Source organism: Paenibacillus sp. Marseille-Q4541 (assembly GCF_018310695.1).
GTDB lineage: Bacteria > Bacillota > Bacilli > Paenibacillales > Paenibacillaceae > Paenibacillus.
Genome location: NZ_JAGXCY010000012.1, coordinates 1 through 115,343 on the forward strand (window position 1 = coordinate 1; position 115,343 = coordinate 115,343).

The following is a 115,343-nucleotide window of genomic DNA, read 5'->3' on the forward strand; positions in this document are numbered from 1 at the left end:
ATTTATATAGGTCAGTTTAGCCCAATCATCGGAAATGAGAATAATTTCGTCAAGTGTAGGCAATAACAAACCAATACCCGTGAGATTCTGCCCTTCTGTTTACGAATTGATAAATCACAGAGTAAGGAGTTATTTTACATGAAACGGATTATATTTTGTACTTTGGTTGTATTTGTAGTATTCACAAGCTTCTTCTTACTCCTTCTTCCGGTACAAGCGATGGATTATGAGAATCGTACATATAGCTTCTCAACTGAAAGTAAACAGTTATCTAGTCTGTTATTTATGCCTGAGTCTGTTTCCAAAGAACGAGATCTTAATGAAGTACAACCAAATAAACAAGAGAATGCGAAATCTAAACTTACGCTCGGCCAGCTTCGAAAAAAATATAGAAGCACATTCGTCACCAATGGACCTCATGTGAAAAGAGTCGCTTTAACGTTTGATGACGTACCAGATCCAAGATTCACCCCTCAAGTACTAGATATTCTAAAGAAATACGGGGTAAAAGCTACTTTTTTTGTGAATGGTCAAAGAGTACTGAATCATCCCGAACTTGCCAAGCGAATTCATGACGAGGGACATGTCATCGGAAATCACAGTTTTACTCACCCAGATTTTAATAAAATAACGATGCCTGCTTTTGTTAAAGAAATTGAAAAAACAGAAAAAGCGATATTCCCTATCACCGGATATATTCCCAAACTGATTCGTCCACCTTATGGTGAAATTACGGAAGAACAACTGGTATGGGCTGCTGCGCACAATTATCAAATCGTAAATTGGAATGTGGATTCTTTGGACTGGAAAGGTTTGAACAAAGAACAAGTGCTGTCTAACATTCTTTCCGGGATTAAACCTGGTGCCATTGTGCTTCAACATGCGGGAGGCGGGCACGGGTCAAAACTTCAGGGAACCATTGAAGCTTTGCCAGAAGTCATTAAATCTTTAAAAAAACAAGGATACGAAATTGTCACAGTACCTGAACTACTTGGAATTGACAAAGCAAAATAAAAAAACACCTGTGCAAAACGGCATGTTTTACACAGGTGCTTTTCATAAAAAGCTACTATTTGAGTACATATAATTTGATATCCTGGATACCAAATTTTGATACAAAGCTTTTACTTCCTGGAATGAAAATATCGATTTTATTTCCTTTAATCGCTCCACCAATATCCGTTGCAGTAGCTACGAATGCTTTATCAGGAAGACCGTCATGAGAATGACCAGTAACAAGTACTTTTGTTCCAAGTGGAATTACTTTTGGATCAACAGCAATCGTTCCAAGCTTCAGCGGATTACCATAATAGTCTACTGCTCCGTATCCACCATTCTCAGCAGAGTCAGAAGAGTAAGCCGTAGCTTTGACATTCATTGTTTTACTGTAATCAAATGTTTTGCCCCAAGCTTCAACTACTTTGTTGCTGCTGTCAACATTCAGACTTGCTGCCATAACCTTATTTCCGGCTGCACTTACCGTATTCTTCGAACTTTCAGTTGGAAGTGTAAGTTTTAATCCCTCGTAAATATTGTATGGTGAAATTTCTTTGTTAGCGTTCATCAATTTTTCTAAGTTAATATCGTATTTTTGGGAAAGTTTATAAAAAGTATCTCCTTCTTTAGCTACATACACTTGCTCTGCATGAACAGGAATACTTTGTACCATTAGGGTAACACCTAGAAGTGCTGCTGCCACCGTAGTGGATTTCTTAATCAGTTTAAACATAATTGCCTCCTATTGCGTAGCCTCTTAACAGAAGCTTCTGAGTTGTTGTCGTGTGAGCTGAAGATAATATATCACAACTTTGTAACCTGTGCGCATGTAATTGTTACCAATCTGTTATTGTGTTACGTGAAGTGCATAAAAATAGCTCTCCTAAACATGAATAAAAATCATGTTAGGAGAGCTATTTTTGTAACCTTTTATTCATCTATTATCGAGCTATAACACCTTACTCAAAAAGTCTTTTGTACGTGGATGCTGAGGGTTATTAAATACTTCTTCTGGTGTTCCCTCTTCTACGATTTTACCGCCATCCATGAATACAATTCGATCTCCGACTTCCCGAGCAAATCCCATCTCATGAGTAACAATAACCATTGTCATTCCGCCATCAGCAAGTTTTTTCATTACATCAAGCACTTCCCCAACCATCTCAGGATCAAGTGCTGACGTCGGTTCATCAAACAGCATTACGTGCGGCTGCATCGCAAGCGCTCTTGCAATGGCAATACGTTGCTTTTGCCCACCAGATAGCTGATTGGGATACATGTCCTTTTTGTCCGATAACCCAACTGTTTTAAGCAGTTGATCGGTAATCGTATGTGCTTCCTGCGCAGGTAAGTTTTTCACGGTCGTAGGAGCAAGTGTAATATTTTGACCTACCGTCTTATGCGGGAATAAATTAAAGTGCTGGAACACCATCCCCATTTTTTCACGGGTAGAATTAATATTGTGTTTAGGATCCGTAATGGATGCTCCTTCAAATAAAATCTCGCCGTCAGTCGGTACTTCTAGCAGGTTTAGGCAACGTAAAAAAGTACTTTTCCCTGAACCGGAAGGACCGATGACAACAACGACCTCTCCCTTGGCAATTTCAATATCAATTCCTTTAAGGATTTCCAGTTTCCCGAAGGATTTATGCAAATTTTTAACGCTTATCACTAGCACTCAACTTCCTTTCGAATAGACCCAACAGCTTGGATAGCATAAAGGTTAGAATGAAATAAATCGCAGCAGCAATAATGTAAGGGCTCAAACCTTCATAAGTAATGTTTCTGATGGCATTCGCTTGATACATAATGTCAGCCATACCGATAACCGAGATAATAGAAGATTCTTTAATAATCGTAATAAACTCGTTACCGATCGCAGGCAGTACCGTCTTCAAAGCTTGAGGAAGAATGATGTGCCGAAGCGCAGCACTGCGTGTCATCCCTAGTGAACGTGCAGCTTCCATCTGACCCTTATCCACACCTTGAATCCCTGCTCTAAATATTTCAGCTAAATAAGCTGAGCTGTTAATGGAAAGCGTGATGACACCGGATTGCAGTGGTGACAAGTTAACACCGAATACGAGCGCAAGACCATAATGAATAATCATCAGCTGTACAAGCATTGGTGTACCACGTAACACCTCAACATAAGCCGTACCGATCCATCTGAGTACTCTCATTCCCGACATGCGAATTAATGTAATGATTAAGCCAATGAGAAAACCAAAGATAACCCCAAGGGCGGATAACATAAGCGTATACCCAATTCCCTTAGCATAATAATGGCGATATTCATAAGCAATATCGAATATATTTCTGTCCTTATCAGGAGCATTACCAGAAGCAAGGAAGCTGGCTTCCTCAACCATTTTGGTAATTCCATCGTCTTGTTTTAATTCAGCCAAAGTGGCATTGATTACATTTAATAATTCCGTATTTCCCTTAGCCACACCGATGGCAGCTTCCGATTCGGAATCCATAGGGACTGCGTCCGATAGAACAATCTTATCGTTTAAATAACCTTTGGCAACCGTATCTTCAACAATTAGAGCATCAACACGTTTCGTTTCCAGCTGAAGTACGATATCTCCGATTTTGTCCAGCGATACCAGACTTGCATTCTTAACTCCTAGGGCAATTTCCTCTTGGATTGAACCCTTCTGAACGCCAATTGTCGTTCCTTCAAGGTCAGTCATCGTCTGATACTTATCTGAATCTTCACTTCGAACCAAGACAACTTGCCTTGCTTTATAATAAGGATCAGAGAAATCGATACTTTGACGGCGTTCTTCTGTAGGAGTCATTCCCGATATAACGAGGTCAACACGTCCGCTCTGAAGTGCAGGCAGCATACTGTCAAATCCCATATCTTCAATGACAAGTTCTGCGTCCATTTTCTTAGCAATTGCTTTCGCTATTTCAATGTCAAAACCGACAATTTGATCTTTACCATCAATTGTTTTGTGAAACTCATAAGGTGGGAAATCCGCGCTAGTCCCAAGAACCAGCGTCTTCTTACTGTTGTCTACAGCATCCGTAGCATAAACCGAAGACATTCCTACTGGAAGCAGCAAGAATATACACATTAAAAACATAAGTAACCGAACTGTTTTTTTCAACTTCTGTCTCTCCTTAGCTGACGATAGATCATGAATTTTTTTATAAGATTGGACTATTATAAGTGAAAATGTATGAATATGCAATGAAATTTCTTTATATTTTCATAGTTTTCTGTTGATGAGCTTGAATAACAAGACGATTTTAGATGCTGGTGCTATAATGTATATATTCTTTCGATACAACAGTGCATCTGTAAACTACAAATCAAGGGAGAGTCTAATTTTGAACAAACAAACCATAAACGCCACCATCGATCAGTATAGTTCCCGTTTTAAAGAGATTTCATTATATATTGGAGCAAATCCCGAGCTTGGAAACGAAGAATATCTTGCTTCAAAAAGATTAAAAGAAGAACTAATCTATCACGGATTTGAAGTAGAGGCACCTGTACTCGGTCTTGACACTGCATTTATTGGTACTTATAGCTCTTCCAAACCAGGTCTGAAAGTTGCCTTGTTATGTGAATATGACGCTTTACCGGAAATTGGACATGCATGTGGACACCACCTGATCTGTATGATGGGTCTGGGTGCAGCAGTTGGCCTGAAATCGGTTATTGATACGATTGGCGGAACAATTAAAGTATTCGGGACGCCTGCTGAAGAAACACGGGGTGCGAAAGTCCCGATGGCTACAGCTGGACTATTTGATGACTGTGATGTCGCGATGATGACTCACCCGTTTTATGCGTATGAAAAATCAGGTCAATCGCTTGCCATCGATGCTATCCAATTTGAGTTTTTTGGTAAATCTTCTCATGCTGCTGCAAGCCCTCATGAAGGCATTAATGCACTTGACGCCGTAATTCAAACGTTTAATGGCATCAATGCTTTCCGTCAGCAAGTGAAAAGCTCAGTTCGCATCCATGGTGTCATTAACCATGGCGGAGAGGCAGCTAACATCATTCCTGACTATGCCTCCGCACAATTTTATGTGCGAGCTGCTACACGTAAGGAACTCAATGTATTGACAGAGCGTGTGATTCAGATTGCGGAAGGATCAGCCCTCCAAACTGGTTGTAAACTCACAACCTCTAATTATGAAACTTCATATGATGAGATGTATACGAATGAAACTTTATCTGACGTTTTTTCATCTAACCTCGTTGAACTTGGCATTGCAGAAGAAGAAATTGTGACAGGTAACGATCATGGATCCATGGACATGGGTAATGTCTCTTTACGTGTTCCCGCAATCCATCCATACATCAAAATTATTAATGAAAAACATGCGCTCCACTCCATCGAGTTCAGAGATCTTGCGATGAAAGAACAAGCACTTGATGGAATGATCCTAGGCGCCAAAGCGCTGGCTGGCACTGCTTATGACGTCATTACTCAACCTGAACTTCTCGCTTCCATTCAGGCAGAATTTCAACGTAATGCTTAATCAATAATTACAATTCCCTTTCTTCTAGAAAAGAAAAACATACAAAAAACAGGGTTTTGCCAAGTGGCAAAACCCTGTTTTTATTTATCCCATTCACTTTAATTCTGCTCTGTTATTGTTTCATAGATATCGAGATAAGCTCTCGCTGACACTTCCCAGCTATAGTCGCCGCTCATTGCATTATTCCTAATTTTGTTCCAATGTTCTTCTTGTGTAAAAAATGATTCTGCACGTCGAATCGTATGGAGCATGTCATGAGCATTATAGTTTGTGAAAGTAAATCCAGTCCCTTCACCAGACACTTCATTATAAGCTTGAACGGTATCATTAAGCCCACCCGTCTCTCTTACAATCGGAATACTTCCATATTGCAAAGCGAGTAATTGACTAATGCCACATGGTTCAAATTGGGAAGGCATGAGGAACATATCGCTTCCAGCATAGAACCTTCTCGACAACCCTTCATTGAAGCGAATCTGTGCCGACATTTTTAATGGATAACGTTTTTCAGCTTCCCGGAACCAATGCTCGTAAGATTCTTCTCCTGTTCCAAGAAGAATAAACTGAATATCATCGTAATACAATAATTCATCGAGCACTCTGGATACAAGGTCAAGACCTTTTGATTCCACGAGACGGGTAACCATTGCAATGACAGGCACATCAGGACGAACAGGTAATCCCAGTTCCTTTTGAAGAGCGATCTTATTTAGAGCTTTCTGTTCAAGCTGTTGCTTACTATACGTTGCAGTTATCTCCTCATCCGTTTCTGGATTGTAACTGTCCGTGTCAATACCATTAACAATCCCTGTCAGGCGACCGTCGATGGAGCGTAAAAGACCATCTAGACCATATCCGTAATGAGATGTTTTGATCTCTTCTGCATAGGTTGGGCTAACGGTGGTGACATGATCAGAGTAGACCAGACCCGCTTTCATGAAGTTCAGATTACCGTAGTATTCTACGCCATCGGAGGTGAAGTAACGACTATCCAGTGCAAGCAGATCGCTATGTACCTCATAGGGGAATATCCCTTGGTAGAGTAAATTATGGATCGTAAATACAGTTTTGATGGACTGATAGGCAGCGATGTGGTCAAAATGAGCCTTTTTCAGCAGTGGGATCATCGCTGTATGCCAATCATGGCAATGAATAACTTCTGGATTAAAATCCAGAAGAGGGATAACCTCGAGTACCGCGCGATTAAAGAAAGCAAATCGTTCACCATCATCTGAGTAACCGTAAATACCATCTCTTCCAAAATAGTACTCATTATCAATGAAATAAAAAGTTACACCTTGATGAACGAGTTGCTCCACTCCGCAATATTGCTTGCGCCAGCCCACATAGACATCTGTAACTTCTATGGGTTCCATTTTTTCTTTATACCGTTCAGGTATACCTTTGTATTTGGGTAAAATGACACGAACATCTACATCTTTAGTTAAAGCCTGGGGCAGAGCACCGATTACATCGGCAAGTCCTCCCGTTTTTATAAATGGATGACCTTCTGCTGCGACGAATAGTACATTCATTACTGCTTCCTCCTTCATTATGTCTAACCTGATTGTATGTGATTTCCATTCTATAAGGACGGTACGTCCTCTTTCACTTTCTTTTTTGTTTGTTTTTTAGGTTTTACCTTCATGTCCATCGCAGCCTCTGTTTTCTTCCTTGGTTCTTTTGCGGAAGTTTTCAAGGCTGGCTTATCCTTTGTTGTAGTTCCAGTTTTACCTCTGGGCGTCTTCTTTAAAATGACGACACTTAAAGGAGGTAAAGTGACGGCTAAACTATTAGGCTGCCCATGTAAATCGATCTTCTCGGTGCGAAGTTCTCCATTTAGGAGACCTTGTCCGCCAAAATCCATATGATCACTGTTAAGAACCTCTATATATGAGCCAGGACGATAGACACCTACTCTATAATCGGTACGAGTTACTGGCTGTAAATTGATGAGTACGATCAGTGAATCACTGGGTTTATTCCCTTTTCTTACATAAGAAAGTACGCTTTGAGAACGGTCATCGGCAGTGATCCATTCAAATCCATCCCTACTATGATCAAGTTCCCATAATCCTTTTTCCTGTAAATAAAACTCATTCAGTGTCTTGGAAAAATGGAGGAGCTTACGATGGCTTTCATAGTCTAGTAAGAACCAATCTAATGGTTCTTCATCCTTCCATTCGATGAATTGACCGAATTCACCGCCCATAAACAGTAATTTTTTACCGGGTGAAGTCATGAAATATCCCAATAGCGCTCGCAGCCCAGCAAATTTTTGATCATAACTGCCTGGCATTTTATCAAGTAGCGATTTTTTCCCATGTACTACTTCATCATGTGATAAAGGAAGTAGATGATTTTCGTTATAAGCGTAGACCATCGGGAAGGTTAATAAATTATGTTTGTCAGGACGTTCAGTAAAATCTGTCTCAAAATATTCAAGCGTGTCATTCATCCAACCCATGTTCCATTTGTAATTAAAACCGAGGCCTCCAGCATACACAGGACTTGTTACCTGAGACCAGGAACTTGATTCCTCTGCCATCATAAGGGCTGCAGGATAATAATGAAAAATTGTTTCGTTTAATTGTTTAATGAATTCAATGGCTTCCACATTCTCGTTCGTACCACGCTCGTTAAGTCTGAATTGACCTTCTTTTTTCTCGAAGTCCAGTTTCAGCATGCTTGTAACTGCATCAATACGAAGACCATCAATATGGTACATATCCATCCAATAAATTGCATTCGAAATGAGGAATGATCTGACCTCAGGCTTGGAATAATCAAAACTAAGTGTACCCCAACCTGGTTTTTCTGCTTTAAGCGGATCGCCATATTCGAATAACGGGGTTCCATCAAACATCCGAAGTCCATGAGCATCTTTGGCAAAATGCGCCGGTACCCAGTCCAAAATAACTCCAATGCCTGCTTGATGTAGCTGATCAATCAAATACATAAACTCATGCGGCGTCCCGTACCTACTTGTTGGAGCGTAATAACCGGTATTTTGGTATCCCCATGACAAGTCGTATGGATGTTCAGTAATTGGCATAAACTCTACATGAGTGTATGACATTTCTTTCAGATAAGGGATTAATAACTCGGGCATTTCAGCATATGTATAAAATTCCCCAGTCTCTTTTTGCTTCCATGTTCCAAAATGCATTTCATATATATGAAGCGGTTTTTGATACAGTTCCTTTTGTTTACGACGCCAAGTAGCATCCTTCCACTTATATCCTTCAATCTTAGATGTAATGGAAGCCGTATTCGGTCTCACTTCTGCGTGAAACCCGTACGGATCAGCGCGCAGTAACGATTCATTATAGGGTGTAACAATATGATATTTGTAAAAAGTTCCCTCTTCCATACCGGGAAAAAAGCGAGTCCAAAGCCCAGAATCGGGTATCTTATATAATATATCCGATTCCCCCAGACCGTGATAACCGTTGCGATCGAGAGCAAGGCCTACTTTTGACGCATGCGGTGCCCAGACTGTGAAGCGGTAACCTGATACTCCGTCTTCCTGAACCGGATGAGCTCCGAGAAAATGATAACTAAAATGTGACGTTCCTTCATGAAATAAGTAAACATCTTCTGGAGATATAAAAGATTCGGATAATTTGTTATCAATCAAGAGATCACCTGCTTTTTTAAAATAGAATGGATTCAAATTGATTATTACCCCATTTTCTCCAAAATGAAAATGAAAAATAGCTACACGAAAATAATACTTTTATTTTTTGTTATTTTCTGAAAATGGTGATTCATCCGTGCTGGGCTTCGTTTAAGTATATATCACGGAAAACATACAAATGGGAGGGAAACAAAAAAATGGCTAAAAAGGATTGCATCGCCATGTTATTGGCAGGAGGAGAAGGAAAAAGATTAGCTCCACTGACATCTAAAATCGCGAAACCAGCCGTTCATTTCGGTGGTAATTATCGTATAATTGATTTTCCTCTCAGTAACTGTGTAAATTCAGGAATTGACACCGTAGGTGTTTTGACACAGTACGAGGCAGATTCTTTACATCAACATATCGGTAAAGGTGAACCTTGGAACTTAAATACAACTAAGGATAATGGAGTATCACTCCTTCCTTCTTGGAATACAGGTTCAGATGAGTACTGCGGAACCGCAGATGCCATCTATAAAAATATGGAGTACATTGAAGCACAAGATCCAGAAAATGTTCTTATATTGTCTGGAGATCATATTTATCAAATGGATTATCGTGAAATTCTGAAATATCATGAGGAAAAACAAGCACTTGCTACGATCGCAGTAATGGAAGTACCTTGGAAAGAAGCACATCGCTTTGGAGTCATGAGTGCAAATCAAGAGATGCGAGTGACTGAATTTGCAGAGAAACCGGAACAGCCGGAAAGTAATCTGGCTTCCATGGGTATTTATGTGTTTAACTGGAAGTATTTGAAAAAACACTTAATTGAGGATGCGGCTTCTATGGAGTCTAGTCATGACTTTGGCAAGGACATCATTCCTTCCATGCTTAATAGTGAAGATCCGCTGTATGTGTATAACTTTGATGGCTACTGGAAAGATGTAGGTACCGTTCAATCCTTGTGGGATGCCCACATGGATGTATTAAACGGAGTGAATATGACAAAAGAGGAACTGCAAACTTGGCCTATGTACTCACGTAAAGGCCGCACCAAGCTGAATGCACATAAACCAAGAACTCAACTATTTAAAAATTCCATGGTTCACGAAACTTGCGCAATGGAAGGTAACTCTGATCGATCTGTCGTCTTCTACGGCGTAGAAGTTGGAAAAGGCTCTTCCATTAAAGAAAGTGTAGTCATGCCTAACGCTCGCATTGGACGCAATGTAACCATCGAACGTGCCATTATCGGTGAAGGAGCAATAGTCAGAGATGGTGCCATCATTAAAGGCAGTGTTGATGAAATTGTCGTCATTGGTCCTGGAGAAACGGTGGTTGCTAAACCTGCAGTAAGACCTAATCGACTGTTGAAAGATGTGTATGAAAAAACGGGTCACCTTCGTGCAAAAGGATTATCCTCATAATACCATCTTTAACCAAAAAGAGCATCCCTATGACAGGGATGCTCTTTTTCCTCTATTTTAACGTTTTGTAATTACCTTTGATACAAATTAACTACGCGTACCCCCATATCCGTCACACCCTGATGAATAAACCCTTGTCCTTGATAAAATTCATTCAGTTTAGGACTATGGGTGATACAATCTAGCCGAAGACCCTTTTTCCCCGCAGCAAGTACGATCTCTTCCGCAGCATTAAGCATCCATAAACTGAGACCTCTTTTTCGATAAGATCTGCTCACTGTCAAGCGGTGAAGATAACCGAATGCTTCATCATTTAATGGGCCCCAATACGAAGGATCGCTTCCTTGAAGTGTAAATAATCCAACAGGTGTTTCATTAAAGTAAGCCACATAGACATCTCGGTCGTTAAAATATGCACGTACGGAATCTTCTGTAAACAAATCAGGTGTCCAATGTTTAAGCTCATTTTCGACCATCCACTCCGCCGCCTCTACAAGCAGCGCTACAATATCTGCTGTTTGAGCAGGAGTCGCTTGTACAAGCCTAATAAGACCATCCTTTTCTTCTCTTGTTTGTACTACCTTCAAGTCTTGAAACATCGGTCTCTCCCCTGTTCTCCCGTTTACGTTTCCTGAGTATCTAAATCTGTTTCGTAGTGGTCTTCCTCAATCAAAGCTGGAAGCTTCACCGTCACTACCGTTCCATTCCCAAGTTCACTTTCCATCAAAAGTACACCTCCATGGAGCTCGATAAGCTGCTGACTAATCGCTAGTCCAAGGCCAGTCCCTCCATGCTGATGATCAACCTGATAGAAACGATCTCTTACACGAGCGAGATGTTCTTCACTAATTCCAATACCGGTGTCTTGAACAGATACAACCACCTGATCTTGCTCGCGTTTGAGTGTAATATCAATCCATGTATTCATATGCGAAAATTTAATTGCATTATCAATGACATTCAGAAAAACTTGCTTTAATCGGTTGCCATCTCCAATGATTAAATAATCTTCCTCTTCCGCATTAAGTCTCAATTTAATTTGCTTTTGCTCCGCCTTAGCCCAAACATTAAGCATAATCTCCTGAAGAACTTCTCGAACACTCACTGTACCTTTAACCATCTTCATTTCGTTTTGCTGCAATTTAGAGAAATCTAGCAACTCTTCCACGAGTCCAATCAGCCTGTTGGTTTCCTTCGAAATGATTTTGAGTCCCATCCGTGTTTCCTCTGGATCGTACCCACCTGACTCGAGCGTTTCATTCCAGCCTTTAATACTTGTTAGCGGTGTCCTTAGTTCATGAGAAATCGACGATATGAAGTCATCCTTTACCTGATTACTGCGCACAATTTCTTGAGCCATATAATTCAAGGTAGAAGAAAGCTCCCCTATCTCATACTTGTAGTCCCCTTCAATCCGAACGTCAAAACGACCTTTTGCCATCTCTGCCGAGGCAGCCGTAATAATATTAATAGGCCTTACAATCGAGTTAGCGAGTCCAATACTGATGGTAAAGACTAGAACGAGAACCCCTACAACAATAAGTCCAGACCAAATGAGTATATCGACCAATGCGTCATTCACTCGCTCCATACTTGTCACGTAACGAGCAATATAAACGTTGTCATTTCCATAATCAATTTTGGTAGATACAGCCATAACAGATTCGCCAGTTATCGCGTCTTTCCCGATCCAGCGTCCTGTACTGCCTTTAAGAGCTTGGGGAACATCACTTGTCTGAACTACACGGTCCGATTCGAACCCAGATGAAAGGGCCAGAACCCGCCCTTCTGTATCCAAAATTTCAAGTGATGTATTTTCGAGTTTAAGATAATACATCAGGTTTGAAATGAACGAGCTCTCATTACTACTGTCAATAAAGGAAGAGTTGTAGTACCTGATTACATTCTTCGAGTTAGACTCTATATAGTTATAGATACTGTCATAGTAGTACTTCTGCATTGCAACCAGAAAAATGGATTCAATCAAAAGCAGCGCAAGCAGAACAAGAATAAAATACTGCAGAACGATTTGCCTGCGAATGCCTTTCATCATTAAGCTCTACCTTTCCATTTGTAGCCATGTCCCCAAACCGTTTGGAGATATTCCGGTTCAGAAGGATTGTCTTCAATTTTTTGTCGAAGACGTCTGATATTCACGTCTACAATTTTGGGATCACCCATATATTCTTTCCCCCAGACATGGTCTAGCAGTACGTCCCGGCTGAGTGGAGTATTTTCTTTTTCTAGAAAGAACTGCACGAGAGAGAACTCTGTTGGTGTCAATTCAATCGCCTGGCCATTTCTCTTGAACTGTTTGGAAATTAGATCAAGCGCAAACGGTCCTGATTCAAAAGTAACTTTTGCAGCTGTTTCGCGGTGTACATTGACCCTACGAAGCAAAGACTGAATACGGGCAATCAGCTCTGTAGGGCTGAAAGGCTTGCTTACATGATCGTCAGCCCCCACAGAAAGTGCATATACCTTATCTTGCTCCTGTACTTTCGCTGTCAAAAAGATAATGCCAATCCGTTCATTCGTTTCCCGGATACGACGGCACACTTCAAAACCATCAATCCCCGGTACCATAACGTCAAGCAACGCAATATCTATATCATTTACGGCGTTAATAATTTTCATAGCTTCAAAACCGTCAGCTGCTTCGAGCACATCAAATCCATTTCTTTTCAAATTAAGCACAATAAAACTACGGATTGATTCTTCGTCTTCCATGATTAATACTTTACTCATTCCATAATCATTCCTTCCTGTTCCGGATCATTCTTTACCTTACCCCCTGGTGCAATTTGCCCAACTTGCTTCGGCAATCGGTATCCGATTACCTGATTACTGGAGCGAACAATCTGTTTCCATTCATCTTTTACCCGTTCCCAGCTGTCGAGTGAGAAGAACTGAATTTCAGCTACTGTTTCATCCGTATCCGTAAGTTTAAAGCGCAGGTACTTGTCCTTAACAGATTTCGTATCTAGTGTAACATTCCCATGCTGTTCAGGTTTTAAGTTGAAATAGAAACGATCCTGATCATCGCGATATTGCTGCATCACAAATTTAAGATCATCCTTGCCATCCCACTGATAGAAAGAATAGAAATAAAGTTTCTCGTTATCTACAAAATGCTCCCAGCCTGGCGGTTCTTCGAGTAAACCAAATTCGATGATCCCGTCATTATTAATATCTTCACTTAGAATCCGTCTAGGCTTAAACGTAATATCCGTCCCTTTGAAAGCTTCAACAAGCTGATTATTCTCCATATAGATCAAGTTGGAATATGAGTTTGAGGCATCTAGTGCAATATCCAGCACAATCCCAGTCTTATCTTGAGAAATTTTTCCAGCGGACACGTTGTAAAAATCTCGCATCCTTGTATCAATCGTCAATTTATCAATCGGTTCAAAACTACCATCATTATATTGGTATACCGTAATAGTCCCTTGTCCTGTCGTCGGCAAAATATTCATTATTGTGAGGTCATTAATACCATCACCATTCATATCCATGGGGTTACGGAATTCATCCGTAATTACGTATTTTGTGTATGGCATCTCGAGTATTTTCTGCAAGGTACCACCCTTATAAGAATAAGAGACCAGCCAGTTTTGAGCGTTCTGCTCAACGCCGCTAGAGAAACCTGCAACAATTTCGAGTCCCGCATCTCCCGTAATTTCTTGAACCCGGAAAGAATTCAGGACAGAACCAATACCGTCGAAAGTCAGTTTTTTGACCCAAGTGTCTCCCTGCTTCTCAAGCAACATTCCTCGAATCTTGATCTCAGGATCGTCGGGCAAGTCATAGAAAACAACGGCTTCCATCACGCCATCATTATTTAAATCTTTTTGTATAATTTTATTCGACATCTCTCTGGGCTGAGTAATGGTAGATCCTTCAGGAAGTTCCCCCTGAATGACACTAAGTAAATTCTCTCGTTCGGTCGTCATTTGCGGAGTCTTCATGAGTGATTTCGGATCATTAAAAGAATCCATTCCATTCCCACAACCGCCAAGCAGCAACACAAGAAGCAGCAAGGCACCTAGAAAGAAAAGTTTCTGTATGTTTTTTGTGATTAACACCGGATCACTCTCTTCATTCATTAAATCTTATTTTTTTCATGTAATGTAAGTCGTCTACCTCGAATATCAAAAGCAAGTCTGCCTTCGGCAAGTCCCCAAATTCGAGTTGCATGACGCTCAGCCAGTTCAATAGGCAGCACGGTAATTACCGTTACATTCTCTTCCTGACAAAGCTTCTTGAAGTTCTCGAGCACACTGTCTGCCGATTTCGGATCAAGACCGATAACAGGTTCATCTGCTAGGATCACTTTGGCACCATGTGCTAATGCTCGTGCTATCGCTACACGTTGTCTTTCTCCCCCACTAAGCTGCCCAGCTTTCATATGAGCTTTGTCTAGGAGCCCTACACTTTCAATAATGTCCATCGCACCCATATAATCATCGGAACGAACCATTCCTGTGAGCATTCGCCACCACGGTGTTTGACCTGCTCGGCCGATAAGTACATTCTTCAGTACCGTTCGGTTTGTAGACAGTTCTGGGTTTTGTTCCAGATATGCCCATTCGCGTTTGATTTGTTTTTTACCAGCATAACCAGCTTGGAAAATATCAGTACCATGTACTAGAAATTTACCTTTGTCCCAACTTTCTTTTAGAGCCAAAAGTCGAAGCAATGTGCTTTTACCGCTTCCACTACTGCCGACAACGCTGATAAACTCCCCTTGCTGCATATCAAAGCTAATCTCTTTTAACACAGAAACCTTGTCCGCACCAACCGTCTTCGCCAACTGCTCTACTCTGATCATTTGCGTATATATCTCCTCTTATCCGTAGATTGTATATCTTTAGTTTATTGGAAATAGAGTAGATTTTCCATGCGAACGGAAGTTCTCATGTCATTGTTTTGTCTCGCTTAAACAAGACTCCCGCGATTCCGAACAAAAGATAGCAAGACCCAAGCAGCCAGAACATGGCCCCTGGTACTCCAAGCCCAAGCATTATTCCTCCCAGATTAGGTCCTAAGATACTCCCTATATTAAATTGAAAGGAGCCAACTACGTTCGCTGCTGGCAGTAAACTTTTTGGCAAAATATCAGCTGCATATGCCAAGCCCAGAGAGAAGAAAGAACCTACGAGCCCACCTGCTACGGTCAGTAACAGTAAAGTGGGCCAAAACTCAGTTCCCACTGAAGGGATCAGCATGAACAAAAGACCACCTAAAATTCCAGAAATCATAAGGATCTGTTTTCTACCATACCGATCACTTAAAGCGCCCAGAGGTAATTGCAGAAGTAAGCCCCCAATTCCTACAAATGGAAGCAGGGTGGAAATATCACTCTCAGAAAATCCGATACGAAGTCCATATATTGGGAAGTTACTGTTCATGCCAGATTCCATATATCCGTATAAGAACGCAGGGATAAGTGCATACCAGGCAAACATAAAGCTTTTTCTATATCTTCCCGTATTGCTTGCTTCATGCTCCAATTTTTCAGGCCGCGTATCTGGCAACTTCAGAGCAAACAGCAAAACGATGAGCATAATGAAAAACAGAATAGCAAAAGGAACAACTTGTCCATATCCTAGCAGTTTAATCCCTAAAGGACCGATACTGAACCCAATACCGTAAGACATACCGTAAATAGAAATGTTTCTTCCTCTAGATCCTGCAGGTGTAACAAGCAGCACCCATAGCTGAGTTGCATAATGAAGTGCGCTGTCTCCAATTCCGACCAAAAGTCGTAACACAAACCACAATCTGAGATCCGGAATCAACGGAAATAACATCAACGGGATCATGACCACAATGAGGCCTGAAACGATAAGCTTTTTAAAACCTACTGCCCCTAGTATCCGTTCTGCCACAAGCGTCATGGCAAAAGAACCGACATACATGACAGCGGCATTTAATCCGTTCATACTTGAAGATACGCCCATCTGCTCAATAAAGATCGAGAGGACAGGAAGTAGCAATCCTTGACTCAGACCAGCTACAATAATAATTGCAATAAGAATACTAAAATGTGCTTTTGAACCTTCCTGCTGTATTGCCCCGGTTGCCTTACTCAAAACAATCGTTACCCCCCACGCTTAACAAAAAGAAAAAATCGCCATTTCTGACGACTTGTCACTGTCCTCTATTATATGCTCCTTTATAAAGAAACGGGTTACAAAGTATTCAACATTATAGTGGACAATAGAGCTAAATACAAGCGATAATGGAATGAACGCTTACTTTTTGTATAGTAAGCTGATACCTGTGATAGGAGGTCTGTTCATACAGATGAGTTATCAGGTGAAAATAGACGTTACGCCCATATACGAGCTGCTGAACAGCTTTATGGTTTATGTAACAAGAAGATGGGTTCAAAGTCTCGACATCGGACCTGAATGGATTCATACCGTAGATAGCACACTAAAGGAAGAAGTTCGTGAGTTATTCAAAGAAGCTTCCAACTGGCCCTTTAGCGACTATGATGTTTTGTTTGCTTGGACAGCACTCCGTGAGACGACTAGTGAAGTGGAGCCATTTCTCAAAGAACTCAGCATCAAGTCTCCTGAGGAGCTGTGGAAACAGCTTCAAACGGTCCTTCCTAATTTAACTATTGCGGAAGCGTTACGCATTCGAAATCAATACATACCATTGCTAAAGTTATGGGACGAGCATTATTTTCAGTATCTTACCCCTGAACATCGTAAACTAATAGAAGAGGACAGTTCAGAGAAAGAACTACTGCTAACGAAAATGAGTCCGGATCGATTGATTGATTATGCCACTTCCGGGTTAATTGTCGAAGAAATGCCTGGTCTCCGTAAAATCATACTTTTTCCTACAGTACATAATCGACCTATTAATATGTATTGTTTTTATGAGGGTATGTTATTGATTCAATATCCTGTGGATATACCTGAGCAGCGGGAGGACGAACCCCCCATTAGTTTGCTTCGTCTAACTGAAGCGATATCCGATCCCGAGAGGCTCCGGCTCTTACGATATATATCCAATCAACCCAAATCCCTGAAACAAATGTCAAAGGAGCTTGGACAAACGGAAGTGATGCTCAGACCTCATCTGATGTCACTTCGGGTATCTGGCCTCCTTCAAACGCATCTTGATCAGGATCAAAACGAGAAGTACAGTTTGCGTCCCGATGGATTATCGGAATTGAACATGTATTTGGAATCTTATATCAGGATATGACATCACTAGAGAAACAAGGAGTGAGATTCTATGAAATCCAATTTGAAGCAACAGATTATTTTTGACCTCGACGATACTTTGATTCACTGTAACAAATATTTCAATCTGACTGTGGGGGCTTTTCTAGAACTCATGCAGGAATGGTTCTGTGATTACCAGATCACGGTCGAAGATATTCGTAATAAACAAATAGAGATTGATGTATCCGGGGTTGCTGTATTTGGTTTTGCCAGTCAGCATTTCCCTCAGTCTTTAATTGATACCTATCTCTATTTCTCCAAAAAAGTACATCGCAAGATCGATACAGAAGAACAAGCTAAACTTCAGGAACTTGGTATGAGTGTATACGATCAGGAAATTGAAGCCTATCCGGGTATGGTTGAAACCCTAGAATACCTCCGTGATCAGGGGCATACTCTTCATCTGTATACAGGCGGAGAGCAAATGATCCAACAACGCAAGATCGATCAGATGAAGCTTGGAGAATATTTTGATGATCGTATTTATATCACTCGCCATAAAAATATTGATGCTCTCGAAAAAATTGTAAGTAACGGTCAGATGGACCGTAAAAACACCTGGATGATCGGTAACTCGCTTCGAACTGATATTGAACCCGCGCTCGCTGCGGGAGTTCACGCCATCTATATTGAGCAGGATATCGAATGGAAGTATAATCTGATTGAATTAAACAAACCTGAGAATTACTCCCTATATACGATTCACGACCTGGTAGAAGTACCGAACATTATATCTGAGTATGTTAAGCAGCAACAAAATCAATAAAAGATAAAAGACTGACCTGTGTATGATCACGAGGTCAGTCTTTTTTTATGGATGCTTACCCTTAGACGACGATTTAGTTTACCTACTCTTGCCGTTCAAGTGACAACTTTCCGGTCATGGGATCATTTAGTGTGATTTTAGCCTTAGTCACAGTCCCCCTGCTGTCCTTAAACGATAAAACTTGAGTCTTCCCTTTGCTAAGCAGTGAGTCCAGCATTTTTTCGGAGATTTGTTTGCCTGCATACTCCTTCCAGATTACAAAGCCGCATCCTTGCTTGAAATGGCTGCATCCATATCCTTTGCGTCCCTCTATGATCTGTCCGCCGCATCCAGAACGAGGACAAGAGCCAAGTGCAGTCCGCACAGTAGTCGGTGTTCCTGATCGGCTGGTCTTCGGAGTTGATGTAGAGGAAGCTGTAGAAGTAGAACTCGAGCTTGTACTACTTTTGCCGCTAGTCCTCCGGTTTGTAGAACTTGCCGTGCTTTTCGCCGCAGAGCGAGTTCCTTTCTTTCGTTTGCCAGATGAATCCTCATCTCCAAAAGCATCTTTCGGAGCCGGCTTCTGAACTCGAACCTTTTCAATAATTGACAAGGTAAATCGCTTTACGTTTTCCATAAATTTATCCTGCTCAGCTTCCCCTTTGGAAATCTGGCTCAGTCTACGTTCCCATTGCCCTGTCATTTCTGGAGAAGCCAGCAAATCGACACCAGCACTCCGAATAAGTTCGATGGCCATTCTCCCTTTTTGGGTTACTAACATTTTCTTACCTTGCATCGTGATGTATCCAACTTGTTTGAGCCGTTCAATCGTTGCTGCACGTGTCGCGGGGGTACCTAAACCCGCGTCCTTCATGGCATCACGAAGTTCTTCATTCTCAATCTGCTTTCCTGCACTCTCCATCGCTCTCAGCAGGGTTCCTTCAGTATAGCTTTTAGGCGGCTTTGTCTGCTTTTCTTTCATTTCACTTTTTTTACATTGTACAGACAGATCAGCGTTTACTTTAAAAGGAACAGATATTAGTTCTTCCGGCTCTTCTTCTTCCCCATCCTTTTTTGTGTTGCGCTTCTTACTTTGATTTTCTTCCGAGGATTGCACGACTTTCCAACCAAGCGAAAGCAACTCTTTCACATTCGTCTTAAATGTGTGGCCTTCTATCTCTGTAAATACAGTATGCAGTTTGTATTCCGCGGGTGGATAAAAGTGTGAAAGAAATCTGCGCACAATCAAATCATAAATTTGACCTTCGTCTTTGCTAAGCGTCCCCGGCTTCTTGAGTGTTGGCAAAATTGCATGGTGATCTTCTACTCTTTGCGGATTACAAACACTACGATTTCCCTTATGCACAAGAGACGGATTACCTTGTTCTGCCAAATCTTTATATGGCGTATTTTTTAACAATTGCAATGTTTTTTGCATGCCGTCTATATTTTGTTCCGTTACATAATTTGAATTGGTTCTCGGATATGAAATCACTTTATGTTTCTCATATAAAGCCTGCGCAATATCTAGCGTTTTCTTCGCCGGATATCCAAATTTCGCATTTGCTTCTCGCTGCAGCAAAGTTAAATCATACAGTTTATAGGGATACTCTTTTGAATTTTTGACATCGTATTTTGCAATTTTTCCTGTTTTTCCTTTTACTTCATCTGCAATCTCTTGAGCCTTCTCAGCTGAAGTTAATCGATCGCCTTGCCATATTCCCTGGTAGTCGGTAGCCTCTTGCCGGAATAAAGCAGAAACTTCGTAATAAATTTTTGAATCAAACGCTTCAATTTCTTTTTCACGGTCGTAGATAAGAGCAAGGACTGGAGTCTGTACCCTTCCTACCGAAAGAAGCGTATTATGTCTTGTAGTAAAAGCCCTTGATGCGTTCATACCAATCAGCCAGTCTGCTTCACTTCGGGCTCTTGCCGCCTCTGTTAAATGTTTAAACTCCGACGCATCATATAACTGGTCAAATCCTTTTTTAATGCTCTCAGCGGTGAGGTCCGAAATCCAGAGCCGTTTGACGGGCTGACTCAGCTTCAGTTGCTGCTGAATAAGATCAAAAATGTATTGTCCTTCCCTTCCGGCATCACAAGCATTAATAATAAGATTTGCTTTACGAGAAAGTTCTCCAATCGTCTTCAGTTGATCTTTTGTTCTTGGGTTGGGTGTAATCTTGAATCGGTCTGGAATAATTGGCAAATCATCAATACTCCACCGCTTATATTTGTTATCATAGGCTTCTGGCTGAGCAAGCCCTAACAGATGCCCAATTGCCCAAGTAATGATATAATGTTCTCCTTCAAGATACGTACGATTGTTTTTGGCACGCGGTTCAACGACCGCCGCTATGGTGCGTCCCATATCCAGCTTTTCCGCGATAATCAGCGTTTTCATGCGTCCGTTCCTCCCTGTAGCCCTAACGAGCGAAAAGGAGCTCCCCTCAAGTAATGACGGAAGCTCCTTGCTTCTAACTAGACCTCATTATAGCAGAAAACTTCATATTTCGTAAGTTGTACGCTGGCTACCCACATGCTTTGTACACAATAAAGCAGAGCTTTGCTTTATACATTTCCCCATAGATATAGTTAAAAAAAGAAAAAGTCCCTTAGGGAAGGAGAACTTCCATCTAAGAGACTTTTCATGAGTATAATAAGTGCTGTAACTACAATAAATAATTTACTATTTTAGAATCCTTACACAAGGACAGTAGAGCCCATCAAATATTTATCAACTTCACGAGCCGCTTCGCGTCCTTCATTAATCGCCCATACAACCAAACTTTGACCACGTCTCATATCGCCAGCAGCAAATACTTTTTCTACATTCGTATTGTATTTACCATAACGTGCTTTCACGTTCGAGCGACGGTCTGTTTCTAGTCCCAGTTGCTGAGGAATCACTTGTTCCGGTCCGTCAAATCCGATGGCGATGAGTGCCACATCCGCTTCAAAAACTTTTTCTGTACCTTCAATCGGTCTGTAAATCTTACGACCTGTCTCATCCACGATCCGCTGAATTTGAACGGTATGAAGTTCCTTCAGGTTTCCGTTCTCATCACCTACAAATTTCGTTGTCATGATGGAAAACTCACGAGGATCATTACCAAAAATAGCTTTCGCTTCTTCCTGAGCATAATCGAGAGTATATACATTCGGGAATTGCGGCCATGGGTTGGTTATTGGATCACGCTCTAATGGAGCTTTTTCATGCGTACCAAACTGAGTTACACTTTTTGCACCGTGACGCAGTGAAGTAGCTACACAGTCCGAACCCGTATCCCCACCACCGATTACGATTACGTTTTTGCCTTCGGCCGAAATATAATTTCCATCTTCAAGATTAGAATCCAGCAAACTTTTAATCGTACCGTTCAGGAAATCCATTGCGTAATGAACGCCATTCAAAGTACTGCCCTCAATGTTAAATTCACGCGGTTTCGTTGCCCCACCACAGAGAACAACAGCATCATACTGACTTACAAGTTCTTCGGTCTGGATGTCTTTGCCTATCTCCGTGTTCGTTACAAACGTAATTCCTTCCGCTTCAAGCAAATCCACTCGACGCTGAACAACACCTTTATCCAGTTTCATACTTGGAATACCGTAAGTTAGCAGACCGCCGATGCGATCAGCACGTTCATATACAGTTACGTTATGACCTGCTTTGTTCAGTTGCGCCGCAGCTGCTAGACCAGCCGGGCCAGATCCCACAACAGCAACTCGTTTATCCGTACGTTTCTCCGGAGGATTTGGAACAACCCATCCTTCTTCGAAACCTTTTTCAATAATTGCTTCTTCAATTGTCTTGATGGTTACAGGTTGACTAATGAGGCCGACCGTACATGAACCTTCGCAAGGAGCTGGACAAACGCGACCTGTAAACTCAGGAAAATTGTTCGTTTTATGAAGACGCTCGAGCGCTTCCTTCCAAAGACCACGATACACCAAGTTGTTCCACTCAGGGATCAAGTTATGAACCGGGCAACCTGACGTTCCGCCTGTCATATCGATGCCGGTGTGACAGTAAGGAGTACCGCAATCCATACAGCGGGCACCTTGTGTTCGTAGCTCTTCCTCTGACATATGTTTATGGAATTCTTCCCAATCTTTGATACGATCTTCTGGCAGTCTGTCTGCCGGCAGCTGCCTTTTATATTCCATAAATCCAGTTGGTGTAGACATGTAACGTTCCCCCATCCATTCTCAACTGCTCCAACGATACGGGCTATCCATGATGAAATCCGAACAATAGCACTATAGTTGACAGTCCATGTATAGTTTTTGATTATTGTATCACAAAAAAATATATTTGTACTTCAGGTTTTGCATTATTCGAGTATGTTCGCACTCAGACTTATCCCAAATCAATGAACAACATCTGCAAGTCCTGACATGAAAGGATATTTCAACTATAGTAGCATTCAGAATTCCTGATATTAAATGGATTTTGAGAATAATTGTTTGTATTATTCATCATAATAATTACATATCATGATAGATAGTTTTTATGAAGGTTGATATAAATTAAAATGGAAATCTACATAAATCTACACGAAACTCTGTTTCTTCATTAAACAGATATCATGAACGTCTCTCAAAAAATTGGAAAGAATAGTCGTATGGATTCTTCTCATCTTTTTCGCCTGGAATCTCTTCTATAAGCTTCCACACCTCTAAATCGATATCTTTCATAAAGGTATCACCTTCAATAGATTCATGGATTTTTGTGACAATCAACCGATCAGCATACGGCATAAAAGCCTCATACACAGCTGCTCCTCCAATAACAAAAAGCGATTCTTCTTTTGCCATCTCCACACCCTCCATTACAGAGTGAATCACTTCAGCTCCAAGAAAGGTTTGATCCTGATGGGTGAGAACTACATTTTTACGATTAGGAAGAGGCTTGCCGTTCAATGAATCCCATGTTTTTCTTCCCATTATGATGGTATGACCTGTTGTTTGTTGTTTGAAAAAAGCCATATCCTTTGGCAGACGCCAAGGAATTCCATTATCTTTTCCGATAACTCCATTATTGCTCATGGCCCATATCATCGTGATTCCCATATATCCACCTCCAGTTGTTATTGCATCTTAAACCGTCTTAAACAGATACAGGTGCTTTGATCGTTGGATGGTACTCATAATCAGCAAATTCAAAGTCTTCATATTTATAATCGAAAATAGATTCTGGTTTCCGGTGAATTATCAACTTAGGCAGATCATATGGCTCTCGGGAAAGCAGTGTATTCACTTGCTCCAGATGATTCAGGTAGATGTGAACGTCTCCACCGGACCAGATAAAATCTCCCGGTTCCAAACCACACTGCTGAGCTACCATATGGGTTAACAAGGCATAACTCGCAATATTAAAAGGCAGTCCTAAAAAGGTATCCACCGAACGCATAGTAAGCATACAAGACAATTTTCCACCAGCTACATAGAATTGGAACACAAAATGACAAGGTGGCAACTTCATATGATCAATTTCAGCAACATTCCATGCGCTGACAATATGTCTTCTTGAATCCGGGTTATTTTTAATGGAATCAATAACGCGGGAAATCTGATCGATAAATGTACCTTCTGGTGTTTTCCAGGCTCTCCATTGCGAACCATACACAGGCCCCAAATCTCCGTTCTCGTCAGCCCATTCATCCCAAATACGCACACCATTTTCTTTTAAATATCTAATATTCGTTTCACCACTTAAGAACCATAGCAGTTCATGAACGACTGACTTTAGATGAATACGTTTTGTTGTAACCAGTGGAAATCCTTTAGCAAGGTCAAATCTCATTTGACGTCCAAATACAGAGATCGTCCCTGTTCCAGTCCGGTCTTCCTTTTTAACCCCATTTTCCATAATATCTTTAAGCAATTCCTGATAGTCTTTCACTTCAAGTCAAACCCCTTTCTCTTCGTACCGTTGTTTCTTTATATCAAAATATACATCCTCGTATTATAACAGTTTACCATGTGAACCACTTCTATTTCAGCAGAAAAAAAGAGGCAAAGAAGACGAATTATCGTCTCTTGCCTCCAAAGCAAACTATACTGTTTAAATGAATTGCTTAAGCCTGTGAGAGATTAGCGAACCATAGTGTGGATTGGATGACCCAGAACCACTTCGGATGCTTCCATCACGATTTCACCCAGTGTTGGATGCGCATGAATAGTCAATGCGATATCTTCAAGGGTTGCACCCATTTCGATAGCAAGACCGATTTCAGCGATTAAGTTAGAAGCTTCCAGACCAACGATTTGTCCGCCCAGTACAACTCCTGTATCTTCTTCAGCAACAAGCTTCACGAAGCCTTCAGGATGTCCAAGGGAAACGGCACGACCGTTACCTGCATAAGAGAATTTACCGGATTTAACTTTATATCCTTTCTCTTTCGCTTCTTTTTCAGTGTATCCCACGCTAGAGCATTCAGGATCAGTAAATACTACCGCTGGCATTACTTTGTAATCCACTACGGAAGGCATTCCTGCGATCGCTTCTGCTGCTACTTTACCTTCGTAAGAAGCTTTATGTGCAAGTGCAAGACCTGCAACGATATCACCAATTGCGAAGATATGTTTGTGGTTTGTGCGTCCTTGGTTGTCGACTTTAACGAAACCGCGCTCGTCAGTTTCAACTTCAATCAGATCAAGACCAAGTTCACCGTCAGTGTTAGGACGACGTCCAACAGTTACAAGCAGATATTCTGCAGTTACTTCTTTGCTTTCGCCGTTAACGCTATATTTAACAGTTACATCTTTATCCGTTTGCTCAGCAGATTCTGCTTTTGCACCTGTTACGATTTCAATGCCTGTTTTCTTCATGTTTTTCGCTACAAGCGAAGTCATGTCTTTATCAAATCCAGGAAGTACCGTATCAAGACCTTCGATAATCGTTACTTTTGTACCGAATTTGGAGTACATTTGACCAAGCTCAGCACCAATATAGCCACCGCCGATAACGATCATGCTAGCTGGTACTTCTTGCAGGTTCAATGCTTCTGTGGAAGACAGAATGCGTCCGCCAAATGGGAAAGGTTTCAGTTCGATTGGACGGGAACCTGTAGCAATGATTGCATTTTTGAAACGGTAACGCGGAGATTCATGATCATTGAATACACGCGCTTCGTTTTGGTTGATGAACATGCACTCACCGTTGAAAATCTCTACTTTGTTGCCTTTGAGCAGGGAGCTTACGCCACCTGTCATTTTCTTAACAACGCCGTTTTTGAATTCTTGAGTTTTAGTGAAGTCCACTTTTACGTTTTCTGCAGTAACACCGAATTGATCAGCGTGTTTTGCATTCTCGTAAGCATGAGCTGCAGAGATCAAAGCTTTGGAAGGGATACAACCGCGGTTCAGACATACGCCGCCGAGCTCCGATTTGTCAACGATAAGTACCTTTTGTCCAAGCTGTGCTGCACGAATTGCCGCTACATAACCACCAGGGCCTGCACCAATGACTAGAGTATCAATATCGAGAGAAGCGTCTCCTACTACCATATTCTTATACCTCCATTACCAGCAACTCGGGATTAGCGAGAAGGGATTTAATGTAGTTCATAAAGTTTTGTGCTGTAGCACCATCGATAATACGGTGGTCAAAGCTTAGGGACAGAGCCATTACTGGAGCTGCAACTACTTGACCGTCTTTAATTACCGCTTTTTCACTAATACGTCCAGTTCCGAGGATTGCAACTTCAGGGAAGTTGATGATCGGAGTAAAGAACATACCGCCTGCAGAACCGATGTTCGAAATGGAAATTGTGCTTCCTTTCATTTCGTTAGCAGACAATTTACCGTCACGGCCGCGTGCAGCTAGATCACGGATGCTGTCCGCAATCATCCAGATGCTCTTACGATCTGCATCATGAATTACTGGAACGATAAGTCCGTTGTCTGTATCTGTAGCAATACCGATGTTGTAGTATTTTTTGTATACAATTTCATTTGTTTGCTCATCAATCATAGCGTTCATTACAGGGAACTCACGAGTAGCTGCAACGAGTGCTTTAACGATGAATGGCAAGTAAGTTACTTTTGTACCTTTTTTCTCAGCGATTGGTTTCATGCGAGTACGGAATGCAACAAGTTCTGTTACATCGACTTCATCCATGATTGTAACGTGTGGTGCTGTGTAAGCAGATTTAACCATCGCATTAGAAATTGCTTTACGGATACCTTTGAATGGTACGCGTTCTTCTTCTGCACGAGTGCTAACTCCAGCGCTTGCTGCAGGTGCACTTGCTGGTGCTTCTTCTTTAGTAGAAGTTGCTGCAGGAGCTGCTGCTTTACCGCCACCGTTTTTGAATGCTTCTACATCTTCTTTGGTTACTTTACCGTTGTTGCCAGATCCAGTAACTTCAGCGATGTCCACGCCTTGCTCACGAGCAAATTTACGAACGCTAGGAGTTGCCAAAACTTCTTTGCTGGAAGCTGTAGAAACTTCTTTTTCTCCGCCTTCTTTTGCTTCGCTTGGGCTATTTCCAGCAGGAGAATCCGTAGTTTCTGCTCCACCTTGTGCTGCATTAGCTTCTTGAGAAGCGTGTTCTTCCTCATCTTGCTCAGGAATTTCGCCTTCTGCATCAATAACAGCTACAATCGCGCCTACATTGAAGATGTCGCCGTCTTTTGCGAATACTTCTTGAACTGTACCGTTAACAGGGCAAGGCACTTCTACGACTGCTTTGTCATTTTGTACTTCCATGATGATATCGTCGTCAGTAACTTTATCACCTGGTTTGATGTGCATTTTGATAATTTCGCCTTCGTGAAGACCTTCCCCAAGCTCAGGGAATTTATAATTAAATTTTGCCACTGGTATTACCTCCCTAAATTAAATCCCTAATTAAAATTCGAGTACTTTATTCACTGCTGCAATGATGCGATTAGGTGTAGGAAGCCAAGCGTCTTCGATTTGCGCAAATGGATAAATCGTATCTGGACCCGCTACGCGAAGAACAGGAGCTTCTAAGTGTAGGATTGCTTTTTCATTGATTTGTGCAATGACTTCAGCAGCTACGCCAGAACTCTTTTGAGCTTCTTGAACCACGATTGCGCGGTTTGTTTTCTTAACAGATGCCAAGATTGTGTCGATATCAATTGGGCTAATTGTACGCAGATCGATAACTTCTACTTTAATACCTTTTGTTTTTTCCAGTTCTTCTGCTGCTTTCACAGATGTATGAACCATCATACCGTAAGTAATGATCGTTACATCAGAACCTTCACGAACAACGTTTGCTTTACCCAGTTCAACTGTGTAATCTTCTTCAGGCACTTCAGCACGGAATGCATGGTAAAGGTTCAAATGCTCCATGAAGAATACAGGATCGTTATCACGAATGGATGCGATCAAAAGACCTTTTGCATCATAAGGATTAGAAGGGACTACTACTTTAATACCCGGAGTTTGCGTGAGCAAACCTTCCAGGGAATCTGTATGAAGTTCTGCTGCTTTTACGCCGCCGCCAAAAGGTGTACGGAACACGATTGGGGAGTTGTAACGACCGCCAGAACGGAAACGCATACGTGCAGCTTGAACCGCCATTTGGTCAAGTGCTTCAAAGATAAAACCTACGAATTGAATTTCAGCAACAGGACGGAAACCTGTAACACCAAGACCTACTGCAAGACCACCGATAGCAGACTCAGCAAGTGGAGTATCGAATACACGTTCTTCGCCGAATTCTTTTTGAAGTCCTTCTGTCGCACGGAATACACCGCCGACGTTACCCACGTCTTCACCGAAAACTAGGACATTCGGATCGCGTTTGAGCTCAACGCGCATTGCATCGCGAATCGCTTCTTTCATGTTCATTTGTGCCATTGCTTCATATCCTCCTTAAACATTTAACAGTTCCTATGACCACCCAATGACCTTTGCCAGCTTGAATATGTACAAGCAGTTAAAAGGATCAGGGTTCAGCCACATTCTGTGGCAAACACTTCTACAAGCCTTTACCGAATTTCGAAATTATTCGAAATCTGCTTTTTGTTCTTCCATATGTTTTGGTGTGTGTTCGAACATACTGTCGATCAGACCAGAGATTGTCATTTTTTCTGTTTTCTCAGCGCGTTTGATTTCTTCGTTCACTTTCGCTTTCGCTTCATCTTTCACGCGAGCTGTATCTTCTTCTGTCCAGAGACCTTTTTTCTCAAGGTATTTGGCAAGACGATTAATTGGATCTTTTTCGCTCCATTCGCCTTCTTCGTCTTTTGTACGATATTTAGAAGCATCGTCAGACAAGGAATGTGGACGGTAACGGTATGTCAAAGCTTCGATCAAAGTAGCGCCTTCACCGTTGCGTGCACGTTCAGCAGCTTCTCTAACAGCGGCGATTACTGCGAAAACGTCCATTCCATCAACTTGAATGCCTTTGATACCTGCAGCAACTGCTTTATGTGCGATAGACAGAGCAGCTGTTTGTTTGGAGAAAGGTGTTGTAATGGCATAACCATTATTTTGTACAAAGAAAATCACTGGCAGTTTAAAACGTCCTGCATAGTTCAGACCTTCGTAGAAGTCACCTTCAGAAGAACCGCCATCACCAGTGTAAGTGATCGCAACATTCTTTTGGTTTTTCAATTTGAAGCCCATTGCAATACCCATAGCATGCAGAATTTGTGCACCAATGATGATTTGCGGCATCATTACGTTTACGCCTTCTGGAATTTGACCACCATGTTGGTGTCCACGGGAATATAGGAATGCTTGATAAAGTGGAAGTCCGTGCCATACCAGTTGTGGAATATCACGGTAACCTGGTACTACATAGTCTTCTTTCTCAAGAGCGAATTCACTACCAATCATAGAAGCTTCTTGACCAGATACTGGTGCATAGAAACCCAGACGTCCTTGGCGGCCCAGGTTTACTGCGCGATCATCCCAAGTACGTGTAAATACCATACGGTACATAATTTCTTTCAATTGTTCATCGGAAAGCTCTGGCATCATCTCTTTGTTAACGATTTCACCGTCTGGAGACAATACAGAAAGAGCTTCTACTTCCTCTGTATATACTTCGTAAGGAACCTTGCTCATTTTTTTCTTCACCTCAACAAAAAATTTGAATATCAAGTTCCGCTGTTATAGAATTATTATACACCTGTTTTGGTCAATACGTCAAAGATAAACGTTGATTTTTTTAACTTTAATCGTTTTTTGTTTGTATAACAGGTGGGTCAAATTAGTATAACAGCTTAATGCTAAACCATTGCTTGTACAACGTGAGCATTTACGGTTAATCTTATCTTATTGTTAAGATGATTGCAAAAAATACACGAAAAAGGTGATCATTCATGACGGATTCGCGTTATTTAAAAAGAACCATCCTAAAAGAAGAAATTTTTAGTCAATTTTTGAAAGGAACACGTAATCTTCGCATCTATCTACCGCCAGGTTACAACGAATTACTTAGCTACCCAGTCGTTTACTGTCAAGATGGAGAAGAATTTTTCAACTTTGGTCGGATCGCAACCACTGCGAATCGCCTTATCCTTGATGAAGGTATCGAACCATTTATTGTAGTCGGTGTTGAAGTAGACGTGAAAGTAAGAACTCAGGAGTATGCTCCTTTCGGTGATCTGTTTGAAAATTACACCTCAGCCTTTGCGAAAGAAATTATTCCCTATATTGAAGAGAAATATCCCGTACGCCGTTCAAAGGAAGAACGTATTTTAGCAGGTGATTCTCTAGGTGGCAGTGTATCCCTCCACCTTGCTCTTATGTACCCGGAATTATTCAGCAAAGTAATTAGCTTGTCAGGTGCTTTCTATGAAGAATCACAACAAATCTACGCTGAGGCTTCAGACTTGTCCTGGCTTGAGGTTTGGATGATTGTCGGACTCCAGGAGAAGGATTTCAAATCAGATACCGGCGTTTTTGATTTTGTTGAATTAAACCGTAACACTCGCAAACTACTTGAAGATCGCGATGCTTCCATCACTTATGCTGAAAAAGATGGAAAACATCAATGGGGCTTCTGGCAGAATGAACTTCCGGATGCACTAATGCACTTCCTTAATAAAGGGTAACTCAGTACAACCACTGTTATATATAATTCAGATCGCTGTGCTTTTGGTAGATAAATACGGAGTTAAATAGGCTCTCTTTGCTTCTATTTTATAGCACATCGATCAGTTTCGAACCCATGATACCGTTTTCAAATAAGGTTTGTATATAAGCCGGCTCACAGGCCGGCTCTTTTATTACAAATTTTCTTTTACAATTTTGTCCAGCAGCACTTCCGTTCCGAGATCAATAAGCCGATACACTTCCTCAAAGTTACCTGTGTAATATGGATCGGGTACTTCTCTTACTTTCTCATCAGGAAGCAAATTCATGAACTTAATAATTTGGGCATTTTCCGCTCCGCGCAATTTCCGAAGATTGACCTCATTCGAATCATCCATACAAATAATATAATCAAATTTACCAAAATCCTCTTCCAGCACTTGTCTTGCTGTCATACCCTCATAACTGATTCCTTTGGAGGTTAATAAAGCAGTTGTACCTGCATGAGGTATTTTTCCGATATGCCAATCCCCGGTACCCGCAGAATCCACCTTTATTGTGCCATTTAGTTGTCTTTCAGCAATTTTATGCCCCAGTACAGCTTCAGCCATAGGTGATCTACATATATTACCTAAACATACAAATAGAATGTGTATCATAATTACTCGCTCTTCCTTTCTTACAAACTCTTTGTTTGATGATTATTTGTCCCTGCCTCAATAACAGCTTCTCCGCTTGGTCTAAGTGATCTTCTTGGCAATCTCCACTTATAGTGTACGGATAACATACGTAACATAACTACCATTGTAAAAAGAACCAGTAAGCTCGTTGTGCTCTGCGTCATACCAAGTCCAATCAATAGTCCAGCCAAAATTGCCCACACCGCATAAATTTCATCTTTAAGTACAAGCGGCTTCCGTCCAGCGAGCAAATCTCGGATGATTCCTCCCCCAATACCTGTTAAGACCCCCGCTACAATAACCGCACTAATCGGGTGATTCATTTCTGTGGCGTAAAGTGCACCCTGAATCGCAAAAGCAGATAAACCAATGGCATCAAAAAACATCTCCGTTTTTTTCCAGTGACCGATCCATGGAATGGGCAGCACAAAAGCGATCGCGATCGAAATAAGAGCGAGTATAATTAATGTTCCTTGACTCCAAAGCATGGTAACAGGAACCCCAATGAGAACGTTTCGAATCACTCCTCCGCCAAAAGTCGTCACCAAACCGAGGACTACAATCCCCAAAATATCGTAATCTTCCTCCATGGCAACAAATGCTCCGGACATAGCAAAAGCGATCGTTCCTATAATACTGAAAACTTCAAATACACTCATATCCACCGCGGTTTCAATCCTCACCTTATCAGTCAATAATAAACAACACTTTTCCCATTGTAGAAGACAGTATGCGGATTGTGCAACAACAAAATGTCCTCTATACTCAAGGATAGAAATGAACTCACAATCAAGAAGGTGTACTAATGACTATACAAAGAGTAATAATTTTTACAGGAGGGTCTCTCGAAGAAAGCTACATCAAAGAAATCCAGTCAGATGATATCGTCATCGGTGCGGATTATGGGGCATGGTTCCTAGTCCAGCACGGAATTACACCCGAACTCTCTGCCGGGGACTTTGATTCCGTTACAGAGGACCAGCTTCGTAAAATACAGCAAAATAGCAAACAATTTGTTATTTGTGATCCCATTAACAAAAATCTATCCGATACTGAGCTCGCACTAGAATATGCGATGGAAATGAAGCCCCGAGAGATTGTCATTTTTGGCGCAATCGGAACTAGACTAGATCATACCCTTGCTAACATTCAAATTATGTCCAAGGTATGTAAACAAGGAATTGAGTGTTCCATTCAAAATACTCATAATCGATTAACGATTACGGACTCGGTACATATCGTTCATAAAAATGATTTTCCATATGTGTCACTTATCCCTCTTACAAATTCCGTTACCGGGATTACCCTTGAAGGTTTTATGTATCCTCTGCAAGAAGCCACTCTCTCCATTGGTGATTCCCTTGGGATTAGCAACCGGTTATTGGGTGATAAAGGTACGGTAACGATAAGTGAAGGTTTACTGTTAGTGATTCAAAGCAAGGATTAAAAACAATATTAAAAATCCACTCACAGAGTTGTGAATGGATTTTTTTATTTGTATGAATAATCCCCTAGAAATCAACCAAAATATCGGTGGTACAATGTTTTTGCCTCTGCCTTATCCTTGGTGCCGTGAATAAGTACTCGCCCATCTTTAAATATGACCATTCGGTGTGTGTCCAGCTGAAAAGAAATCAGAAACGGATTGTGTTCTACCTTCCCTTGATTCAGTCCGCGTAGGCGCTTAGCAGTAAGCTCTAGATCCCACTCTTTCTTGCGAGCAGGTCGTATTTGAACGGTATCTCTTCCACACAAAACTTCAGATCTATCGTTATTTGCAGCGTTTAAAAATGGATAGGTACGATCTGCACCACAGGAAAGACAATTTGGATTTCTAGCAAGGTCAACACCAATGGACGTATATTCATTACGCCACATATCAAATGACAATAACTTTTTACGCATGGCATCATAATTCCCACTGAGCCATTTAAAAGCTTCCATCGTCTGGTTAGCCGTTACCATCTGTACCGCCTGCGGCAATATTCCTGCGGTATCACATGTATCCCCACCTAAAGGAACTTCTCCCAGCAAACAATTAAGGCATGGCGTTTTGCCCGGAATAAAGGTGTATGTAATTCCATAACTGCCCACACATCCTCCATAAATCCATGGAATACCGTACTTTTGGGACATGTCATTTATAATTAGTCTTGTATCGAAATTATCTGTTGCATCCATAACAAGATCTGTATTTTCTATAAGAACGTCTAGTTCATCTATTCCTGCGTCCATGACATGTATCTCTACATTAATTTCCGAGTTAATTGCTTGAAGCCGTTTTTGTGCTGCAACTGCTTTTGGAAGCCGCTGCCGAACATCTTCTTCATTGTAGAGCTGTTGTCTTTGCAGATTGGACCATTCTACATAATCACGGTCAACTATAGTTAGGTGACCTACGCCCCCTCTTGCTAGCGTCTCGGCAACACCGGTACCCAGTGCACCCGCACCAATAACCAGCACTCGGCTGTTGATTAATTTGTTTTGACCTTCCCTGCCAAATGGAGCGAACAACTCTTGTCTTGAATATCGCTCATGATGCTGTTTTTCATTACATTTTTCTATCATTTGTTCAGACTGAACTTCCTCGTTCAATTGTGAATCATCCCTTCTAGCGGACTGCTTGCCGCAGCATAACGTTTAACTGGGATCATACCTGACTCGTATGCTTTCCTTCCTGCCCATACTGCATATTTCATTGCTTCCGCCATCATAACCGGATCGCCGGCTCCAGACACAGCGGAATTTAGAAGCACAGCATCAGCACCGAGTTCCATCGCATGTGCTGCATCGCGAGGCGAACGGATTCCTGCGTCAACAATAACAGGCACAGCAGCTTGTTCAATGATTAACTCCAGGGCTCTCGGATTATTAATCCCTTGTCCCGACCCTATTGGGGATGCCCCTGGCATAACAGCATGAACCCCCATTAATTGAAGTCTTTTAGCAAGTATAACATCATCAGATATATACGGGAGAACGATAAAATCTTCCTCAAGCAAAATTTCACATGCTTTTACAGTCTCTATCGGATCAGGAAGCAGCGTTCTTTCATCCCCAATCACTTCTACCTTGATCATATCACATAGGCCTGAGGCTTTGGCGAGTCTAGCAATTCTTACTGCTTCTTCTGCCGTCTTTGCTCCCGCTGTATTAGGTAATAAAGTGTATTTAGAAAGATCGAGCTGGTCTAAAAAGTGAGCTTCTTTTTTCTGATCCAAATTAAGTCTTCTTACAGCAAAAGTAAGGATCTCTGTTTCTGAAATATCGACAGCTTTTCCTTGGATAAGAAGATCTTCAAATTTACCTGTACCAAGCAATAAGCGAGATTTAAAGCTATATTTTCCTATCGTTAACATCGTTAACCGCCTCCTACAAAATGTACGATTTCAATGTGATCTCCATCTTTGAGCAGCGTGCTTGTGTGCATCTCTTTGGTCAAAATATGATCATTGCACTCAATGACGACTGTTTTCACTCCTAATTCCAATGATTCCAGTAAATCTTGAACACTAATCTGTGTATCTTCTAATTGCATGAACTGCCCGTTTACTCTTAACTTCAATGAATAACACTCCTCTCCTTTAAAAGTCTGCTAGCTGAAAACGTTGAAATCCCTGTCTCTTCTTCAGATTCTCCTGATAGCAATCGGCTAATCGTTTCTCCAGTAACTGCACTAAGTAAAATCCCGTTGCGATAATGACCTAGTGCGAGATACAATCCTCGAAGTCCAGGGTAAGCTCCAATATAGGGTAATCCATCTATCGTTTGTGGGCGCAAGCCTGCCCATGTTCGAAGAAATGAAGCTTCACCTATTTCTGGAATCCACTCGGCAGCCTTGTGCAAAAGTGAATTCATTCCAGTAATACTCACCTTTTTGTCCCAATCGTGCGGAATACTGGTTGCACCAACCCATATTTCATTGCCCGGCTTAGGAACAATATAAATATCATGAGTATAAATCGTATAACGTAAAGGTTCTCTTGGCATCGTTAGAGCGACAATTTCTCCTTTAACAGGATAGGTGCACAATTCAATTCCTAAAGAGCGAAGTATTGAACTACTACCTAGCCCTGCTGCAACGACGACTTTCCCCGCTGTAAAAGTACCTTTATTCGTCTCAACACCTGTAATTCGGTCATTTTCGATTAACAGTTTGGAAACTGCACATTTATCCATAAATACAGCTCCGTTACCTGCTGCACCTTTGATATAAGACGCTGTTAATTGGGCAGGCAAAAGTTGTTGTTCCTGAGGATAAAACAAGGCGCCCTGTGCTTTATTCGTAATGAATGGAATTTCGTTTTGTAATTTGCCACGATCCCACCAATGCTGTTTGCTGGTTAAGTCAGTAGTTGATGCTCGCTTCGTACTGAAGTATCCCTCTTCCATTAATGGAACTACAAAACCAGAACGGTTCATTGCTACATCTACTGTACTATGGAGTTTCAGTTCTTCAATTAAGGGCCCCATCAACTGCTGACTGCGAAATGCCCACTTTCTAAGTAGTTCCGAAGGGAAATGTTCAAGTTGTGCTGCGATCATACCTGCCGCATCTCCGGAAGCCCCGCTCGCCTGATTGAAGCCTTCAAGCTGCAATACATCTCTGCCGTCACGAGACAAATAGTAAGCAATGGCTGAGCCGATAACACCGCCTCCGATAATAAGCACTTCAAAGTTCCATTTGGTTTCTTCGTTTTGCTGAGTCAATGCCAATGGTATTGCCTCCTTTTTTCTTCAATTGCTGATCTCACCGAAATGGTTTAATTCATTCCTATACCTGAGTACAGCTGCGAGTGGAGCTTGACTTTGTAATACCCCTGAGATTACAGCAATACCACTTGCTCCAGCCAAAATCACTTCTTTAACCCTTTCAGGTGTGATCCCTCCAATTGCAATAACAGGTAAATCTGCACCTTCACATACCTCACTAAGCGAAGAAATCCCCCTCGGGGAGAGCCCAGATTTACTTGTGGAAGGATAAATATGTCCATAAAATACATAATCGGCTCCGTTTTTTTTAGCCATTTTAGCTTCCTCAAGAGAGTGGACTGAAACACCGAGCCTTGAAAAAAATTGCTGATTTCCCTCCGTATGCAAAACCTGTCTTTTATATGATGGAGGACCTTTCATGGTGTGTTCTATTTCCCTCATACCAACGTGAAGAGCACCCGTCTTATACGCAAACGCAAGCTCCTCTTGACGATTCAGTGTCAATTTATCCATGGGCACCTTCAAGTCTAGTAAACGGCGGATCATTCGATCTATTTCTTCGGCTGAATAGGAATGCTTACGAAGATGCAGTGAACTAACTAACGGCCATATAGCTGCAAAACTTTCGATTTCCGAATCACAACGATGAGGCAGATTGGAAGAAATAACATGAAATTCTAAGCTTTGAGTCGGCAAACTTCCTTGCCTCCCTCCCATTTCTTAGCAGACAGCTCATAAACGTTCAGATTTGTTCTCGTGTAGTTTTGAACACAAAGCGATGTTTGCACTGTAGCTAATGGATTTTAACGAATGAACACAACTTGCTATGAAAAAATGGCTATGAACACAAAAAAACCACTCCTCGTAAGGAGTGGTTTGGTTAGGCGTAATCGAAAATAAGCGTTCACTGAAGTGATATTATAGCAAAAGGATTTAATTCCTACATGCTATTACACCGCTCTAGATCTATGCTCATTCAATAGCGACAAACTTATACTAGCCGTTCTGCTAGTCCACTTCCCTACGCTGGTCTTAACCAGATCAGGTTCAAAGGGTCCGGAACATATCCATCTCAGCCGACAAAGCGGCCCCCCTAGTGATTCGTTTCATTATTAAGTTATGTTCAGATCGTAATTTTAACACAGAAGAAAATATTTGTAAAAGTGTGTTCTTTTTCTACAGGTTACACTTTTTGAGACCATTCTTCTACATTCCATGTTTTCGTTACCCAATCTTCATAAAAATCAGGTTCATGTGATACGAGAATTACAGTGCCTTTAAATTCTTTTAGCGCACGTTTCAGTTCTTCTTTGGCGATAACATCCAAGTGATTGGTAGGTTCGTCAAATAGAATCCAGTTTGTTTCGCGCATCATCAGTTTGCACAGCCGCACTTTAGCCTGTTCGCCACCGCTCAGCATAGAAAGAGGTCTCGTAATATGCTCATTTTTGAGTCCACACCTTGCAAGATGAGCGCGAACTTCGTGCTGATTTAGATGAGAAAATTCATTCCAGACATCGTCAATAGGCGTGATTTTCTCAGGCCGAACTTCCTGTTCAAAATAAGAAGGAAACAAAAAGTCTCCTAGATATGTTTTCCCGCTGAAAGTCGGAATCTTACCGAGTATTGTCTTCAGTAACGTGGATTTACCAACACCATTACATCCGACAATTGCAATTTTATCTCCCCGCTCAATTGTCATCGTCATCTTCGGAAGAAGGGCACGGTCATACCCAATTTCAAAATTAATACCTTCGAACACCGTTTTACCGCTTGCTCTTGCTTCTTTAAATCCAAATATAGGTTTAGCAGCTTCTTCTGGGCGATCAATGCGTTCAAGTCGATCCAGTTTCTTCTCTCGGCTCTTTGCTCGTCCAGAAGTGGAAGCTCTAGCTTTGTTACGCTGAATGAAATCTTCCTGTTTCTTAATGAACTCCTGCTGCTTCTCATAAGCTTCAATATGCTGGGTCTTATTCATATCGGCCATTTCCAGGAATTTTTCGTAATTAGCTGTATACCGAGTTAGCTTCGCAAATTCCAGATGATAGATAACATTAACAACCTTATTCATAAACTCCGTATCATGTGAAATAAGCATAAACGAGTACGGATAATCATTTAAATAACGTGTGAGCCATTCAATGTGCTCTACGTCCAAATAGTTCGTAGGCTCATCCAAAAGTAGAACATTGGGTTTTTCTAAGAGCAGCTTTGCAAGCAGAACTTTTGTTCGTTGTCCCCCACTCAGCGCGGACACGTCCCGATCAAGTCCAATAGCAGACAGCCCTAGCCCGTTAGCCATTTCTTCGACTTTTACATCAATGAGGTAGAAATCTCCGATTTCCAGTTGTTCCTGAATTTCACCCATTTCCTCAAGCAATTGCTCAAGTTCCTCTGGACTGGCATCACTCATTCGGTCTGTGATAACCATCATTTCCTTTTCCAATTCTAGCAAAGGTAAAAATGCATCCTTAAGTACATCTCGAATTGTTTTTCCTGGAGTCAACTTGGTATGCTGATCCAAATACCCGTAACGAACCTTCGGCGTCCATTCTACCTTTCCGCTATCTTTGAGAAGCTGGCCTGTTAGAATATTCATTAGCGTCGATTTCCCGACTCCGTTGGCTCCAACAATACCAACACGTTCCCCTGCAAGCAATCGGAATGATACATTTTTAAATAAAGTGCGGTCTCCAAAATTGTGACTTACATTGTCAACAGTCAATAAACTCATAAGCGTGCGATTGGCTCCTATCTGTATGGCAGTATGCCTTTTCTATCTTGTTTGTCTTTTTTTATCAATTGCTAAATATTCCGTAAATGCTATTAATGTATATGGACATTTACCGAAAAATCTAATCTAGACTATAATAGCATATTTTCTGCTTCCTCCGCGGGCTAAAGCACGGGGAATTCTTACTAATGTGTTTCCAGTATTCAATAGTAACATAAATTGATAAAGTTTCAGATTAAAAAGGAGCTTATCAGTGTAATCCATCCGGTTCTAACGAAGTTTTCATCCTGCTTAGTATGATGAGTAACAAAAAGACTCCACCAGCATTTAGCCAGAGGAATCTCCAAAGAACAGTCTTATGCTTACGAGTCAAAGTAACTTGAATATCAATCTTATTTTATAACTAGATATATATACATTTATAAACTACCCTGACCCTGATAACAAGTACGCTCATAGTATCCATTTGCAGCGGCTTCTTTAGCACTGCTAAACCTTTCGACTGGAGTATAAGGAAACTCACATCCGCTTTTATAAAAATATTTTGAACCCGTTGATTCTTCTACTGCTCCGATCATTACATCCTTCTTGACTAATCTCCCACTTCCAAAAGCGTAATTATTGTAGTATTCATCTCCAACCGGAATTCCCTGAATGAAAGCCATAACTCCCACGTCATCGATGGTGTTGTACCATTCTTCTTGTGAAATGATAGGGAGTGTAAACTGATATACACTTCCATTCCTTAATGTATGATCGTTATGACTTTGAATTGCATAAGAAAGATTGTCCTCAATTGTACTTACAATGGTCTGTCTTCTTACATGTTCAAATGTATCCGCATCTTGCAGTAACGGTACGGATGCCATCGATTGCATCTCATCTCGATATCCTTCCAACCACTGACCAGCATTATTGACATATACATATACATAATCATCAAGAGTGAATCGAAAAATATTACCATCGTCGTCCTCATACACATACAATTTCTTTTCAGTCCATGAATGTTTTTCTGCTTCGTTTCCTTCTGTATCCGTATAGGTTGCTGAACGATAGAGATAGAACCCATCATAATCGATAACCGCAAGAGCAGGGAGATAATTTAGGAATGTACGCTGTGCCGGAAGATCATCCATTATTCCAAAGTTAATAGAAATGGTCTGCATAAATGTATTCAGTATGAGATCCTTATCAACCCTAAGAGACTTTACTGAATCATAACTGGCTTCAAGAGATGGATTTTCATTCTGATGCATCATTCGACTAGCATCTTGTACCGCGGTCTGAATAGATTGGTTATATTTTTGTTCTAATCTCGTTACCACAAGATCATCAGATCCATGTAGAGAATACACCCAAAACATAGGAAACATGATAAGCACAAAAAGGACTGCATAATCAGTAATCCTCATTGAGTACCATTCCCCCGTAACTTGCTGCCACTTTGCTCGCCGATTCTGCTCCAAAATGTAACCATTCTTGAAAAATGACCGCTGGCGTGCGGTTTGTATTCTGAACAGCTACACGGAATGAATCACCACTTGTCAAAATATATCTCCGGCTCGAATCATGAACAGGAAGTTCGTTGTCAGGATATAACACAGGCATAATCTGCTCATTATAATAACCATCCATCACCACATCAAACTTACCTGTAAATTCAGTCTGATTCGAGGGGTCAGTGTACTCCGGTACGTATTTTTTATGAAGATGCTCTAATTCTATGTTATATGTATTCCCGGTTAAGGATAATTCACGGTGAAACTCATCATACATCGTAGGAGTGAGATAACCTTTTGTTCTTACCGCGTCGACAAAGCGAGTAACGGTATTATATACAGTAAGTTGAGATAGCTCATCCTGCCTGCTTGCGGCCTCTGCTGCAGGATAAATATACAATAGGAGCACAGCAAGAAGAGCTGCGACCATTTTTGAAATACTGTCTGTCAAGGAGAGTTAGACTCCTTCCAAAAAGAAATTTGTTGAAGGGATCCTGCTGGACCCCTCTCATATTTAATAACATAACTAAAGTTAGGATCTATAGTTGCATCCTCTACATCAAGACCATCAATCTTAATACTATGAGATTCATCATTGTTTCTGTCCTCTTTATTCTGCGAAGCATAGACAGAAGCATAGACATAAGCATGTACATATGACCCGCTAACAACATCCGTATCAGGTGATTCATACGTCATTTGAATTCTTCCATCCTCAGCTGCGTGAAACAACCGTCTTTCATCCGAAGCATTATCCATACTGGATAATAAAGAGATGGCAAATATACAGGCAGCAATCCAAAGGCTAACTACCGCACTAAAAAAGAGAATATCGCGAGTATTTTCTCCCAGCTTGCACACCTCCTTTTAACTAGGATTGAGTAAATAATAAACCACGCACCACATTAGAGCTGTCTTTAACTACCGTTGCTTTAAATCTACCGCTCGGATTCACATATTCACTTTTACGCTCATTTAAAGTGTTTTCAACAATACCTAAAGTCGCACCTTCAGGAGCAACCACTTCACCATAAGTAGGTGATTCTGTTGTTACGTTAAGAGGATATCCATACCATTGTCCTGCTGCATTTTTACCTGTTTTAATAAAAATACCGAATTGATCTTTACCCTTGAATTTACGAAGTGCGTTGGTAACCTGAGATCCGCTAATTGTTGTTCCGTCATAGACGGTAAAAGATGTTTGCGATAACTCCGTCTGAATGTCTGCAAAATTATTTTGAGCCGTCTTCGTTGCTTCTTGAGCTGAAATGAATAAAATCACGACGATCGTTATTAAGGCAATGGTAAGAAAAATACCAGCGGCTACTTTTAGTGCTGAAGATGCGTTGTTCATCTTTTAAATACCTCCACGATATATTTTATATTTTTTGAATTTGTTCGTAATAAACATTCATTTGCATAAAGCTCACCACAACTAAAGGAAGAACAAGATATAGAAAGATCAGAGCATACATCGGTGTAAACCCAATAATGCGGCCCCATTCTGCTTTGGTTTCGATCATCTTGGCGTATTCCTGTCTCCTCTGTTCAAAGTAAAAGGACATTTGATGATCAAGATCGTCAAATGCTTCTTTAATTGTGATCGTTCCAAGTGCCAATATGAGTTTGTCAGCAACTCTCTGAAACTCCGGCAAAGTAATTTCTTGTTTTAACTGTTCCAGAGCTAGTTCAGGACCATGTTCAAAGTGTAGAAGACATTTTTGTATTGGCATCTTGAAAATAACCGCGAAACGATTCAGCCATTCCAGTATCTCTTCTACCGACATCCGATCCATATCTCGAAGAATAGAAATAACGGTTTGATATTGATATACTTCATGTCGCATATCCATCCTGCGGACCCGCCGGTCGATATGTAGGAGCCATATTGGCAAATGATATCCTATATAAGCTATAAGCAGACAAATAAGCAGTTCCCACCAGTGAAATACTTCTTTGTTCCAAGCATCTAGCTTCTCCGTTATTCGGGTGATGGAGGCAGTCATCTCTTCAGGTACCATCTTTTTTTCAGCATGTGTGCGTAAGGAGTTTTCAATCTGCTCGTAAGTACTGCTTGCTTTCATATGTAAATCTTCCATTACTTTTTGATCGAGATGTATCCACCAATTAGAAGCATCTTTCTCGGCAGGAGGTAACTCGCCAAATACGCTCCATTTAACGACAGGCTGATTTAAAATATGATTTTTTTCAATACTATGCAAGACGAATGCGCTACTCATGGCAAAAAGAAAACATGAGGTAAACCAAACAATTCTTCTGACTTCAAACCACTCTAGTTTAAGGTGCGTATTGGTTTCACGAAGCAGTTGAACTAGAGTGGCATAGGATCTAGTCCCTGACCTAGGACCAAATGCAGATACCAGAATACGCATCCATTTCCATTGGTACAATCTTTTTTCCCATATTCGCTTACGATCCTCTGCCCGATAAGTCGTCTCTTGTGTCCGCTGTAACTGCTGCAGCAATGTATAACAGCCGATGATAATGATATATATGGACAACAAAACGATAAATCCAAGCTTGCTTTCATAAAATTCATTCATAGTAGGAAAACTATTTCTCGCCCATTCTTCAATTGGTTTTGTAAAAAAGACGGGTGCAAGACTAATGATATTAAGACCTTTTAAAAGGTAATCGAGTTTGGCAAGCCGCAAAATTTCCAGGTGTATCTCCTGAGTCAGACTACCTATCCCCTTAAGATAGATCGAATCCTGCCTCGCATCCTGATCTCCAAACTCCATCACCATATAGGAAATCCCTGCAAAAGCTTTAAGGAATCGGTTAGGTGCGGTTTCATAATAACGTTCTAATGCTTCATCCGGATGGACTGACGTAAGAGCAGCATAAATGTGCATCGAATGCCTTGCAGCTTCTCCATGAGACACTTCAGCTGCTTCATAAAGTGCTTCCTCAACCATACCGTGCTGATGATATCTATGCCTCACTTCAGCAAATAGTTCTACCATTTCTGACAAAAGTTTGCGCTCTTGCCTTGCAACCGACATATCAAGAAATAGACTATTTACAACGATTCCCACTAGGATCGATAACATCAGAAAGCTGATGCCAGGCTGAATAGACATTAGAATTACGCCCGAAGTAAAGAAACAAGTCCATATGATGAAAGTCAGCTTCATCGTTTCTATTCGAAGCAAGTATTCGCTCATCCCATATTGGTAACTTAACTTTTTACGAACGAGTAAAATGTAATGAGATACACCAGGGATTTTGATTCCAAAAGAATAAGCTTGGACTAGGTATGTCTTCAGTACCGCTCTCATACTTTTTGTTTTTCTTAACCGCTGTTGGTTACTCATACTAAGAGAATAATTTTGTTTACGATTAGACATTTGTATAACTACATAAATCACAATGAGTCCTAGAATGGATGCAGCAAGCGTCAGTAGCAGCCCTTCCTTAAGAGACATGCTCACTCCCCCAATACGACACTACATATTGTTCAAACTTTGATGCATCCTCTTTACTCATCTGAGAGATCATTTCCCTTTGATTCATAGGAGATATAGGTGCTGCCCAGCAGTACATACCCGAACGAAATTCTATTATATTCCGATAAGTAAAAGCTTCTCCCCCTGAACGCGATGATTTTAAATCAGGTATGCACTCCGTGATTCGCTCAACATATCTTCGTCCATCAGCATCCTTTTTTAGATGGATATCAAAGTTGAGTACACTTGCAACCTGTTCCTCAGCTATATGCTCATGCCTGAACATCCCTACCTTAAGAAGTGAATTTCGCAAAGCAAAAATCAAATCAGGAAACGTTTTGGCATGATGCGTAAATACCGTAAACAGGCTGGCCACCTGTGACATTTGAATCATCCAAGCAGCTACTTCATCGCTTGCTACTTCTCCCAGTATGTTAACTGTTCCGTCCGTTTTCTTCTGTAGGTCCAGTCCTTGCTGACCTGAAATATGATCTGTCTCACGGAACGTCAAAATATTGCGTTTGCTGTAAAGTTTTCGTAAATGAAGCTCAAAAGCCATCTCTTGTACACGTAAGGTATGATATGGGTAAATATGCTCGATCATTGCCATCAGCAGTGTTGTTTTTCCTGAACCCTGGGCGCCAGTGACCGATGTGATCCGACAACCCTTCATAAGGTAACTAATAAGTTCAATTACCATTTCTGAATTCGTTCCTGTTATCAGCTTCGGTAATGTCGCACTAGGCAAATCAAATTTCCGTACAAAAAACGCCCATGATTCAGAAAAAGGCGGCCTTACGACAACGACCCTTGAACCATCTTTCATTTCATTTACCTTGTAACCTTTAGATTCTGATAGTTGACCAGGGTGATTGTATTTGTATATATTCTGGCATACCCTTCTAAGCTCACGTTCAGAACCAAAGGATAAAAACGATAAATGTATCGACTTCCCTTTATAAAAAATCCAAACACTTTCTGTATTGCGGTTTATTTCTGATTCCAACTCGTATTCCCCAAAATCCTGATAACCTTGAAAAGAAACTTCCGGAATATGATTCATTTCGTGACCTAAGACACCACTTACACCCGCGCTTACACCATCAATCTGCTGATCCCTGATATCATCAACGACCGAAAATCCTTTGTAATGCTGATAAACACGCTGCACTATAATATTGACCTTGTCCAAAAAAAGCAGTTCTCTGTATTCACACTCAAAAATATACTCAATATCCTCAGCAGAGATTGCGTAATATCCTCCAGAATCATGTTCAGCTACTTTTCTCAGTTCTGCCAGATCATAGGTATCAATAAGCTTCGATAATGCCTCACTGCCGAATTGCTGCTGGTAAATATAAAATATGATCTCGAACCTATCCTGAATATCTAATTGATCCAATCTATCAAATGGAATGGATTCATTAATATTTTTTTCCGTCAGGCCATAGCTGTGGATTAGCAGATCCGTTATCAGTTTCTTCACATAATGTTTATCATTCAAACTACCCGAAATACATTCTTTCAGTGCCCTTCTCATCTCTGCTCTTTGATTTAATTTACGTATATACTCCTCTTCATGCAGCCCTACATCTGCTAGTTGACTATGGCTCAGCTCATGCAAAGCTTGTTTGACATATTCCGTCAAATGCTCGAGTGTAGCTTCTTCATTCCTCCCCTTTTGAGGTAGTGCAACGATCATCTTTTGATTGTTTTTAATTTTGATAAAAAGAACAACGATACAACAGACTGACAACATCATCAGAAGGAAAAGATTCATTGTGACTCCCCCCCAATTTTAAGCTCCTCTTTCAAGCTGTTTCAAAATACTCCGTAAACCGGCACTTTCCATAATGATTTTGGAAAGTTCACGGATACTGGTAGCGTGCTCCCCCATCTCCCCATTTTTCTTATCCAGATTCATCGTCTGGTGAACGTAAGCACCGGTCTCTCTTCGATTCCATGCTTCTCTATACGGAGTACAGTAAGGAATCGGGACAATCGGATCTTTATAGCCAAAACGACGTTTTATATTACCAGGGGTACAATTAGATTCTCTGTCATATAAGCCGAGCGTAATAATAACCTTTTTCTGTTCGAAATCTTGCTTCCATTTTGCATCACGGAAAAAGTGTTCCAGTTCTCTCATATTCTGATTCAAGTTCACTACCATAACATCGCTATCTTTCACTATTTCTCGCTCCATTCTTTTACCATTTCCTGCATCTAGCAACACCAAATCATACGCCTCATTTGCGAGTTTAGATATTGATGAAACATGATGCCCATTGAAGAGGCTCTCTTCTAATACAGTCTGTTTATATCTTCCTGGGAGTAAATCCAGCTGGTTTTTGAGAAGTGGAGTTGTGCAATCTCTAAACTTCTCCTTGGTAAGACTACCGCTCGAATACAATCGATACATTGCGTCCCATCCGGTTGTTGATAAATTATTCATAAAAAAATCGGCATTCGGTTCACGAATAGGCAATCCTGCTTCCAAACTATCCCCTGCGTAATCCACGTGCATTGCAAGCACCCGCAAACGCTGAGTTAATCCAATCATAAAAGCAACCGAAATTAAGTTTGATGTGGTGCCACTTCGCTGAAAAGGGCTCCAAAAAGTAACGTTACTCATGCTCTCTTCCTTTCTGTAAGGGATAAAGCTTTCCTTGATTCCACACTCGTCCATCCCGTGAGCAGTTCAAGTAATAGCGCCAGTGACTTCTTATATTGCCTAGATAAAGGTTTAACATGGAGTCTTTTAATATGTTCGTTTTCAAGCTGTAGTGCGGTATCGATCTCATCCCAATATATTGATACCGGAGTTCCGTGGAATTGGATCGGACTGTCGCTATAATAATCCCAAGCGTACTGATCTATTTTCGTATCAATGATCTGCGTCCATAGTCTGTAGAAACTAGGCAACTCTTCCACTTGTAAACTCTCTTGAAGCTTGTAAATCCAAGTCTTACCCCTCTCAAGGTCCTGTCGACTGTATGTAGTTACCCATACTCTTGCTGATGCAGACATCCACTCTTCTTTTGTTAGAAATCCGGTTTTCTCTACATCACAAATGATAAAATCGTAATGGGATATTTCTTCACCGGTTCCAGAAAGGTAATCCGAAATCTGCTTAATATTCGTAAATCCACATGCTACATCAAATCCTTCAAATTCCGTTATCCATTGCGGTAAATAAATCGCATCAATACTATATCGATACCGCTCATATTCTGTTGCATCTACAAGAAGTACCTTAAATCCCGTGTTTGCGAGTATCTTGCTAATATATAAAGTAACGTCTGATTTGGTTGCCAGGCCTGCAAATATCCAGGTTTTCATACGTTTATTGTCCTCCCCTCACTTAAGGATTTGACGTTACTGACTGAGATAAAATTTGGTTCTGTTCTGCTAGAGATCCATCACCCTGATTTGTTTGAATGCCTTCAGCTCCGGTTTGTTTCCATATCTCGGTTCCGCTCTCTTTCTCAGCTTCTTCTGATCCTACGGGCGAAGAATTCAGATCGGAGTTCCATGTACCTCCAGACGAACCGAGTCCATTTGATCTTGAAGTCAGCAAATCTTGTTCAATCGATTCTGAGACAACACTTGTCTGTGATGAGGCAAGAGCATTCTCCAGTGTTCCTCTTAAATGCTTTGCTAGTGCCTGTTCCGCATGTTCCACAATATTGGGATTCACTTCAATTAATTGAAGTACTTTCTCATTGGCAGGATAGGTTGGAATAGCACTCTCTTGGAACTCAGGCTCCACATAACTAAGTGAATAAAGGGATGCTTTGTGAAGATAGGCATCTACCATCGCACTCGACAAGGTCAGTATTTCTTCCTCCGTTAACGTCATCCACATCGTAGGACCATTTAGTTTTTCTACTTTTTTCTTCGATAAAACAATATAATCTTGGCCTGTTGGGAACTGAATACGAACATCGATCATTTCCCCTGGAGATAAAATAGTTGGAAGTTTAATTACGGAAATTTCTCGATTTCTAAGATCAGCTGGAGTCGGCTCTTCCTGATACAACATTGCTTCCGTAATCGCTGTTCCCGATTTCAATTCAATCTTTGCTATGGTCCCTCTGATCTCCTCAAGATTGTCAATGAGGTTAACAGGTGACTGATTCGAAGCAAACTGTATGGCTTTCACATCTGAATCCTGTATTAATGTCCCTGCTTCCAAATCTCGAGCGGCAATATAACCTGTCTTGCTATCCTTCTGTTCACTTTTCAGCTGCTGTGTGAGCTCTTCTAACCTAGCCTCATACTTCGCTTCTTGCTTACTCTTCTTCACATTGTCGGCATAAAAGTCATAGAACAAATAACTTCCTAACAAAAGACTTGCCACACCTGCACCTGCAAGGCCTGCATAGATCATTTTTTTGCTCTGTCGTCTAAGTTTTGACACTAGTGAACTCCTTTTCTAGAACTCGTACTCTGTACTTCCGTATAACTAACTTCTCATTTTAAAAAAGAAGCTTCTTTTCTTCATCGTTGGAATAATGTTTTTAAGTATTTCTGTTAAGGCCTCATCTACATCATTTTCCTGGTCAAACGGATCAAGCTGTAGTGGTAAACTGTACACATGCCGTGACTTCAAATTCTTGCGTATCCTCATTACAGTATCTTTGGATGAAAGAGGAAGAACATAATTCCACCTTGCCTTCACCGAAGATTCGTAACTTCTGGAGAACAGCTGTAAGTCTGACTGCTTCCACTCTGCTGCCCCTCCAACCACAATGGGGACATCACTTCGCTGAAGTTCTTCCATGGAATAATGATTACGCTCACAGCCGAGGTCCAGAACAACGTATTGATAGTTGCTGCTTAGAAGCTGAAGAATTTCTTTTTTAGTTGTTTTACGAAAATAGTGAACACCTGCTAATTCGAACATACGGCGATCCTGCAATCCCCCTTCCGATCCACAAGCAATTGAATCAATTCTTGAAAATGCTGTTGCTCGCTGAGAAAGTTCAATAATAGCAACCTTGCACTTCAATCTAGCCAAGTAATGGGCTATTGCGATCGAAGTATGAGTAACACCAACACCTGGTCCTACCCCCATAACAGCTACCACCGATGTTCCTTGAGAAAATAACACTCCATGTTCTTGGTGAGGGGAAGGTTTATGTGACAACTTGAACATTTCTTCTCTGAGCTCGTGAATGGACTGATATCTATTTGCTGGATCGGATCTGAGCAACCTTCTGATTACCGGAATATAAGGGCGAATCGCTTCGTTTCTGAGCATTTGCTCTACCCCAGAGATCCATTCACTGTGAGCACCCCGGGTAACCAAATATAAGAACAAAGCTCCTAAACTGTACAAATCCGAGCGAACGTCCGTCTGACCACTACCATATTGTTCCGGAGAGGCAAACCCGATAGTTCCTAGCTTTACCGTGTCTTGAAGGCGATTCTCTTTATAGTTTCGTGCAATACCAAAATCAATAAGTCGAAGGTCTTCATCTCCTGTAATCATGATGTTTCCAGGTTTCAAATCACGATAAATAATAGGTGGCGACCTATGATGCAAGTAATCTAGAACATCCATCACTTCTCTGATCATCGTCAAAATCTTGTCATAAGGCAGAACGTAATTTTGTTTATTCAGGTATTCCGTAAGGGTTACTCCTTCAATGTAATCCATTACAAGATAGGTATATCCCACCTGATCGGGTTCAAAAAAATCAACAATTTGTGGTAATCGGGGGTGCTGTAAAGCGATAAGCATTTCTGCTTCTGTTGCAAAGTTTCCGTGGTCACCTGGCTGGGCCATACTTTCTTTTATCGCCCACTTCTTACCGGGCAGCTTCATATCTTCTGCCATATATACATGACTCATCCCACCGGAACCGATACTTCTCACGATCAGGTATCTCCCTCCGAGGATAGAACCTCTTTCTAAACGCGAAGGAAACTTCATAATGACCTCCTTTTGTACACAAAAAAAAGAGAAAGCCCCTATTGCGAAACATGCATTAAAAACTGCATGCTCACGCAACAGGGATGCTTTCCCTTTGTTGTCGTACTGGTTAATTTTGGATTCATTATATGACACAGATGATCCCAATGTAAAGTACTTTTTTAATTATTCTTTTATATAGCATACTAACGCCTCTATATATAGGGCCAAACTTTTATATGGTTAGTACTTAATCATATAGAGCGTAATCTCATCCCGGTTATGAAAAAGCTGCTTAGCACGCTGGATCTGCATCCGCGAATCCTCAAATACACTAGTCACTTCTTTAATAAGAGCCATCGGCTTTTTATGCATTAGTTTCACGGTTACTACCGCCGTACCACCAGACCTCAGACTGTACAACAGATCTGTAACAAGCCTTGCCATCAGTTTTGGACTCCAGCTCATATCACATACAAGAAGGTCAAATTCATTTTCTTTAAACTTTACATCCCCTGCGTTTTTCGATACATACTTTAGCTTAGGATGATTAAGAAGAACTGGATTCATTTTGGCTGGATCTACCGCCGTAACCTCAAGTCCTCTATCTAACAAGAATGAAGTCCATCCTCCAGGTGCAGCTCCGATATCTACTGCACGGTGAAAAGATGAAAACGGAATATCTAATGTTTTTTCAGCTTCAAGCAGTTTAAATTTGGCTCTTGAGATCTGTCCCTCTTCCTTCTGAAAACGAACAGCTCCGCCATTCCAATCAGACAAGTTATCTTCTGCACGGGATACTCCCGCATACAAACGTTCCTCTGTAAGATAAACAGACACAATGAGATCCGCATCCTGAATTACGTGTTCAGCAGGGAGCAGTTCGATTCCGCTTAGAATATGCTGTTTGAAAACTCCGGAAGTTCCTTCAAAGTTGCTCCGTTCCGTTTTTCTCACTTGTAAGCTGAAAGAACCTTCTTGAAGAGCACTGTGGTTCAGCAAAAACCGGAACAATTGGTCGAATGCTATATCCTGTTGTTCTGTATTTACTTCGAAATGGACAGGGAAAAGGTGTCTTAGAAAAATAGGCGGCGTTTGCTGAAGCAAGTCGGCTGCGTCCCCTTGTGAAGTTGGTAAAGTTGCCAAAAACACTTCACCGGAGACAAGCATCGTGCTTTTTACAGCACCAAACATTCTTCGCAGTTCCTCCTGTGCGTAAGGAGCAAAACCGTGATTTGCTGTACATATAAACCGGGCAGAGATTCCTTCTGCCGTTTGAACTTGATTACTCAATTGAAATTAACCTCCACTACATACTCGAATCCAAGGGCGTTCATGAAACCAATCCAGCTCCACTGAAATACCGTAAGTTTGCATAATTGTTTCTTTTGTCAATACTTCTTTTTTGGGACCTGCTGCAGCTATTTTCCCGTCTTTTATAAGCGCGATATGAGTGAATAAGGGCACGATCTCATCTATATGATGTTTTACATATACGACAGCAATATTTTGATTACGTAAATTATCAACAGCTTGCAGCATGTTCTCACGTTCGAACAAATCAAGCCCTGCGCAGGGCTCGTCCATGATAAGCAGCTTTGGATGTGCCATTAGGGACCTAGCAAGAAGTACTTTTTTGCGTTCTCCTTGTGATAATATTCCAAAAGGTTGCTGAGCTAAATGGGAAAATCCGATGTCAGCGAGTTTCGCATGAGCTTCTTTTTCCACTTCTTCTGGAATGTGCTGATAAAAACGCAAAAAGGCGTAAGCCCCGGTAGCGACAACTTCCCATACTGGATCCTTTAACGCCAGTTTCTCAATTAACGTTTGGCTAATGTATCCGATCTCTTTACGAACTTCCCGAACGTCACATTCACCATAGGTGTAATCGAGAACGTTAACCTTACCTTTGGAGGGAAACAAGTATCCCATCATCATCTCCAGAATCGTTGTTTTACCACTTCCGTTTCTTCCGAGGATGACCCAATTTTCACCTTTACCCATCTGGATGTTCACATCATCTAGTATGAGCTTGTCACCGCGCTTCAGCGATACATTTTGCATTTCAATCATGAAGAAATCACCCTCCTGATTTGATTCAGCAAATGCTGAGCTGACTCCATTTTATAAATATGAGTAGGAAGTTCCTTCTCCCCACTAAACAATAATAAAGCCGGGACACTTGTAATCTGATACTGATGAACAACATTCTGAATGTCCGCAATATTCGCTTGGTATAAAATATCGTCTGGTAACAAATACTCAGCCACTTCGAGCATCCGAAGACCTGCTTGACATGTACCACACAGTGGGGTGTACACATACAAAGCAAAGGCTTTCCCTTCCCATGCCATCCTTAAAATCTCATTTTGCTCTAAGTGGTTCATTGGTTTGATCTCGCTGTTACAGCAATTTGTTCCAGAAGTTCATGTGGCATAGGTCCATTGTGAACCTCCGTACGGTCAGGCTTATTAACGTATAATAATTCATACATGGCTCTACGTCCAGCATCACTTGAGGTGTGCAGATATATTGCATTTGGGAACATCTGCTTATTCACAATAAAGGAAGCGACATCGAGTCCAGTTGGATTTCCATAACCTAGATCATAATCCAAAGACAATATATTCACCTTATATTCTATCAGGAGAAGTTTGCACTCTTCTACATCTCTCGCGAGTGTAAATCCAGGTGGACATGTCCGATAATCATCCAGAAATAAGTTCATTCTCCCCTCTCCTTTCTAAAAAGCTTTCAAATGATCCAGGACCGAATACGCTTAATATCGTCCTGATGAGTTCCATCTTCACCAGTTTCCGTTTCCAGTACCCATATCAAACCCTTTACTTCCCTCTGCTTTAACAGCCAGGTTAGGCCCTTCTCACCAATGAAACCTTGTCCAACTCGTTCGTGGCGATCCTTATTCGAAAGATATCCGTACTTGGAATCATTCACATGGATTGCAATAAGCGCATCAAAATAACCAAGCTTTCTTCCTTTTTTCAGCAACTCTAGATCCTCAGAACCGTTCCAAAGACCACTCGCATAAGCATGACAAGTATCCAAACAAAATCCAATAGAGTGAGGGTACCTCGAAAGGTTACGAATTTGTACCAGCTCCTCAAGTGTAGTCCCCATAGGACCATGATCACCTGCCTGGTTTTCGATCAGCAGTTTAGCTGAGCCTTGCCATTCTGTGAGTACATCATCCAAAAATCGAATAATATGGTGATACGCTGCAAGCGGGTCACTCAATTTTGCATGTCCAAAATGAACAACAACCCCAGCAGAACCGCAAGCTTCAGCGATATGCAGGTCATTTTTCAGGGAGTCAACCATCCCTTGGTATAGACCTGTGCCTTTGCTGTCACCTAGAGCAGGATTGGTAGGATAGGGAGAATGTGCGATAGATCGAAGCCCATACTTCGTACAGAAAGCCCGGCAGCGTAATGCTTCTTCGACATCAAAACGTTTCACACCAAGTCCTCGGGGATTTTTCGGAAAGAACTGAAAAGCGTTAGCTCCCATATCATACGCCCTTTGAGCTGCTTTCGAATACCCACCCCGAGTACTTACGTGACTACCTATATATAGGTTTGTCGTCAATGTTGACATACGGGACAGAAAAAGGCTTTCTTCCCGGTAATTTCAACTTTGTTAATGATCCCCTCGTTACATCTTGTACACGTCTCTCCCTCACGGTCATAGACACGGCACTGCTCATCATATTTTCCGGTTAGTTCATCACCTTCATACAAAGGCATCTCCATATAACCACCACCAGCTGTCGCTTCACGAAGAACCGATTGAACCGCGTGGTACAATCTTGAAGAAGAATCCTCATTTTGAAGAAGATCTTGAATCTTAGTATCCGGTCTTAGGCTAGCCGCAAAAGCAATCTCATCAGAATAACAGTTGCCAATTCCAGCAATCACATGCTGATTCACAAGTGTTGTTTTGATTGTGCCTCTTCTACCTTTTAACCTCTCTTTAAACTTTTCTTCGGTAAAACGATAATCAAGCGGTTCTGGACCGAGATCTGACATTAATTCATCCGTTTCTTTCGCACTTAGCAAGTGAAGATAACCAAGTCTTAGACCGATAAAACAGAGTGTAGTTTCCCCTAATTCAATTTCGATTTGTGTCGAACGCTTAGGGCGCTCTCCCTCTGTTCCGACATAGAGTACTCCCCCGAGCATAAGGTGTAGCACAAGTCTTCGTCCTGTACTCAAATGAAAAATCAAATGTTTAGCTCTACGCTCGATATACACAATTCGATGATTAACAAGTTCTTTTTCAAAAACTTCCGGGGTCACATTTATAGATTTTTCACGCTCTATGGTAACCTTTGTAATCGGGCTATCCAGTAATTTATCTGATAATAGCTTCCGGTAATTTTCCATCTCCGGTAATTCCGGCATACGTACATCTTCCTTCCCTTGATGCTATATAGGTAATTTATTATATTGTTTTGTTTATATGGTTGTTATTAGTTCATGTAAATCTTTATGAATTTCATCAGGTTTGATGCCAGTAGCCCTCATATGAACTTCGAGGTTAGCCTCGGTAGTAACTCCTGTCAAGACAAGAATAGAGCGGCATCCTGCTGCTTCGCCTGCTGCAATATCTGTCCGCATATTATCACCGATGACAGCAACTTCGTTAGCAGGGAGTCCGAGCCGATCAATAGCATGTTTCATTAAGATGCTGGACGGCTTACCAATAACGACCGGTTTAACCCCTGATGCAGCTTCAATTGCTGCTCCAATGGTTCCCGCTCCAGGCGTTAATCCGTCATCTGCTGGGAGCTGAAGATCAGGATTAGTTAAAATCGATTTCGCCCCTCCCATAATCCAACGAAGCGCTTTTGTTAACTTCTGATATGTAAAATCACGATCGATGCCTTGAATTACGTATTCTGGCGATTCTTCAGTAATTTGAAGCCCTGCTTCGATCAGTGCTTTTTCCAAACCTTCTTCTCCAATAAACGCAACTTTGGCACCTGGTGATTCAGAGGCTACATATTCAGCTGCTGCTACCGCAGATGTGCATACTTCTTCTCCGTCAGCTTCTATTCCAAGGGATCTAAGGTGATCCGCTACTCCTGCAGGTGTTCTTGAAGAATTGTTCGTAACATAAAGATAAGGTATATTTGAGCTTTTTAAATGCTGGATTAGTAAATCCGCTCCATCAATTCGATGTTTTCCGTGATACATGGTTCCATCCAAGTCCAGCAAGTAAGCCTTAGGTGAATTCATAACTGTATTGCTCCCTTCAAAAGACAGTTCATATACTTATATAAATAAGCATTATGCCCATCGTACAATCTTTTTAAGAGGATTGCAAAGTAGAAAAGAAGCGCTACAGCGCTTTTATTTTTTGCAATGACATTTCATCTGTTTCCATTCTCTAAAGAAACTTATAGTGGTATTAACTCATGTTCAACTGCAAGTATTGTGCTTGGAAAAATAGACTGTGCCTCCAGCAGTAAAGGCTCAAGTTGCTCTTCATCCTTATACCGTGAACTGAAATGAGTAAGAATCAGTTTCTTAGCTCCAGCTTCGTTTGCCGCTTCTGCTGCCTGTTTAGCCGTACTATGATAATAATCGTGAGCTGTTGAAGCAAGTTCATGTAAAAAAGTTGCTTCATGCACGATAACATCGGCCCCAGCAGATAAAGGTACTACATTGGGGGTAGGTCTAGTATCACCTAGGATGGTAATCACCTTCCCTTTTTTTGGAGAACCGAGAACGTCAGCAGGATGAACGATCATACCATCTTCTAGCTCAATGCTTTCACCCCGTTTTAATTTCCCGAAAAGTGGACCTGGTTTTAGCCCGTGTACAGCTAGTTTTGAAGGATCAATACTTCCCGGACGATCTTTTTCCATAACCCGGTAGCCATAACTGTCAATACGATGTTCAAGCAAAGCGGACTCCACTACAAACATATCGTCTTCAAAAATAATACCGCCTTCATGTTCCACAATACGAAGATCATAATTCACACGGGATTGGCTTAGCTCAAGTGATGTTTCCACATATTGCTGAATTCCGGGCGGTCCATATAACGTAAGTGGAGTTAAGCCGCCTTGATAAGCTCTACTAGATAATAGGCCAGGTAAACCAAACAAGTGATCTCCGTGCAAGTGAGTAATAAAGATTTTCTCAAGCTTGCTGAGTTTTAGCGGAGATTTTAAAAATTGATGTTGTGTCCCTTCCCCACAGTCAAACAGCCATATGGAACGCCGCTCCTCCATTAGGCGAAGTGCGATCGAAGTGACGTTACGCTGTAGTGAGGGTACACCTGCGTTTGTTCCAAGAAAATATAGTTCCATCATGCTTCACCTCATCTTACTCTATAAATGATAAAAATCCTCCGATTTAGGATCGGAGGATTCCTTACTTTGTTCTACACTTTACGCTTTTTCCACGTTAAAATATTGTGCCTCCGGATGGCTGAACACCATCGCTGAAACCGAAGCTTCCGGTTCCATCATAAATCCTTCTGTCAGTTCCACTCCGATATCTTCGGGACGCATCAGTTCAAACAGTGGACCTTGATCTTCAAGGTCAGGACACGCAGGATATCCAAATGATACCCTTATTCCTTGATATCTGGCGCCTAAACGTTGTTTCATAGTCATTTCAGGAGGATCTGAGAACCCCCATGTATCCCTCATCATGTGATGAATTCGCTCAGCAAGTCCTTCTGCTACTTCTAGCGCTATCGACTGCAGAGCATGGAATCTCAGATAGTCTCCTTTTTCCTTCCATTCCTGTGCTAGTTCAGAAATCCCTTGCCCAGCAGTTACAACGAGGAAACCAACATAATCCATTGTCCCCGAATCAACTGGTTTCAAGAAGTCAGCCAAGCACAAATATGGCTCAACTTTTTGCCGCGGAAATTCAAACGTATGCAATACTTTACTATGATCCTCTGGATCGTATATAAAAATTTCATTCCCTTTGGACTGTGCCGGGAAAAAGCGATACATTGCGTTTGCCTTAATAATTCCGTCTTTTATAGCAAGCTCCATAATTTCGTCAACCGTTTGCTTCAGCTGAACAGCCTTAGGATCGCCAGCCTTAAGCAATTGCTCTACATTCCCTTTGAGACCCAGATGATGACCAAGCAACATCTGCATGTTTACATAAGGTAAAATGTGCCCGATTGGGTAATTACGCAAGGTATGTCTCACAAGATCAGGCGGTAAATACACAGGAGCATCCACTGATATTTTGGATCGTTCGACACGTGTAAGTTCAGGGAGTTGAACTACTTTATCCGCTGCTTTAGCATCCGCTTCTTTTTCTAGTTCCATCTCCTTGAGCATTACTTCTCTTGATGTCGGGTTCATTAATTTATTTGCAATATCAAGTCCGTCCATCGCGTCTTTAGCGTAAACAACCATTCCATTATATTCAGGTCTGATCCGTGTTTTGGTGAATTTACGAGTAAGCGCAGCTCCGCCAACCATTATAGGTACATCGATGCCAGCATTTCGTAAATCCTGGGCAGTCATAACCATTTGTTGTGCAGATTTCACAAGCAGACCCGAAAGACCAATGGCATCTACCTTTTCTTCCCGGAAAGACTCGATAATTCGTTCCGGTGGTACTTTTATACCCAAATTGACGATCTGGTAACCGTTATTAGCCAGAATAATCTCTACCAGGTTCTTCCCAATATCATGTACGTCACCTTTTACGGTAGCGAGCATAATTTTACCCTTCACAGAAGATTCGTTCTTCTGCATAAATTGTTCAAGATGAGCGACTGATGCCTTCATTACCTCAGCACTTTGCAATACTTCAGCAACAATCAATTCATTGTTGTTAAACAATCTCCCGACTTCTTCCATCCCTTTCATTAAAGGTCCGTTAATAATCTGAAGTGGGCTATATTTTTCTCTCGCGAGCTCCAAATCAGGAATCAAACCTTCTTTGCTGCCCTCAACGACATAAGTAGCAAGACGCTCTTCTAGAGATAGATTGGAGATTTTCTCTTTTTTCTCTACCTTTTTATTACGAAATGCCGCTACAAATGCGGCTAACGTCTCGTCATTTGTCCGGTAGATCAAATCTTCAGCCAGTTTCCGATCTTCCGCAGATATGGATGCATACCGTTCTACTTTCTCCGTGTTTACAATCGCATAATCGAGTCCCGCTTTTGTACATTCATACAAGAAAACAGAATTGAGTACTTCACGGCCCGCTTCTGGCAAACCAAAAGATACATTACTGACACCCAAAATGGTGTGCACACCAGGCAACGCCTCTTTAATCAGTCGGATCCCTTCAATTGTTTCACCAGCGGACCCGATGTACTGCTCATCTCCTGTTCCAACCGGGAAAACAAGCGTATCAAAAATAATATCTTCTGGACGTAAATCATATTTGTTGACTAAAAGATCATAGGAACGCTTCGCTACTTCAAGCTTGTCCTCACGAGTGATCGCTTGACCTCGCTCATCTATCGTACCTACAACGACGGCTCCCCCATATTTGCGAATAATTGGAGTCACTTTCTCAAACTTTTCTTCCCCGTCTTCTAAGTTTATTGAGTTAATAATCGCCTTACCCTGAGAGTATTGAAGTGAAAGATCAATGACATCCGCATCTGTTGTATCGATCATCAGCGGAACTTTTACTTTCTTGACAACAAGTTCTAGAAATTTACGCATATCCTCTGTTTCATCACGGTCCGGGTCTTGCACACAGATATCAACTACCTGAGCTCCATTTTTAACTTGTGCACGAGCGATCTCAGAAGCTTCTTCATACTTCCCTTCAACAATCAGTCGTTTAAATTTACGGGAACCGAGTACATTCGTCCGTTCTCCTACCATATAAGGACGATTGTCTTGTTCAACATAAACAGGATCAATCCCAGATATCGCTGGAGGATGTTCTCCTGTAAGCGGACGTGGTTCAATTAAATCCAGCTTGTTTTTTAATGCACGGATATGTTCCGGTGTGGTTCCGCAACATCCCCCGGCAATATTAAGCCAACCCTGCTCTGCGAAGGCTGCAATTTTCACAGCTAAAGATTCAGGCGATTCATGGTAGTGACCATTCTCATCTGGCAAACCTGCATTTGGATAACAACTTACTGCAGCGCTCGACATACCAGAAAGCGTACGAATGTGATCCCTCATAAACTCAGGACCTGTCGCACAGTTTAATCCTATTGAAATTGGATTCAAATGTTCTAATGAGATATAAAATGATTCTATATTTTGACCTGCCAGTGTAGTACCCATTGGTTCAATGGTACCTGAAATCATGATCGGCAGTGTTATATTACGAGCTTTGTACGCATTTCGAATTCCAATGCTACCTGCTTTTACGTTCAGGGTATCTTGGGATGTTTCAAGAAGAAGAGCATCAACGCCTCCGTCAATCAAGGCAAGTGCTTGTTCCTCATAACTCTCTACAAGCTCATCAAAAGTAACTCCACCGGTTACTGATAATGTTTTGGTGGTAGGACCCATTGCACCTATGACATAACGCGGCAAATCCGGTGTACTATATTTGTCTACCGCCGCTCTTGCAAGCTTCGCAGCAACCAGATTAATTTCTCTTGCTTGGTCCTGTATATCATACTCAGCCAAAACAACAGAGGTTGCACCAAAGGTATTCGTTTCTATTAGATCCGCACCTGCTTCAAGGTAACGTTCGTGAATCGTCTGGATTAGTTCAGGTCTCGTAAGCACCAGCATTTCATTACAACCGTCCAGTTCCTCACCGCCAAAATCTTCAGCAGTCAGGTCTTCCTGTTGAATCATGGTACCCATAGCACCATCCAAGATTAATATTCGCTTATGTAATGCTTCTTGCAGACTGATTTTATTCACCTTCATACCTCCCGCAAAACGTTACGTCTTAGTTTAGCAGAAAAGGGACTTTTATGAAAGAATATTTAAAGTGGAATTAACCGCGTCACTACAAGGATTTATAGCAACTTATAAGAGAGGCTCTACAAAATGTCAATCGACAAAAAAAGGGATATTCGCTATAATAGCAATTAAACCAAGTGGAAAAGAGGGAAAGTAAATGGCAGAAATCTTAATTCGAAACACGAACGAAAGAATCACTGGAGAAGATAATGTTCGTGCCTTCCTCAACCAATATGAAGTGCTTTTTGAAAAATGGGATGCATCCAAACTTCCTTCTGAACTTCAGGACAATTTTGTACTGAGTGATGAAGAGAAGCAACAGATTCTAGATGTATATGACAGTGAAATTAAGGATTTGGCTGCACGTCGAGGCTATCAAATTTGGGATGTCATTACCCTTTCAGAAGCCACTCCTGATCTGGAAGATAAGCTAGCGAAGTTCGAAGAAATTCATACTCATTCTGAAGATGAAATTCGCGCAATTGTATCCGGTAAAGGAATCTTTATCATTAAAGGTGACGAACAAACCGGCTACTTTAATGTGGAACTTGAGCCTGGTGATGTCATTTCTGTTCCTGAGAATACTCCGCACTTCTTTACACTTATGGAAAACAAACAAATTATTGCTGTTCGATTGTTTATTGAAAAGAACGGATGGGTTGCTGATCCTTACCCGGACCCGACCTTTATTAAAGCTTAATACTCAAGAGTTTAATTTTTAAACCACCCTAATGAATTACACAACTAGGGTGGTTTTTATTATTATTTTCCTATGACCTCAAGTTGTTTGGATGGCATCGAATGCATTCCCCTTGCTGTCACATGAGAGGTGATTTTATATACGCCTGCAGTTGGAAACTGATATTCCGCAATATACTTTCCTTCGCCATCGTACTCCGACTCAACTTCGAGACCGCTAGTACCTTCTAAGGAGATTTCAAACTTCACTTCATCAGCATCATCGATATATGCATCCTGCTGTGTAACGATCGCTTCCAATCTCACTACATCAGAAACTTCAACTCCTGAGTCGCCTTCAGGTACAACGAGCTCAACCTTAATTGGTTCTAATAACGCCGATTCTACTACTGCATTTCCATCTTTTTGGCATCCACTCATCAGTAGCAAAGCTAAAAGTGTACTGAATACCAAAATTGCTGACCTACGTGAAAAACTATAAAGAGCTCCATAAAATTCCGCTCTCAACCTATGTATTTTCCTCATTTTTTACAAGTCCCTTCTTCTATTCTTATGTAAAAGATAAAAGAAAACCGCTCCTGTTTGTCAAAACAGCCAAGCGGTTCATGGAAGCATGATCTAAAGTTGATGTTACTATAGCAGTTCGTAAATTTCGGTAAGATGTTTAATCTCAACATCAGGTTCAAAGGACTGATCATTTACTTTCTCATTACGGTTAATCCATACGGACTTAATCCCGGCAGAAAGTGCCCCTTTGATATCTGTTGTCAGCTTGTCTCCAACCATTAAAGCTTCATCAGCAGATACATCAAGCTGAGAAAGGGCATGATGGAATATAGTTGCATCAGGCTTACCTTTACCAAAGGCTCCAGATATGATGATATGGTCAAAAAAAGGAACCAAATCAGGAACGCCGTCAAGTTTTTCTTGCTGCAAAGAAGGACATCCATTCGTAAGGAGCAGCAACTTCACTTTACCTTTTAGCTCAGTAAGAACTTGAATCGTCTCATCATACATATATGGACGGGATCTTCTTTCTGCACCAAATTTATCAGAAAGAGTTGCCCCGAGTTCAGAATCATCGACTCCAAGTGCCGCGAGTCCCTTAGTCCAAGCAGCTTTGCGATAACCAGGTGCTAATTCTTCAAGTTTTCTAAATTCAGGCTGATCTCCGGCATTGAAATTCGCCCACAGTCCCTCAAAAGGGTTGATGCCAATCATTTTCGTAAACGGATACGTTTCATAAGATTCATATAGTTTTCTAGCTTCGTTTCGTACCGATGTCTCAAGCTCATGAGGATCTACTCCGCATTGCTTTGAAGCATAGAGACATGTTTCGTAAAAAGCTTCTTCAACACTCTTATCATCCCATAATAGCGTATCATCCAAATCGAACATAACTGCTTTAATTGACATCTTTTTCTCTCCCTTTTGAGTCCGTCTATTTATTTGGCTTCTTTCAGCGCGATCTTATCTTCTACAGGAATCTGATGTGACTGTGCAAAGGTAATAAGTCTCGCAGCCATTGCATCTGTATCATAAAGATTCAGCAAGCGACTAAAAGCCCAGTTGCCACCTTTACCGTTATGTTCAATAATTACAGACCCTTTATCAACAACAATACGTTTGATGTCTTCTACACCGAGCGAACGTTCTCTACTAAGCTTAATCGTCTTAATCCGCTTCTTACCTACCTTAAGATAAGGACGACGGAAGAAGTACATTACCGCGAGCCCGATGTAAAGTACAAATACGACCCAATCGAATCCAGCTACTCCATCTTTAGTAAGACCACTTAATGTAAGGAACATGAAAGCTAGTACAACAAGAATAAAAGGAAAAATAAACGCTCTTCCTTTAAAGATATCTTCATTTTCCATGCTAGAACCAACGATTGGTTTTCCCTGTTTCTTACGATCCTTATTTGTTTTTTGTTGATTTCGTTTAACTGCTCGTTCAAATGAACTTGCCATGTGAATCCCCCTTTAATCTGTACACTGCTGTTATTATATCATGGTAGCCATAAACTAACTCTCTACGCATCATTCAAAATTGTTAATCTCAACCCATTATCTACGATTTTGCGTAGCCATCGCTGGGGTATTTGCATCATCTACAATCTCAATAGATTCAAGTTGTTGACGAAAGATATTTCGGATGTTATTGAATTATATTTCTCTAAGTTTAGCCCGTTCTTCTGTTTCTTCATCTGTTAAACCGGAGTTTTTCTGTTTTCTTACCAGTTCATTAATTCGTTCGACCAAACGATCAATATCCCATTTTCCCCCTCCAAAAAAGCTTAATCTCCTTAACTTTGCCATGATAAGAAAGGGTTGTCAAGGTAAATACCTGTATAGGTAGAACTCCTAAGAAAAACAACAAAAAAAGGACACAATTATTGAATTGCGCCCTTGTAGGTCATGCATTTATGATCTGTATGAAACTGTATCATTGATTAGTATTATTCTGACTAGCATATCATTAAAAAAGAAGCTTATTAGCTTACTCTATATTAGGTAGATTTATAACTTGTCCGGTTTGAATGTCGCTTGTGGCCATTATATTCAGCTTCTTTATTTGTTCAACATATTCTCTCGTGTCCATTTGGCTTGGTTTATGATTCGTTGCAATTGACCATAGTGAATCTCCATAAGAGACTACAAACTTTTCATATGAAACTACCTTACTAGCATTCGTAATCACGTTCATAAATCCAGTTAGACTTAAGAAAACAACACTAAGAATAATTAACATTCTAACAATAAATCGTTTATTGCTAGAGTAAAAACTATGCAGCGCTTTACCTAAAAGAGTATTGTCTTTACCCTCTTCTTTATTATTATAGATACTGTTGTATGTACTGTATTTTAACATATATATCGTCCTCCAAACATTTGTTCTCATATCTTCTGTAATCACTATAACACGAACATGTGTTTTGGACAACAGGTTTTTAGAACAATTGTTCGTTTTATTTTAGAACTAATGTTTGTACGAACGGAGGTTCTATGCTATAATTTTCCCAAACGTTATTAAGTGGAGTTGATACGGTATGTCGAAGGTATCCAGTAGGCAATTAGCAATTCTGGAATTTATACGTAATGAAGTTCGATTAAAAGGATATCCACCGTCCGTAAGAGAGATTGGTGAAGCTGTCGGACTTGCGTCCAGCTCCACTGTTCACGGACACTTGGATCGGTTAGAGAAGAAGGGATTAATTCGGAGAGACCCTACTAAACCTCGAGCGATTGAGCTTTTGGGTCACGATGAGTCAGATCAATCTAACCAATTCGCTCAAACGGTAGTACGCGTTCCTGTTGTTGGTAAGGTAACAGCGGGTATTCCTATTACTGCGACTGAGAATATTGAAGACTATTTCCCTCTTCCAATGCAATATGTCGGAGAAGAGAAAGTATTTATGCTGAATGTTATGGGAGATAGTATGATTGAAGCCGGTATTGTGAATGGTGACTATGTTATCGTTCGTCAACAACAAACAGCGAACAACGGTGATATTGTTGTAGCTATGACAGAAGATGATGAAGCAACCGTTAAAACTTTTTATAAAGAAAAAGATCATGTTCGTCTCCAGCCTGAGAATCCTACATATGAACCTCTCCGGCTTACGAAAGTAACGATACTTGGTAAAGTTATTGGTTTGTTCCGTGACTTTCATTAAGTATTAAAGCCTTCATACCGCAATCGGAATATAATTAGTATTGAACTTATATATTTTCAAGCAGAGATCTTTATATCAAAGGTCTCTGCTTTTTTATGTTTACAAATAAAAACAGCCGCTAGTTGCGACTGTTGATTCGAATTATTTTTTTCTGCTGATTTCAAATTTCAAACCCCTAAATGCCTCCACCTATAAAAACCAAACCAGACTTTAAACATTCTCACGAAACAGTTTCGGGGGCAATTGGGGGGAGACTAATCAAAAATAAAGTCATCTAATTTAATCCCCAAAAATAAAAACCCTTAGCGCTTAGAGCGCCAAGGGTTCCACATACTAGTACAGAGTCAAATATTGATCGCGTTCCCATTGATGTACTTGTGTGCGATACATATCCCACTCGATTTCTTTCAACTCGTAGAAATGAGCAAGTGCGTGATCGCCTAGTGCGTCTGTAATCACTTCACTACGGATAAGTTCATGCAAAGCTTCTTTCAAGTCAGCTGGCAAGGAAGGAATCCCTTCTTCAATGCGCTCTTCTTCTGACATGATGTAGATGTTACGGTCAATTGGAGCAGGCAAAGTCAATTCACGTTTAATTCCGTCAAGACCTGCTTTAAGCATAACAGCAAGTGCCAAGTACGGATTCGCTGCTGGATCCGGGTTACGAACCTCAACACGAGTGCTCAGACCACGGGAAGCAGGAATACGAATCATTGGGCTACGGTTACTTGCAGACCAAGCTACGTAACAAGGTGCTTCATATCCAGGAACCAAACGTTTGTAAGAGTTCACTGTTGGATTCGTGATGGCTGCCATTGCACGAGCGTGCTTAAGAATTCCCGCCATGTAATGACGAGCTTCTTTACTGAGACCAAGTTCATCGGACTCATCATAGAACGTATTCACGTTATCTTTAAACAAGGATTGGTGACAGTGCATACCCGATCCGTTCATACCAAATAGAGGTTTTGGCATAAAGGTTGCATGCAGACCATGTTGACGAGCAATCGTTTTTACAACGAGTTTAAACGTTTGAATTTCATCAGCCGCTTTGATTGCAGCTTCATATTTGAAGTCAATCTCGTGTTGACCAGGAGCCACTTCATGGTGAGAAGCTTCAATCTCAAAGCCCATCTCTTCCAAAGTAAGTACGATCTCACGACGGCAGTTCTCACCAAGATCCATTGGTGCAAGGTCAAAATAACCGCCTTGGTCATTCAGTTCAGTCGTAGGATTACCATTCTCATCCGTACGGAACAAGAAGAATTCAGGTTCTGGGCCTACGTTCATCGAAGTGTATCCCATTTCTTCTGCTTCTTTTAGTACACGTTTCAGAATACCACGCGGGTCTCCTGCAAATGGAGTACCGTCTGGCATATATACATCACAGATAAGACGTGCAACACGGTTCTCAGCTACCCAAGGGAAAACTACCCAAGTGTCCAGATCCGGGTACAAGTACATATCGGATTCTTCAATACGAACATAACCTTCAATAGAAGATCCATCAAACATCATTTTGTTATCCAATGCTTTTTGGAGTTGGCTTACCGGAATCTCAACGTTCTTGATTGTACCGAGCAAATCAGTAAATTGTAGACGGATAAAGCGTACATTTTCTTCTTCTGCAATACGAGTAATGTCCTCTTTAGTAAAACTCACAATATCCTCTCCCTTTTCTTCATAAAAGTATCAGCTTCAACTAGTGCATCTAGGACAGCCGATCCGTTTATCACAGATAGTAAAATAACTATCGCTGCAAGAAACAATGGATCACATTCATTGTCACAGGGCCACTTCTATATGTCAAGAAAGCGAACCTGTGGGTCCCATCTCAACTCTTCACCTGATTTCACACATAAGAAACTTTATTTTTTGTTAAAGAAACGTGACAACTCACCTTGAATCAAAGACACTTGACCAGGACGCTTACCAGCAACAAGCTGCTGTTTGAGCATCCGGTGTAACTGAGAGTCTGACAATTCTCTGCGTTTTACTTCCGTATCAGGAGTTATTACCGTTGCTTCTTCCGATTCTTTCGTCACAGGGTTCATCACTTGCTTGATACCTGCAATATTAACGCCTTTTTCAATTAAAGCTTTGATTTCAAGTAACCGTTCTACATCATTAAATGAAAAAAGTCGCTGATTCCCCGAAGTACGTGCAGGTACTATCAGGTTATGTTGCTCATAATAACGAATTTGTCTCGCTGACAGATCCGTAAGTTTCATAACGATACCAATAGGAAATAAGGCCATATTTCTGCGAATTTCATCACCCATGTCGTTCATCTACCTTCCAAGTATTCTATATACCATCATTGTACATTTTTATGATATAAAGTGTCAATGATATGTTAGGTAAACTCACAGTAAATTACGATCTTTCATCGTTTGTAGCGCCATCAGAACGCCATATTTCACATGAGAGTAAGTAAGACCACCTTGCATATAGCCTATGTAAGGTTCTCTAATCGGTGCATCTGCCGATAATTCAAGACTTCCACCCTGAATAAAAGTACCTGCTGCCATAATTACTGGGTGCTCATATCCTGGCATATCCCAAGGTTCTGGTACAACATGGCTATCTACAGCGGCTGCTCGCTGGATCCCTTGCACGAAAGCGATTAGATGATCTGGACCATCAAAAGAAACGGCTTGAATAAGATCCGTTCTCATCTCTTGCCAGGTAGGTTTGGTAATAAAGCCAACAGCTTCAAACATAGCAGCCGCAAAAACACTACCCTTGATTGCTTGTCCAACAATGGTTGGCGCCAAATACAAACCTTGATAAATCCCTCTTGTCGTTCCGAGCATAGCGCCTACTTCTCCGCCAATCCCAGGTGCAGTTAGGCGATAGGCAGCAAGCTGCACGTACTTCTCTTTTCCACAAATGTATCCACCCGTTTCAGCAATTCCTCCACCCGGATTTTTAATAAGAGAACCTGCGATAAGGTCTGCTCCTACCTCTGTAGGTTCTCTCTCCTCTGTAAACTCTCCATAACAATTATCAACAAAAACAATGACATCCTCTTTCAAGGACTTCACTATTTGAACCATCTCTTCAATCTGTGCCACAGTAAAAGAAGATCTCCAGTCATAACCTCGGGAACGCTGAATCCCAATCACTTTAGTACGTTCATTGATTGCGAGCTTCACCGCATCCCAATCAACCAAACCTTCTGATGTAAGTTCGGTTTCTTGATAAGTAATCCCGAAATCATGTAAAGAACCGGTGCCATCACCTGGCTTACCAATGACCTTATGTAACGTATCGTAAGGTTTCCCTGTAATGTACAGCAGTTCGTCTCCTGGGCGAAGCACACCATAAAGCGCAGTAGCAATGGTATGTGTTCCAGAGGCAAAATGTGGACGTACCAATGCTGCTTCTGCCCCGAAAACGTCTGCGTATACTTCGTCAAGCACTTCACGTCCACGGTCATTGTAAGCATAACCTGTGGAACCAGAAAAATGAAAATCACTTACCTGATTCTTTTGAAAAGCTTCAATAACCTTCCACTGATTTTTATCAATAATTCGGTCTACTTCTCGAATTCGACCTTCAATCTTCTCTTCTATCTCTTGTCCTAAACGAACGATTTCATCTGAAAAAACGGCCTTCATGCTAAACTTCTCTCCTCATGCGTACAATTCTGACATGAAATGCACTTTAGTATGTTACATTGTTACCACATAAAATTACATGACTTTGTAAACTAGTTCATTCACTTTCAATAAACTCTTTTAACAAATGTCCGTACTTTTCATATTCCCCTTGTTGAACCTGCACCTCATATATAACATCACTTTCATCATATTCGGTGTTAACTACGTCACCTACACGGTAAATTACCGAAGTTACGTCCCCTCGTTCAGCTGGAATACGGAATGTAACGGTGTCACCAGTGAGCTCCTCTTGAATCATTTCACGGATACTCAGCAAATCAGCTTCATCATAAGCACTAATTTTTTTGTATCCTTTTCCAGAAGGTAGCATTTGAAGCTGTTCTGGTGTACATGCGTCTTTTTTATTAAAAAGAACGATTTGCGGCTTATCCGCTGCTCCTAGTTCCTGAAGGATATTATGAACAACTTTCATCTGGTCATCTCTCATTTCGGAGGATGCATCCACCACATGGAGAATAAGATCTGCCTCATTCACTTCTTCGAGCGTAGCTCGAAATGCAGCAACTAAATCATGCGGCAAATTCTGAATGAATCCAACGGTATCCGTCAGCACAATTTCTTTACCACTCGGAAGTTCCATCGTACGAGATGTTGGATCAAGCGTAGCGAACAATTGATTCTCAATATACACATCAGCTGATGTCAGTTGTTTAAGCAACGTTGATTTCCCAGCATTCGTATAGCCCACGAGCGCAACCTGTATCACTCCGCTTTTTTTGCGGCGCTCCCTGTGAAGCTTCCGGTGCCGTGTTACTTCTTCCAGCTGTCGTTTCAAATCACTAATTCGATCACGAATATGTCTGCGATCTGTTTCCAGCTTGCTTTCCCCGGGACCACGAGTTCCGATCCCGCCTCCTAGACGTGACAAGTTTTTGCCATGGCCAGACAAACGCGGGAGCAAATAAGAATGCTGAGCAAGTTCAACTTGAATAATACCTTCTCTTGTATTCGCTCTTTGCGCAAAAATATCAAGGATGAGCTGTGTACGGTCAATGATTTTCAGATCTAGACTTTCTTCCAGGTTCCGAACTTGCGCACCTGACAGATCCTGATCAAAAATAGCCGTCGTTGCTCCCAGCTCATCCGCAACAAGTTTAAGCTCTTCTACTTTCCCTTTTCCAATAAACCATCTGGAATCTGGCGTTTCCTTGTTCTGTGAAATCACACTAAGAACTTCTACCCCTGCGGTCTCCGCAAGTTTAACGAGTTCTTCAAGTGAATATTCCGGGTTAATTCCAGTTCTTTTTACTTGATCAGTCACAAGACTGACCAGTACTGCTTTATCTTTCATCTCCGTTTTTGTCTCATGCGTGGAGTTTGCCATTATATTTGCTCCTTAACCTTCATATCGTCTGCTTTGTATAAGCGAATTATATTATTACCTATTTCTTCTCAAGCTTCAAATCTTCTGTACGCAGCGTCATCAGCTCAAGCTTGCCTGGGCTTCCTGACGAATACTGATTCAGTAACCTGACCGCCTGATGTCGAATCGATTTCTCAATAATATTACGAACATACCGTGCATTACTGAATGCTTGAGACGTATCGTACTTCTCTTCTAGCAAATGTTGTTTTAATTTGAGTATGGACTGTGGCATTAAAATATAATCTCGTTCTTTTGCCATGAGCTCAGAAATCTGAATCAATTGATCTATGGAATAGTCAGGAAACTCGATCTGTATGGGAAACCGCGAAGGCAAACCTGGATTTGTCTGCATGAAAAAATCAATTTCCTCGGAGTAACCGGCAAGAATCAGAATAAACTGATTTTTGTGATCTTCCATCGCTTTTACAAGTGTATCAATTGCTTCTTTCCCAAAATCTTTCTCTCCGCCACGGGCAAGACTATAAGCTTCATCGATGAATAAAATTCCGCCCAGCGATTTCTTCACAAGGTCTCTTGTTTTCTGCGCTGTATGTCCAATATATTCTCCGACAAGATCTGCCCGCTCTACCTCAATTAAATGTCCTTTCGCAAGAACACCCATTTTTTGAAACAACTTCGCGACGATACGGGCCACTGTTGTTTTGCCTGTACCTGGATTCCCTTTAAAAACCATGTGGTAGACGTGAGAGCCGCTCATCAGACCTGCTTGTGTCCTCATCTGCGCAATTTGTAAAAAAGCATATATTTCAAACACAAAATCTTTTATACTTTCAAGTCCCACCAGTTCATCTAACTCTTTCTGAATATCCTGATACATGGCGAATTGCGGGTTATCTTTGATTTGGGCCTGTGAGGGTTCTGCCTCCAGTGCTGCTCCGCCCTGTACACCATAAATATCTGTCTGGTTACGTAATACCACATTAATTTGCCGGGAAGGTCTACCTTCCTGACCCCCTCCAGCTGCCATCGCTCTTCCGTTCATTAAACGCTCACCTCTACTCTTCAGGGGCTAACTTCTCTCTACACTTAAGGTATTCTAGCTGATCGGATGTTATTAGAAGTTTTGTGCAAGTAGGTTGTTAGAAAGAGAGTAGAACCTGATCCATCTTCCATTTAGAGTAGGCAAGCGTTTCTCGAATTTGACTAGGTAAAAATGGCATAACAACCGATTCGGCAAGCGAAATCGTTGGCACTTCATAATCAAGGAATTTGGCAATTTCAAGAGACCTCATCCCATGAAAATCATGTGTAATAATGACAGAAGAATGAAATCCCTGTTCTGCCATAATACGTTTGCTATACAATAGATTTTCGTAGGTGCTCGTTGCTTCATTTTCTAGAAAAATGTGCTTAGGATCTACACCATGCCGTGCAAGATACCGCTCCATCCCTTCGGCTTCCGTATACTTATGCTGGGGACTATCAAGACCTCCGCTGACGATAAAATGGGTAAACACCCCTTTCTCATACAACATTAGTGCATGATCGAGTCGTTCCTGCAAACCTGGACTTGGCTCATCACCCCATAATGATGCTCCTAGTATTATTCCGACATCGACCCGTTGTCCGACTACATTAGACTCGTTTGGAGTGAGGATCTTCCACTGAACATAAACGACCCACAATATAAAGAGAATTCCTAACACAAGGATAAACTTAAAAAGTCGCTCCCGGCCTTTTGTTGCATGGATGAATTCTTTTATCTTCGGTTTGGTTCCTATCTTCTCTACCTTCATATCTCACTCCTTAAAATCACCGTTCTCAAACAGGTTTGCCCTATGGTTAAGAGACATTTTGAAATAAGGAAACGAATGAGCATCAATCGTATGAAGAAGATACTGTGCCGTTCTCATCGATAGTTCATAATCTGCTGTTGTAATATGGCCCTTCTCCAGTGCATCATCCAGTTCATCTTCATCCAGCAAAAATACTTCCCCATCCTTAAGTACAATAACATCCAGATAGAGATCATCGAACCAGGGCACCCCCTGATCAGTAATTCCCTGATTGCGACATGTATCAATGTACCACTCAATGATCCGCTCTTGGTCATCAAACATCGCAGTCACCACATAGTGTTCGTCTTTGGGAAAGTATTGCAGCCAAGAATATCCCTTATCCGCAGTACAGAAGGTATATCCACCATACGTTTTCCACAGCGGTTCCTTCAAATCATGAATCGTATAAAGGGATAAGTAGCCTGTGAATTCCTCACTCTCCACATATCGGCAGGCAAATTGCCGATTGGTAATTCTACGCCAATTGGCTCGATCTCCGAATTTTCTTTTCATCCTCATCCCTCTTTATTCGTTACTCACATCCAAACAGGATGCCTTCTACAAGGTATTTACAGCTTACCATATTTAAGTTACACACTCAAAGCAGCTTCCAGCAGAACAAAAAAAGCCAGCAGGTCATTTCGACCGCTGACTTTTTGTTCATACATTTGTTATTTATGGAGCGGTATTACCTTGAGGATTGGATCCTGCTGGAGGAGTCGTTGTTCCTTCCGCAGGAGGTGTTGGCGTCTCGCCGGCAGGAGGAACTGTTTCCTCAGGAGGTGTCGTTTCACCTTCACCACCGGTGCCACCACTTTCACCGCCACCTGGTGGCTCGGTTTCACCACCGCCATTTTCATTTCCTCCATTGTTGCCACTTTCATTACCGTTCCCATTGCCGTTTCCATTACCCTCACCGGATCCGTTACCGTTTCCGTTGTTTCCACCGTTCTCATTCCCACTACCGTTCTCATTACCGTTTCCGGTATTTCCACCGTTCTCATTACCGTTACCATTCTCACCAGAATTTTCACCGTTATCACCTGGATTCGTTTCTGGCTGTTCCGGCTCTTCCGGTACCACTTCTTCCGCTTCAATGAACAAGGTTACGGTATTCGATGGTGCAGAATCCTCTCCATTGTCCGGATTAATGGCTGTGACATAGTATTCATATGTGAGTCCCGGTAAAGCTCCGGTATCTGTTGCACTTGTTGCTGAAATCCCATCTTGAATCCGTGTAAACGATCCTTCTGAAGATTCCTTGCGGTAGACACGGTACTGGACTCCATCTGTCGAAGATCCTTTCCAGCTAAGTGATACCGCTTTTTGACCGATATCGTAAGAAGCACTTAGGCCACTTACAGATACATCAATTTTCGGTTCTTCCACCGGAGGCGGTTCTGGAGTATCTGGAATTTCATTCTTAGGAGTGAAGAACTCTTTACGTTCCACACCTTCCAATGCTTTTTCCATCACTGTTTTGAAGAACGTCGCGGCAAGTCTACTACTGTTCTTCAGCAAGTGCTGCGCATCGGGATTATCGTATCCCATCCATACCGCTGCAGTATATTCCGGCGTATAACCGACGAACCATACATCACGGTTCGCACTATTTCCCTGTATACCACTTTGCGTCGTTCCTGTTTTACCTGCTACTGGACGACTCAGTTTGGCACTTGTGCCTGTACCGCTGTTAACAACTTCTTGCATCATGTTGGTCATTTGATAAGCTGTTTCTTCACTCATCACTTGTTCTTTCTTATCTTTGTGTTGATAGATCGTCTTGCCATCACTATCTACAATTTCTTTAATGGTATAACCTTCTTGGTACTGACCACGATTAGCAAATGCACTAAAGGCTTCTGCCATTTCCAGCGTATTCGTTCCCTTGTTTAGACCACCAAGTGCCATCGAAAGGTTACGATCTTCATCCGTCATGGTAATACCCAGTTTTTTAGCAAAATCAAATCCTGTCCCTACACCAATCTCGTTAAGGAGCCAAACGGCAGGAATATTTTCTGATTTTGTAATGGCATCCGCCATACCAATCGTGCTTGAGTATCCGTGCAAGTTCCGTGGACAATAGTCACCAAAACATTGCTGTGCGTTACTCAAACTTGAATTTTTAGTAAACTTACCTGTCTCTAGTGCAGGTGCATAAGAAGCAATCGGTTTAAATGCCGATCCCGGCTGACGATAACTGCTTGTCGCTCGGTTGAAGCCTTGGCGCTGATAATCACGTCCACCTTGGAGAGCCACGATACTTCCGGTCTCATGATCCATAATTACCATGGAACCCTGTACTTTTTGATCGTCAGGACTGTCCTCGAATAGATCATCATTTTTGAATGCCTGCTCCATCGCGTCCTGTGCTTGCGTATTCATCGTTGTATAAATTTTATATCCACCAATGTTAAGATCATCTGTTGTCTTACCCGTTACGCGCTCTGCTTCTTTCAATACGTAGTCAACGTAAGCCAGATACTTCTGTTCTTTCTCTGGTCTTTCATACGCATAATCGACTTGTTTCGCTTCTTCCATCTCTGCCTTCGTGATATATCCTTGATCATACATTAGATCAAGAACGACACCACGGCGCTCTTTGGAATCATTCGGATTCCCTGACGGATTGTAAGCAGAAGGACCTTTGGGAATCGCAGCTAGTGTGGCAATTTCCCATAGTTCGAGATCATTCAGATCATCTTTACCGAAATACCACTGGGAAGCTGCTTTGATTCCATATTCCTGATACCCGAACCACACTCGGTTCAAATACATAGTAAGGATTTCATCTTTGGTATAGTTTCGCTCGATCGCTAGTGCAATCGAAACTTCTGTTGCTTTTCGGAAAAAAGTTTTATCCCGAGTCAAAAATACGTTTTTGGCTAGCTGCTGGGAAATTGTACTTCCGCCTTCTACCAATGAACGAGCCATAATATCTTTTACCGCTGCCCGGCCAATGGACCACAGATCGACACCTTTATGTTCATAAAAACGACGGTCCTCTGTAGCAACAAAAGCATCCTTTACAATCTGAGGAATTTCTTCCTCTTCTAGTGGCTCCCAGTTTTCTATGGAGAGTTCGCTGATTTCGTTACCTTCTCGGTCATACACCTTAGATGTTTCATTCACGGTCATCTTGTCTAGATTCGCTGACAAAATGCGTTCTCCACTAACCATGATAAATAGATATCCTGCAAGTGCGACGAAAATCGCAAAAGCGGCTGTAAAAAATAAAGTCCAACCTACACGTTTACCTGTAATTTTTTTCTTCTTAGGTCCGGGCTTCTTATCGCTTGATTTCTTTTTATTCTTGTTGTTGCGATTACTAGACCTGGACAGTGTATCGTTTGACATGATACCTCCTGACTCCCTTTCGGCATAGCATTTATCATGCTACCTTATGTCTTTTTCTTAAGTATTTGTAGAAACATGGCAAAATTTACGTGAGAAGTAAAAGAACAACCTTTACAGGTTGCTCCGCCAAATTTCTATACTTATTAACGAACTTCATATTAAGAAAGTTTCATTCTTTTATTCTTCGCTGTTCCCATTTTGCATTAGTGAGATGTTACGCTGCGGCGTAAAAGTGGATATGGCATGCTTGTAGATCATTTGTTGGCGTCCGTCACTATCGACAACAATAGTATAGTTATCAAATGCCTTTACCGTACCCCGAATTTGAAAACCGTTGACTAGAAATATAGTTGCTGGAATATTTTCTTTCCGCATTTGATTCAAGAACGTATCCTGGATGTTGATGGACTTGGTCATTAGCCGTACCCCCAATAATTCAATTAGATTGTTTTGAAGAATATTGTTAATCCAAATTCAGCTTATCAGCTATTATATCACGTATCATAGCGAAACTCGTAGAAAAATTTGCTGTATCGGTCATATCTACCCAATGAATATCCTTCATGTGCCTAAACCAGGACAGCTGTCGTTTGGCGAAGCGACGCGTATCCCTCTTCAGTTCATCTACTGCAGTTTCTAGCGGAACACCACCTTGCAGATAAGAAGCGATCTCCTTGTAACCTAGGCCTTGCATAGAAATACAGCCAGGTACAACCCCTCTATCAAGCAGGGAAGCAACTTCCTCTACTAAACCTTCTTCCATCATTTCATCAATACGGTCTTCAATACGGTTATATAGCATTTGTCTATCCATTGTCAAACCTACGATAAATAGTTCATAGGGTGATTCCTTTTTCTGTGCTGCTAGCTGATCGGATTGTTTCATACCTGTCATATGATAAATCTCAAGGGCTCTTACCACTCGCCTTACATCGTTAGGGTGCAATCTTTGTGCACTGGCAGGGTCTATTTGCTGTAACTTTTCATGCAGCATTTCAGGACCATGAGCATCTGCATAATCAAACTGTTCCTTACGAAAAGCTTCATCTGACCCTACTTCTGAGAACTGAAAATCATAACATACCGACTCAACATAAAGCCCAGTTCCACCTACGATAAAAGGAAGCTTTCCTCTGGCATGAATCTCCTTGATTAAATTACGGCAACTTTCTTGAAACTCAGCTACTGAATAAGGATAGTCCGGCTCGTGAATATCGATAAGATGATGGGGAATTCCATCCATTTCCTCAGGTTTGATCTTAGCTGTTCCGATATCCATATGACGATAGACTTGCATGGAATCACCTGAAATGATCTCAGCATTAAAATATTTAGCAAGTTCAATGCTCATTTTTGTCTTACCAACCGCTGTAGGACCTACAAGGACAAGCAGTTTGGGTTTATTGCTCTCTGTCAAGTTCAATCACTCCGTACACTATTTTCGACCTCGAACGATCAGGTTCACGAAACCCAAGTCTTGTAAATTCGTCGCTTCCGGCTTTTTCTTTCATTACAATTCTTTTCCTTGCTACTCTTTTTGCTTCCACGATACTTTCTTCATGGAGTGCAGCGCTGTTGGCAAACGTTCGCAGAGGCTGAATTCCACTCGAATCAAGCATAGGTTCACGGAACATGGGATCAAAATAAATGACATCCACACTCTTATCTTCCATACCTTTAAGCAAACTTAAATGGTCACTATGTTTCAATTCGATGGATCTCATCGCCTCATTAACCTCTGGCTTTTTTGTACGGTAATACTGCATTCCTTCCAGCAGTAACGTATAGAGCCCATGTGAACTTTCACATGCCATCACGTGGCCACTTCTCCCAACGGCTACAGCAAAAACTAGTGCATCCGTACCAAGCCCTGCCGTACAATCGAGTACCGTATCACCCTCTTTGATCGCACCTGCCGCAAGCATAGGATCTCCTTCACCTCGAAGAATTCGCTTTGCTCTGACATAACCCATGCTCGGATGAAAAGAAAGCTCTGGCTCATTTTGTCTGCTTAGCCTAGCACCTTCTGTTACGACGACAACAATTTCATCATCCTTGTACTCTTTTGCGAGCCGGGCAAGGGAAGTTTTATTTCTTGGGACATATAAAGATCCAGTGGCTTCAGCCAGTTGCATCGCCCGTTTCACTAGATCTCCGTTTTTCGTTTCCCCTGTTGTAATTAGCATGATTTCTCCGTTTCTACTTCATTTTTACATTAAAGCAAATAATTTAATAACTCATTAAAACCATAGATTGGCATTATGATATTAATTTACATGACTCTCTTAAACATTTTTTCCAAATCATACGTAGAAAATGATACCACAATAGGTCTTCCATGCGGACATGTATACGGCTGCTTACACTCTGCGAGTCTTTCAAGCAGAACAGCGGCCTCTTTTTCGGTTAACTTCTGATTAGCTTTAATCGAAGCTTTACACGAACACATGATGGAAGAGGCTTCTCGCAATTTGGACAGATCAATCGTTCTTTCTGATAACACCCATTCTGCCATCTCCAAAATAATTGATTCTTCACTTCCCTTTGGAAGCCAATACGGGTAGGAAGTAACACGGAATGTTTGTCCACCAAAATGCTCCAGATATACACCAGCTTTCTCAAACCAATGCAACTTTGTTTTCAGCTGATCCGTTTCGGACGGAGTAAACTCCAGAGTAATTGGAAGCAGCAGCTCCTGAGAAACTTCTACCGGATTGCCAAATTGCTTGTAATAAAATTCGTAATTTATACGTTCATGTGCTGCATGCTGATCAATCAGATAAAGTCCGCTATCATTTTGGGCAATCAGATACGTTCCATGATGCTGACCGATTAGAGATAGCTCAGGAAATTGAGGAAGCTCTGCTCGCTCTTCAGAATGAGTATAAGGATTTATCATTTTATTATTTTTTGCTGCTGCACTATCACGATAGTAGTCCTTATAGGACCTGTTCAGTTGTGATTCCTTGATGAGCTGACGATCTGCTTTCGCATCTATAAAAGAAGTCTCCTGATAAGAGACAATAGGAGGATTCTCTTTGCTACCTTCTGGCTGCGTGAAGTTATCGTCAATATCATCTTTAGGACTCAGAGAAACGGGATTATTTCCAGCATTCTTCGGCTCATAGACCCGCTCCTCATTGGCAACCTGTTTCTTATGTTGACTAGTTGAAAGCTGCTGACGACTAGGCGGAGAACCAGTAGTGAAACGTTGTGACTCAGCATCATGAGGACGCTTTGCTTCCGTCATCTCCGCAAGCTTGCCTCTTGGAAAATGAAATTGTTCCTGAACTATTGATGTACTTCCCGGTTTACCGATGGTTTGCTTCACTACCTGCGGAATCAGCACCTCTTGCCGTAAAGCAGCACGTACATGCTCCTCTACAAAAGCGTATAGCTCGGGTTCTTTACTAAAACGCACTTCCAGCTTAGCCGGATGTACGTTAACGTCAACCAGCGAAGGGTGCATCTCCAGCTCAAATACAGCAAGAGGAAAACGATTTATAGGCAAAAGTGTATGATAGGCTTTGAGCAACGCTTGATTCAGTCCATAGTTTCGAATATATCTTCCGTTAATGATCGTCGATATCCCGTTACGGTTTGCTCTTGTGAAATCAGGTCTACTCACGAATCCACTAATTTTATAATCCAGATTTTCTCCGTTTACGGGAAGCATCGTTTTGGCTGCAGATGTACCATAGATGGCAGCAATTACTTGAACAAGATCACCATTTCCAATCGTTTGCAAAAGCATGTTCCCGTTATGTCGAAGCGTAAATGCAATATCTGGATGCGATAATGCCATTCGGTACAGCACATCCGAAATATGACCAAGTTCCGTCTGGATCGTCTTCATATATTTTAGTCTGGCGGGTGTATTATAAAATAGCTCTTCCACTGTAAAATCTGTTCCCTGGGAGGCTGTTATATCTTCATGACGAATCAACTTTCCGCCTTCGATAACAATCTCTCTTCCGCGCCCATCATCCTTATTGGCACTGACGAGGCGAACTTTAGAAACGGCTGCAATACTCGGAAGTGCTTCCCCCCGAAACCCCAAACTTGTAATTTCAAACAGATCTCTGCCATTCTCAATTTTGCTCGTAGCGTGACGGTAAAAGGCGGTTTCCATATCCTCAGGATCTATTCCGCCACCGTTATCTGTGACCCGAATGGTTTGAAGTCCCCCTTCATACACAGAAACTTCGATTCGTGTGCTGCCTGCATCAATCGAGTTTTCCACAAGCTCCTTTACTACAGAAGCCGGCCTTTCTACAACCTCACCTGCAGCAATCTGGTTCGCAATATGTTCATCCAGAACATGAATTTTAGCCACCTTTTAACCCTCCCTTTACTCCTTACTTTATTACAATTACAGATCGTTCACTTTCATTTTCAGTTCATTCACGAGTTGCATGGCTTGCAGTGGTGTCATATTCATCAGATCAGCCGTCTTTAGCTTCTTAATCATCTGTTTAAGCGCAGGATCTATCTCTGCCTGAGCTTCTTTTTTCTTAGGTCTAAGGTCTTCATCTTCAAAAATAGATAGCTGAACCACTTCTGAACCTTGGGTGCTCTCTTCAGCGATTTCAAAATTCTTTGACTCCATTACATATTCATCTGCTGGGAGTGCTCGAACATTGGACATAAAATTAGGTTGCTGACTATCCTTCACTTCAGCTCCTTGTTCTCTCCCTGCAGCAGACTCCAATTGAGCTGATGAAGCATAAGACTTGGCATCACTATGATCAACAGAATCAGGTAAAACCGCAGTTAACGTATTATCATGAAAATGTTTGTCCGAAACGTCAAGAGTCATCTGAATGAGACCATTCGCTCTTTCAATAATCGAACCAGGAAGACCCGCAAGCCTAGCTACATAAATACCATAGCTGCTGCTTGCCGCTCCTGGGATTAGCTTGCGGAGAAATTGTACTTCATCTTCTCTCTCCTGTACTGCCATAGAATAGTTGCGAAGAGAAGCAAGACTTTCCTCTAGGTGAGACAGTTCATGAAAGTGTGTCGATACAAGCGCCTTGCAACCAATATGATCATGGACATACTCGATTACAGCCTGGGCGATAGCCATCCCTTCACTTGTTGACGTCCCCCGTCCCAGTTCATCAATAATGATTAGGCTCCTCGGTGTGGCTTTTTCCGTCATAATCTGAATGTCTGCCATTTCGACCATAAACGTACTTTGACCACCGATCAGATCATCACCCGCACCAATTCTTGTAAAGATCCGATCCATAATTGGCACTTCCGCTTGCTGAGCAGGCACAAAACAACCCATCTGAGCCAAAATGGTAATCAGCGCAACCTGACGCATGTACGTACTTTTCCCAGCCATATTAGGCCCAGTAATAAGCAAAATCCGCGGATTTTCTTGTTCCATTACCGCATCGTTAGCCATAAAAGATCCATCACGCATGACAGATTCCACAACAGGGTGTCTGCCCTGAACAATTTTCATATTAAACCCGTCTGTAATAAGCGGTTTTACAAAGCCCCGCTCTGCACTTACCGTAGCGAGGGATTGGTAGACATCAATTTCGGCAACCTGTTCTGCTAGACGTTGAAGTCTTTTAATTTCTCCTGCCAGCTTGTCGCGAAGCTCAGTGAATAGAGAGTATTCTAAACCTACCATCTTCTCTTCTGCTTCCAGAATCAGAGACTCTTTCTCTTTTAGCTCAGGAGTAATATAACGTTCAGCATTAGCCAATGTCTGTTTCCGTTCGTACCTTCCTTCTGGCAAGGAAGCAACGTTTGATTTCGTTACTTCTATATAATATCCGAACACTTTGTTGTATCCGATCTTCAAGGAGCGAATCCCTGTTGCTTCTCTCTCTCTGGCTTCTAGCTCTGCAATCCAGCGTTTCCCATTTACACTTGCGTACCTTAATTCATCGAGATGCTCATGGTATCCTTCCCGAATCATTCCTCCGTCCCGTACGGATACGGGAGGCTCGTCCACAATCGCTTCCTCAATGAGTTCCTTCAAATCGGAACAATGATCAAGTGAACTCGCTATATTTTGCAAGGTGACAGATGGAGAGTTCAAACAAAGTTCTGTTAACGCCGGTACCCGGGCAAGGGACACCTTCAGTGCATTCATATCCCGCCCATTGGCATTACCAAAAGCAATTCGTCCTACCAGACGTTCCAGATCATAGATTTCTTTTAATTGCTCACGAATGTCTTCACGCAAAATAAACTGATGATAAAGCTTGTCTACTGCTTCGAGACGTTCTTCAATTTTTTGTTTTTGCAAAAGCGGTTTATCAATCCACCGGCGAAGCATTCTCGCGCCCATTGATGTTTCCGTCTTATCGATTAAGGACAGAAGTGAACCTTTCTTTGAACGATCCCTTACCGTTTCCACAAGTTCAAGATTTCTTCTTGTAAAAGGATCAAGGATCATATAATTGTCAGGTTCATAAGTTGATACTTGCGTCAACTGGCCTAAAGAGCGCCTCTGCGTTTCATGCAGATAAGCAAATAAGGTTGCAAGACAGTGTTTGCGCTCCTCACCAAGTCTAGCCCATACCGTTTCTCCAAACTGCTGAATGACGAGATCTGCTTTTACTTTTTCGTACTCCGTATAAGTAACAGGACGATTACCTGCCAAGAGCTCACTCTTTACTGTATGAAGAAGCGCAGCGTCCCCCAGCAACTCAGATGGTTCATAAATCCCGATCTCATCCTTTAGCCATTTTTCCGAGTAAGGTGCAGACGTCAAATACAATTCTCCCGTCGAGAGATCACATGCTGCAATGGCAAGCATTCCACTGTTTTGAGTGAGACACACCATATAGTTATTCGATTTATCACCGAGTGTCTTGCCTTCCATAACAGTTCCCGGTGTGATGACACGCACTATATCCCTGCGAACCATCCCTTTGGTTGTTGCCGCATCTTCCATTTGCTCGCAGATCGCAACCTTATATCCTTTTTCGATCAAACGCTGAATATAGTTATCAGCAGAGTGATAGGGTACTCCGCACATCGGAATTCGTTCGCCGCCTCCGCCTTCCCGGCCGGTTAGTGTAATTTCTAGTTCTTTTGCGGCAAGCGTTGCATCTTCAAAAAACATTTCATAAAAATCACCCAAACGGAAAAAAAGAAACGCATCTTTCGCTTGTTCTTTTACTTTGAGATATTGTTCAATCATCGGCGTATATTGGGCCATGATATTTATCCACTCCTGCTACACGTTTTAAAGCTTCCATATCTTCGGTTTCAGATACTGCTTTCTATCGTTCAGATCTCTATTATAACAAAAAGACTATTCATGTCATGGCTCTGACGGAATATTCCACATCGGTCTAATATCTCTGGTTTCGTCCCATGTCTTTCCTTCATACAAAGCAGACACAAGCGGATTCATATATTTATGAAACTTCCTATATCCGGGCAGCAGAATCAGCTCCTGCAAAAGAGGCTCCATTACGGACCGAAGCTTCACCCTATTCCCCTCATAAAAAGCTGCATGAATCTCTGGTTGATCCAGCGGACGGAGGGTAAGGTTTCGGTACTGAGAAGCAATAAGCCCCGCGATAGCAACGACCCCCTTTGCGATCATTGGTGAGATTAGGAAACTCGGCAGGGTACGATATTCAAATCCTCCGTACGGCTGAACTCGAAAATCACCAAGATACCCATAACGCGGTCTTCTCCCCGCGCTCCTCGGATCTTCCAGTATGGCTACAGGCAAAGCTAAATAATTATCCAGTGCTCGCAGCAATTCAAAATTTAGCACCACACTGCTGAAATGCACATGGCCTCCCAGAGGAATCCCTTTAATGGGCATGCCACCCGCACACCAGATCAATGATCGATCTGTAATAAGAGAAGAGGCGGTTTGGAAAGCATGCATTAAATGGATCATTAATTCCCTCGGTTCAGCACTAGGACTCGGCCGAAGCTCTGCCACTGGATAAATTCGTCTTCCCCCTTGAGTTATCGAATCACATCCAGCTTCTCCCTGACGATCCAAAAATCGAGAGGCAGGAACCATAGATCTATCTTCACGTAATAGTAAAAATTCCGGGTCCATGCCAAGTACCGGTACAGATCCAGATTCCTTCTCCGCAGCTAAAGCAAGTTCTGTTTCCAGAATTCCCTGTTCATACATATGATGAACGCTATCATTTAACAGCCATGGGCGATCATTCACACTCGTAACAATAGCTCCTTTATCCGAAGATTGCAGAACAACCTCGGCGTGTTCGAGATTCAGGGCATAGGCTGCCTTTACAGCTGCTCTTTCAATTCTTTTATATAGTGTAGAACCATCTTCCCGAAGTAAAGACGTCTCTTTTCCTTGCTTTATTCCAGCGTATTCCACTTTACGAATTCGCAATGCTTTTAGCTGACTGACCAGTACTTCATAACAAACTTTAAAATCACTCTCATGCTCTCTATGTATAGAGAAGGTGGACCCGAGACCGGAACGGTTTAATCTTGCAGATCGTTCTTCTATAGACATCCGCTCATATAAAGGTAAATTCCGGATTTGTACCATCAGGGCGCCTTCCCTTCTCCAAAAAGATCTAAAAAAATAAAAAAAGGAGGGCTGCCGCCCTCTACGCCGATGAACTCGGCGCATATGATGCTTTAAACAGATCTAAACAGTTCAGCAAAATTAAAAATTACAGTTCATCATCCAGTGTATCTGGATCTAATTCGTCGAAATCCCCGTCGACCGAACCGAAATCATAATCTTTGTCGTCTTCCCCACAGCCATGAGGACTTACGAAAACATTGACTTTGGTTTCGGCAATCAGTTCAACAGCAAATTCGCGTTCCACACGGATCAGTACGCTATCTCCATTCGAAGATACGCTTGCTTCTACACAACTAGGCTCCTGCGTTGACTCCGCAGAAACTTCAATCGTAGAAGCACGGTGTTTCGGATCAAGGTACGACAGTGGAACATTTTCTACATAAGATACCGTTTCTTTGGCAACGTCGGTTTGAGAGTTTTGGTCATAAGAATACCAAATGTTGATATCGTAAGTACCAATAACCTCAATTCCGTCACCAGCCGCAACTGCTTCGTACTCGTGATTAATAATCCATGCACCTAAAATACTGGTAGGATTATGTGGCGGAGTCACGGTATGTGTTACGGTAGAGAACTTACGACCTTTACCGCAGATCGCTTTCGTAATGATCTCTCTACATTGTTGTTTATGACCTAATGACATCTTTGAACCTCCTCCATACAATCATTCCATTTATATGTATGCAGGACATGGGCATTTGTTGATTGATTAAGCCACTTATTTTTCTATTAATTATGATTTAGTTAAAAGAACCTATTCTGCTTTTGCTGACACTGGAAAAGGAGCTTTATCCTTTTTCGCAATCTTCAGATACATAGCAAGTTCTCTGCACAATTGCCTAATCGCAGAACGAAGTTCAAACTCTTCTCTAGTCGTTGGAAGTTCCATAGTACGGAACTCTTCTTCTACATCTCGCAGCAGCTTCTCGGTCCGTCCGGTGTAAAACTCCGTTTGCACATCTTCACTCAGCTGATCAAACAGCTCCGCTACCATCTCAGCATGCGTCATCGTTGTATATACCTGTGAAATGAGATGCATCATATGCTGCATGGAATCTAGCTGCGTTTTTCGCATGTAAAAATAGACAGTCCATTCCTCATTCGGATGGATAACCTGATTTTCCAAATACATTTTGGAAGCCGCAATTCCGCTGCTGATCGCTTTTTCTGCTTCAATAATCTCTTTCCCTCCCCATGCATAAGAAGGGTCCTTTAAGGTATTCGCGAATTCCTTGAAAATAACTGAAAAAAATTTATCGATGTCGTGGCGTATATTGAGCAGCTTATTATCAGGCTTTGGCATGTAAGCCATATTCACGACCATCGCCGACCCAAGACCGATAACTAGCATCAGGATCTGGGTCCACACGACGTGCATGCTGATTTCCCCTCCGCTAAACACTCGAAACACTACGACCGAACCAGTCACAATTCCTTCTTTGAAACCTGCTCGTACAATTGCAGGAAAGGCAGTTAGTATATATACGGCAAGCACCCAGTAATGAAATCCTAGAACCGCAAACAATACGGAAGCAAAAAGAAGCCCGACTACCGACGCGAAAAATCGCGCCGAAATGGTTTTCAGGCTTCTTTTGCGAGTTACATCCACTCCAAGAATAGCTAGTAGCCCTGCCGAGGTCGGACCTGGAAGCTCAGCAGCATCGGCAATCAGGACAGCCATAAGTGCAGCAATGGCTGTTTTAATAACTCGAAACCCCATGTATGATATCTCTCCTCTATCTCTATCGGTAAATCAAGATTCTGTCACTCAAAACTACAGTCTTGTTATTACCCAAACGGATCGTAGGTATTTATCGTACATGATTTTAGTTAATGGAACAATGTAACATCTCCTATGACGCTAAATCTACAAAGTTATATAACTTTTCATTTCATTTCAAGATCAAAACTAGAGCTCACGTCCACCCAATAATTTACGTTCGAGCCAGGCCACAAGTTGATACATGAAAGTAGCAACAACGGCAATAACAATGAGACTCGACATAACAAGGGTAAAGTTAAATACCTGAAAACCATAGATAATAAGATAACCAAGCCCTTCTTTGGCCACGAGAAATTCTCCAACAATGACACCAATCCAGGCAAGCCCTACGTTTACTTTTAGAGTGGAGACAATCGCAGGAAATGAGGCAGGGAAAATAACTTTGCGAAATATTTGCTTTCGGTTGCCTCCGAAAGTACGGACTACCTTCACATAATTCGGATCTACTTCATTAAAACTGTTATATACAACAAGAGTTGTAATAATGACGGTGATAGATATCGTTGTCATGATGATCGCGGTAAAACCAGCACCAAACATAACGATAAAAATAGGGCCGAGTGCTACCTTCGGCATACTGTTAAAGACAACGAGATAAGGGTCGAGTACTTTGGAGAGAAAAGGAGACCACCAGATCAAGATGGCAATAAGTGTACCGAGGATGGTACCGAGTAAAAAGCCGACAACCGTCTCAAACACGGTAACCGATAAATGGCCCCAAATTTCACCGCTGACGATATCCTTACCGAGCTGGGCAAAGATTTTAGAGGGATAACTGAACAGAAGGACGTCAATCCATTTCAGTCTTCCGGCAATTTCCCAGAATAAAAACATCAAGACGAGAATGGAAATTTGAGTGAGAGTGACTTTCCGGCGCCAGGATTTCCGCTTACGGTGGTGCTGATCATGAATTTGCTGCAGCCACTCCTGCCCTGATGATTGATTCATACGATCCGGTTCCTTCATCCGTTATCCCCCTTTCCGTCTGTTGATTCTAGTTCTCTCCATATCTCGTTAAATAGATCATTGAATCCATCCTGTTCGCGAGCGTAAAAGGGCTGGGCCCCGCGAATTGCGTCCGGAATAACAAAAGATTTTCGGATCCGTCCCGGATTTTTATCCAGTACAATGACTTTGTCACTCACTGCAATAGCTTCCGATAAATCATGCGTAACCAGAATAGCCGTCTTTCCTTGTTCCCGAAGCGTTTCCGATATGAGATCTTCAAGTTGAAGTTTAGTTTGGTAATCTAGTGCTGAAAAAGGTTCATCCAGGAGTAACAGATCTGGATTAGTCGCCAGCGTTCGAACGAGAGCGACCCGTTGACGCATTCCCCCGGATAAGGAAGAGGGGTACAAATTTTCCGTTCCAGATAGCCCCATATTCGCCAGCATGTCGCTTATTTTGGTCACAGAATCGTTTGTAAACTGTCCTGTTATTTCAAGACCAATCTGTATATTCTCCATAATGGTGCGCCATGGGTACAAATAATCTTGCTGCAGCATATATCCAACTTTGGGAGAGGGAGCTTTGATGATCTCACCAGATAAACGGACTTCCCCTTTCGTTGGAAACAGGAGTCCCGCTATCATAGAGAGAATCGTCGTTTTGCCGCAGCCACTAGGACCGACTAAACTTATAAAGTCTCCTTGCTCTACTTTTAGATGAAGAGATTCAATCGTGAGCTTTGCTTCTCTTTCTGTCACGTACACATGCGTAATATCATTCATCTCTATTAATGACATCTACTCACTTCCTTTTGTAAAACGACTTCACTTGGAAGATACAACATCACTCGCAAAGTCGTTGTTCACAATTGCAGAAGCTGGTACTTCTTCTTTCAGTTCTCCTGCATTTTTCATAACTGCAAGCAAGTTGTTCCATTCTTCATCATCAATAATCGGATCAGTTGCATAAGTTCCTTGGGTTTTGTAACGCTCTACACTACTTACAATAATCGCGCGATCCGCGTCTTTAAAAAATGGCATAATCACATCAGCGATTTCTTCAGCCGAGTGCTCATTTACCCATGTCTGTGCTTTATGCAGACCTCTAGTGAACTTCGCTACCGTCTCTTGATTGGATTTGATATAACTTTGTTTTGTCATAAAGACCGTATAAGGAAGATGACCGCTTTCTACACCGAAGGAGGCAACCACTTTTCCTCTTCCTTCTTTTTCGAAAATGGAGGCTTGCGGTTCAAAGAGCTGTACATAATCTCCTGTCCCAGAGGCATATGCAGAAGCAATATTCGCAAAATCAATATTTTGGATCAGCGTCAAATCCTTGTGTGGATCGATCCCCTTTTTGCCCATGGCGAACTCTCCAGCCATCTGAGGCATTCCACCTTTTCTTTGACCGAGGAACTCACTCCCCTTTAGCTGAGACCAGTCAAAATCTCCTTGCTGATTTCTTGCAAATAAAAAGGTTCCGTCGGTTTGTGTTAATTGGGCAAAGTTAATGACTGGATCTTCTGCTCCTTGTTGATATACATAGATAGAGGTCTCCGCACCAACGAGTGCAACATCAATGGACCCTGCCAAGAGAGCAGCCATTGTCTTGTCACCGCCTGCTGTTGTTTGAATCTCTACATCAAGTCCCTCATCCTTAAAAAATCCTTTTGCAGCAGCAACATATTCTGGTGCGTAAAACACCGAACGAGTTACCTCGCCAACTCTTACTTTTACATCCCCACCACTTTTCCCACCAGTACACCCGCTGAGAACAACACTCAGCAGGAGAACCGGCAGTGCAAGTAGCTTCCACCATCCTCTTCCTTTCATCCATAAACCCTCCCCTAAGTAAGTAAAGCAATTTATGGGTATATGTATGCAGAGAGCTTCCAATTGGTTAATGCGTCCTGAGAGAATGTTCCCTTACGTTTCATCCGATTCTACACTCATGTAAAAAAAGCTGACAGATCCAAAGGACCGCCAGCTTAACGTGTAATCTATGAAAGGAAGAAATCTCTTACTATATACATTACAAGGAGTAAATTTCTTTATATTTATTTTCTAAGTAATCTGCCAAATAATCTGGATTTAATTCTTCCCCGGTGATGGCAAGAATCAGTTCAGATGGTTTACGGGACTTCCCGTACTGGTATACTTTTTCGGTAAGCCATTCTTTAATTGGTGTAAGTTTCCCTTCGCGAAGGTAATTCTCGAATTCCGGGATCTCCTTACGCATCGTGTTCACGATCTGCGCTGCGTACATATTCCCTAGCGAGTAAGATGCAAAATAACCAAAATCACCGCTGGACCAGTGTACATCTTGCAAGACGCCTACTCCATTATGTGGCGGAGTTACGCCAAGATACTGTTCATACTTCTCATTCCATACGGACGGAAGATCCGAAACGGACAAGTTTTCGTTAAATAACATCTTCTCTATTTCATAGCGAATAATAATGTGCAAATTATAGGTCAGTTCATCCGCTTCAATACGTATGAGCGAACTCTCCACTTTATTAATGGCCTCATAAAAAGATTGTACGGAAACATCTTTAAGTTGTTCTGGGAAGTAGGATTGCAGCACAGGGTAATAGCGCTCCCAGAACGGAAGACTGCGTCCGATCATGTTCTCCCATAGTCTCGATTGGGATTCATGAATACCCATAGAAGTTCCCTCAGCCAAAAGGGTACCTGCCAGTTTTGGATCAATATTTTGTTCATACAAAGCATGACCGCCTTCATGAAGCGAACTGAACACGGCGCTGGCTACATCTTTTTCATAATAATGAGTCGTAATACGTACGTCACCTGGATTGAGTCCAGTTGCGAATGGATGTACACTCTCATCGAGTCTTCCTGCTTCAAAGTCATAACCCATTTCCTTTAAAATGTAGCGGCTAAACTCCATTTGCTTATTAATGTCAAAGGTTTGATCAAGAAATGAAGTATCTGGTTTATGTACAGATTTAGTAATTTTCTCTTGGAGAGGGACGAGACGTGCTTTCAACCTGCTGAACACATCGTCGAGCTTCGCTACCGTAAGGTCCGGTTCAAACATATCAAGCAGCGTATCATACCGTGTATCCTTCACACCATAATAATCAATGAATTCGCGCTTCATATCTACAATTTGTGTCAAGAAAGGCTCGAAAACAGAAAAATCTCCGCTCTCTTTTGCGCTCTCCCATTTGACCTGTGATCTTGGTGCAAGCACGCTAAAAGCCTGAATTTTCTCTGGTGGAACGGACTGCATACGATTCAATTCTTGCTTAACATCCTCTACCAATCGCTGTTCCTGATCTTGCAGCTCATGAAATACGTCTTGGCTGGTTAAAAAAGAAATCAATTCTTTCATTTCATCCGAGATAGAAAGTTTGAAAGCTTCCGTAGTAAGCATACCAATGGTTTCGGAACGGGTATCTACACCTTTACGCGGAGCACCTGTCGCCAGATCCCAATGCAATAGTCCGATGGCCTCGTAATAACTCTTTATTTTGCGGTTCAAGTTCAAGAAATGATCTAATTTGGTTTGAATTTCGTGATTCATTTGATTGCACCCCATTTACAATTTACTTTCTTCCTATTGATCATACTTTTTGCAAGTCGTATAATCAACTTTTAAGAACAGAATACTATCTATACGTAAAGGAGTGAACGAGTGACTATGAAAATAAAAGTAAACAAGGCTGCAGAAGATCTTCTAAAGAAAAAGCTTGGTGATACGCCAGGTGTCATTCGTTTAGTACATGACACGGAAGGCTGCGGCTGTGTAGTCAGCGGCGTTCCTGCATTCCATATTGTTTCTGACGTTGAAATTTCGGATATTACGCTAGAAAGTAATGTTCCAGAACTCACTTTTATTCTTGACGGTCAAAAGGCTGTTTTTTTTGAAGAAGAGCTTCATCTATCGACAGATTCAGGCGACCTTTCCTTGAGATTGTCCAGTAACGGACAACACTATGGTTTATATCTTTTCCCAAAAGATTATCGTGAACAAGGTGCTCAGGTTTAATTTTTATTATTAATTTCTATATCATTTATAATGACCTAGGGGGATGATGAATCATGGACAACATCAAAGATATTCTGGAGCATAATAAGCATTTCGTAGAGAATCGAGAATACGAGGCTTACATATCGGACAAGTTCCCTCAGAAAAAAATGATGATCGTAACTTGTATGGATACACGGCTTGTAGAACTTCTTCCGAAAGCGATGAATTTACGTAACGGTGACGTGAAAATTATTAAAACCGCAGGTGCTATCATTTCTCATCCATTCGGCAGTGCAATGCGTAGTATTCTTGTTGCCTTATACGAGCTCGGGGCAGAAGAAGTTATCGTAGTAGGACATCACGAGTGCGGTATGGCAGCACTCAACAGTGATGACATGATACATCACATGATGGACAGAGGAATCTCTGATACCGTACTGAACACCATTGAACATTCTGGAATTAAACTGACCCGCTGGCTTCGCGGCTTCGATAACGTAGAAGAAGGGGTTATGGAGACGGTAGATCTCATTCGCAACCACCCTCTTCTTCCTCCAGGCGTACCGATTCACGGTATGATTATCGACCCGAAAACAGGCGCATTGGATCTTGTAGTCGATGGCAATAAAAATCTTACATCGCAATCTTAACACTTCAAAAAGCTCTGAATTACATTGTGTAATTCAGAGCTTTTCTTATTTGGTTTCTTACATTTCTGTGACATTGTTAAAAACAGTTTAAATTTGAGACATGAACAACGGTTGTCAAACCATACAGTATTAGTGTACACTTTTATTCATATTATAGTTATAGAAAACGCTTAAATCTTAGGTTTTTATGTAGCTATAGCCTAGTAAAGGAGACATGTCCACTTGAACATACTGTCCTATGGTTTGCTCGGGTTACTTACACGTGACGAATCTTCCGGCTATGATCTTATGCTAAAAATTCAGCCTCATTGGCAAGCAAAGCATAGTCAAATTTACCCGATACTTTCCCGTATGGAAGAAGACGGACTACTATCTTCTCGCTGGGTTGAGCAAACCGACAAGCCGGATAAAAAAATGTACCGTGTCACTGACAAAGGTATTCAGAAGTTACTGGACTGGATGTATACACCCGTGTCCACCCCGGCAATAAGGGATGAGCTTAACCTGAGAATGATCTGTTTTCAAGTCACTAATCCGGTTGTCATGAAACGATGGGTAGATGAGCGCAGACACTGGTTTGAATCGCGCCTTGAGTACTATGAAGCACTGCTCAGCAGTTTACCAGATGAAGCAGTCCAACCTAAAAGTCCCTACTTTGGAGAGTATATCATTAACACCAAAGGAACGATGAACGCAAGAACAGGAATTGAATGGTGTGATTGGGTCACTCAGCTTATGGGAACTCGTCATCAAGAACGAGAAGCATCTGGTATGCATTAATTGTTCACAAAAAATGAAACCATTCATTTTTTCACACGTATTCATTTAGAGGTTACAAAAAAACAAACAATCCAGGAGGGTATTTCACTCATATGAAAAAATGGTTCAGCACGAAACGTACTTTTATGGTCTTGATGGCTTTTACTTTGTTATTCTCGACGCTAGCAATTCCTGATAACGCAGATGCACGCCGCGGTGGCGGTGGTTTTAAATCAGGTACGAAATCATATCAAAATAATCCAAGCCGTTCTGACAGCAATAGCAATTCAACTTCAAATACAAAAAATAACAGTACGAACAATACAACAGGTGCAGCTGCCAAGAAACCTGGGTTCTTTAGCGGTGGATCTTTGATGAAAGGTCTTATGATCGGTGGTCTCGCAGGTATGCTGTTTGGAGGACTCTTTGGTAACATGGGCTTCTTCGGTGAACTGCTTGGACTTGCAATTAACATTCTAGCAATTTATGTACTCGTTATGCTTGGAGTAGGAATCTACAGATCCATCAAGAAACGTCGTCAAGAAAACGAAAGAGCTCGTGATATTAACGGCGGAAACGGACGGTACTAAGATTTATGGTTATTACAATGGATGAAATCGTAAATGCAATATGCCTTCATACTGCTGAACGGAAACAAATACAACCCACCGAAGTTCAGGTTGAACTGAGCTGGGATGAAGATACAGGATACAGTGCTGAGGTATGGGCGCAAGGTCGCAACCAATTCCTCGTTGAAGCGAATATGATTGAAGCCATTCTCCGTTATGTTCATCAAGAGTATAATATCCGCGCTTATCGTGAAGATGTTAGCCTTGAACTTGATGAAGAGATTACGGCAACCATTCGTAGTTAATCCTTACTAAAAAATAAAAAAGGCTGCTCTTGGGTCATCAATAATGACGCTGAGAACAGCCTTTTTTTATTTTTAGAAGTGAAAGAGGCGAATCAAAAATATAAGAAAAGAATACATTTATAGAAAGTAGAATAGTCTTAGTCCACGGATATTAGAAACTTTAAGTTGATTGAACATAATTGGTATGTAATGTAAAATAAAGGAATTACAGAGTTGAGGAGAGATGCCTTGGTGTTTGAATACTACGATCATACCGAGCCGCTTGATCTAGATACACTCGTTGAAATGATAAAGATGCATTATGCATTTGAGAACTGGGAAAAAGTGATCTTATTATCAAACGATTTGCTTGACTCTGCTAAAGAAATTCATAAAGAGCTTTCAAAACTGGATGATACAGATAAAACCTTCAGTAAACACATTATTTTTTATTTTGGATACAGCTACCTCATGACGGGTCTCTCCTATCAAAAACTGAGGCAATATGCAAAAGCGAAAGAGTATATTTCTTACTACTCAGACCTCAGCTGGTTACATGATTCCACCGAAACCGGTGAACGAATTATCAATGATTTTCATTTTTTCTCCCAAGCGAATTCGTTAACCATTGAAGTGCTAGGTGGGAACCAATTACAGATTCCAGAGTACATTGAGTTTCTTGATGGTAACCCTAAGCAAGTTCTGCCAGGTCTGATCACGATTTTAGAGTCAGCTATTAACTATGATTACAATGTTGACGAAGAACTCTCTTATTTGAACAAACATATTCAGGATTACCGAATGTATGAAGAGAAGGTCAGCGGGTCTTATTACTTGTCTTATCAGTACATGCTTGCCCTATATCATCAAAAAAACGGTAAGATTTCGGAAGCAATAGACATTACTTTACACATGCTGCTGGCTTCTGATAAACTAAAAAATGATAAGTATTTCAAAAAGGCAATTTCCTTATTCGAAGTACTTAGAACACACGCATCCGTCTCTCAGCTAAAAATGTGTTATGATTTATTGAATGATATTATTTTTAAGGGAGAAATGATTAATGAAGAAAACATTAATTTCCGCAACAATCCTGCTGGGACTGATCATCGGTATTACCTTACCTAACAGTGCTGCTTTGATTCAACCTTTCAACCATGGCGCCGACTACGAAGGCTAAAAAGCAGGAATAGGGGCAACTAGAAGCTTATACATAATAATTTTATAGAATATATTAGACTTAATTGCAAACAGCCCATGAACTTCTATCTCATGTACCGTGGTTAAGAACCATGTAGTTGAGTTAGCTCATGGGCTATTTGTATTGACAACAATGAACATACTTATCTGCTGGCTCTCATTGCTTCTCTCACTTCTTCTGTCGTCGTCAGGGGCGCTTTGCAGCTAAAATTGTGGCATATATACACGGTGGCTTCTCCGTTTACTGCCTTCTTATCTTGCAGCGTAGGAATCAACTGATATATCTCCCCCGATTCTTCTTCATAAACAATCAAGAGGGCCGCATCCGGTGCATACGATTTTTGCGCGATGGCAATCATCTCCTGCATTTTTATATCCTTCCGCTTACCTGTTATAACAATCTCTTTACCACCTTGTAGTCCATAAGACATTCCAGTGAGATACAGTGCATGACCTGCAGGATAATAACTCGCTTCCCCTGCGAATGCATGCAAGTGTTCTTGTGCGAAGTGAAGCAGTTCCATGTCTTGGGTCATCGCCGCCCATTTCGTGAGCAGAACAGCAAGTACCGAGTTTCCAGCCGGTAGTGCCCCATCATAGAACTCTTTACCTTGCAGAAGTGGTTCTTCGCTATCTTTTCCTGTGAAGTAGAATCCACCTCTTTCCTCGTCCCAGAAGAGAGCAAAAAGATCATCTTTTACATCAAGCGCCTTCGCTAAATAAGAAACTTTGCCCGTCGCTTCGTACAATTCCGTAAGTCCCCAAGCAAGGTAAGCATAATCATCCAGATGTCCGGCATATTTCATTTCACCATCACGATAACGTGACATTAATCTTCCATCTTCTCTCCGCAAGGTTGACCAAATAAAATCGGCTGCTTTCTCAGCTGCTTCAGCATACCCGTGATTCTGAAGAGCTTTCGCACCTTTGGCTAAGGCCGCAATCATCAGACCATTCCAAGCCGTCAATATCTTATCATCCTTGAAAGGATGAATTCTTTGTTCTCTATAAGCAAATAACTTCTCCCGTGCTTCCTCCAGCAAATTCTGCTGGGCAAGGGGATTCATTCCTCGAAGTTCTGCATTTTCCCTAGGAAGACCTTTCAGCAGGTTAGGGATGCTTTTTCCTTCAAAATTTCCACCCGGCTCAATCCCGTAAACGTTACAATATCGGTGCATTTCTTCTACCCCAAGAGCATCTTCAATCTCTTCACGGGAAAACACATAAAATTTGCCTTCAACTCCTTCGGAGTCAGCATCTTCTGCCGAGTAAAAAGCTCCCTCTGGAGATGTCATATCACGCAGAACATAAGTAAAGATGGATTCGGCTACTTCAGCATACAGTTGCTTTTCAGTCAACTGGTATGCTTCTAGATAGGCTAATGCAAGTAGCGCGTTATCATAGAGCATTTTTTCAAAATGAGGAATCAGCCATCTCTGATCTGTCGCATATCTTGAGAAGCCAAAACCTACGTGATCATATATTCCACCCTGGTACATACGAATCAGCGTAGTTTCGACCATTTCAAGTGCTTTACCCTCTCCATATACTTTATAGTAATTCATCAAAAACATCAGGTTATGGGGGGATGGAAATTTCGGTTCGTCTCCAAATCCTCCGTATTCCTCATCAAAAGATTGCTCAAACTGCCGATATGCACGGTGCAGCAGTTCTTCCTCTACCGTACCTGGTATATGTTCCATCATTTTTTTATTTATTTCCGTTACAATTTGTTCACTCATTTCCAAGATCGACTCAGAGTTCGCTGACCACTTCTGCTGTATCTGGGATAGTACATCCATGAGTCCGATCTGGCCCATCTTGCGATGTTTCGGAAAATAAGTCCCTGCATAAAACGGCTTCTGATCCGGTGCAAGTAGCACGGTAAGCGGCCAGCCGCCAGACCCAGTTAATGCCTGACATACGGACATGTAGTAGTTATCTATATCCGGTCGCTCTTCTCTATCGACCTTGATGGATACATAGTGTTCATTCAGATAGTCTGCAACTTCCTGATCTTCGAAAGATTCCTTCTCCATGACATGACACCAATGACAAGTTCTTATTTTATACCCATTAGTTAGCCCGAAGGCTAACTATAGCCTACAGATAAGAAAACAGGTTTGCCCTCTCTCTGTGCTTTCTGGAATGCTTCAGCTCCCCATGGGTACCAGTCTACTGGATTATTGGCATGTTGAAGCAAGTACGGTGATTTCTCGTTAATGAGACGGTTGGGTCTACGTTTATGTTTTTCAGTTGAGTCCATCATATTTGTCGCGTCCTCTCTAGTGCAAAATAAAAAACAGGGAGAAAAGATCTCCCTGTTATAATTTACCCTGTCTTATTAGCTCGTTAAACACTCTGTTTAAATTCTTTCTAGCTTCATCAGAAGGCTCGTTCATTGATTTTATGTATATTTTTGATCCATCTTTAAATGTGATTAACTTGTATCCGTCTTCCTCTAAACTAATTGTTGTTACTTCATCATCCATTCTTATCACCTCTAACTTATACCTACTCCCCTCGCAATTTGTCCTATTCGTATTACTTCATCTTTTTAATCTTTTCTTTATCCCAATCAATGAGATTCTTTTTTATAAGGTATGTTAAAGCTACAGCAAACGAATCTGATTCATCTTCATTGTTAAATTCTATTTTCGGATATATCTTATGTATTGTGTCCTGGACATATTTCTTCGTCGCGTCCCCACGGCATATAGCTTCTTTTACTGATTTAGGAGGATAATAAATTTGCTCATAATCGTGGAACAATTTATTGACTACACCATGAACTCTATAAATAACTTGTGTACTTGTGTTAAATCTGCTGAACCCTCGTTCGATAGTAACAACTTCGGGTTGATACTCTTTACGAATCTTTATTAATTCATCTTCTATGTATTTTAATTTCTGACCATGAGTAGCTGATTTCTTGAAATGTGATGTCGAAATACTAGTGATCAACACAGGTTGTAAGCTTTCCAAATCAAAAATAGTTAGTCCAGTACATTCCATCGATAAGTCAAATCCATATAGGCTTCTAATCAGACTTATCACCACTTTCGTGTATAGATGACAATCTATTATTGATATAATCATTAATTCTCTTATCGTGGTACTCCGCTATCTTTTCTTTCTGTTTAAGGGTAATCAGCCCTTCCTCGTAATAATTTTCTATATAAACATGCATGTAATCTTGCACAACCTTCATAAAATTCAGCTCACTGTTAACTAAAAACTCATAATTATAATCCTTCAGATTATTACTCCTCTCCTGGTAATACCGTTTTAGCTTCAACTGCTTTCCTAATACAGCTATATGTGTCGTGTACATTCATCCCATATATCTCTACCACTTCACCAGACATCAGATCATAATTTGTTATATCTTGTTCGCATCCACTACAAGTTGAGTAATATGTTTCTTCTGTTTCTTGCTCAGAAAATCTATGTATGTGGTAATCCGACTCAAACCTATCCAAATTCGTATTATAATTCATTATTTTTATCTCTTAATAATTTTAATAAAGCAAATTCCAATAGTTCTTTATACTCTCTATCTGTTAATTTTTTTTCTAATAATTCTTCAAGCTTAACTTTACTTAGTTGATCACTCATTTTCATTCTCCTTAATGATGTATTTTTTGTATTCTGTAATCCACTGTTCTTTTTGATCTGTAGCAACAAAGTTCCCGTTACCATCTGGTACTTTTTTAAATTCATTCTTGTGTCCCAGAAGTTGAATTAAATCTCCAACTACAATTTGAGTTTCCTTATTTCTCGTATTGAATAGCTTCTTACTCATTTTGAATACCTTCTCTGCTCCTTTATTAAGGTTGTAGAGAGTAAGTTTAGGTGAGTATTTAGTATCAATCTCAGTAACCACACACCAACTCAAATCCATGTTTGGATAGGTTAATTCACAATAACCTAATAATTCTTTCTGGAACATGATAATTTCATTAGGAAGAAGTTTTAGATCATTATCTTTGGATAGCTCTATCTCCATCTTTCTTAATTCTTCTAATCTCTTTGCTTTTGTCTGATCAACATAAGTCTTCTTATACTTAAACTCACCATTTTGGAATTCGTCATATAACTTTAGCAGATATCCGCTATTCCCAAACATATCGAAATAATCTAATCTAATGAGAATATCAAGATGTTTTTTGTTTACAGACGTATCAGCTATATCAATTAACAAATCAATAAATTAATCATATGTATTCTTACCAAGTTCATATAAATCCTCAGCAACTTTAGCACTCATATTTTTAATTCCTGATAAATCTGAATAAATTATATTTGCTTCCTCATTAGCAACAAATCCTCGGTTATCAGCGCCGAATTTAATTCCTCCATCTTTAATGCCAAATCCACGTTGCATCTCTTCTTTAAGTAGGGCAACTTTGTCTTTATTCTTTTTTAGTGAAAAGTGACGCAAGAGTGTCTCATAAAAGTAAATTGGATAGTGGCTTTTTAGATAAGCACAATATACTGAGTCAAGTGCGTAACTATATGCGTGACTCGCATTAAAGCCGTAACCGGAGGAGTCTTCTATAATACGCCATACTTTTTCACTCATTTCTTGAGCTTCATCTACTGTAACTTTTTCTTTATCAAGTATTTTATTCGAGAATCCTTTTATAAATCGTTCTTTTAACGGTTTAACAACTTCGGGTTTCTTTTTACTAATTGCTTTAATGATTCCGTAAGTTTCATCTGATGGGAATCCAGCATAACTAAGCGTTGCCATTGTTTGCTCTTGATACAATACGAAAGAGTTTGGCATCTCCTCAGTCTGTATAAGATCATCAAAACTGCTAATACCATATGAGAAAGGAATTCTGGCTTCAAATGTTGGATACATTGATTTAAAAGATGGTCTAATAGCTGCGATGAAAGCTGTTAACTCAGAAATATTTATAGGCTTAAATTTCTTTGCTTTCTGTGTTGTTGAATATTTTTCTACTTGGTTAACTCCAACTGTTAATCCCTGTGCGTATATATCCCATACCTTTTTATTGTCCCTTATTACCTCTAATAGTTCCGTCTCACTATGTATTTGCTTGTTTAAGCGTTTGTATATATCATGTGTAGTTTTTGCAACGTCTACTTTAAGCAGATCATTCTTTAAGAACTTGAAACGTTCAGCGATATCACCATCAATTAGTGAAGCGATAACTTCCTTTTTTGTAGATTCACTCTTTATTCTTATTAAGCCTATCTCCTCACGAATATTGCCTTGATAAAGTAAATGCGCACAAGGGTGAGGTTTTTTATCCGATATGATTCCTGTATACTTTTCACTCTCTTTGATTAGATCATGATATTTTTCTTCGACATAATCATAAACGTCGATTAGATCTTGTTCGTCTTCATCGGCATACTTTAATTCCTTCTCATACTTATCTAGCTGCTTAGTAATTTCATTTGCTATATCGAAATCTAAATTTTGCGATTTTGCATATAGCTTAAATCCTGACTTCTTTTTAAATGTTCCGAAAGCAATCATGGGAAAAGCATGTCCTTCTCCCAAGATAGTGTTTTGTGCTTCAATGAATACTTCTGGATTTCCTAAATTTAAATCTAGGTCTGGTAAGCTTTTCGTCTCAAGAATACGACTCTCGCTCATAAACCGTTCAGGATAAAGTTTAACTGGTGCTGCTATCCTATCTACCTTTGAAAATCCAAGTAGCGTGTTGGTGTAGAATGACACACCTGAGCCACGTCCAGTTGAAGTAATAATCCCTCCATTTTTAGTAGCTTCTTTTACAATTTCATAATCGATAAGAAAGTAATCAGACATCCCAGTATTGACTACTACCTGCCCTTCTTTTCTTATTTCATCTAAATAATGTGGATATTTTTCTGGACTAATCTTTGTTCTGGCTTCCTTCCACTGAGTGTTAAGAAGTTTTTTATATTTGTCGTCCTTTTCAGTCTGAGTTAGTTCAGGATATAAAGTAGGAAGTTTGATGTCCTTACTAAATACTTTTATAATGTCAGAATCATAATCGTCAAAATCCATGAATGTTAGTGTATTTTTAATTGATTTATCAATCTGTTCTTCAGTTAAAATGCCTTGATCCATAAATCTATTTTTCAATGTTTCTCCATCAGGATAGTCCATAAACCATCCTTCCTCATTTTCGTACACAATTCCTTTTGCTTCTAGTACAGCATCTCTATCCTTTGATTGTTCAGGGTATATGAAATGGCTATCACAACCCGCAATTAACTCTATGTTATGCGCATTTGATAATTTTAAGATTCTCTTATGTAATTCTCTTTGTGTATCTGTATGATGTGCTTGAACTTCTAACATAAAGTTTTTTCCGAAATAAGAATTTAAATCAAGGACAATATTTTCAATGTCGTCATATTGCCAGAAAGCAATGCAAGCACTAGTAACGAAGACTTCATTAGGATCTAATGTAGATATTAAATCTAGATCAATACGTGGCTTATAGTAATACCCTGTCTCATTGGCTTCAGATAGGATACGATTAATATCTCGTCGTCCCTTTTCTGACTTAGCAAATAAGCACATATGTCCATTTGTATTATCCTTTTCAAATCTATCTTTAACCCAGTACGCTTCAGTTCCAAATATAAACTTTAACCCATTCTTTTTAGCTACATCATAAGTATCAAAATATCGTCCCTGGAATCCATGTTCCATACTGGATATAATTTTGTGATCTAATTCCTTTGTTCTATGTACATAATCTTTCAGCTTGACTGAGCAGTCAGGAGTGAAGATATTACTATAGTCTTCATGCCTGTGGTAATTGCAAAATATGCACAATAATTGTCCAACTCCTTTCATGTTTTAAATCTAAACTATGTATGTAGGCAAAAGCCTACTTAATCAAGTAATGAATCAATAGCCTTATCTAAATCAATATCCTCTTCTACTTTTTCAAGTTTAATATGTGAAGGCTTGATCTCTAACTCAACATCTCTAACATGTGCTTTATGTTGTGGCATGATTGAAGTTTGAGTTTCATACAGCTGTTCAGCATAAAACAATGGTGTTCTACCCTCACGAGTAAAAAAGAATTGTCTCAATGCTTCTCTCACAATATAACTTTGATCATAATGATTAGGTATTTTACTGAAAGCTTGCTTTAGATCCTCATCTTTACCTTTTCGGAGTTTGGCTCTCGCATAATCTACTTCCATTTACGAGCACCTATCTTTTTGTAGCCGTTAATCTGAGACAACTGATCGAATAATATCTTATTGGGTAAATCTAAGTATCTGAATATAAAACCAGCAGCACCTCCGCCAATTAAATAATAATCAAACCTCATATTTAAACTATTGATATCGTTCATAATTTGTATTGCTAAAGCTTCAAAAGCACTGTTTATTATTGGTCGAATATCGTATCCTTCATATTTTCCACTGATAACAAACCTATCTAGTTGATATAGTTCAGGAGTTTGACCAAAAGCTTGCATGAGTTGTTTTTGTATAAGCTTATATGCCTTGTGAACTCCCGTTAATGTACTATCTGATTCTCCCATGATCGTCATCTTATCTAATCCCAGGAGATTCAATGTGTAAAAACCTAAATCAACAACAAGTATTCTTTTGCTCGCAATATTCTTATCAGCAATATTTCCTTGATCATCTAAGATGTAGTCCATAGCTATCCCATAACCTTGAGGTACTATCTTTAAGTCATTTATTTTTAGTTTAATGTTAACAGGTTTATTCTTTCCTTTTCTTAGTGTGAAACTAGGTTCATCGTTAAATGATAATATTTTATTCTCCATGTCACTCTTTTGATCGAAATAGAATTTATAAGGTAATCCTGTAAGTAAATTTAAAGGTTTCTTCCCACCCAAGTACCCAAGAGATGTTTTCATGATGACATCTGTATTCATAGCTTCTGGCTTATTCTTATCCATCGTGAAGTACTTAATATCACTGTGCTTAGAAGCTAGATTTCCTACAAATAAACTCTCATCGTATACAAAATCATCCCCCTTGATATCCTCTTCAAATACATTCTTAATTGTGCCTGTAACTGATGGTTGTCTAAATACCTTTCCACCTCTCTGTCCCTTAGTCCAACTAAAGCCTAGATCAATTACTGCTAGCTCAGCTACTTCAGTGACTATCATGAATAACCTCCTCTAAAAATCGTGTCCCAAAATGCCTATTATGACTCACTGTGCTTTTTAAGCTTTTTGGGACATTCCTTTATAGTAAAGATTATATCATATTATGTATCTTTGTACATTATTTTTATTTTAAACTTTCATTACTAACAATATACATGGCGTTTGCCCAACATAACGGTGTGTTTACGTTGTATTTAGATGAGCCTGCATAATAAAGTTCGGGGATTGCTCCATCTTCTAACATGACTTTTTCAAATTCAGATACATAGTACTTCGCTTTATCAACATTCCCTAATTGTAGATGAGCCATAGCCAAGAATCCAAATCCAAAACACCATTCAGCTTCAGAGCCATAGTATAAATCTAAAGGTTGGTTTCGCCCATAAATCCCCTCTTGTGTAGAGTAATAACTGTCTCCTTTGTATCTAATAACTCCTCGTTCTCTTAGCAGTGTATCTTCAACTTGTTTTACAATAATACTATTAAAGTCGTTACCGAATATATTGTACGGATAGATAAGGCTTAATTGTGCCAAGTCGTATTTACGGCTACTCGTCTCATATGGGAATAGCTCATATAATGCATTTAACCCGTTTGAAACTATGTATTCTGGAACGCTTACAATACTGCTTACACTTCTTAATCCTGCTACACATGCTCCAATACTTGAACTTCTTCTCTCCCTGTTCTCTTCCCACATGCCTGAATCTTGATCATTCCAGTACTCAAGAGTCTCCAAATAGTAAACTAACTTTTGAAGGATTTCTTTATCCTTGTTATCTCTTAGTATTTGTTTTCCTTGCTTAACACCTTCTCCAATTCCCCATAGAATAGCTCCCACTGCATCGTTTTGTGAATGTCCCCAAGGAGTATCAATTTCTCTTACATCATGCGCAGAATATCTTGCGTGAATATATTCGTGTTGGTGAATCGGCCGATGCTTAGTGTGATGTTCTAATTTCCATTCATATTCCTTAAACATATCTAAAATACGCCAATATGTTCTCTCGTATGTATTACACTTCTTATTAAGATAAGGAAGACTACAATAAAATGAATCTCTTAACCATGTGTAAGAATAATCTGAACTAGAGCTGGCAAGGTACATCCCATGGGGCAGGCGCAAACTATCAATAATTCTATAACTCTGTATTAATTTTTTATCGATTACTATACTCGACATGTTGTTCCCCCTAATTTAAATTGTTTATATGAAATGTTGATTATAAAATTTATGTTTTATCTTCTTCCTATGTATTAATACTTATTATTTTTATCTTTAAAATAAATGTGAATAATCCTCCGCTACAAGCTTAAGCAGCGATTCATTTTTAATTGCTAATGCTAAATCTGCAAAGTCTCTAGCAAACTCTAAATCGGCGTCTACTTTATCATCTAATGTGATAAACACGCTGATATCTATGTATTCCATTGCTTCATCATTCGTTGCCGAGTTCTCTAACATAAGTTCATCATCGGCTGTAACTCTAAACACTATATTTGTTGCGTGTGAATAGATGTTTGAAATATACGTTCTAATCTGATTAAATCTAATCGGTATTTTCATACCATGGCTATTTCTATATGTAAGGATTGGATTGTTCTTAGTACTATGTAAATAAAATTGACGATTAACTTGATCATACTCCATAATGTCAAAATCTAAATCTACTTTTAATTCTTTATATGAAATCTTATCTCTTTTCAGTTGATTCTCGGCAAGTCTTAGCACATCATTAGTTTGCAGCACCAACATTATAATCATCTCCTTTTAATATTTCCAGAAACCCTCACGTTTGTGAGTATAGTAAACCCAATATTCCTTTGAAAGATCACATTTACTACATTTACTAAACCTAACTAAGCCTCTTTTTTGGGTAATTCCATATTCACCTGTAATATGAACTTGTTTGTCATGTGTTTCCCAATCATGTCTACAGAAGTATTTCTTTAGATTCAACAAGGGATATCTCCTTCTTTATTAAATATAGTTTTTATTCCATATCTATTTTGTATTCTGATATAACCGTACCTTTAGGCACATAGAAGTCATATCGTTTTGGAAGATTCAAGTCATCATAACCAACTAACTTAAGAACTTTGTTCATATCTTTCAAAAACCAATTCGTTGCCTGTCTTTCTTGTATGTATGTAACTACTTTTGGAATGTCTTCGGTTTGAATGATTCGAGAGTAGTTTTGATTGACCCAGTGACTCTTTGAGTAATCTCCATAGTCCACCATGTAATAATATCTATCAATTCGATCAACTGAATGTCTTGATACAACATACGAGGAACTATCAGACATTGCAACAATTTTGTTCTCCCACCCATACACTGTCTTAGTTGGTATCCAATTATTAGCTGCCTGAATGAAACCTAATCCACCAAGAACTATGTAGCCTACAACCACAATAATTCCCAACAATTCTCCATTAGATAAGTAGTAACTTTTGTGAGTATCTTCTGTAATACCCAAAATAATTAACACTGTGATTACTAGCATTATTCCACCAACAATATAAATGAATATTGTGTATCACTCCTTAAATTTTTAAAACAAAGTCGTCTTTGATAGACTTTAATATCTGTTTTTTGTGGTGCTCGTCTTCCACAAGGGTACACACATCCACTTCCAGATACATCTGTTTTGTTGAACCTGTATAATTAACACTCTCCATCCGAACCATTTATGTCCTTTTCTTATGGATGTTTTAAACAAAACTAAAACTCTATATTTACCCAATCCAATACCCCACTCTTTCACAAATCACTTTCCTTATCCGTAACAGGTTTAATATCTAAAAGCCAAACTAAAGGTAATCCTATCAAGGGAGTAGCGACTGGCATTAGCAACATACCTATCACCAACTCTTTGAATAGCCAATGATCTATGAGATAGAGAAACAAAATGCACATACCCATTGCTATATATGATTGCGACCACTTTCTAACCAGAAACTTAGCTAATCCATCATAGTATTCATCTAGTTCTATGTACATTCTTTTCAATAATGATTTGATATGTATTTTCCTTTCTAAAAGAAATATGGGTTTGATTCAAATCTATTTATATAAAGTTATTTCAACTTTCTCATCTAATAGTCTTGGGTCGCCTTTGACCAGTTGAGCAATTAACAAGTTTAATTCTTTAAGAGTCAAATACCTTTTAGTCTTAATATATAAACCGTCTTCATCAAATCCTATGCCCCCGATAGGTTCATCCTCTATGTATAAGTTATCTTGCCATTTTATACCGCCTGAGACAATACGCTGAAATTTAAACATTCCTCGTTTCTCCTTTCTTAACAGTATGTTCGATGTATATTCCTTCTTCTGTAATCTCTAAGCAGTTCAATCGTCTGCCATAAGCGCAAGCACCATCAATGCCAATCTTATCTCCATCAGGACTAAACCAGATACCATCACTTTCCTGTAAATAACTAGTTGGCGTGTGTCCGAATACAACTTTCTTATTATCCGTATTGGTTATTTTATTTTTATAAAAGATACTTCTGATCCATAGAAAATCATCATCGGGTGTATGTTCCCATGTGCTATAAAATGGATTGATTCCTGCATGTGCGAATATATAATTATCTGTTTCGTGGTAATAAGGTAGGGAATCTAGAAATTCAATGTGATGTTCATAGTGTTTTAAAATAAACGCTTTTGCTTTCTCGTATGTATCCCACTCAAATTGTTCCTCGAAGAAATCAAACCCACAATAACTCTCTACTGTCTGGTAAGCTCCGTTATTCAACCAAAGTTCATCTTCGCCCTTTAACATCGCATCGACAAACATTTGATCATGATTACCCTTAAGAGCGATTACTCCATGTTCTTCGCGCAAAGATTTTACTTGTTCAACAACCTGTCTACTTTTGATACCTCTGTCTACATAGTCACCCAAGAGAATTAACTTATCTGATCCTGGATTGTAGTTGACTTTCTCAAGCATAGTGTTGAATTGATCATAGCAGCCATGTATGTCACTGATTGCTAGTGTTCTCATGTCATTCAATCCTTCCATTACTATGATTAATATTATTTAACTAAAACTTGCTTCTGGTTCTGCTTCTGGTTGAACCTCATCTGATTCATAGTCACTATCCAGAATGATTTTTTTGTTATTCTGAGATAGTTTCATCAGCAGTACTTCGAAATCATTCAAGTGTCTAAGCGATTTCAAGTCGTGGTTCTTGTCATATCTCATATCCCATCCTTTATCAGAATCCTTATTCCATCGAGAAAGACTAATCTCAAAATTCATATCTTCATCATGTTCACACTCAAATGTTAGTACGGCATATTCAAAAGTGCTCCAACTTTTACTCTCGTTATATTCAACTGCAAAGCTAACCTCTGCATTTTCGTAACTAACTCCATCGTCGTAATCAATTTCAAGTTCATCTGTTTTAACATTCTTGGCAACATATTTCATCCAAGTATTAAATAACTCAGTTGCTTTGATAGACTTTTTCTCTTCGTCTACAGTCATTAGTGTTTTGAAATTTTGAAGTAATTTTTTATTATCTAATGCTGAACTTTTTAGTACATCGACTAGTACGCTATCTAATTTAGTTATGTATTCAGAATAATCATAAGTTTCTAAGTAAGGAATCATTACGGATTTAACTTTGTCCTCAATCACTTTTGTAACGTCTCCATATGATCTGAACATATTTTCTAAGGCATTAACCACACCTTTTTCTAACTGCTCTCCAATCAATCTTTCAATAGTTCCATCTTCCAATTTAGTGTTAATTACGTCTTTAATATTGTTTTCTAATGTCATTTCTCATTCTCCTCTTTATTTTTATTTTTAATAAAACAAATGTGCTTTGTTATGTTTTGTCTTTAAAATCCTAATTAAGCATTAATTACATAGACATATGTCCACTCACCAAAATCTTGTTTATCGGTTTTATGATTAAAAACACGCTTAACTTCTCTGACCAAATATTGCTTCCTATTTCGATTCTCAGCATTACCAAACTCAAGAATCTCACCTATTCTTGGGATGTTGTTACTTGGAATCTCTGCAATCACCATATCGCAATTATCATAGTCGTAATACCCGTTCGTACCACTTTTAACTGCTACTATAAACATATTATCTCTCCCTCTTCAGCATTTGCTGATGTGTTTTCTTCATAAATCAGGTATTTTATATGAATCTTGTGCATGTTTTACACAGCTTCTGCCACTCTTTTTCTTTCTTTGCTGGAACAATAACATTGGGTATATAGTCATTGCAGATGCAGCATCTAGCTGTTTTTAGATGCTCAATATTGTAGTAACCTTCTTTGTTTAAGTCTTGTTTCAAATGTCTTATCAATAGTGGGACTAGCATTTTTCGCATGAATTCCATCTCCATTAAAATTAGTATCATTATTATTCAACGATATTTTTCTCCCCACATATCAATCGTTACTTCTTCAAGAAGCTCAATGAGTTCCTTCTCCTGCTCTTTGTTTAGTTTCATATTAATCTTTTCAAAGTCAGATTCTTCATCATCATAAAAAGCGTCATAAGTTCTTGTGTGAAATTCAAATCCATCTAAGTGCCATAACTGATTATCTGGAGTGGTTGAAGCCTTTCTACATGATCGATACACACTCATATATAATTGCTCACTTAGCTTTACCTCTAAGCGTCCACAGGCACATCCACCTTCAGCATCAAAGTTGATTTGATTATTCTTAATTCCCAACATTATTTGATCAAAAGCTTTTTGTTTTATTGTAAGAGTTATTTGACTCATCTCCTTTATATTTATTATTCATCAGTCCATCTTCTTCTTTTAATTAGAACCTTCCCTCTGCCTATAATATTGTAGGAATCCTTCTTCCCTTTGACTATAAATTCAAACTTGCCAACATCTAAGTCGCTCAACTCTACTTCTATGTATTCATACTCTACATCCATTCCTAAATGATCTTTTTCCATGGTTATCCTTTCTATATAAAATTACATTTTTATTGTATTTCCTGTGGTTTGGATTCTCTATGTTTTTTCATTAGTTCTCTCATTCGTTTTCCAGCCTCGGATTGAGATTTTTCTGTACTTTCTACATATGAGATAAACTCCACGAAATCTTTCTCTGTCTCAAACCACACTTGTGTTGGTCTAATCTCTTTAGTTTTCTTAATCATACGAGCACCTTACTATGTATTAAATCGTATTTCTGTTTAACTCTTTCGCTAACATTTATGTATCTATCATTGCTGTTACTTTTATACATTTTAACAACTGAGTTATTTTTACGAACAAAGATATTATAAAAGTATTGAATGTGAAACTCTTCTCCTCTGATGTCTACTACCTTTCCAAGATCAACTGCTCTCCGAATCTTATACTCGATTATTTCGTCAGTTCCACTTTTCTGTGCGCTTGCTGGACACATAACTTTATATTCCTCAATGACACTTTTGCTAATTTTCATTAATCTTCTCCTTTTTAAATTGTAGTCCTCTTGCCACTTACACTCACTACTTTGTCGCTTCCTATTCTTGTTACTGAGTACGGTTTAATTGAGAATTCTTGATACTTAATCAAATCTTGTAATAGTTTTTCATCTAGCTTGTACTTATCGCCTTCTAATACAAAAGTGTCATTCAGAACAAAACTAGTTGATCTAATTTCATCCCCACTCCAACAACGCGATACTATGAATTCTACAATTTTGCTTGGTTTCAATTAATTATCCCCTTATTGATATTACTATTAGTGCAAATACGTTATACAATGCATGACTCGTAATCGGCACAAAGATGTTGTCTGTTTTTCTGTAAAAGTAACTCCACGTTAATCCCATTGCTATGTATCCAAAGAATCCTACAGGGTTGAAATGTAATATTGAAAATATAATAGCTGCAACTGATGCGCTTATCCAGAAGTTGTTGTTGGTGAACCTCATAAATTTATGATAGATATACTTCCTACACAATAGCTCCTCTAACACTGGACTAAAAATGATACTGTACACGTAAACAATCGGGATATTGATATGTATTGTTGGTAATTCCCAGGGTGGTAAAACACTTGATGTGATGAGAGTGATAAGGCCGTAACTTATGTATGCGATACATGTTGAGGTGAAAATATCTTCGCTGTAGTTGTTATTAAGTAGTGCTTTCAAATCATTTAGTAATCTGTTCTTGTTGTAGTGAATCAAGATTATTAGAATTGCTGCAGGTACTACACTATAAAGAATATTCAGTTGTTCTCATCTCTCCTTTATATAAAGAAAAAGTACAGGTTCTTTAACCTGTACTCATCATATCACATTGGTATTATGTTGTATATAACTAAATTATTTTTATTTTTAAACTATTTGATTAACTTTAAATTGCCACTTTCCCCTTGATAACTGGGTGCGGATTATAACCCTCTAGTGAAAAGTCATCGTATTTGAAATCAAATATGTTTCTAATTTCGGGATTAATTTTCATTGTTGGTAGATCTCTTGGCACTCTTTGTAATTGCATATTTACTTGTTCAAGATGATTGCTGTAAATATGCACGTCCCCACCAGAATAAATCAGATCACCAAGTTCCAAATCACAAACTTGAGCAATCATCATTGTAAGTAGTCCGTAACATGCCAAGTTAAAGGGTAATCCTAAGAATACATCTGTAGAACGCATATTAAATTTACAGGAAAGCTTATTGTTGGCCACATAAAATTGAAAAGCATAATGACATGGTGGCAGCTTCATATCTTCTAATTCTCCTACATTCCAAGCTGATACAAGATGTCTACGCGAATCAGGATTTGTTTTAATAGAATTAATTACTTGCGAGATTTGATCAATGGTTTCCTCAGTAATATAGGTGATCTCTAAGTCATCATCCCAGTCTACTTTAGAAGGCTGCCAAGTTCTCCACTGTGAGCCATAAACTGGCCCCAATTGACCATTCTCGTCAGCCCACTCATCCCATATACGAACACCATTTTCCTTTAGATAGCGAATATTAGTCTCGCCACTCAAGAACCACAGAAGTTCATGAATGACTGATTTGAGATGTACTTTTTTAGTTGTAAGAAGTGGAAATCCAGTACTTAGATCATGCCTGATTGTATAATCAAAAACCGATACTGTTCCTGTTCCAGTTCTATCTTCTTTCTTCACTCCGTTATTAAGAATGAATTTACACAGCTCTAAGTAATCTTGATCTAGTTTATTCAAATACTAATTCTCCCTTATTGTTCAAATTTAAAGGCAGTGGATTAACCACCGCCTGATATGTATTATTCGAAACGTTTTGCGCCCAGTTTAATTTGACGATTAATCTCTTCTTCAATCAATGGCTCTGGAGCCTCCCAACCTTCAGGTTTAATAACCTTACCTACCTCGTTATAGTGTGGCTCTCCATCTGGAAAAATCTTAGACATATTAGCTGAATGAACTAAGTTAAATATTTTATCTGGGACAACACCCGTTTCTACGAAGCCTCCATTTGTGAAATAAGAGATATCCGTCAATGCATCAATTTGACCAATCAGTTTATCTTCAGGAAAAGGCTTAGTTAACTGTTTTTCATAAGTTTTACCTGCTTCACCCATAAGCTCTACAAACATTTTATCAAAGCGCTCTTTGGTTCCCGCAGTAGCATAAAGGAGTTCAATAACTTCCTCCAGGATAAAAGAAGCTCTATTCATTGCTAGCTTATCATCTAATGCAGTTGGTACGTCTGGCGCTGGACAATTAAATGCTTTTTGAAACTCTCTTACTTTCTCAAAATCAGTTTTCTTCATCATATTCTCCCTTTAGTTATCACCAAAATAGAAATCCTCATCTTTAAGCGCTTCTACATTTGCCTTTACGTATGACTGTCCTTTCATTGAAAAGAAGTCGTGAGATTTAGTCTTAGTGTTTAAGCCATTAATCACAATAGGATTTACTTCCTCATGTTCAAAGTAGGCTTCATGGCCTAAGTTTTGTAAAGCTTTGTTAGCGTTGTATCTCACAAACTTTTTCACATCATGACTTATCCCTAATGGATCATAAACATCTTCCGTATATCTCAGTTCATTTTCATATAGACTCAATAGTAATTGCATTGTATATTCTTGCAGCTCTTGTTTTACTTTATCTTCTTGTTTATTATAGATTTCTTGTGCTAGTAAGCCAATATATACTCCGTGAATAGCCTCATCTCTAATGATAAGATTTATGATTTCTCCACTTTGCATCATTCTACCTTGTCCATAACAAAGCAGAGGATAATAGAATCCACTATAGAATAGAAAACTTTCCAAAAATACCGATGCAGCCATTGCTTTATAGAGAGAGATCTCATCATCCAGGACATTTTCATAGATAGATACGATTGTGTCAGCTTTCTTCTGTAAGTATTTATTCTGTTCAACCCAACTAAATAATTCTCTTATTTCTTCTGTTGATGTCAACGTCATGAAGATATTTGAATATGATTTAGCGTGAACGGCATTTTCCATCATAGCCATATAGTTAAGGACTGCCTTTCTTTGATGTCCTTTTACCTTGCTGGAGATAATGGGCATTCCAGTGTTTCCTTGCTCTGTATCGAGCAAAGTGAGCCCCGCCAGTGATTTCTTATAGGTTTCCTTTTCTACTTGAGACATCGATGTTTTCCATACTAGTAGATCACTGTTTAGTGATATTTCTTCAGGTAACCAGAACTGTTTTACGTTCTGATTGTAGAAAATTTGCGTGAAATCATCTTCTTGGTTAGACCAGTTTGCAGCATCATAAATTTTAGTCAATTAATCAATTCCTTTCTTAAACAGAGCAAGATAAACATTCATCTCTAGAAGTGTCTTTTGTTCTGGCATAGTATAAAGTTTTAATGTTCTTGTAGTGAGCATATAAATCAATTTTGTTCAAATCACGTGTCGTATGAGTGTCGCGCATAAACAGTGTAAAACTAATCCCCTGGTCTACGTGTTCTTGAATAGTTGAAATCATATCTACTACTCTGAACATATCCATATCGTAAGCTTCTTTATAAAAGAACCAAGTTTCAGGCGTTAAATAAGGCATAGGATAGTATGTTTTTGAGTTACCATATGTGCGCTCTTCAATTCGTTCCATAATTGGCATGACTGAAGCTGTAGCAGACTGAACATAAGAAATAGATCCTGTTGGAGCAATAGCTAATCTATAAGAGTTTCTAAGTCCAAACTTTGCTACTTCTTCTTTGAGTTTAGCCCAGTCTTTTTTAGTAGGAATGTCCATTCCAACAAACAGCTGCTTAACCTTCTCAAACTCAGGAGAATAGTCATTAGTTAGATATTTTTCAAAGTACTTCCCACTTGCATAATCACTACCTTCAAATCCATAAAACTTCTTACCTGTTTCTTTCGCAATCTCCATTGATCTCTCAATAGAATAATAATTAACCATCATAAAATATGTATTGGCAAAATCTCTCGCTTGTTCACTCTCATATGAAATCTTGTTCTTCACTAGATATCCATGAAGATTCATAGCGCCTAAACCAATGCTAGCCATTAGATCATTTGCTTTCTTAACTGCAGGAGCATTAACGATATTAGTTTTCTCTACAACTGCAGTAAGAGCATCAATAGCAATCTTAGTTGTTTCTTTTATAGATTTATTATCCATAACATTAGCAATATTCATTGAGCTGAGATTGCATGAGATATCAAAACCCAAACTATCTTCTTGATCATAGTCTTTATATTCCGATGCTTCTGTAAACTCAAGGATCTCGCTGCATAAATTACTGAACTTTATCTTACCTAAATTATTTATAGCGTGCGCCCGATTTACATTACCTTCAAACATGATATAAGGATAGCCTGACTCAAAACGTAATGCTGCAATCTTTTCTAGTAGTTTTCTTGGATTAACTTTATCTTTTCGAACTCTAGGATTCTCAATCAACTCATCGTACATTTCATCAATATTTAGATCATCTAGATACTTCCCATATGCCTTGAAAACTGTATGAGGGTAAAACACATAAGCATCTACGTCTTTCCTGGCTAGTTCAATAAATTTATCTGGGATTACTACACCAATGGACAATGTTTTAACACGAACATCTTCATCAGCACTAATCTTCTTTGTGTCTAAAAAGTCGTTAATATCAGCATGGAAGATATTCAGATATGCAGCGCCACTACCTTGTCTTTGCCCTTGTTGATCGGCATATCTAAAAGCATGGTCGAATAGCTTCATTACTCCAACTACACCTTTAGTAGCATTATCAATATCTTTAATTGCTTCTCCCTTTGCCCTAATCTTACTAAGATTAAGTGATACTCCTCCTCCCACTTTAGACAGTTGCATGGACATATCTAGAGCTTTTGAAATATCATTTAGTGAATCCCCTACCTCCATAAGGAAGCAACTTACCATTTCTCCACCACGTTTACGTCCAGCATTAAGGAATGATGGTGTGGAAGGTTGTAATTCTTGGTTAATCATTGCTTTAACAAGTTTCTTAGCTTTCTCGAAATCACCATCAGCTAGGAACAATGCAACTGTTGAAATTCGATCTTCATATCTCTCTAGAATCTTCTTTTTATCATTAGTCTTAAGTGCGTAGTCGTTATAGAATTTAAAGGCACTCATGTAAGATGAAAATCTAAACTTTTTATCGTAAGCAATATTATAAATTTCTTTAATTTGATCATGTGTATACTCGTTTAGGAACTCTTCTTCGTAATAATCATTCTCTACTAAGTAATCTAATTTTTCTTTGAGATTGTGAAAGAATACTGTATTTTGATTTACATAATCAATAAAGTAACTATTGACTGCTTGCTTATCTTTCTCAAATTGATACTGGCCATCTTTCTGAATCATGATTTCATTGTTTAACTTAATCCAATTAGGTACTTTTTCAGACAATACAGTTAACCCCCTGAGTAAATTTATCTACGTCATTCATTGTTCCAGAAAGCTCAAACTTATGAATCAAGGGAACATTATAGTACTTAGAAATTCTCTCAGCTGCTCCACAATAAAATGCTCCCCAATTCATATTTCCGCTTCCAGCAACACCTTTTAAATACTGATCATTGTTAGAAAGAAATTTAGATACACTCTTAGGAACCTCTCCAAATCCTATAGTGTAAGTAAGTAAAACGAATGGTTTGTTGATCCTCATGTCTTCGGTTATTCTGATACATTCAAAATTCTTTAACTTCTTAATGAACCGCTCAATATTACCAGTTAGCGAATCATAAACTACAATCAAATGCTTCACCTTCTATATATTTGATAAAAGAATAATTTAATAATGTTTTATGTACTATATATAGATTTAAAATGAATTAATTATCAGCATATCGTATCCAGTTATGGTTTAGTTTTAAATTTTCAATTTGTATTTCTGGAACATCTTGTGCTGATAATACGTGTTTACCTTTATTCAGTTTTGCTAATTTCATTGTCGGTGTTGTTGTTTTATCGGTGACTTCACCAGTCTTAAAAGAAAGACAACCGAATAATTGATCTTTAAACTTATTAATCTCTTGTTGTATCTCTTCTTTTGTAAATAGGTAATCACGTTCTTCAATATGTAACTTATATGTATCTCCATCTTCATTAAAAGGCAGTATTTCAAACACTAGGTCGGTTGGTGCATGATCAAATCCATTCGATTCATAGTCAATCGCTGTGCTAACAGAGGCCCTTGGAAACTCATAATACACTTGTCTATCAAAACCTCCTTCATCTCGATATTGTGTAAGAGCAATCACTTTACATTTCTTCTTGGTTTTATTAAAAACAAAAGTTCTACATTTTACTCCCTGCTTCAGAAGTTTTTCATAGTCCGAAATATGCTGCGAGGGCTCTTTTTTAGATAAAAAATTCAGCATATCAGGATTGAGCAAAGCATCACTTATATATAATTTTGTTGGATAATCGGTATTAATTAACTTAGTGTTTTTTAATGAATCTAAAGTTGCTACTTTATTTCCGAATTCATCAAAAACATAAATATCAGATACTTCTCTGTTGCCTAGCTTAAGCAATTTATCACTTCCTATAGTATTTTATTTTTATTTTTAATATTACTATCAAACTCTGTCCATGCATTCTCCCAAACTTCATCGCCATACTTATCGTATTCCTTAAATTGCTTACTTCCTAAGTACTGCTTTAATTTCTTATTAATATATCCCTGGCTATGCAACTTGCTTTCTAAATCTGTGCTCATCTCTTCAGTAAAGCAAGAGATCAGCACTCTGGATAATTCTCTTGTTATGTCATTCATATTGCTACACTTTCTCCATAACATATCTAATCAAATTACTATGGCTTGCTTTAATTTCTCTTCCAAAGCTGTCGGCTTCTAAGTAATTTCTAAATGCTATATCTCTTCCGGTGTCATCCTGCACATGTTGTATGTATCGCTTATCCTCATATAGTTTAATCTTAAACATTGCAGCTCCTTAAATTGTGACTATTTTAAAATGCTCTTTAAAGAATGGATCTCTTTGATCTTGTTCGTACCAGCTAACTACATGCTCCTGATGTTTATTGTTTGTAGATAAAATCTGCTTTTCACCATCAAACACAATTGGATACAAATTACCTTTTGTAAAATATTCAGTAGATTCAATCACCACATCTTTTTTGCATTCTATATACAAATTCGCCACCCCCTTATGTAATTTAGTATATTATTTTTATTTCTAAAATGCAACCATTAGTTTATTTCTTTCTTCATAGAAGCTACATTTCATCCCCAAATATTGAATATATAGAAGAAGTCGCATTATACGACTCTTCTATAAACTTAGAAAAGAATCAAGAAAATACTATATAGAATTAAAACTATACCTCCGACAATCAGCAATATGTATCCCAAAGAAGAAAATGATGTAACAATCTCCAATGTTATAGTAACAAATAATTTCGGGTTATCCTCTTTTCTATTAACCCCATCTTTAATGTCGTCAAAAAAATCGCGAACATTAAAATAACCAATATAAGTTATAAGCATTCCTACTAAAATCCCAACAACGTTATGTAACATATACTATCAATTCCTTATAACATTATAGATTCAATGGCTCATATGTAGTTTATACGAGAAGACAACTTAAGTAAACGTGCTAAAGGAGTCGCATATTTCATCTTTATCAAATACGCCTTTTACTTAAAATTACTGTAGATCTACATTATAATTCTCTTTAATTGTTCCTTCGGGTATGTAGAGTTTATAAGTTGTATCAGTATAAAGTGGCTGGTCACCAAATATAAATCTAATAACCTTATTATCAAAATACTTCTCGTATTTTTCGATTCTTGGATCTGGAGAGTAAATAAGTGACGCAACTTCTACGTTAAGAGAGTTCATTTTCATTTCATCGTTTTCTTTAGTGA

At 40.1% G+C, this 115,343-nt stretch carries 117 protein-coding genes and 1 riboswitch (1 of these 118 running past the window's edge); of the genes, 15 read left to right on the plus strand and 102 right to left on the minus strand.

Translation table 11 applies throughout. The features are described 5' to 3' along the window. The first annotated feature begins 138 nt into the window (after window positions 1–138). The gene (locus KFT32_RS13870; RefSeq protein WP_249435886.1) at window positions 139–1,014 is read left to right on the plus strand and encodes a polysaccharide deacetylase family protein; all 876 of its coding nucleotides are present in this window, start codon (window positions 139–141) and stop codon (window positions 1,012–1,014) included. A gap of 55 nt (window positions 1,015–1,069) precedes the next feature. On the opposite strand, the gene KFT32_RS13875 is transcribed toward KFT32_RS13870, so the two are convergent. From KFT32_RS13875 to KFT32_RS13885, 3 genes are all read right to left on the minus strand, one after another. After that, window positions 1,070–1,729, minus strand: coding sequence for a 3D domain-containing protein (locus KFT32_RS13875; RefSeq protein ID WP_211747821.1), 660 nt, complete (start codon window positions 1,727–1,729; stop codon window positions 1,070–1,072). Window positions 1,730–1,945: 216 nt separating this feature from the next. Further along, window positions 1,946–2,668 (minus strand): amino acid ABC transporter ATP-binding protein, encoded by a 723-nt coding sequence (locus KFT32_RS13880; protein WP_211747822.1) that lies wholly within the window; start codon window positions 2,666–2,668, stop codon window positions 1,946–1,948. Further along, on the minus strand, window positions 2,655–4,118 hold the full coding sequence (locus tag KFT32_RS13885; protein ID WP_481856336.1) for an ABC transporter substrate-binding protein/permease: 1,464 nt from the start codon (window positions 4,116–4,118) through the stop codon (window positions 2,655–2,657). The genes KFT32_RS13880 and KFT32_RS13885 overlap by 14 nt, the downstream gene beginning before the upstream one ends. 220 nt (window positions 4,119–4,338) lie before the next feature. On the opposite strand from KFT32_RS13885, the gene KFT32_RS13890 reads away from it, so the two are divergent. Then, entirely contained in the window at window positions 4,339–5,508 is a 1,170-nt protein-coding gene (locus KFT32_RS13890) for a M20 family metallopeptidase (RefSeq protein WP_481856339.1), read from the plus strand. A gap of 98 nt (window positions 5,509–5,606) precedes the next feature. Here the strand turns inward: KFT32_RS13890 and glgA are convergent, their stop codons facing one another. Then, the gene (gene glgA / locus KFT32_RS13895) at window positions 5,607–7,043 is read right to left on the minus strand and encodes a glycogen synthase GlgA (protein WP_211747824.1); all 1,437 of its coding nucleotides are present in this window, start codon (window positions 7,041–7,043) and stop codon (window positions 5,607–5,609) included. Window positions 7,044–7,093: 50 nt separating this feature from the next. Further along, window positions 7,094–9,145, minus strand: a complete 2,052-nt coding sequence (gene glgB / locus KFT32_RS13900; RefSeq protein ID WP_349304911.1) for a 1,4-alpha-glucan branching protein GlgB — start codon at window positions 9,143–9,145, stop codon at window positions 7,094–7,096. Window positions 9,146–9,345: 200 nt separating this feature from the next. Between glgB and KFT32_RS13905 the strand changes: the two genes are divergently transcribed. Next, window positions 9,346–10,560 carry a glucose-1-phosphate adenylyltransferase gene (locus tag KFT32_RS13905; protein WP_211747825.1) on the plus strand — a complete coding sequence of 405 codons (1,215 nt, stop codon included), beginning with the start codon at window positions 9,346–9,348 and terminating at the stop codon, window positions 10,558–10,560. 71 nt (window positions 10,561–10,631) lie between these two features. On the opposite strand, the gene KFT32_RS13910 is transcribed toward KFT32_RS13905, so the two are convergent. The 6 genes from KFT32_RS13910 to KFT32_RS13935 all read right to left on the minus strand — a co-directional run bounded on the left by KFT32_RS13910 (window position 10,632) and on the right by KFT32_RS13935 (window position 16,655). Continuing rightward, window positions 10,632–11,159, minus strand: a complete 528-nt coding sequence (locus KFT32_RS13910; RefSeq protein WP_211747826.1) for a GNAT family N-acetyltransferase — start codon at window positions 11,157–11,159, stop codon at window positions 10,632–10,634. Between the two features lie 23 nt (window positions 11,160–11,182). Further along, window positions 11,183–12,613 (minus strand): sensor histidine kinase, encoded by a 1,431-nt coding sequence (locus KFT32_RS13915; RefSeq protein WP_211747827.1) that lies wholly within the window; start codon window positions 12,611–12,613, stop codon window positions 11,183–11,185. Continuing rightward, complete coding sequence (locus tag KFT32_RS13920; protein WP_211747828.1) at window positions 12,613–13,308, minus strand: response regulator transcription factor; 696 nt, start codon at window positions 13,306–13,308, stop codon at window positions 12,613–12,615. Before KFT32_RS13920 ends, KFT32_RS13915 begins: the two co-directional genes overlap by 1 nt. Then, window positions 13,305–14,645: a hypothetical protein gene (locus KFT32_RS13925; protein ID WP_211747829.1), complete on the minus strand. Its 1,341-nt coding sequence runs from the start codon at window positions 14,643–14,645 to the stop codon at window positions 13,305–13,307. Before KFT32_RS13925 ends, KFT32_RS13920 begins: the two co-directional genes overlap by 4 nt. A 20-nt stretch (window positions 14,646–14,665) precedes the next feature. Then, a complete protein-coding gene (locus KFT32_RS13930; protein WP_211747830.1) occupies window positions 14,666–15,391 on the minus strand; it encodes a phosphonate ABC transporter ATP-binding protein in 726 nt (241 codons plus the stop codon). Window positions 15,392–15,476: 85 nt separating this feature from the next. Then, window positions 15,477–16,655, minus strand: a complete 1,179-nt coding sequence (locus tag KFT32_RS13935; protein WP_249435888.1) for an MFS transporter — start codon at window positions 16,653–16,655, stop codon at window positions 15,477–15,479. Between the two features lie 214 nt (window positions 16,656–16,869). Between KFT32_RS13935 and KFT32_RS13940 the strand changes: the two genes are divergently transcribed. Beyond that, a complete protein-coding gene (locus KFT32_RS13940) occupies window positions 16,870–17,787 on the plus strand; it encodes a helix-turn-helix domain-containing protein (RefSeq protein ID WP_211747831.1) in 918 nt (305 codons plus the stop codon). 30 nt (window positions 17,788–17,817) lie between these two features. Then, the gene (locus KFT32_RS13945; protein ID WP_211747832.1) at window positions 17,818–18,573 is read left to right on the plus strand and encodes an HAD family hydrolase; all 756 of its coding nucleotides are present in this window, start codon (window positions 17,818–17,820) and stop codon (window positions 18,571–18,573) included. 82 nt (window positions 18,574–18,655) lie between these two features. Here the strand turns inward: KFT32_RS13945 and KFT32_RS13950 are convergent, their stop codons facing one another. The 8 genes from KFT32_RS13950 to pdhA all read right to left on the minus strand — a co-directional run bounded on the left by KFT32_RS13950 (window position 18,656) and on the right by pdhA (window position 29,608). Continuing rightward, window positions 18,656–20,956, minus strand: coding sequence for a type IA DNA topoisomerase (locus KFT32_RS13950; RefSeq protein WP_211747833.1), 2,301 nt, complete (start codon window positions 20,954–20,956; stop codon window positions 18,656–18,658). Window positions 20,957–21,255: 299 nt separating this feature from the next. Continuing rightward, the gene (locus KFT32_RS13955; RefSeq protein ID WP_211747834.1) at window positions 21,256–22,743 is read right to left on the minus strand and encodes a glutamate synthase subunit beta; all 1,488 of its coding nucleotides are present in this window, start codon (window positions 22,741–22,743) and stop codon (window positions 21,256–21,258) included. Window positions 22,744–23,142: 399 nt separating this feature from the next. Beyond that, complete coding sequence (locus tag KFT32_RS13960) at window positions 23,143–23,628, minus strand: dihydrofolate reductase (RefSeq protein WP_211747835.1); 486 nt, start codon at window positions 23,626–23,628, stop codon at window positions 23,143–23,145. Window positions 23,629–23,665: 37 nt separating this feature from the next. After that, window positions 23,666–24,460 carry a thymidylate synthase gene (locus KFT32_RS13965; RefSeq protein ID WP_211747836.1) on the minus strand — a complete coding sequence of 265 codons (795 nt, stop codon included), beginning with the start codon at window positions 24,458–24,460 and terminating at the stop codon, window positions 23,666–23,668. Between the two features lie 191 nt (window positions 24,461–24,651). Further along, on the minus strand, window positions 24,652–26,067 hold the full coding sequence (lpdA, locus tag KFT32_RS13970; RefSeq protein WP_211747837.1) for a dihydrolipoyl dehydrogenase: 1,416 nt from the start codon (window positions 26,065–26,067) through the stop codon (window positions 24,652–24,654). Window positions 26,068–26,071: 4 nt separating this feature from the next. Next, complete coding sequence (locus tag KFT32_RS13975) at window positions 26,072–27,382, minus strand: dihydrolipoamide acetyltransferase family protein (RefSeq protein WP_211747838.1); 1,311 nt, start codon at window positions 27,380–27,382, stop codon at window positions 26,072–26,074. A 30-nt stretch (window positions 27,383–27,412) separates the two neighbouring features. Then, window positions 27,413–28,393, minus strand: coding sequence for an alpha-ketoacid dehydrogenase subunit beta (locus KFT32_RS13980; RefSeq protein WP_211747839.1), 981 nt, complete (start codon window positions 28,391–28,393; stop codon window positions 27,413–27,415). A gap of 147 nt (window positions 28,394–28,540) precedes the next feature. Beyond that, a complete protein-coding gene (gene pdhA / locus KFT32_RS13985) occupies window positions 28,541–29,608 on the minus strand; it encodes a pyruvate dehydrogenase (acetyl-transferring) E1 component subunit alpha (RefSeq protein ID WP_211747840.1) in 1,068 nt (355 codons plus the stop codon). Between the two features lie 257 nt (window positions 29,609–29,865). Here pdhA and KFT32_RS13990 point away from each other — a divergent pair, with 257 nt between their 5' ends. Then, window positions 29,866–30,600 (plus strand): alpha/beta hydrolase, encoded by a 735-nt coding sequence (locus KFT32_RS13990; RefSeq protein WP_211747841.1) that lies wholly within the window; start codon window positions 29,866–29,868, stop codon window positions 30,598–30,600. A 174-nt stretch (window positions 30,601–30,774) separates the two neighbouring features. Here KFT32_RS13990 and KFT32_RS13995 read toward each other — a convergent pair whose 3' ends face one another. Further along, window positions 30,775–31,239 carry a low molecular weight protein-tyrosine-phosphatase gene (locus KFT32_RS13995; protein WP_211747842.1) on the minus strand — a complete coding sequence of 155 codons (465 nt, stop codon included), beginning with the start codon at window positions 31,237–31,239 and terminating at the stop codon, window positions 30,775–30,777. Between the two features lie 20 nt (window positions 31,240–31,259). Next, window positions 31,260–31,919 carry a trimeric intracellular cation channel family protein gene (locus KFT32_RS14000; protein WP_211747953.1) on the minus strand — a complete coding sequence of 220 codons (660 nt, stop codon included), beginning with the start codon at window positions 31,917–31,919 and terminating at the stop codon, window positions 31,260–31,262. Window positions 31,920–32,065: 146 nt separating this feature from the next. Here KFT32_RS14000 and KFT32_RS14005 point away from each other — a divergent pair, with 146 nt between their 5' ends. Beyond that, a complete protein-coding gene (locus KFT32_RS14005; protein ID WP_211747843.1) occupies window positions 32,066–32,707 on the plus strand; it encodes a thiamine diphosphokinase in 642 nt (213 codons plus the stop codon). Window positions 32,708–32,778: 71 nt separating this feature from the next. Here KFT32_RS14005 and KFT32_RS14010 read toward each other — a convergent pair whose 3' ends face one another. The 25 genes from KFT32_RS14010 to metH form a co-directional block, all read right to left on the minus strand. Beyond that, entirely contained in the window at window positions 32,779–33,828 is a 1,050-nt protein-coding gene (locus KFT32_RS14010; protein ID WP_211747954.1) for a ThiF family adenylyltransferase, read from the minus strand. A gap of 23 nt (window positions 33,829–33,851) precedes the next feature. After that, window positions 33,852–34,619, minus strand: coding sequence for a thiazole synthase (locus tag KFT32_RS14015; RefSeq protein WP_211747844.1), 768 nt, complete (start codon window positions 34,617–34,619; stop codon window positions 33,852–33,854). A gap of 2 nt (window positions 34,620–34,621) precedes the next feature. Beyond that, window positions 34,622–34,825, minus strand: a complete 204-nt coding sequence (thiS, locus tag KFT32_RS14020; RefSeq protein ID WP_211747845.1) for a sulfur carrier protein ThiS — start codon at window positions 34,823–34,825, stop codon at window positions 34,622–34,624. Then, entirely contained in the window at window positions 34,822–35,976 is a 1,155-nt protein-coding gene (thiO, locus tag KFT32_RS14025; RefSeq protein WP_211747846.1) for a glycine oxidase ThiO, read from the minus strand. Before thiO ends, thiS begins: the two co-directional genes overlap by 4 nt. 21 nt (window positions 35,977–35,997) lie before the next feature. Next, entirely contained in the window at window positions 35,998–36,669 is a 672-nt protein-coding gene (locus tag KFT32_RS14030) for a thiamine phosphate synthase (protein WP_211747847.1), read from the minus strand. A 305-nt stretch (window positions 36,670–36,974) separates the two neighbouring features. Next, window positions 36,975–37,078, minus strand: a riboswitch (TPP riboswitch). Between the two features lie 78 nt (window positions 37,079–37,156). Further along, complete coding sequence (locus tag KFT32_RS14035) at window positions 37,157–38,707, minus strand: ABC-F family ATP-binding cassette domain-containing protein (protein ID WP_211747848.1); 1,551 nt, start codon at window positions 38,705–38,707, stop codon at window positions 37,157–37,159. A 419-nt stretch (window positions 38,708–39,126) separates the two neighbouring features. After that, window positions 39,127–40,122 (minus strand): hypothetical protein, encoded by a 996-nt coding sequence (locus tag KFT32_RS14040; protein WP_211747849.1) that lies wholly within the window; start codon window positions 40,120–40,122, stop codon window positions 39,127–39,129. Continuing rightward, window positions 40,109–40,660, minus strand: a complete 552-nt coding sequence (locus KFT32_RS14045; RefSeq protein WP_211747850.1) for a hypothetical protein — start codon at window positions 40,658–40,660, stop codon at window positions 40,109–40,111. The genes KFT32_RS14040 and KFT32_RS14045 overlap by 14 nt, the downstream gene beginning before the upstream one ends. After that, window positions 40,657–41,070, minus strand: a complete 414-nt coding sequence (locus tag KFT32_RS14050; RefSeq protein ID WP_211747851.1) for a hypothetical protein — start codon at window positions 41,068–41,070, stop codon at window positions 40,657–40,659. Before KFT32_RS14050 ends, KFT32_RS14045 begins: the two co-directional genes overlap by 4 nt. A gap of 10 nt (window positions 41,071–41,080) precedes the next feature. Next, complete coding sequence (locus KFT32_RS14055; RefSeq protein WP_211747852.1) at window positions 41,081–41,563, minus strand: ABC transporter permease; 483 nt, start codon at window positions 41,561–41,563, stop codon at window positions 41,081–41,083. A 25-nt stretch (window positions 41,564–41,588) separates the two neighbouring features. Next, entirely contained in the window at window positions 41,589–43,658 is a 2,070-nt protein-coding gene (locus tag KFT32_RS14060; RefSeq protein ID WP_211747853.1) for a hypothetical protein, read from the minus strand. Then, a complete protein-coding gene (locus KFT32_RS14065; RefSeq protein WP_211747854.1) occupies window positions 43,648–45,459 on the minus strand; it encodes an ATPase, T2SS/T4P/T4SS family in 1,812 nt (603 codons plus the stop codon). Before KFT32_RS14065 ends, KFT32_RS14060 begins: the two co-directional genes overlap by 11 nt. An 18-nt stretch (window positions 45,460–45,477) precedes the next feature. Further along, on the minus strand, window positions 45,478–46,314 hold the full coding sequence (locus KFT32_RS14070; protein WP_211747855.1) for a hypothetical protein: 837 nt from the start codon (window positions 46,312–46,314) through the stop codon (window positions 45,478–45,480). Beyond that, window positions 46,311–47,021, minus strand: a complete 711-nt coding sequence (locus tag KFT32_RS14075; protein ID WP_211747856.1) for a hypothetical protein — start codon at window positions 47,019–47,021, stop codon at window positions 46,311–46,313. Before KFT32_RS14075 ends, KFT32_RS14070 begins: the two co-directional genes overlap by 4 nt. A gap of 22 nt (window positions 47,022–47,043) precedes the next feature. Next, window positions 47,044–48,102 carry an SAF domain-containing protein gene (locus tag KFT32_RS14080; RefSeq protein ID WP_211747857.1) on the minus strand — a complete coding sequence of 353 codons (1,059 nt, stop codon included), beginning with the start codon at window positions 48,100–48,102 and terminating at the stop codon, window positions 47,044–47,046. Between the two features lie 45 nt (window positions 48,103–48,147). Next, complete coding sequence (locus KFT32_RS14085) at window positions 48,148–49,620, minus strand: serine/threonine-protein kinase (RefSeq protein ID WP_249435889.1); 1,473 nt, start codon at window positions 49,618–49,620, stop codon at window positions 48,148–48,150. Between the two features lie 222 nt (window positions 49,621–49,842). Next, window positions 49,843–50,892, minus strand: a complete 1,050-nt coding sequence (locus KFT32_RS14090; protein ID WP_249435890.1) for a 23S rRNA (cytidine(2498)-2'-O)-methyltransferase RlmM — start codon at window positions 50,890–50,892, stop codon at window positions 49,843–49,845. Window positions 50,893–50,898: 6 nt separating this feature from the next. Then, window positions 50,899–51,672 carry an ABC transporter ATP-binding protein gene (locus tag KFT32_RS14095; protein ID WP_211747858.1) on the minus strand — a complete coding sequence of 258 codons (774 nt, stop codon included), beginning with the start codon at window positions 51,670–51,672 and terminating at the stop codon, window positions 50,899–50,901. Next, window positions 51,669–51,953 (minus strand): thioredoxin family protein, encoded by a 285-nt coding sequence (locus KFT32_RS14100; protein ID WP_249435891.1) that lies wholly within the window; start codon window positions 51,951–51,953, stop codon window positions 51,669–51,671. The genes KFT32_RS14095 and KFT32_RS14100 overlap by 4 nt, the downstream gene beginning before the upstream one ends. Before the next feature lie 29 nt (window positions 51,954–51,982). Then, window positions 51,983–52,327 carry a cyclic-phosphate processing receiver domain-containing protein gene (locus KFT32_RS14105; RefSeq protein WP_211747860.1) on the minus strand — a complete coding sequence of 115 codons (345 nt, stop codon included), beginning with the start codon at window positions 52,325–52,327 and terminating at the stop codon, window positions 51,983–51,985. A 26-nt stretch (window positions 52,328–52,353) separates the two neighbouring features. Further along, window positions 52,354–53,214 (minus strand): deoxyribonuclease IV, encoded by an 861-nt coding sequence (locus KFT32_RS14110; RefSeq protein WP_211747861.1) that lies wholly within the window; start codon window positions 53,212–53,214, stop codon window positions 52,354–52,356. Further along, entirely contained in the window at window positions 53,202–54,020 is an 819-nt protein-coding gene (locus tag KFT32_RS14115) for an Fpg/Nei family DNA glycosylase (RefSeq protein ID WP_211747862.1), read from the minus strand. Before KFT32_RS14115 ends, KFT32_RS14110 begins: the two co-directional genes overlap by 13 nt. Window positions 54,021–54,074: 54 nt before the next feature. Beyond that, the gene (locus KFT32_RS14120; RefSeq protein WP_211747863.1) at window positions 54,075–54,857 is read right to left on the minus strand and encodes a TIGR01457 family HAD-type hydrolase; all 783 of its coding nucleotides are present in this window, start codon (window positions 54,855–54,857) and stop codon (window positions 54,075–54,077) included. 161 nt (window positions 54,858–55,018) lie between these two features. Next, entirely contained in the window at window positions 55,019–55,936 is a 918-nt protein-coding gene (gene rnz / locus KFT32_RS14125; RefSeq protein ID WP_211747957.1) for a ribonuclease Z, read from the minus strand. A gap of 81 nt (window positions 55,937–56,017) precedes the next feature. Further along, window positions 56,018–59,458 carry a methionine synthase gene (metH, locus tag KFT32_RS14130; protein WP_211747864.1) on the minus strand — a complete coding sequence of 1,147 codons (3,441 nt, stop codon included), beginning with the start codon at window positions 59,456–59,458 and terminating at the stop codon, window positions 56,018–56,020. 199 nt (window positions 59,459–59,657) lie between these two features. Between metH and KFT32_RS14135 the strand changes: the two genes are divergently transcribed. Beyond that, complete coding sequence (locus KFT32_RS14135; RefSeq protein WP_211747865.1) at window positions 59,658–60,200, plus strand: 1,2-dihydroxy-3-keto-5-methylthiopentene dioxygenase; 543 nt, start codon at window positions 59,658–59,660, stop codon at window positions 60,198–60,200. Between the two features lie 62 nt (window positions 60,201–60,262). Here the strand turns inward: KFT32_RS14135 and KFT32_RS14140 are convergent, their stop codons facing one another. The 5 genes from KFT32_RS14140 to KFT32_RS14160 all read right to left on the minus strand — a co-directional run bounded on the left by KFT32_RS14140 (window position 60,263) and on the right by KFT32_RS14160 (window position 63,073). Continuing rightward, a complete protein-coding gene (locus tag KFT32_RS14140) occupies window positions 60,263–60,706 on the minus strand; it encodes a FixH family protein (RefSeq protein ID WP_211747866.1) in 444 nt (147 codons plus the stop codon). Window positions 60,707–60,832: 126 nt separating this feature from the next. Further along, window positions 60,833–61,615, minus strand: a complete 783-nt coding sequence (locus tag KFT32_RS14145) for an HAD family hydrolase (RefSeq protein WP_211747867.1) — start codon at window positions 61,613–61,615, stop codon at window positions 60,833–60,835. A gap of 29 nt (window positions 61,616–61,644) precedes the next feature. Continuing rightward, a complete protein-coding gene (locus KFT32_RS14150) occupies window positions 61,645–62,172 on the minus strand; it encodes a hypothetical protein (RefSeq protein ID WP_211747868.1) in 528 nt (175 codons plus the stop codon). A 195-nt stretch (window positions 62,173–62,367) separates the two neighbouring features. Beyond that, entirely contained in the window at window positions 62,368–62,520 is a 153-nt protein-coding gene (locus tag KFT32_RS27680; RefSeq protein ID WP_211747869.1) for a DUF896 domain-containing protein, read from the minus strand. Between the two features lie 181 nt (window positions 62,521–62,701). Further along, window positions 62,702–63,073 (minus strand): LysM peptidoglycan-binding domain-containing protein, encoded by a 372-nt coding sequence (locus KFT32_RS14160; protein WP_211747870.1) that lies wholly within the window; start codon window positions 63,071–63,073, stop codon window positions 62,702–62,704. A gap of 178 nt (window positions 63,074–63,251) precedes the next feature. Between KFT32_RS14160 and lexA the strand changes: the two genes are divergently transcribed. Then, window positions 63,252–63,878: a transcriptional repressor LexA gene (gene lexA, locus KFT32_RS14165; RefSeq protein ID WP_211747871.1), complete on the plus strand. Its 627-nt coding sequence runs from the start codon at window positions 63,252–63,254 to the stop codon at window positions 63,876–63,878. Window positions 63,879–64,211: 333 nt separating this feature from the next. On the opposite strand, the gene glnA is transcribed toward lexA, so the two are convergent. From glnA to KFT32_RS14265, 20 genes are all read right to left on the minus strand, one after another. Beyond that, window positions 64,212–65,540 (minus strand): type I glutamate--ammonia ligase, encoded by a 1,329-nt coding sequence (gene glnA / locus KFT32_RS14170; protein WP_211747872.1) that lies wholly within the window; start codon window positions 65,538–65,540, stop codon window positions 64,212–64,214. Between the two features lie 206 nt (window positions 65,541–65,746). Continuing rightward, entirely contained in the window at window positions 65,747–66,160 is a 414-nt protein-coding gene (locus tag KFT32_RS14175) for a MerR family transcriptional regulator (RefSeq protein ID WP_160032050.1), read from the minus strand. A gap of 84 nt (window positions 66,161–66,244) precedes the next feature. Next, complete coding sequence (locus tag KFT32_RS14180) at window positions 66,245–67,501, minus strand: methionine gamma-lyase family protein (RefSeq protein WP_211747873.1); 1,257 nt, start codon at window positions 67,499–67,501, stop codon at window positions 66,245–66,247. A gap of 97 nt (window positions 67,502–67,598) precedes the next feature. Then, window positions 67,599–68,888 carry a GTPase HflX gene (hflX, locus tag KFT32_RS14185; RefSeq protein ID WP_211747874.1) on the minus strand — a complete coding sequence of 430 codons (1,290 nt, stop codon included), beginning with the start codon at window positions 68,886–68,888 and terminating at the stop codon, window positions 67,599–67,601. A 58-nt stretch (window positions 68,889–68,946) separates the two neighbouring features. Continuing rightward, window positions 68,947–69,933 (minus strand): AAA family ATPase, encoded by a 987-nt coding sequence (locus KFT32_RS14190; protein ID WP_211747875.1) that lies wholly within the window; start codon window positions 69,931–69,933, stop codon window positions 68,947–68,949. A 97-nt stretch (window positions 69,934–70,030) separates the two neighbouring features. Beyond that, a complete protein-coding gene (locus KFT32_RS14195; protein WP_211747876.1) occupies window positions 70,031–70,687 on the minus strand; it encodes a YdcF family protein in 657 nt (218 codons plus the stop codon). A gap of 3 nt (window positions 70,688–70,690) precedes the next feature. Further along, complete coding sequence (locus KFT32_RS14200) at window positions 70,691–71,242, minus strand: ribonuclease FAU-1 family protein (protein ID WP_211747877.1); 552 nt, start codon at window positions 71,240–71,242, stop codon at window positions 70,691–70,693. Between the two features lie 162 nt (window positions 71,243–71,404). Further along, entirely contained in the window at window positions 71,405–74,086 is a 2,682-nt protein-coding gene (locus KFT32_RS14205) for a transglycosylase domain-containing protein (protein WP_211747878.1), read from the minus strand. A gap of 177 nt (window positions 74,087–74,263) precedes the next feature. Further along, window positions 74,264–74,503: an RNA chaperone Hfq gene (hfq, locus tag KFT32_RS14210; protein WP_211747879.1), complete on the minus strand. Its 240-nt coding sequence runs from the start codon at window positions 74,501–74,503 to the stop codon at window positions 74,264–74,266. A 46-nt stretch (window positions 74,504–74,549) separates the two neighbouring features. Beyond that, a complete protein-coding gene (miaA, locus tag KFT32_RS14215) occupies window positions 74,550–75,503 on the minus strand; it encodes a tRNA (adenosine(37)-N6)-dimethylallyltransferase MiaA (RefSeq protein ID WP_211747880.1) in 954 nt (317 codons plus the stop codon). Next, window positions 75,487–76,272: a class I SAM-dependent methyltransferase gene (locus tag KFT32_RS14220; protein ID WP_211747881.1), complete on the minus strand. Its 786-nt coding sequence runs from the start codon at window positions 76,270–76,272 to the stop codon at window positions 75,487–75,489. The genes miaA and KFT32_RS14220 overlap by 17 nt, the downstream gene beginning before the upstream one ends. An 86-nt stretch (window positions 76,273–76,358) precedes the next feature. After that, on the minus strand, window positions 76,359–78,422 hold the full coding sequence (mutL, locus tag KFT32_RS14225; RefSeq protein WP_211747882.1) for a DNA mismatch repair endonuclease MutL: 2,064 nt from the start codon (window positions 78,420–78,422) through the stop codon (window positions 76,359–76,361). 36 nt (window positions 78,423–78,458) lie between these two features. After that, window positions 78,459–81,278, minus strand: coding sequence for a DNA mismatch repair protein MutS (mutS, locus tag KFT32_RS14230; RefSeq protein WP_211747883.1), 2,820 nt, complete (start codon window positions 81,276–81,278; stop codon window positions 78,459–78,461). Window positions 81,279–81,383: 105 nt separating this feature from the next. Continuing rightward, window positions 81,384–82,613 (minus strand): putative amidoligase domain-containing protein, encoded by a 1,230-nt coding sequence (locus KFT32_RS14235; RefSeq protein WP_211747884.1) that lies wholly within the window; start codon window positions 82,611–82,613, stop codon window positions 81,384–81,386. A gap of 127 nt (window positions 82,614–82,740) precedes the next feature. Continuing rightward, window positions 82,741–83,298 carry an outer spore coat protein CotE gene (locus tag KFT32_RS14240; protein WP_211747885.1) on the minus strand — a complete coding sequence of 186 codons (558 nt, stop codon included), beginning with the start codon at window positions 83,296–83,298 and terminating at the stop codon, window positions 82,741–82,743. A 111-nt stretch (window positions 83,299–83,409) separates the two neighbouring features. Beyond that, window positions 83,410–84,375: an aromatic acid exporter family protein gene (locus KFT32_RS14245; RefSeq protein WP_211747886.1), complete on the minus strand. Its 966-nt coding sequence runs from the start codon at window positions 84,373–84,375 to the stop codon at window positions 83,410–83,412. Between the two features lie 189 nt (window positions 84,376–84,564). Further along, window positions 84,565–85,404: an ABC transporter permease gene (locus KFT32_RS14250; RefSeq protein ID WP_211747887.1), complete on the minus strand. Its 840-nt coding sequence runs from the start codon at window positions 85,402–85,404 to the stop codon at window positions 84,565–84,567. Then, entirely contained in the window at window positions 85,401–86,183 is a 783-nt protein-coding gene (locus KFT32_RS14255) for an ABC transporter ATP-binding protein (protein ID WP_211747888.1), read from the minus strand. Before KFT32_RS14255 ends, KFT32_RS14250 begins: the two co-directional genes overlap by 4 nt. A 27-nt stretch (window positions 86,184–86,210) precedes the next feature. After that, a complete protein-coding gene (locus KFT32_RS14260; RefSeq protein WP_211747889.1) occupies window positions 86,211–87,221 on the minus strand; it encodes an ABC transporter substrate-binding protein in 1,011 nt (336 codons plus the stop codon). Window positions 87,222–87,420: 199 nt separating this feature from the next. After that, window positions 87,421–88,938 carry a carboxypeptidase M32 gene (locus KFT32_RS14265; RefSeq protein ID WP_211747890.1) on the minus strand — a complete coding sequence of 506 codons (1,518 nt, stop codon included), beginning with the start codon at window positions 88,936–88,938 and terminating at the stop codon, window positions 87,421–87,423. 117 nt (window positions 88,939–89,055) lie between these two features. On the opposite strand from KFT32_RS14265, the gene KFT32_RS14270 reads away from it, so the two are divergent. The 6 genes from KFT32_RS14270 to KFT32_RS14295 all read left to right on the plus strand — a co-directional run bounded on the left by KFT32_RS14270 (window position 89,056) and on the right by KFT32_RS14295 (window position 92,775). Beyond that, window positions 89,056–89,403: an iron-sulfur cluster biosynthesis family protein gene (locus KFT32_RS14270; protein ID WP_211747958.1), complete on the plus strand. Its 348-nt coding sequence runs from the start codon at window positions 89,056–89,058 to the stop codon at window positions 89,401–89,403. Window positions 89,404–89,456: 53 nt separating this feature from the next. After that, window positions 89,457–90,035: a beta-class carbonic anhydrase gene (locus tag KFT32_RS14275; RefSeq protein WP_211747891.1), complete on the plus strand. Its 579-nt coding sequence runs from the start codon at window positions 89,457–89,459 to the stop codon at window positions 90,033–90,035. A 222-nt stretch (window positions 90,036–90,257) separates the two neighbouring features. Then, a complete protein-coding gene (locus KFT32_RS14280) occupies window positions 90,258–90,815 on the plus strand; it encodes a PadR family transcriptional regulator (protein WP_211747892.1) in 558 nt (185 codons plus the stop codon). Window positions 90,816–90,907: 92 nt separating this feature from the next. Next, window positions 90,908–91,384: a hypothetical protein gene (locus KFT32_RS14285; RefSeq protein ID WP_211747893.1), complete on the plus strand. Its 477-nt coding sequence runs from the start codon at window positions 90,908–90,910 to the stop codon at window positions 91,382–91,384. A gap of 5 nt (window positions 91,385–91,389) precedes the next feature. Then, window positions 91,390–91,668: a YxcD family protein gene (locus tag KFT32_RS14290; protein WP_211747894.1), complete on the plus strand. Its 279-nt coding sequence runs from the start codon at window positions 91,390–91,392 to the stop codon at window positions 91,666–91,668. Window positions 91,669–91,899: 231 nt separating this feature from the next. Beyond that, the gene (locus KFT32_RS14295; RefSeq protein ID WP_211747895.1) at window positions 91,900–92,775 is read left to right on the plus strand and encodes a hypothetical protein; all 876 of its coding nucleotides are present in this window, start codon (window positions 91,900–91,902) and stop codon (window positions 92,773–92,775) included. 215 nt (window positions 92,776–92,990) lie between these two features. Here KFT32_RS14295 and KFT32_RS14300 read toward each other — a convergent pair whose 3' ends face one another. The 31 genes from KFT32_RS14300 to KFT32_RS14445 all read right to left on the minus strand — a co-directional run. Next, on the minus strand, window positions 92,991–94,886 hold the full coding sequence (locus KFT32_RS14300; RefSeq protein WP_211747896.1) for a thioredoxin domain-containing protein: 1,896 nt from the start codon (window positions 94,884–94,886) through the stop codon (window positions 92,991–92,993). Between the two features lie 53 nt (window positions 94,887–94,939). After that, window positions 94,940–95,116, minus strand: a complete 177-nt coding sequence (locus KFT32_RS27685; RefSeq protein ID WP_481856337.1) for a DUF255 domain-containing protein — start codon at window positions 95,114–95,116, stop codon at window positions 94,940–94,942. A gap of 55 nt (window positions 95,117–95,171) precedes the next feature. Continuing rightward, a complete protein-coding gene (locus tag KFT32_RS14310) occupies window positions 95,172–95,339 on the minus strand; it encodes a hypothetical protein (RefSeq protein WP_211747897.1) in 168 nt (55 codons plus the stop codon). 52 nt (window positions 95,340–95,391) lie between these two features. Next, window positions 95,392–95,946: a crossover junction endodeoxyribonuclease RuvC gene (locus KFT32_RS14315; RefSeq protein ID WP_283246437.1), complete on the minus strand. Its 555-nt coding sequence runs from the start codon at window positions 95,944–95,946 to the stop codon at window positions 95,392–95,394. A gap of 390 nt (window positions 95,947–96,336) precedes the next feature. After that, entirely contained in the window at window positions 96,337–96,465 is a 129-nt protein-coding gene (locus KFT32_RS27455) for a hypothetical protein (protein WP_283246438.1), read from the minus strand. Continuing rightward, window positions 96,458–97,051 carry a hypothetical protein gene (locus tag KFT32_RS14320; RefSeq protein WP_211747899.1) on the minus strand — a complete coding sequence of 198 codons (594 nt, stop codon included), beginning with the start codon at window positions 97,049–97,051 and terminating at the stop codon, window positions 96,458–96,460. The genes KFT32_RS27455 and KFT32_RS14320 overlap by 8 nt, the downstream gene beginning before the upstream one ends. A gap of 9 nt (window positions 97,052–97,060) precedes the next feature. Then, window positions 97,061–99,679 carry a PHP domain-containing protein gene (locus KFT32_RS14325; RefSeq protein ID WP_211747900.1) on the minus strand — a complete coding sequence of 873 codons (2,619 nt, stop codon included), beginning with the start codon at window positions 99,677–99,679 and terminating at the stop codon, window positions 97,061–97,063. 38 nt (window positions 99,680–99,717) lie between these two features. Next, entirely contained in the window at window positions 99,718–100,035 is a 318-nt protein-coding gene (locus KFT32_RS14330; protein ID WP_211747901.1) for a hypothetical protein, read from the minus strand. Then, window positions 100,026–100,985: a ParM/StbA family protein gene (locus KFT32_RS14335; protein ID WP_211747902.1), complete on the minus strand. Its 960-nt coding sequence runs from the start codon at window positions 100,983–100,985 to the stop codon at window positions 100,026–100,028. The genes KFT32_RS14330 and KFT32_RS14335 overlap by 10 nt, the downstream gene beginning before the upstream one ends. Before the next feature lie 124 nt (window positions 100,986–101,109). Continuing rightward, the gene (locus KFT32_RS14340; protein WP_211747903.1) at window positions 101,110–102,168 is read right to left on the minus strand and encodes a glycoside hydrolase family 15 protein; all 1,059 of its coding nucleotides are present in this window, start codon (window positions 102,166–102,168) and stop codon (window positions 101,110–101,112) included. Between the two features lie 96 nt (window positions 102,169–102,264). Next, window positions 102,265–102,741, minus strand: coding sequence for a hypothetical protein (locus tag KFT32_RS14345; protein ID WP_211747904.1), 477 nt, complete (start codon window positions 102,739–102,741; stop codon window positions 102,265–102,267). 238 nt (window positions 102,742–102,979) lie between these two features. Next, window positions 102,980–103,492 carry a hypothetical protein gene (locus KFT32_RS14350; protein ID WP_211747905.1) on the minus strand — a complete coding sequence of 171 codons (513 nt, stop codon included), beginning with the start codon at window positions 103,490–103,492 and terminating at the stop codon, window positions 102,980–102,982. A 560-nt stretch (window positions 103,493–104,052) separates the two neighbouring features. After that, window positions 104,053–104,274, minus strand: coding sequence for a hypothetical protein (locus tag KFT32_RS14355; RefSeq protein WP_211747906.1), 222 nt, complete (start codon window positions 104,272–104,274; stop codon window positions 104,053–104,055). After that, a complete protein-coding gene (locus tag KFT32_RS14360; RefSeq protein ID WP_211747907.1) occupies window positions 104,267–105,001 on the minus strand; it encodes a metallophosphoesterase family protein in 735 nt (244 codons plus the stop codon). Before KFT32_RS14360 ends, KFT32_RS14355 begins: the two co-directional genes overlap by 8 nt. 36 nt (window positions 105,002–105,037) lie before the next feature. Further along, entirely contained in the window at window positions 105,038–105,784 is a 747-nt protein-coding gene (locus tag KFT32_RS14365; protein WP_211747908.1) for a hypothetical protein, read from the minus strand. Window positions 105,785–105,858: 74 nt separating this feature from the next. Then, window positions 105,859–106,101, minus strand: coding sequence for a hypothetical protein (locus tag KFT32_RS14370; RefSeq protein ID WP_211747909.1), 243 nt, complete (start codon window positions 106,099–106,101; stop codon window positions 105,859–105,861). A gap of 286 nt (window positions 106,102–106,387) precedes the next feature. Next, window positions 106,388–106,753 carry a GFA family protein gene (locus tag KFT32_RS14375; RefSeq protein ID WP_211747910.1) on the minus strand — a complete coding sequence of 122 codons (366 nt, stop codon included), beginning with the start codon at window positions 106,751–106,753 and terminating at the stop codon, window positions 106,388–106,390. Window positions 106,754–106,767: 14 nt separating this feature from the next. Beyond that, a complete protein-coding gene (locus KFT32_RS14380; RefSeq protein WP_211747911.1) occupies window positions 106,768–106,938 on the minus strand; it encodes a hypothetical protein in 171 nt (56 codons plus the stop codon). A 29-nt stretch (window positions 106,939–106,967) separates the two neighbouring features. Beyond that, the gene (locus KFT32_RS14385; RefSeq protein ID WP_211747912.1) at window positions 106,968–107,144 is read right to left on the minus strand and encodes a hypothetical protein; all 177 of its coding nucleotides are present in this window, start codon (window positions 107,142–107,144) and stop codon (window positions 106,968–106,970) included. Then, window positions 107,141–107,434, minus strand: coding sequence for a hypothetical protein (locus tag KFT32_RS14390; RefSeq protein WP_211747913.1), 294 nt, complete (start codon window positions 107,432–107,434; stop codon window positions 107,141–107,143). The genes KFT32_RS14385 and KFT32_RS14390 overlap by 4 nt, the downstream gene beginning before the upstream one ends. Before the next feature lie 14 nt (window positions 107,435–107,448). Continuing rightward, on the minus strand, window positions 107,449–107,688 hold the full coding sequence (locus KFT32_RS14395) for a hypothetical protein (protein WP_211747914.1): 240 nt from the start codon (window positions 107,686–107,688) through the stop codon (window positions 107,449–107,451). Between the two features lie 4 nt (window positions 107,689–107,692). Then, window positions 107,693–107,977, minus strand: a complete 285-nt coding sequence (locus KFT32_RS27690) for a CPBP family intramembrane glutamic endopeptidase (protein ID WP_481856340.1) — start codon at window positions 107,975–107,977, stop codon at window positions 107,693–107,695. Window positions 107,978–108,335: 358 nt separating this feature from the next. Further along, window positions 108,336–109,181, minus strand: a complete 846-nt coding sequence (locus KFT32_RS14405) for a thymidylate synthase (RefSeq protein WP_211747916.1) — start codon at window positions 109,179–109,181, stop codon at window positions 108,336–108,338. 62 nt (window positions 109,182–109,243) lie between these two features. Then, a complete protein-coding gene (locus KFT32_RS14410) occupies window positions 109,244–109,753 on the minus strand; it encodes a pyrophosphohydrolase domain-containing protein (RefSeq protein WP_211747917.1) in 510 nt (169 codons plus the stop codon). Between the two features lie 9 nt (window positions 109,754–109,762). Beyond that, the gene (gene nrdF / locus KFT32_RS14415) at window positions 109,763–110,740 is read right to left on the minus strand and encodes a class 1b ribonucleoside-diphosphate reductase subunit beta (RefSeq protein ID WP_211747918.1); all 978 of its coding nucleotides are present in this window, start codon (window positions 110,738–110,740) and stop codon (window positions 109,763–109,765) included. A 16-nt stretch (window positions 110,741–110,756) separates the two neighbouring features. Further along, window positions 110,757–112,856, minus strand: a complete 2,100-nt coding sequence (nrdE, locus tag KFT32_RS14420; RefSeq protein ID WP_211747919.1) for a class 1b ribonucleoside-diphosphate reductase subunit alpha — start codon at window positions 112,854–112,856, stop codon at window positions 110,757–110,759. Further along, complete coding sequence (gene nrdI / locus KFT32_RS14425; RefSeq protein WP_211747920.1) at window positions 112,849–113,205, minus strand: class Ib ribonucleoside-diphosphate reductase assembly flavoprotein NrdI; 357 nt, start codon at window positions 113,203–113,205, stop codon at window positions 112,849–112,851. Before nrdI ends, nrdE begins: the two co-directional genes overlap by 8 nt. Before the next feature lie 76 nt (window positions 113,206–113,281). Further along, window positions 113,282–113,986: a hypothetical protein gene (locus KFT32_RS14430; RefSeq protein ID WP_211747921.1), complete on the minus strand. Its 705-nt coding sequence runs from the start codon at window positions 113,984–113,986 to the stop codon at window positions 113,282–113,284. Window positions 113,987–113,997: 11 nt separating this feature from the next. Continuing rightward, on the minus strand, window positions 113,998–114,228 hold the full coding sequence (locus tag KFT32_RS14435; RefSeq protein WP_211747922.1) for a hypothetical protein: 231 nt from the start codon (window positions 114,226–114,228) through the stop codon (window positions 113,998–114,000). Window positions 114,229–114,406: 178 nt separating this feature from the next. Next, window positions 114,407–114,607 (minus strand): hypothetical protein, encoded by a 201-nt coding sequence (locus tag KFT32_RS14440; protein WP_211747923.1) that lies wholly within the window; start codon window positions 114,605–114,607, stop codon window positions 114,407–114,409. Between the two features lie 515 nt (window positions 114,608–115,122). After that, window positions 115,123–115,343 carry the 3' portion of a hypothetical protein gene (locus KFT32_RS14445; protein ID WP_211747924.1) on the minus strand. Its footprint extends 286 nt past the window's final position, so 221 of the gene's 507 nt are visible here — the last part of the coding sequence; its start codon lies off the right edge, out of view; its stop codon occupies window positions 115,123–115,125.

Coding starts and splice junctions, on each gene's coding strand:
- KFT32_RS13870 (WP_249435886.1), top strand. CDS start 139: ATGAAACGGATTATATTTTGTACTTTGGTTGTATTTGTAGTATTCACA.
- KFT32_RS13875 (WP_211747821.1), bottom strand. CDS start 1,729: ATGTTTAAACTGATTAAGAAATCCACTACGGTGGCAGCAGCACTTCTA.
- glgA (WP_211747824.1), bottom strand. CDS start 7,043: ATGAATGTACTATTCGTCGCAGCAGAAGGTCATCCATTTATAAAAACG.
- KFT32_RS13905 (WP_211747825.1), top strand. CDS start 9,346: ATGGCTAAAAAGGATTGCATCGCCATGTTATTGGCAGGAGGAGAAGGA.
- KFT32_RS13910 (WP_211747826.1), bottom strand. CDS start 11,159: ATGTTTCAAGACTTGAAGGTAGTACAAACAAGAGAAGAAAAGGATGGT.
- KFT32_RS13915 (WP_211747827.1), bottom strand. CDS start 12,613: ATGATGAAAGGCATTCGCAGGCAAATCGTTCTGCAGTATTTTATTCTT.
- KFT32_RS13920 (WP_211747828.1), bottom strand. CDS start 13,308: ATGAGTAAAGTATTAATCATGGAAGACGAAGAATCAATCCGTAGTTTT.
- KFT32_RS13930 (WP_211747830.1), bottom strand. CDS start 15,391: ATGATCAGAGTAGAGCAGTTGGCGAAGACGGTTGGTGCGGACAAGGTT.
- KFT32_RS13940 (WP_211747831.1), top strand. CDS start 16,870: ATGAGTTATCAGGTGAAAATAGACGTTACGCCCATATACGAGCTGCTG.
- KFT32_RS13945 (WP_211747832.1), top strand. CDS start 17,818: ATGAAATCCAATTTGAAGCAACAGATTATTTTTGACCTCGACGATACT.
- KFT32_RS13950 (WP_211747833.1), bottom strand. CDS start 20,956: ATGAAAACGCTGATTATCGCGGAAAAGCTGGATATGGGACGCACCATA.
- KFT32_RS13955 (WP_211747834.1), bottom strand. CDS start 22,743: ATGTCTACACCAACTGGATTTATGGAATATAAAAGGCAGCTGCCGGCA.
- KFT32_RS13960 (WP_211747835.1), bottom strand. CDS start 23,628: ATGGGAATCACGATGATATGGGCCATGAGCAATAATGGAGTTATCGGA.
- lpdA (WP_211747837.1), bottom strand. CDS start 26,067: ATGGTAGTAGGAGACGCTTCTCTCGATATTGATACTCTAGTCATTGGT.
- KFT32_RS13980 (WP_211747839.1), bottom strand. CDS start 28,393: ATGGCACAAATGAACATGAAAGAAGCGATTCGCGATGCAATGCGCGTT.
- pdhA (WP_211747840.1), bottom strand. CDS start 29,608: ATGAGCAAGGTTCCTTACGAAGTATATACAGAGGAAGTAGAAGCTCTT.
- KFT32_RS13990 (WP_211747841.1), top strand. CDS start 29,866: ATGACGGATTCGCGTTATTTAAAAAGAACCATCCTAAAAGAAGAAATT.
- KFT32_RS13995 (WP_211747842.1), bottom strand. CDS start 31,239: ATGATACACATTCTATTTGTATGTTTAGGTAATATATGTAGATCACCT.
- KFT32_RS14000 (WP_211747953.1), bottom strand. CDS start 31,919: ATGAGTGTATTTGAAGTTTTCAGTATTATAGGAACGATCGCTTTTGCT.
- KFT32_RS14005 (WP_211747843.1), top strand. CDS start 32,066: ATGACTATACAAAGAGTAATAATTTTTACAGGAGGGTCTCTCGAAGAA.
- KFT32_RS14010 (WP_211747954.1), bottom strand. CDS start 33,828: ATGATAGAAAAATGTAATGAAAAACAGCATCATGAGCGATATTCAAGA.
- KFT32_RS14015 (WP_211747844.1), bottom strand. CDS start 34,619: ATGTTAACGATAGGAAAATATAGCTTTAAATCTCGCTTATTGCTTGGT.
- KFT32_RS14035 (WP_211747848.1), bottom strand. CDS start 38,707: ATGAGTTTATTGACTGTTGACAATGTAAGTCACAATTTTGGAGACCGC.
- KFT32_RS14040 (WP_211747849.1), bottom strand. CDS start 40,122: ATGAGGATTACTGATTATGCAGTCCTTTTTGTGCTTATCATGTTTCCT.
- KFT32_RS14055 (WP_211747852.1), bottom strand. CDS start 41,563: ATGAACAACGCATCTTCAGCACTAAAAGTAGCCGCTGGTATTTTTCTT.
- KFT32_RS14060 (WP_211747853.1), bottom strand. CDS start 43,658: ATGTCTCTTAAGGAAGGGCTGCTACTGACGCTTGCTGCATCCATTCTA.
- KFT32_RS14065 (WP_211747854.1), bottom strand. CDS start 45,459: ATGAATCTTTTCCTTCTGATGATGTTGTCAGTCTGTTGTATCGTTGTT.
- KFT32_RS14070 (WP_211747855.1), bottom strand. CDS start 46,314: ATGAGTAACGTTACTTTTTGGAGCCCTTTTCAGCGAAGTGGCACCACA.
- KFT32_RS14075 (WP_211747856.1), bottom strand. CDS start 47,021: ATGAAAACCTGGATATTTGCAGGCCTGGCAACCAAATCAGACGTTACT.
- KFT32_RS14085 (WP_249435889.1), bottom strand. CDS start 49,620: ATGAAGTTTCCTTCGCGTTTAGAAAGAGGTTCTATCCTCGGAGGGAGA.
- KFT32_RS14095 (WP_211747858.1), bottom strand. CDS start 51,672: ATGATTGAAATGCAAAATGTATCGCTGAAGCGCGGTGACAAGCTCATA.
- KFT32_RS14100 (WP_249435891.1), bottom strand. CDS start 51,953: ATGGCATGGGAAGGGAAAGCCTTTGCTTTGTATGTGTACACCCCACTG.
- KFT32_RS14105 (WP_211747860.1), bottom strand. CDS start 52,327: ATGAACTTATTTCTGGATGATTATCGGACATGTCCACCTGGATTTACA.
- KFT32_RS14110 (WP_211747861.1), bottom strand. CDS start 53,214: ATGTCAACATTGACGACAAACCTATATATAGGTAGTCACGTAAGTACT.
- KFT32_RS14115 (WP_211747862.1), bottom strand. CDS start 54,020: ATGCCGGAATTACCGGAGATGGAAAATTACCGGAAGCTATTATCAGAT.
- KFT32_RS14120 (WP_211747863.1), bottom strand. CDS start 54,857: ATGAATTCACCTAAGGCTTACTTGCTGGACTTGGATGGAACCATGTAT.
- rnz (WP_211747957.1), bottom strand. CDS start 55,936: ATGGAACTATATTTTCTTGGAACAAACGCAGGTGTACCCTCACTACAG.
- KFT32_RS14135 (WP_211747865.1), top strand. CDS start 59,658: ATGGCAGAAATCTTAATTCGAAACACGAACGAAAGAATCACTGGAGAA.
- KFT32_RS14145 (WP_211747867.1), bottom strand. CDS start 61,615: ATGTCAATTAAAGCAGTTATGTTCGATTTGGATGATACGCTATTATGG.
- KFT32_RS14150 (WP_211747868.1), bottom strand. CDS start 62,172: ATGGCAAGTTCATTTGAACGAGCAGTTAAACGAAATCAACAAAAAACA.
- KFT32_RS27680 (WP_211747869.1), bottom strand. CDS start 62,520: ATGGCAAAGTTAAGGAGATTAAGCTTTTTTGGAGGGGGAAAATGGGAT.
- KFT32_RS14160 (WP_211747870.1), bottom strand. CDS start 63,073: ATGTTAAAATACAGTACATACAACAGTATCTATAATAATAAAGAAGAG.
- lexA (WP_211747871.1), top strand. CDS start 63,252: ATGTCGAAGGTATCCAGTAGGCAATTAGCAATTCTGGAATTTATACGT.
- KFT32_RS14175 (WP_160032050.1), bottom strand. CDS start 66,160: ATGGGTGATGAAATTCGCAGAAATATGGCCTTATTTCCTATTGGTATC.
- KFT32_RS14180 (WP_211747873.1), bottom strand. CDS start 67,501: ATGAAGGCCGTTTTTTCAGATGAAATCGTTCGTTTAGGACAAGAGATA.
- hflX (WP_211747874.1), bottom strand. CDS start 68,888: ATGGCAAACTCCACGCATGAGACAAAAACGGAGATGAAAGATAAAGCA.
- KFT32_RS14190 (WP_211747875.1), bottom strand. CDS start 69,933: ATGAACGGAAGAGCGATGGCAGCTGGAGGGGGTCAGGAAGGTAGACCT.
- KFT32_RS14195 (WP_211747876.1), bottom strand. CDS start 70,687: ATGAAGGTAGAGAAGATAGGAACCAAACCGAAGATAAAAGAATTCATC.
- KFT32_RS14200 (WP_211747877.1), bottom strand. CDS start 71,242: ATGAAAAGAAAATTCGGAGATCGAGCCAATTGGCGTAGAATTACCAAT.
- KFT32_RS14205 (WP_211747878.1), bottom strand. CDS start 74,086: ATGTCAAACGATACACTGTCCAGGTCTAGTAATCGCAACAACAAGAAT.
- hfq (WP_211747879.1), bottom strand. CDS start 74,503: ATGACCAAGTCCATCAACATCCAGGATACGTTCTTGAATCAAATGCGG.
- KFT32_RS14220 (WP_211747881.1), bottom strand. CDS start 76,272: ATGCTAATTACAACAGGGGAAACGAAAAACGGAGATCTAGTGAAACGG.
- mutS (WP_211747883.1), bottom strand. CDS start 81,278: ATGGCCCAATATACGCCGATGATTGAACAATATCTCAAAGTAAAAGAA.
- KFT32_RS14235 (WP_211747884.1), bottom strand. CDS start 82,613: ATGGTACAAATCCGGAATTTACCTTTATATGAGCGGATGTCTATAGAA.
- KFT32_RS14240 (WP_211747885.1), bottom strand. CDS start 83,298: ATGTCATTAGGTCATAAACAACAATGTAGAGAGATCATTACGAAAGCG.
- KFT32_RS14245 (WP_211747886.1), bottom strand. CDS start 84,375: ATGGGGTTTCGAGTTATTAAAACAGCCATTGCTGCACTTATGGCTGTC.
- KFT32_RS14250 (WP_211747887.1), bottom strand. CDS start 85,404: ATGAAGGAACCGGATCGTATGAATCAATCATCAGGGCAGGAGTGGCTG.
- KFT32_RS14255 (WP_211747888.1), bottom strand. CDS start 86,183: ATGTCATTAATAGAGATGAATGATATTACGCATGTGTACGTGACAGAA.
- KFT32_RS14260 (WP_211747889.1), bottom strand. CDS start 87,221: ATGAAAGGAAGAGGATGGTGGAAGCTACTTGCACTGCCGGTTCTCCTG.
- KFT32_RS14265 (WP_211747890.1), bottom strand. CDS start 88,938: ATGAATCACGAAATTCAAACCAAATTAGATCATTTCTTGAACTTGAAC.
- KFT32_RS14270 (WP_211747958.1), top strand. CDS start 89,056: ATGAAAATAAAAGTAAACAAGGCTGCAGAAGATCTTCTAAAGAAAAAG.
- KFT32_RS14275 (WP_211747891.1), top strand. CDS start 89,457: ATGGACAACATCAAAGATATTCTGGAGCATAATAAGCATTTCGTAGAG.
- KFT32_RS14285 (WP_211747893.1), top strand. CDS start 90,908: ATGAAAAAATGGTTCAGCACGAAACGTACTTTTATGGTCTTGATGGCT.
- KFT32_RS14290 (WP_211747894.1), top strand. CDS start 91,390: ATGGTTATTACAATGGATGAAATCGTAAATGCAATATGCCTTCATACT.
- KFT32_RS14300 (WP_211747896.1), bottom strand. CDS start 94,886: ATGGAGAAGGAATCTTTCGAAGATCAGGAAGTTGCAGACTATCTGAAT.
- KFT32_RS27685 (WP_481856337.1), bottom strand. CDS start 95,116: ATGATGGACTCAACTGAAAAACATAAACGTAGACCCAACCGTCTCATT.
- KFT32_RS14310 (WP_211747897.1), bottom strand. CDS start 95,339: ATGGATGATGAAGTAACAACAATTAGTTTAGAGGAAGACGGATACAAG.
- KFT32_RS14315 (WP_283246437.1), bottom strand. CDS start 95,946: ATGATTATATCAATAATAGATTGTCATCTATACACGAAAGTGGTGATA.
- KFT32_RS27455 (WP_283246438.1), bottom strand. CDS start 96,465: ATGAGTGATCAACTAAGTAAAGTTAAGCTTGAAGAATTATTAGAAAAA.
- KFT32_RS14325 (WP_211747900.1), bottom strand. CDS start 99,679: ATGAAAGGAGTTGGACAATTATTGTGCATATTTTGCAATTACCACAGG.
- KFT32_RS14330 (WP_211747901.1), bottom strand. CDS start 100,035: ATGGAAGTAGATTATGCGAGAGCCAAACTCCGAAAAGGTAAAGATGAG.
- KFT32_RS14335 (WP_211747902.1), bottom strand. CDS start 100,985: ATGATAGTCACTGAAGTAGCTGAGCTAGCAGTAATTGATCTAGGCTTT.
- KFT32_RS14340 (WP_211747903.1), bottom strand. CDS start 102,168: ATGTCGAGTATAGTAATCGATAAAAAATTAATACAGAGTTATAGAATT.
- KFT32_RS14345 (WP_211747904.1), bottom strand. CDS start 102,741: ATGTTGGTGCTGCAAACTAATGATGTGCTAAGACTTGCCGAGAATCAA.
- KFT32_RS14350 (WP_211747905.1), bottom strand. CDS start 103,492: ATGCTAGTAATCACAGTGTTAATTATTTTGGGTATTACAGAAGATACT.
- KFT32_RS14355 (WP_211747906.1), bottom strand. CDS start 104,274: ATGTTTAAATTTCAGCGTATTGTCTCAGGCGGTATAAAATGGCAAGAT.
- KFT32_RS14360 (WP_211747907.1), bottom strand. CDS start 105,001: ATGAGAACACTAGCAATCAGTGACATACATGGCTGCTATGATCAATTC.
- KFT32_RS14365 (WP_211747908.1), bottom strand. CDS start 105,784: ATGACATTAGAAAACAATATTAAAGACGTAATTAACACTAAATTGGAA.
- KFT32_RS14370 (WP_211747909.1), bottom strand. CDS start 106,101: ATGTTTATAGTAGCAGTTAAAAGTGGTACGAACGGGTATTACGACTAT.
- KFT32_RS14375 (WP_211747910.1), bottom strand. CDS start 106,753: ATGAGTCAAATAACTCTTACAATAAAACAAAAAGCTTTTGATCAAATA.
- KFT32_RS14380 (WP_211747911.1), bottom strand. CDS start 106,938: ATGGAAAAAGATCATTTAGGAATGGATGTAGAGTATGAATACATAGAA.
- KFT32_RS14385 (WP_211747912.1), bottom strand. CDS start 107,144: ATGATTAAGAAAACTAAAGAGATTAGACCAACACAAGTGTGGTTTGAG.
- KFT32_RS14390 (WP_211747913.1), bottom strand. CDS start 107,434: ATGAAAATTAGCAAAAGTGTCATTGAGGAATATAAAGTTATGTGTCCA.
- KFT32_RS14410 (WP_211747917.1), bottom strand. CDS start 109,753: ATGATGAAGAAAACTGATTTTGAGAAAGTAAGAGAGTTTCAAAAAGCA.
- KFT32_RS14435 (WP_211747922.1), bottom strand. CDS start 114,228: ATGAATGACATAACAAGAGAATTATCCAGAGTGCTGATCTCTTGCTTT.